The organism is Citrobacter sp. BDA59-3 (assembly GCF_015167655.1).
Lineage (GTDB): Bacteria > Pseudomonadota > Gammaproteobacteria > Enterobacterales > Enterobacteriaceae > Phytobacter > Phytobacter diazotrophicus.
This window is the reverse complement of the sequence record NZ_CP063427.1, coordinates 57,672-173,014: the sequence shown is the minus strand read 5'-3', so window position 1 is coordinate 173,014 and position 115,343 is coordinate 57,672. Positions and strand designations below refer to the sequence as shown.

General features: G+C 54.1%; 103 protein-coding genes, 4 tRNA genes, 3 rRNA genes, 2 pseudogenes and 1 riboswitch (1 of these 113 only partly in view). Of the genes and pseudogenes, 50 read left to right on the top strand and 62 right to left on the bottom strand.

The features are described 5' to 3' along the window. A protein-coding gene (gene gppA / locus IP582_RS00830; protein ID WP_039077009.1) for a guanosine-5'-triphosphate,3'-diphosphate diphosphatase crosses the window boundary here: on the top strand, window positions 1-397 show its 3' portion. It extends 1,088 nt beyond the left edge of the window; the window shows 397 of its 1,485 coding nt (coding positions 1,089-1,485); its start codon lies beyond the left edge, outside the window; the stop codon is at window positions 395-397. Window positions 398-435: 38 nt separating this feature from the next. Here the strand turns inward: gppA and rep are convergent, their stop codons facing one another. Continuing rightward, a complete protein-coding gene (gene rep / locus IP582_RS00825; protein WP_039077008.1) occupies window positions 436-2,457 on the bottom strand; it encodes a DNA helicase Rep in 2,022 nt (673 codons plus the stop codon). A gap of 111 nt (window positions 2,458-2,568) precedes the next feature. Between rep and ppiC (IP582_RS00820) the strand changes: the two genes are divergently transcribed. Both ppiC (IP582_RS00820) and ppiC (IP582_RS00815) read left to right on the top strand, forming a co-directional pair. Continuing rightward, window positions 2,569-2,850: a peptidylprolyl isomerase PpiC gene (gene ppiC / locus IP582_RS00820; RefSeq protein ID WP_039077007.1), complete on the top strand. Its 282-nt coding sequence runs from the start codon at window positions 2,569-2,571 to the stop codon at window positions 2,848-2,850. A gap of 51 nt (window positions 2,851-2,901) precedes the next feature. Then, on the top strand, window positions 2,902-3,183 hold the full coding sequence (ppiC, locus tag IP582_RS00815) for a peptidylprolyl isomerase PpiC (protein WP_039077006.1): 282 nt from the start codon (window positions 2,902-2,904) through the stop codon (window positions 3,181-3,183). Window positions 3,184-3,297: 114 nt separating this feature from the next. Here ppiC (IP582_RS00815) and IP582_RS00810 read toward each other — a convergent pair whose 3' ends face one another. From IP582_RS00810 to ilvC, 3 genes are all read right to left on the bottom strand, one after another. Beyond that, window positions 3,298-3,663, bottom strand: a complete 366-nt coding sequence (locus tag IP582_RS00810) for a DUF1360 domain-containing protein (RefSeq protein WP_079498579.1) — start codon at window positions 3,661-3,663, stop codon at window positions 3,298-3,300. Further along, a complete protein-coding gene (locus IP582_RS00805; RefSeq protein WP_193794827.1) occupies window positions 3,653-4,111 on the bottom strand; it encodes an Rrf2 family transcriptional regulator in 459 nt (152 codons plus the stop codon). Before IP582_RS00805 ends, IP582_RS00810 begins: the two co-directional genes overlap by 11 nt. 186 nt (window positions 4,112-4,297) lie before the next feature. After that, window positions 4,298-5,773, bottom strand: a complete 1,476-nt coding sequence (ilvC, locus tag IP582_RS00800; protein ID WP_193794826.1) for a ketol-acid reductoisomerase — start codon at window positions 5,771-5,773, stop codon at window positions 4,298-4,300. Window positions 5,774-5,925: 152 nt separating this feature from the next. On the opposite strand from ilvC, the gene ilvY reads away from it, so the two are divergent. Together ilvY and IP582_RS00790 are read left to right on the top strand one after the other, a co-directional pair. Further along, complete coding sequence (gene ilvY, locus IP582_RS00795; RefSeq protein ID WP_071195544.1) at window positions 5,926-6,816, top strand: HTH-type transcriptional activator IlvY; 891 nt, start codon at window positions 5,926-5,928, stop codon at window positions 6,814-6,816. Between the two features lie 10 nt (window positions 6,817-6,826). After that, window positions 6,827-7,216, top strand: a complete 390-nt coding sequence (locus tag IP582_RS00790) for a hypothetical protein (RefSeq protein WP_193796163.1) — start codon at window positions 6,827-6,829, stop codon at window positions 7,214-7,216. Between the two features lie 34 nt (window positions 7,217-7,250). Here the strand turns inward: IP582_RS00790 and IP582_RS00785 are convergent, their stop codons facing one another. The 8 genes from IP582_RS00785 to ilvL form a co-directional block, all read right to left on the bottom strand. Then, the gene (locus IP582_RS00785; RefSeq protein ID WP_193794825.1) at window positions 7,251-7,955 is read right to left on the bottom strand and encodes a DUF2461 domain-containing protein; all 705 of its coding nucleotides are present in this window, start codon (window positions 7,953-7,955) and stop codon (window positions 7,251-7,253) included. A 104-nt stretch (window positions 7,956-8,059) separates the two neighbouring features. Then, on the bottom strand, window positions 8,060-9,604 hold the full coding sequence (ilvA, locus tag IP582_RS00780; RefSeq protein WP_193794824.1) for a threonine ammonia-lyase, biosynthetic: 1,545 nt from the start codon (window positions 9,602-9,604) through the stop codon (window positions 8,060-8,062). 2 nt (window positions 9,605-9,606) lie between these two features. Continuing rightward, the gene (gene ilvD / locus IP582_RS00775; RefSeq protein WP_071195542.1) at window positions 9,607-11,457 is read right to left on the bottom strand and encodes a dihydroxy-acid dehydratase; all 1,851 of its coding nucleotides are present in this window, start codon (window positions 11,455-11,457) and stop codon (window positions 9,607-9,609) included. Window positions 11,458-11,518: 61 nt separating this feature from the next. Beyond that, window positions 11,519-12,448 carry a branched-chain amino acid transaminase gene (locus IP582_RS00770; protein ID WP_193794823.1) on the bottom strand — a complete coding sequence of 310 codons (930 nt, stop codon included), beginning with the start codon at window positions 12,446-12,448 and terminating at the stop codon, window positions 11,519-11,521. A 16-nt stretch (window positions 12,449-12,464) separates the two neighbouring features. Beyond that, complete coding sequence (gene ilvM, locus IP582_RS00765) at window positions 12,465-12,728, bottom strand: acetolactate synthase 2 small subunit (RefSeq protein ID WP_039076997.1); 264 nt, start codon at window positions 12,726-12,728, stop codon at window positions 12,465-12,467. Next, window positions 12,725-14,371, bottom strand: a complete 1,647-nt coding sequence (ilvG, locus tag IP582_RS00760; RefSeq protein WP_193794822.1) for an acetolactate synthase 2 catalytic subunit — start codon at window positions 14,369-14,371, stop codon at window positions 12,725-12,727. The genes ilvM and ilvG overlap by 4 nt, the downstream gene beginning before the upstream one ends. A gap of 2 nt (window positions 14,372-14,373) precedes the next feature. Then, entirely contained in the window at window positions 14,374-14,424 is a 51-nt protein-coding gene (ilvX, locus tag IP582_RS00755; RefSeq protein ID WP_193796162.1) for a peptide IlvX, read from the bottom strand. 86 nt (window positions 14,425-14,510) lie between these two features. After that, a complete protein-coding gene (ilvL, locus tag IP582_RS00750; RefSeq protein WP_032229281.1) occupies window positions 14,511-14,609 on the bottom strand; it encodes an ilv operon leader peptide in 99 nt (32 codons plus the stop codon). A gap of 341 nt (window positions 14,610-14,950) precedes the next feature. On the opposite strand from ilvL, the gene IP582_RS00745 reads away from it, so the two are divergent. Further along, window positions 14,951-16,477 (top strand): YifB family Mg chelatase-like AAA ATPase, encoded by a 1,527-nt coding sequence (locus tag IP582_RS00745; protein ID WP_107223984.1) that lies wholly within the window; start codon window positions 14,951-14,953, stop codon window positions 16,475-16,477. 24 nt (window positions 16,478-16,501) lie between these two features. Here IP582_RS00745 and IP582_RS00740 read toward each other — a convergent pair whose 3' ends face one another. Continuing rightward, entirely contained in the window at window positions 16,502-16,840 is a 339-nt protein-coding gene (locus IP582_RS00740; protein ID WP_039076994.1) for a DUF413 domain-containing protein, read from the bottom strand. A gap of 88 nt (window positions 16,841-16,928) precedes the next feature. On the opposite strand from IP582_RS00740, the gene hdfR reads away from it, so the two are divergent. Continuing rightward, on the top strand, window positions 16,929-17,780 hold the full coding sequence (gene hdfR / locus IP582_RS00735; RefSeq protein ID WP_370551808.1) for an HTH-type transcriptional regulator HdfR: 852 nt from the start codon (window positions 16,929-16,931) through the stop codon (window positions 17,778-17,780). 93 nt (window positions 17,781-17,873) lie between these two features. On the opposite strand, the gene IP582_RS00730 is transcribed toward hdfR, so the two are convergent. The 9 genes from IP582_RS00730 to btuB form a co-directional block, all read right to left on the bottom strand. Then, window positions 17,874-17,949 (bottom strand) — tRNA-Trp (locus IP582_RS00730). Window positions 17,950-17,957: 8 nt separating this feature from the next. Next, window positions 17,958-18,034 (bottom strand) — tRNA-Asp (locus IP582_RS00725). A gap of 55 nt (window positions 18,035-18,089) precedes the next feature. Continuing rightward, window positions 18,090-18,205 (bottom strand): 5S ribosomal RNA (rrf, locus tag IP582_RS00720). Window positions 18,206-18,400: 195 nt separating this feature from the next. Then, a 23S ribosomal RNA gene (locus IP582_RS00715) occupies window positions 18,401-21,302 on the bottom strand. 175 nt (window positions 21,303-21,477) lie between these two features. Continuing rightward, window positions 21,478-21,553, bottom strand: a tRNA-Ala gene (locus IP582_RS00710). A 108-nt stretch (window positions 21,554-21,661) separates the two neighbouring features. Further along, window positions 21,662-21,738 (bottom strand) — tRNA-Ile (locus tag IP582_RS00705). A gap of 70 nt (window positions 21,739-21,808) precedes the next feature. Then, window positions 21,809-23,349, bottom strand: a 16S ribosomal RNA gene (locus tag IP582_RS00700). The 16S, 23S and 5S rRNA genes sit together here with 4 tRNA genes alongside, the layout of an rRNA operon. 393 nt (window positions 23,350-23,742) lie before the next feature. After that, window positions 23,743-24,594, bottom strand: coding sequence for a glutamate racemase (gene murI / locus IP582_RS00695; protein WP_193794820.1), 852 nt, complete (start codon window positions 24,592-24,594; stop codon window positions 23,743-23,745). Then, window positions 24,539-26,395: a TonB-dependent vitamin B12 receptor BtuB gene (btuB, locus tag IP582_RS00690; protein WP_193794819.1), complete on the bottom strand. Its 1,857-nt coding sequence runs from the start codon at window positions 26,393-26,395 to the stop codon at window positions 24,539-24,541. Before btuB ends, murI begins: the two co-directional genes overlap by 56 nt. Before the next feature lie 65 nt (window positions 26,396-26,460). Then, window positions 26,461-26,641: riboswitch (cobalamin riboswitch) on the bottom strand. A gap of 118 nt (window positions 26,642-26,759) precedes the next feature. Between btuB and trmA the strand changes: the two genes are divergently transcribed. Next, window positions 26,760-27,860, top strand: coding sequence for a tRNA (uridine(54)-C5)-methyltransferase TrmA (gene trmA / locus IP582_RS00685; protein WP_193794818.1), 1,101 nt, complete (start codon window positions 26,760-26,762; stop codon window positions 27,858-27,860). A gap of 48 nt (window positions 27,861-27,908) precedes the next feature. On the opposite strand, the gene IP582_RS00680 is transcribed toward trmA, so the two are convergent. Together IP582_RS00680 and fabR are read right to left on the bottom strand one after the other, a co-directional pair. Then, window positions 27,909-28,262, bottom strand: a complete 354-nt coding sequence (locus IP582_RS00680; protein WP_039077268.1) for a YijD family membrane protein — start codon at window positions 28,260-28,262, stop codon at window positions 27,909-27,911. Between the two features lie 10 nt (window positions 28,263-28,272). Further along, a complete protein-coding gene (fabR, locus tag IP582_RS00675) occupies window positions 28,273-28,911 on the bottom strand; it encodes an HTH-type transcriptional repressor FabR (RefSeq protein ID WP_039077269.1) in 639 nt (212 codons plus the stop codon). Window positions 28,912-29,107: 196 nt separating this feature from the next. On the opposite strand from fabR, the gene sthA reads away from it, so the two are divergent. Further along, window positions 29,108-30,508, top strand: a complete 1,401-nt coding sequence (gene sthA, locus IP582_RS00670; RefSeq protein WP_039077270.1) for a Si-specific NAD(P)(+) transhydrogenase — start codon at window positions 29,108-29,110, stop codon at window positions 30,506-30,508. Here the strand turns inward: sthA and oxyR are convergent. The 5 genes from oxyR to argC form a co-directional block, all read right to left on the bottom strand. Then, complete coding sequence (oxyR, locus tag IP582_RS00665; RefSeq protein ID WP_039077271.1) at window positions 30,491-31,408, bottom strand: DNA-binding transcriptional regulator OxyR; 918 nt, start codon at window positions 31,406-31,408, stop codon at window positions 30,491-30,493. The two genes, sthA and oxyR, sit on opposite strands and share 18 nt — an antisense overlap. A 377-nt stretch (window positions 31,409-31,785) precedes the next feature. Next, window positions 31,786-32,010 (bottom strand): hypothetical protein, encoded by a 225-nt coding sequence (locus IP582_RS00660; RefSeq protein WP_193794817.1) that lies wholly within the window; start codon window positions 32,008-32,010, stop codon window positions 31,786-31,788. Window positions 32,011-32,148: 138 nt separating this feature from the next. Beyond that, entirely contained in the window at window positions 32,149-33,522 is a 1,374-nt protein-coding gene (gene argH / locus IP582_RS00655; RefSeq protein WP_039077272.1) for an argininosuccinate lyase, read from the bottom strand. 75 nt (window positions 33,523-33,597) lie between these two features. Then, window positions 33,598-34,374 (bottom strand): acetylglutamate kinase, encoded by a 777-nt coding sequence (argB, locus tag IP582_RS00650; RefSeq protein WP_103245116.1) that lies wholly within the window; start codon window positions 34,372-34,374, stop codon window positions 33,598-33,600. A gap of 15 nt (window positions 34,375-34,389) precedes the next feature. Further along, the gene (gene argC, locus IP582_RS00645) at window positions 34,390-35,394 is read right to left on the bottom strand and encodes an N-acetyl-gamma-glutamyl-phosphate reductase (RefSeq protein ID WP_039077274.1); all 1,005 of its coding nucleotides are present in this window, start codon (window positions 35,392-35,394) and stop codon (window positions 34,390-34,392) included. A gap of 172 nt (window positions 35,395-35,566) precedes the next feature. Here argC and argE point away from each other — a divergent pair, with 172 nt between their 5' ends. The 3 genes from argE to IP582_RS00630 all read left to right on the top strand — a co-directional run bounded on the left by argE (window position 35,567) and on the right by IP582_RS00630 (window position 40,598). After that, entirely contained in the window at window positions 35,567-36,718 is a 1,152-nt protein-coding gene (argE, locus tag IP582_RS00640) for an acetylornithine deacetylase (RefSeq protein WP_193794816.1), read from the top strand. A 272-nt stretch (window positions 36,719-36,990) separates the two neighbouring features. Next, the gene (gene ppc, locus IP582_RS00635; RefSeq protein ID WP_193794815.1) at window positions 36,991-39,642 is read left to right on the top strand and encodes a phosphoenolpyruvate carboxylase; all 2,652 of its coding nucleotides are present in this window, start codon (window positions 36,991-36,993) and stop codon (window positions 39,640-39,642) included. Between the two features lie 95 nt (window positions 39,643-39,737). After that, window positions 39,738-40,598 (top strand): AraC family transcriptional regulator, encoded by an 861-nt coding sequence (locus IP582_RS00630; protein WP_193794814.1) that lies wholly within the window; start codon window positions 39,738-39,740, stop codon window positions 40,596-40,598. Here IP582_RS00630 and IP582_RS00625 read toward each other — a convergent pair. From IP582_RS00625 to IP582_RS00605, 5 genes are all read right to left on the bottom strand, one after another. After that, window positions 40,585-40,941 (bottom strand): PTS fructose-like transporter subunit IIB, encoded by a 357-nt coding sequence (locus tag IP582_RS00625; protein WP_193794813.1) that lies wholly within the window; start codon window positions 40,939-40,941, stop codon window positions 40,585-40,587. The genes IP582_RS00630 and IP582_RS00625 overlap by 14 nt on opposite strands. Window position 40,942: 1 nt before the next feature. Further along, window positions 40,943-41,821 (bottom strand): [formate-C-acetyltransferase]-activating enzyme, encoded by an 879-nt coding sequence (locus IP582_RS00620; protein WP_193794812.1) that lies wholly within the window; start codon window positions 41,819-41,821, stop codon window positions 40,943-40,945. Continuing rightward, window positions 41,787-44,084 (bottom strand): formate C-acetyltransferase, encoded by a 2,298-nt coding sequence (locus IP582_RS00615; RefSeq protein ID WP_193794811.1) that lies wholly within the window; start codon window positions 44,082-44,084, stop codon window positions 41,787-41,789. The genes IP582_RS00620 and IP582_RS00615 overlap by 35 nt, the downstream gene beginning before the upstream one ends. A gap of 93 nt (window positions 44,085-44,177) precedes the next feature. After that, window positions 44,178-44,498, bottom strand: coding sequence for a PTS fructose-like transporter subunit IIB (locus tag IP582_RS00610; RefSeq protein ID WP_193794810.1), 321 nt, complete (start codon window positions 44,496-44,498; stop codon window positions 44,178-44,180). A 15-nt stretch (window positions 44,499-44,513) separates the two neighbouring features. Further along, the gene (locus tag IP582_RS00605) at window positions 44,514-45,593 is read right to left on the bottom strand and encodes a PTS fructose transporter subunit EIIC (RefSeq protein ID WP_193794809.1); all 1,080 of its coding nucleotides are present in this window, start codon (window positions 45,591-45,593) and stop codon (window positions 44,514-44,516) included. A 307-nt stretch (window positions 45,594-45,900) separates the two neighbouring features. Here IP582_RS00605 and ptsP point away from each other — a divergent pair, with 307 nt between their 5' ends. The 8 genes from ptsP to nagA all read left to right on the top strand — a co-directional run bounded on the left by ptsP (window position 45,901) and on the right by nagA (window position 56,532). After that, window positions 45,901-48,402 (top strand): phosphoenolpyruvate--protein phosphotransferase, encoded by a 2,502-nt coding sequence (gene ptsP / locus IP582_RS00600; protein WP_193794808.1) that lies wholly within the window; start codon window positions 45,901-45,903, stop codon window positions 48,400-48,402. 11 nt (window positions 48,403-48,413) lie between these two features. After that, window positions 48,414-49,076 carry a fructose-6-phosphate aldolase gene (gene fsa / locus IP582_RS00595; RefSeq protein WP_125125581.1) on the top strand — a complete coding sequence of 221 codons (663 nt, stop codon included), beginning with the start codon at window positions 48,414-48,416 and terminating at the stop codon, window positions 49,074-49,076. A 51-nt stretch (window positions 49,077-49,127) separates the two neighbouring features. After that, window positions 49,128-50,231, top strand: coding sequence for a glycerol dehydrogenase (locus tag IP582_RS00590; protein ID WP_039077285.1), 1,104 nt, complete (start codon window positions 49,128-49,130; stop codon window positions 50,229-50,231). Window positions 50,232-50,367: 136 nt separating this feature from the next. Beyond that, entirely contained in the window at window positions 50,368-51,117 is a 750-nt protein-coding gene (locus IP582_RS00585) for a DeoR/GlpR family DNA-binding transcription regulator (protein WP_108702235.1), read from the top strand. A 160-nt stretch (window positions 51,118-51,277) separates the two neighbouring features. Next, window positions 51,278-53,701 carry a formate C-acetyltransferase/glycerol dehydratase family glycyl radical enzyme gene (locus IP582_RS00580; protein WP_193794807.1) on the top strand — a complete coding sequence of 808 codons (2,424 nt, stop codon included), beginning with the start codon at window positions 51,278-51,280 and terminating at the stop codon, window positions 53,699-53,701. 13 nt (window positions 53,702-53,714) lie between these two features. After that, on the top strand, window positions 53,715-54,629 hold the full coding sequence (locus IP582_RS00575) for a glycyl-radical enzyme activating protein (RefSeq protein ID WP_079498476.1): 915 nt from the start codon (window positions 53,715-53,717) through the stop codon (window positions 54,627-54,629). 9 nt (window positions 54,630-54,638) lie between these two features. After that, a complete protein-coding gene (gene nagB / locus IP582_RS00570) occupies window positions 54,639-55,382 on the top strand; it encodes a glucosamine-6-phosphate deaminase (protein ID WP_125125583.1) in 744 nt (247 codons plus the stop codon). A 4-nt stretch (window positions 55,383-55,386) separates the two neighbouring features. After that, on the top strand, window positions 55,387-56,532 hold the full coding sequence (gene nagA, locus IP582_RS00565) for an N-acetylglucosamine-6-phosphate deacetylase (protein ID WP_193794806.1): 1,146 nt from the start codon (window positions 55,387-55,389) through the stop codon (window positions 56,530-56,532). A 26-nt stretch (window positions 56,533-56,558) separates the two neighbouring features. Here the strand turns inward: nagA and metF are convergent, their stop codons facing one another. From metF to metB, 3 genes are all read right to left on the bottom strand, one after another. Further along, window positions 56,559-57,449 (bottom strand): methylenetetrahydrofolate reductase, encoded by an 891-nt coding sequence (metF, locus tag IP582_RS00560; RefSeq protein ID WP_039077291.1) that lies wholly within the window; start codon window positions 57,447-57,449, stop codon window positions 56,559-56,561. 229 nt (window positions 57,450-57,678) lie between these two features. Continuing rightward, window positions 57,679-60,111, bottom strand: a complete 2,433-nt coding sequence (locus tag IP582_RS00555) for a bifunctional aspartate kinase/homoserine dehydrogenase II (protein ID WP_193794805.1) — start codon at window positions 60,109-60,111, stop codon at window positions 57,679-57,681. Between the two features lie 2 nt (window positions 60,112-60,113). Further along, a complete protein-coding gene (gene metB, locus IP582_RS00550; RefSeq protein ID WP_039077293.1) occupies window positions 60,114-61,274 on the bottom strand; it encodes a cystathionine gamma-synthase in 1,161 nt (386 codons plus the stop codon). Window positions 61,275-61,550: 276 nt separating this feature from the next. Between metB and metJ the strand changes: the two genes are divergently transcribed. Both metJ and IP582_RS00540 read left to right on the top strand, forming a co-directional pair. Then, a complete protein-coding gene (gene metJ / locus IP582_RS00545) occupies window positions 61,551-61,868 on the top strand; it encodes a met regulon transcriptional regulator MetJ (RefSeq protein ID WP_007369220.1) in 318 nt (105 codons plus the stop codon). 95 nt (window positions 61,869-61,963) lie between these two features. Next, window positions 61,964-62,080 (top strand): annotated as a pseudogene (locus IP582_RS00540) (hypothetical protein); the annotation flags it as partial. 421 nt (window positions 62,081-62,501) lie between these two features. On the opposite strand, the gene IP582_RS00535 reads toward IP582_RS00540, so the two are convergent. The 3 genes from IP582_RS00535 to rpmE all read right to left on the bottom strand — a co-directional run bounded on the left by IP582_RS00535 (window position 62,502) and on the right by rpmE (window position 65,421). Further along, a complete protein-coding gene (locus tag IP582_RS00535; protein WP_193794804.1) occupies window positions 62,502-64,043 on the bottom strand; it encodes an MFS transporter in 1,542 nt (513 codons plus the stop codon). Between the two features lie 110 nt (window positions 64,044-64,153). Continuing rightward, window positions 64,154-64,834, bottom strand: coding sequence for an oligogalacturonate-specific porin KdgM family protein (locus IP582_RS00530; RefSeq protein ID WP_193794803.1), 681 nt, complete (start codon window positions 64,832-64,834; stop codon window positions 64,154-64,156). Window positions 64,835-65,208: 374 nt separating this feature from the next. Next, a complete protein-coding gene (gene rpmE, locus IP582_RS00525) occupies window positions 65,209-65,421 on the bottom strand; it encodes a 50S ribosomal protein L31 (protein ID WP_007369223.1) in 213 nt (70 codons plus the stop codon). Window positions 65,422-65,627: 206 nt separating this feature from the next. Here rpmE and priA point away from each other — a divergent pair, with 206 nt between their 5' ends. The 7 genes from priA to rraA all read left to right on the top strand — a co-directional run bounded on the left by priA (window position 65,628) and on the right by rraA (window position 73,605). Then, complete coding sequence (priA, locus tag IP582_RS00520; RefSeq protein WP_193794802.1) at window positions 65,628-67,823, top strand: primosomal protein N'; 2,196 nt, start codon at window positions 65,628-65,630, stop codon at window positions 67,821-67,823. A 124-nt stretch (window positions 67,824-67,947) separates the two neighbouring features. Next, a complete protein-coding gene (cytR, locus tag IP582_RS00515) occupies window positions 67,948-68,973 on the top strand; it encodes a DNA-binding transcriptional regulator CytR (protein ID WP_193794801.1) in 1,026 nt (341 codons plus the stop codon). 95 nt (window positions 68,974-69,068) lie between these two features. Then, window positions 69,069-70,061, top strand: a complete 993-nt coding sequence (gene ftsN, locus IP582_RS00510) for a cell division protein FtsN (RefSeq protein WP_193794800.1) — start codon at window positions 69,069-69,071, stop codon at window positions 70,059-70,061. A 90-nt stretch (window positions 70,062-70,151) separates the two neighbouring features. Beyond that, entirely contained in the window at window positions 70,152-70,682 is a 531-nt protein-coding gene (hslV, locus tag IP582_RS00505) for an ATP-dependent protease subunit HslV (protein ID WP_039077299.1), read from the top strand. Between the two features lie 9 nt (window positions 70,683-70,691). Next, entirely contained in the window at window positions 70,692-72,026 is a 1,335-nt protein-coding gene (hslU, locus tag IP582_RS00500; RefSeq protein ID WP_039077300.1) for an HslU--HslV peptidase ATPase subunit, read from the top strand. A 71-nt stretch (window positions 72,027-72,097) separates the two neighbouring features. Then, window positions 72,098-73,027 (top strand): 1,4-dihydroxy-2-naphthoate polyprenyltransferase, encoded by a 930-nt coding sequence (menA, locus tag IP582_RS00495; RefSeq protein ID WP_193794799.1) that lies wholly within the window; start codon window positions 72,098-72,100, stop codon window positions 73,025-73,027. Between the two features lie 92 nt (window positions 73,028-73,119). Beyond that, window positions 73,120-73,605 (top strand): ribonuclease E activity regulator RraA, encoded by a 486-nt coding sequence (rraA, locus tag IP582_RS00490; RefSeq protein ID WP_039077301.1) that lies wholly within the window; start codon window positions 73,120-73,122, stop codon window positions 73,603-73,605. Between the two features lie 191 nt (window positions 73,606-73,796). Here the strand turns inward: rraA and zapB are convergent, their stop codons facing one another. Continuing rightward, on the bottom strand, window positions 73,797-74,042 hold the full coding sequence (zapB, locus tag IP582_RS00485) for a septal ring assembly protein ZapB (protein WP_103245119.1): 246 nt from the start codon (window positions 74,040-74,042) through the stop codon (window positions 73,797-73,799). A gap of 440 nt (window positions 74,043-74,482) precedes the next feature. Here zapB and IP582_RS00480 point away from each other — a divergent pair, with 440 nt between their 5' ends. The 4 genes from IP582_RS00480 (at window position 74,483) to fpr (ending at window position 78,911) form a co-directional block, all read left to right on the top strand. Then, a complete protein-coding gene (locus IP582_RS00480; protein ID WP_193794798.1) occupies window positions 74,483-75,331 on the top strand; it encodes an MIP/aquaporin family protein in 849 nt (282 codons plus the stop codon). 21 nt (window positions 75,332-75,352) lie between these two features. Further along, a complete protein-coding gene (gene glpK / locus IP582_RS00475; protein WP_193794797.1) occupies window positions 75,353-76,861 on the top strand; it encodes a glycerol kinase GlpK in 1,509 nt (502 codons plus the stop codon). Between the two features lie 196 nt (window positions 76,862-77,057). Next, window positions 77,058-78,068, top strand: coding sequence for a class II fructose-bisphosphatase (gene glpX, locus IP582_RS00470; protein ID WP_193794796.1), 1,011 nt, complete (start codon window positions 77,058-77,060; stop codon window positions 78,066-78,068). Window positions 78,069-78,164: 96 nt separating this feature from the next. After that, window positions 78,165-78,911, top strand: a complete 747-nt coding sequence (gene fpr, locus IP582_RS00465) for a ferredoxin--NADP(+) reductase (RefSeq protein ID WP_039077305.1) — start codon at window positions 78,165-78,167, stop codon at window positions 78,909-78,911. On the opposite strand, the gene IP582_RS00460 is transcribed toward fpr, so the two are convergent. Continuing rightward, window positions 78,912-79,331, bottom strand: a complete 420-nt coding sequence (locus tag IP582_RS00460) for a DUF805 domain-containing protein (protein ID WP_039077306.1) — start codon at window positions 79,329-79,331, stop codon at window positions 78,912-78,914. Window positions 79,332-79,443: 112 nt separating this feature from the next. On the opposite strand from IP582_RS00460, the gene IP582_RS00455 reads away from it, so the two are divergent. Beyond that, window positions 79,444-80,031, top strand: coding sequence for a DUF1454 family protein (locus tag IP582_RS00455; protein WP_193794795.1), 588 nt, complete (start codon window positions 79,444-79,446; stop codon window positions 80,029-80,031). A gap of 110 nt (window positions 80,032-80,141) precedes the next feature. Continuing rightward, entirely contained in the window at window positions 80,142-80,906 is a 765-nt protein-coding gene (gene tpiA, locus IP582_RS00450) for a triose-phosphate isomerase (protein ID WP_039077308.1), read from the top strand. Between the two features lie 140 nt (window positions 80,907-81,046). Here the strand turns inward: tpiA and IP582_RS00445 are convergent, their stop codons facing one another. Next, the gene (locus IP582_RS00445) at window positions 81,047-82,000 is read right to left on the bottom strand and encodes an MBL fold metallo-hydrolase (RefSeq protein ID WP_193794794.1); all 954 of its coding nucleotides are present in this window, start codon (window positions 81,998-82,000) and stop codon (window positions 81,047-81,049) included. An 81-nt stretch (window positions 82,001-82,081) separates the two neighbouring features. Here IP582_RS00445 and IP582_RS00440 point away from each other — a divergent pair, with 81 nt between their 5' ends. After that, window positions 82,082-83,008: a LysR family transcriptional regulator gene (locus tag IP582_RS00440; RefSeq protein ID WP_193794793.1), complete on the top strand. Its 927-nt coding sequence runs from the start codon at window positions 82,082-82,084 to the stop codon at window positions 83,006-83,008. A gap of 70 nt (window positions 83,009-83,078) precedes the next feature. Here IP582_RS00440 and IP582_RS00435 read toward each other — a convergent pair whose 3' ends face one another. The 6 genes from IP582_RS00435 to cpxP form a co-directional block, all read right to left on the bottom strand. Continuing rightward, on the bottom strand, window positions 83,079-84,383 hold the full coding sequence (locus IP582_RS00435; protein WP_193794792.1) for an SLC13 family permease: 1,305 nt from the start codon (window positions 84,381-84,383) through the stop codon (window positions 83,079-83,081). Between the two features lie 73 nt (window positions 84,384-84,456). After that, window positions 84,457-85,212, bottom strand: coding sequence for a CDP-diacylglycerol diphosphatase (gene cdh, locus IP582_RS00430; RefSeq protein ID WP_193794791.1), 756 nt, complete (start codon window positions 85,210-85,212; stop codon window positions 84,457-84,459). A 96-nt stretch (window positions 85,213-85,308) separates the two neighbouring features. Beyond that, the gene (locus IP582_RS00425; protein WP_039077313.1) at window positions 85,309-86,298 is read right to left on the bottom strand and encodes a sulfate ABC transporter substrate-binding protein; all 990 of its coding nucleotides are present in this window, start codon (window positions 86,296-86,298) and stop codon (window positions 85,309-85,311) included. A gap of 147 nt (window positions 86,299-86,445) precedes the next feature. Beyond that, window positions 86,446-87,408: a 6-phosphofructokinase gene (gene pfkA / locus IP582_RS00420; protein ID WP_039077314.1), complete on the bottom strand. Its 963-nt coding sequence runs from the start codon at window positions 87,406-87,408 to the stop codon at window positions 86,446-86,448. Window positions 87,409-87,609: 201 nt separating this feature from the next. After that, the gene (gene fieF, locus IP582_RS00415) at window positions 87,610-88,494 is read right to left on the bottom strand and encodes a CDF family cation-efflux transporter FieF (RefSeq protein ID WP_039077315.1); all 885 of its coding nucleotides are present in this window, start codon (window positions 88,492-88,494) and stop codon (window positions 87,610-87,612) included. A 157-nt stretch (window positions 88,495-88,651) separates the two neighbouring features. Next, window positions 88,652-89,152, bottom strand: a complete 501-nt coding sequence (gene cpxP, locus IP582_RS00410) for a cell-envelope stress modulator CpxP (protein ID WP_193796161.1) — start codon at window positions 89,150-89,152, stop codon at window positions 88,652-88,654. Between the two features lie 151 nt (window positions 89,153-89,303). Between cpxP and cpxR the strand changes: the two genes are divergently transcribed. Further along, entirely contained in the window at window positions 89,304-90,002 is a 699-nt protein-coding gene (gene cpxR / locus IP582_RS00405) for an envelope stress response regulator transcription factor CpxR (RefSeq protein WP_039077316.1), read from the top strand. Then, the gene (cpxA, locus tag IP582_RS00400; protein ID WP_039077317.1) at window positions 89,999-91,372 is read left to right on the top strand and encodes an envelope stress sensor histidine kinase CpxA; all 1,374 of its coding nucleotides are present in this window, start codon (window positions 89,999-90,001) and stop codon (window positions 91,370-91,372) included. Before cpxR ends, cpxA begins: the two co-directional genes overlap by 4 nt. A gap of 36 nt (window positions 91,373-91,408) precedes the next feature. Here cpxA and yiiM read toward each other — a convergent pair whose 3' ends face one another. Further along, window positions 91,409-92,083: a 6-hydroxyaminopurine reductase gene (gene yiiM / locus IP582_RS00395; protein WP_193794790.1), complete on the bottom strand. Its 675-nt coding sequence runs from the start codon at window positions 92,081-92,083 to the stop codon at window positions 91,409-91,411. Window positions 92,084-92,248: 165 nt separating this feature from the next. Between yiiM and IP582_RS00390 the strand changes: the two are divergent. Beyond that, a pseudogene (locus IP582_RS00390) lies at window positions 92,249-93,133 on the top strand (dihydrodipicolinate synthase family protein); the annotation flags it as partial. Between the two features lie 43 nt (window positions 93,134-93,176). On the opposite strand, the gene kdgT reads toward IP582_RS00390, so the two are convergent. From kdgT to rhaS (IP582_RS00370), 4 genes are all read right to left on the bottom strand, one after another. Next, window positions 93,177-94,160, bottom strand: coding sequence for a 2-keto-3-deoxygluconate transporter (gene kdgT, locus IP582_RS00385; protein ID WP_039077320.1), 984 nt, complete (start codon window positions 94,158-94,160; stop codon window positions 93,177-93,179). A 255-nt stretch (window positions 94,161-94,415) separates the two neighbouring features. Continuing rightward, window positions 94,416-95,036 carry a superoxide dismutase [Mn] gene (gene sodA, locus IP582_RS00380; protein ID WP_039077321.1) on the bottom strand — a complete coding sequence of 207 codons (621 nt, stop codon included), beginning with the start codon at window positions 95,034-95,036 and terminating at the stop codon, window positions 94,416-94,418. A gap of 312 nt (window positions 95,037-95,348) precedes the next feature. Next, on the bottom strand, window positions 95,349-96,197 hold the full coding sequence (gene rhaR / locus IP582_RS00375; RefSeq protein ID WP_039077322.1) for an HTH-type transcriptional activator RhaR: 849 nt from the start codon (window positions 96,195-96,197) through the stop codon (window positions 95,349-95,351). A 79-nt stretch (window positions 96,198-96,276) separates the two neighbouring features. After that, on the bottom strand, window positions 96,277-97,113 hold the full coding sequence (rhaS, locus tag IP582_RS00370) for an HTH-type transcriptional activator RhaS (protein WP_039077323.1): 837 nt from the start codon (window positions 97,111-97,113) through the stop codon (window positions 96,277-96,279). 303 nt (window positions 97,114-97,416) lie between these two features. Here rhaS (IP582_RS00370) and rhaB point away from each other — a divergent pair, with 303 nt between their 5' ends. The 9 genes from rhaB (at window position 97,417) to rhaM (ending at window position 108,061) form a co-directional block, all read left to right on the top strand. Continuing rightward, a complete protein-coding gene (rhaB, locus tag IP582_RS00365; RefSeq protein ID WP_193794788.1) occupies window positions 97,417-98,886 on the top strand; it encodes a rhamnulokinase in 1,470 nt (489 codons plus the stop codon). After that, window positions 98,883-100,142, top strand: coding sequence for an L-rhamnose isomerase (gene rhaA, locus IP582_RS00360; protein WP_039077325.1), 1,260 nt, complete (start codon window positions 98,883-98,885; stop codon window positions 100,140-100,142). The genes rhaB and rhaA overlap by 4 nt, the downstream gene beginning before the upstream one ends. Window positions 100,143-100,265: 123 nt before the next feature. Further along, window positions 100,266-101,096 carry a rhamnulose-1-phosphate aldolase gene (gene rhaD, locus IP582_RS00355; RefSeq protein ID WP_193794787.1) on the top strand — a complete coding sequence of 277 codons (831 nt, stop codon included), beginning with the start codon at window positions 100,266-100,268 and terminating at the stop codon, window positions 101,094-101,096. 403 nt (window positions 101,097-101,499) lie between these two features. Continuing rightward, window positions 101,500-102,486 (top strand): rhamnose ABC transporter substrate-binding protein, encoded by a 987-nt coding sequence (rhaS, locus tag IP582_RS00350; RefSeq protein WP_071194790.1) that lies wholly within the window; start codon window positions 101,500-101,502, stop codon window positions 102,484-102,486. Window positions 102,487-102,594: 108 nt separating this feature from the next. Further along, window positions 102,595-104,106 (top strand): sugar ABC transporter ATP-binding protein, encoded by a 1,512-nt coding sequence (locus IP582_RS00345; protein WP_193794786.1) that lies wholly within the window; start codon window positions 102,595-102,597, stop codon window positions 104,104-104,106. Next, window positions 104,106-105,110 carry an ABC transporter permease gene (locus IP582_RS00340; RefSeq protein WP_193794785.1) on the top strand — a complete coding sequence of 335 codons (1,005 nt, stop codon included), beginning with the start codon at window positions 104,106-104,108 and terminating at the stop codon, window positions 105,108-105,110. Before IP582_RS00345 ends, IP582_RS00340 begins: the two co-directional genes overlap by 1 nt. Further along, a complete protein-coding gene (locus IP582_RS00335) occupies window positions 105,107-106,111 on the top strand; it encodes an ABC transporter permease (protein ID WP_193794784.1) in 1,005 nt (334 codons plus the stop codon). The genes IP582_RS00340 and IP582_RS00335 overlap by 4 nt, the downstream gene beginning before the upstream one ends. Before the next feature lie 490 nt (window positions 106,112-106,601). Then, window positions 106,602-107,750 carry a lactaldehyde reductase gene (gene fucO, locus IP582_RS00330; RefSeq protein ID WP_193796160.1) on the top strand — a complete coding sequence of 383 codons (1,149 nt, stop codon included), beginning with the start codon at window positions 106,602-106,604 and terminating at the stop codon, window positions 107,748-107,750. Then, a complete protein-coding gene (gene rhaM / locus IP582_RS00325) occupies window positions 107,747-108,061 on the top strand; it encodes an L-rhamnose mutarotase (protein WP_193794783.1) in 315 nt (104 codons plus the stop codon). The genes fucO and rhaM overlap by 4 nt, the downstream gene beginning before the upstream one ends. Before the next feature lie 146 nt (window positions 108,062-108,207). Here rhaM and IP582_RS00320 read toward each other — a convergent pair whose 3' ends face one another. The 5 genes from IP582_RS00320 to IP582_RS00300 all read right to left on the bottom strand — a co-directional run bounded on the left by IP582_RS00320 (window position 108,208) and on the right by IP582_RS00300 (window position 112,904). After that, window positions 108,208-109,482 carry an MFS transporter gene (locus IP582_RS00320; protein WP_193794782.1) on the bottom strand — a complete coding sequence of 425 codons (1,275 nt, stop codon included), beginning with the start codon at window positions 109,480-109,482 and terminating at the stop codon, window positions 108,208-108,210. Beyond that, the gene (locus tag IP582_RS00315) at window positions 109,479-109,970 is read right to left on the bottom strand and encodes a YhcH/YjgK/YiaL family protein (protein WP_125125592.1); all 492 of its coding nucleotides are present in this window, start codon (window positions 109,968-109,970) and stop codon (window positions 109,479-109,481) included. The genes IP582_RS00320 and IP582_RS00315 overlap by 4 nt, the downstream gene beginning before the upstream one ends. 15 nt (window positions 109,971-109,985) lie before the next feature. Then, the gene (locus IP582_RS00310) at window positions 109,986-110,909 is read right to left on the bottom strand and encodes a dihydrodipicolinate synthase family protein (RefSeq protein WP_193794781.1); all 924 of its coding nucleotides are present in this window, start codon (window positions 110,907-110,909) and stop codon (window positions 109,986-109,988) included. A gap of 14 nt (window positions 110,910-110,923) precedes the next feature. Then, window positions 110,924-112,138 carry a PfkB family carbohydrate kinase gene (locus IP582_RS00305; protein ID WP_193794780.1) on the bottom strand — a complete coding sequence of 405 codons (1,215 nt, stop codon included), beginning with the start codon at window positions 112,136-112,138 and terminating at the stop codon, window positions 110,924-110,926. A gap of 217 nt (window positions 112,139-112,355) precedes the next feature. Further along, the gene (locus tag IP582_RS00300) at window positions 112,356-112,904 is read right to left on the bottom strand and encodes a helix-turn-helix domain-containing protein (RefSeq protein ID WP_039077336.1); all 549 of its coding nucleotides are present in this window, start codon (window positions 112,902-112,904) and stop codon (window positions 112,356-112,358) included. A gap of 105 nt (window positions 112,905-113,009) precedes the next feature. Here IP582_RS00300 and IP582_RS00295 point away from each other — a divergent pair, with 105 nt between their 5' ends. Continuing rightward, a complete protein-coding gene (locus IP582_RS00295) occupies window positions 113,010-113,672 on the top strand; it encodes an AzlC family ABC transporter permease (RefSeq protein ID WP_107223611.1) in 663 nt (220 codons plus the stop codon). Further along, a complete protein-coding gene (locus tag IP582_RS00290; RefSeq protein WP_079498435.1) occupies window positions 113,672-113,995 on the top strand; it encodes an AzlD domain-containing protein in 324 nt (107 codons plus the stop codon). The genes IP582_RS00295 and IP582_RS00290 overlap by 1 nt, the downstream gene beginning before the upstream one ends. 30 nt (window positions 113,996-114,025) lie before the next feature. Here the strand turns inward: IP582_RS00290 and IP582_RS00285 are convergent, their stop codons facing one another. From IP582_RS00285 to IP582_RS00275, 3 genes are read right to left on the bottom strand one after another with little or no spacing between them, the layout of a single operon-like run. Beyond that, a complete protein-coding gene (locus tag IP582_RS00285) occupies window positions 114,026-114,571 on the bottom strand; it encodes an AAA family ATPase (RefSeq protein WP_193794779.1) in 546 nt (181 codons plus the stop codon). Then, a complete protein-coding gene (locus IP582_RS00280) occupies window positions 114,568-115,005 on the bottom strand; it encodes a PTS sugar transporter subunit IIA (protein WP_039077347.1) in 438 nt (145 codons plus the stop codon). Before IP582_RS00280 ends, IP582_RS00285 begins: the two co-directional genes overlap by 4 nt. Before the next feature lie 9 nt (window positions 115,006-115,014). Next, window positions 115,015-115,284 (bottom strand): hypothetical protein, encoded by a 270-nt coding sequence (locus tag IP582_RS00275; RefSeq protein WP_193794778.1) that lies wholly within the window; start codon window positions 115,282-115,284, stop codon window positions 115,015-115,017. Window positions 115,285-115,343: the final 59 nt, after the last annotated feature.

Genomic DNA, 115,343 nt, shown 5'->3' with positions numbered 1-115,343 from the left:
AATTGGCCTGAGCATTGAATTCAAACAGGCGCCGCTGCACGCCGCCTGGCTGGTACGCAATCTGGATTTACCTGGGTTTACGCCGGCACAGAAAAAGCTGCTCGCAACGCTGTTATTAAACCAGACTAACCCGGTTGATCTCTCTTCTTTGCATCAGCAAAATGCCGTCCCACCGAGGGTGGCGGAACACCTTTGCCGCTTACTGCGTCTGGCGATTATTTTTGCCAGCCGTCGCCGCGACGATCTTCTACCTGACATTGATATTTCCGCCAAAGGGGAAGCATTGACCCTGGTATTACCGCACGGCTGGCTGGAAAGTCATCCGTTAGGGGCAGAAGTCATTGAACAGGAAAGTCAGTGGCAAAGTTACGTTCACTGGCCGCTTGAGTTGAAATAAACCGTTTCTGCCTCTCCAAACCGGGAGAGGCGGGAAAATCATTTCTCTTTCGCTTTCGCCATCATCGCCCGTATATTGGCGATACTGGCCTGCCCCTTTTGCATCCTTTCTTCTGCCGTAATGACCTTACGCTCTTGCTCCCAAATCACGTCATCTTGCGGCAATTCCAACAAGAAGCGGCTCGGTTCAGGACGCACCAGTTCACCATACTGACGGCGCTCTTTGCATAAGGTGAAGATCAGTTCTTTCTGCGCGCGAGTAATGCCCACGTAGGCAAGGCGTCGCTCTTCATCAATATTATCTTCATCAATACTGCTTTGGTGCGGCAGGAAACCTTCCTCCATCCCCACCATAAATACATACGGAAACTCCAGCCCTTTTGAGGCGTGTAACGTCATCAGTTGCACCTGATCCGACTCTTCATCGCTCTCACCGCGCTCCATCATGTCACGCAGCGTAAAGCGGGTAACAACCTGGTCAAGCGTCATCGGCTCGTTAAGCTCATCGCCTTCGAGCATCTCTGTCATCCAGGAAAAGAGCGTGTTGACGTTTTTCATCCGCATTTCAGCGGCTTTCGGGCTGGGTGAGGTCTCAAACAGCCAGGATTCATAATCAATACCATGAATCAGATCGCGCACGGCGGCGATCGGCTCCCGCTCGGCCAGACGCTGGATCTCGCCAAGCCAGTGGGTAAAGCGGGTCAGCGATTCATAGCCACGCCCGGTCAGTGTCTGCGTGAGTCCCATATCAAAGCTGGCGGCAAATAAGCTCTTATTGCGTGTTGTGGCCCACTCCCCCAGCTTTTGCAGCGTTGCAGGGCCAATTTCACGTTTCGGCGTATTTACTACTCGCAGGAATGCGCTGTCATCATCCTGATTAGTGAGTATGCGTAAGTAAGCCAACAGATCCTTGATCTCGGGGCGCGAGAAAAATGATGTCCCCCCAGAAATACGATACGGGATGCGGTTTTGCATCAGGAATTTTTCGAACACACGCGACTGGTGGTTGCCGCGATAGAGGATGGCGTAATCCTTGTATTCCGTCTTGTTGATAAAGTGATGAGCTATCAATTCCCCGGTCACACGCTCCGCTTCATGTTCCTCATTATTCGCCGTCAGAACCTTAAGCTCAGCGCCATAGCCCAGCTCAGAGAAAAGGCGTTTTTCAAACACATGAGGATTGTTCGCAATCAGGATGTTTGCGGCTTTCAGAATGCGTCCCGATGAGCGGTAGTTTTGCTCGAGCTTTATCACCTGCAATGCCGGAAAATCTTCGTTCAGCAGCACAAGGTTTTGGGGACGCGCGCCACGCCAGGAATAAATGGACTGGTCATCATCGCCCACAACGGTAAAGCGCGCTCGCTGCCCGACCAGCAGCCTGACCAGCTCATATTGGCTGGTGTTGGTGTCCTGATACTCATCCACCAGCAAATAGCGGATTTTGTTCTGCCAGCGCTCGCGCACCTCTTCATTACGCTGTAGCAACAGTGTCGGTAACAGAATCAGGTCATCGAAGTCGAGGACGTTGCACGCTTTCAGATGTGCATCGTAAAGACCGTAGCAGTGAGCAAAAATACGATCCCGTTCGCCCATCGCTTTTGCCGCTGCCTGGGAAGGCGTCAGCAGATCGTTTTTCCAGTTTGAGATCGTCGAGATCAGCTGCTGCAACACCACTTTGTCATCGTCGATCAACCCTTCGGTCAGCTCTTTGAGCAGCGCCACTTGATCGGTATCGTCAAAGAGGGAGAAATTGGATTTCATCCCCAGTGCGGCAAACTCCCGCTTAATAATATCCAGGCCCAACGTGTGGAATGTTGAAATCATCAAACCACGTGCTTCTTTACGTCCAAGCGTCTGCGCCACACGTTCTTTCATTTCGCGCGCAGCTTTGTTAGTAAAGGTGACCGCCGCGATATGCCGCGCCTGATAGCCGCACTCCCGAATTAAGTGGGCAATTTTATTGGTGATCACACGGGTTTTACCCGAGCCAGCACCCGCCAGCACCAGGCAGGGACCGGTAACAAATTCGACAGCTTGTTGTTGGCCAGGATTTAAACGCATGGGGGTATTGCTCAATCTTCGAACGGGGGGAGGATTGTAGCAGAAAGCCTGCCAGAGATTTACCCACCAATGGTAAAGTGTGGAGACTTCTCTCAACTACGGAACGCGAACATGGCGAAGACAGCGGCAGCGCTGCATATTCTGGTGAAAACCGAAAAACTGGCGCAGGAAATTATGGCTAAGCTGGAGAAAGGCTCAAGTTTCGACCATCTGGCAAAGCGTTATTCCTCCTGCCCTTCGGCACGTAACGGCGGCGATCTGGGTGAATTCAAACAAGGTGTAATGGTTGGGCCTTTCGATAAGGCCGTATTCAGTTGCCCCTTGTTACAACCTTTCGGTCCGGTTAAAACCAGGTTTGGTTATCACATCATCAAGGTGCTGTATCGCCGCTAACGCGTGCTACTATTGCGCCCTGATTTATCCCAACCTCATCAAGGCGCAATCATGGCAAAAACAGCGGCAGCAATGCATATTCTGGTGAAAGAAGAGAAACTGGCACTCGATCTTCTTGAACAGCTTAAAAATGGCGGCGATTTCGAGAAGCTGGCAAAAAAACACTCAACTTGCCCTTCTGGCAAGAAAGGCGGCCACTTAGGCGAGTTTAAGCAGGGTCAGATGGTGCCGGCTTTCGATAAAGTGGTCTTCTCCTGCCCTGAGCTGGAGCCAACCGGTCCGCTGCACACCCAGTTCGGTTACCACATCATCAAGGTGCTGTACCGGAAATAAACAACAACGCCTTCTCCTGGAGAAGGCGTTTAGAGTTTGCACCCTCTCCCCGTGGGAGAGGGCCGGGGTGAGGGCACCAGCGTGCTCCGTAATTAGCCAGCGAAGTCGGTTTTTTTATTTCTGCGATTGCAGCGTCTTTTGCGCTTCGAATTTCATGACGTGTGTGCTGACAGCCGCCTGAAAAACTTTAAACATCAGACCATTAATTAAGGTCGTCAGGGTAATGGTGATAAACGCCGTCATCACCCAATCAATCAGCGCAAAACCACTTTGCAGTAACGCCGGGCGATAAACCAGCATCCCGCCAAATACCACCCAATGACTCAGGCAATAAAAGCACTGGAAAAGGTGCCCCATCATTGCGTTCTTTTTAGTGGTCCATTCACGAAATGCGGCAAATAATTCTGTTTGCGTGACCGTCATAGAGATGCTGCTGGCAGCAAGGGCGATCATCAGGCAGGTCGTCAACTCAGTCATTATTGTGGAAATCATGGTTATGGCCCTTTTCATTGAAGTAACTGATAAATTCTTCCCCCACATCCTGCAACGTCAGGTTTTTAAAGCGCGCCAGGATCAGCGACTGCGCATCCGCAAGCGTGGATGACATCACCCGGTTAACTCCTTGTTCAACCAGGCACTGGGGATTCTCGCTACGATTTCCCAAAGCAAACAGCGCCGGGGAACCTAAAGCGATATAGATATCGTGGAGAGTAACCTCGCTGGCGGGGCGACAAAGCCGCCAGCCACCGTGATGCCCTTTTGTCGCACACACAATCTGGCTTTCCCGCAGCCCGGCAAGAAGTTTACGTATAAATGCCGGGTTGCCGTCGATAAAAGCAGCCATCTGTTCCGATGTCATCGGTTTATCCGCCTGCTCCATGTGAAGCAGGATGTGTAGCGTTGCTGAGAATGAGTTATTTATTTTCATGTAACTTACGATATTACATAAAAATTTAAATAACAATCATGCCAGTGAAAACTCATGGCAGGAGACGCATATCTTATTGATATAGAATATTTTTTAGATGTAAAAAAACCTGATGGCGTATCCGCTCATCAGGTTTTTAAACAGGAAGTGGCAGGTCAGGTCAGCAAAAAGCGACCCGACGCCTGGTTAGCCCGCGACAGCGATACGTTTCATATCGGTCATATAGCCACGCAGTTTCTTACCAACTGCTTCAATCGGGTGAGCCTGAATAGCCTCGTTAACATCACGCAGTTGCGCGTTGTCGACGGAACCTTCGGCAATCGCCTTGCCCAGATCGCCCGGCTGCAGGGTGGTCATGAACTCTTTCAGCAGCGGTACGCAAGCATAAGAGAACAGGTAGTTACCGTATTCTGCGGTATCAGAGATAACCACGTTCATTTCGTACAGACGCTTACGGGCGATGGTGTTCGCAATCAGCGGCAGCTCGTGCAGTGATTCGTAGTATGCAGACTCTTCGATGATGCCGGAATCCACCATGGTTTCGAACGCCAGCTCAACGCCTGCTTTCACCATCGCGATCATCAGTACGCCTTTATCGAAGTACTCCTGCTCGCCGATTTTACCTTCATACTGTGGCGCGGTTTCGAACGCGGTTTTACCGGTCTCTTCACGCCAGGTCAGCAGTTTCTTATCGTCGTTCGCCCAGTCCGCCATCATACCGGAAGAGAACTCGCCGGAGATAATGTCGTCCATATGTTTCTGGAACAGCGGAGCCATGATGGTTTTCAGTTGCTCAGACAGCGCGTATGCACGCAGTTTCGCCGGGTTGGACAGACGGTCCATCATCAGGGTGATACCGCCCTGTTTCAGCGCTTCGGTGATGGTTTCCCAGCCGAACTGAATCAGTTTCTCGGCATATGCCGGGTCAGTACCTTCTTCCACCAGCTTGTCGAAGCACAGCAGAGAACCCGCCTGCAGCATACCGCACAGAATCGTCTGCTCGCCCATCAGGTCAGATTTCACTTCCGCAACGAAGGAAGATTCCAGCACGCCAGCACGGTGACCACCGGTCGCCGCAGCCCAGGCTTTGGCGATGGCCATACCTTCGCCTTTCGGATCGTTCTCCGGGTGAACAGCGATCAGGGTCGGAACACCAAAACCACGTTTGTACTCTTCACGAACTTCGGTACCCGGACATTTCGGGGCTACCATCACAACGGTGATGTCTTTACGGATCTGCTCGCCCACTTCCACGATGTTGAAGCCATGAGAGTAGCCCAACGCCGCGCCGTCTTTCATCAGTGGCTGAACAGAACGCACAACATCAGAGTGCTGTTTGTCCGGCGTCAGGTTAACCACCAGATCAGCCTGCGGGATCAGCTCTTCGTAAGTCCCAACTTTGAAACCGTTCTCGGTCGCTTTACGCCAGGAAGCGCGTTTTTCGGCAATCGCTTCTGCACGCAGTGCATAAGAGATGTCCAGACCGGAGTCACGCATATTCAGCCCCTGGTTGAGGCCCTGCGCGCCACACCCGACGATGACCACTTTTTTACCCTGCAGGTAGCTTGCGCCATCGGCGAATTCGTCGCGCGCCATAAAGCGACATTTACCCAGTTGCGCCAGCTGCTGGCGCAGATTCAGTGTATTGAAGTAGTTAGCCATGGTGATTCCTCGTCGTGTGTCGTGCTTTTGTTATTCGGTTCGCTGTATTGCGAGAATGTACCCACATTACAACAGGAAATGTGTTGCTTAAATTGATATATTAACAATGTGACATTGCAATTTATGCAACGTAAAAATGTGGAGTCTGTCTCATGGATTTACGTGACCTGAAAACCTTCCTGCATCTGGCGGAGAGCCGCCATTTCGGCCGCAGTGCGCGCGCCATGCACGTCAGTCCCTCCACGCTTTCAAGGCAGATCCAGCGTCTGGAAGAAGATCTTGGCCAGGCGCTATTTGTTCGCGATAACCGCACCGTTACGCTCACCGAAGCGGGTGAAGAGTTGCGGGCATTTGCTCATCAAACTTTATTGCAGTATCAGCAACTGCGCCACGCCATCGATCAGAAAGGCCCGTCACTGTCAGGCGAGTTACATATCTTCTGCTCGGTCACGGCAGCTTACAGCCATCTGCCACCGATTCTCGATCGCTTCCGCGCTGCGCATCCTTCGGTAGAAATCAAGCTCACCACCGGTGACGCTGCCGATGCGATGGAAAAAGTGGTGACAGGGGAAGCCGATCTGGCGATTGCCGGTAAACCGGAAACACTGCCTGGCGCAGTGGCATTTTCGATGCTGGAGAATCTGGCGGTGGTGTTGATTGCCCCGGCGCTGCCTTGCCCTGTTCGCAGCCAGGTCTCTGTGGATAACCCCGACTGGGCTACGGTGCCGTTTATCATGGCGGATCAAGGACCTGTACGCCGCCGCATTGAACTCTGGTTTCGTCGCCATAAAATCAGTAACCCGTCGATTTATGCGACAGTAGGCGGTCATGAAGCGATGGTCTCCATGGTTGCACTCGGTTGTGGCGTGGCGCTCATCCCTGAGGTGGTGCTGGAAAATAGCCCCGAACCCGTACGCAACCGTGTCATGATTCTGGAGCGCAGCGATGAAAAAACCCCCTTCGAACTGGGCGTTTGCGCACCGAAAAAGCGGCTACATGAGCCTCTGATTAATGCATTCTGGGAAATCGTTCAGGCTAAATAAGGAGAAAATGATGCGTATCCAGGTCCTGTTGTTAACCGTAGCCATTGCGGCATGTTGCACTGCCCAGGCTAAACCAAAGGGCATTACCGTACAGGATGTGAAACATCTGGCGCTGAAACAGTGCCTGGTGACGAATTACCAGGCCCGAACGCCAGAAGGCAGGCAATCAGCCCCCTCGCAGGACGCATCATTCCTTGTCGAGAGCTACGCATTAGGCAATGCTGGTGTCTGGGACGAATTTCAGAAATACGTCGCTAAAGAGACGAAAAATTTTGATCAGCTAACGATGTCGTTACACCCCGACCATGCTCAGACCGCCAATAACGTGCTGGCGCAATGCATGAAATTTTATGAATCGGACGAGCTGGATAAATATGTACGAGGGACAGTGATGAAGTGACACAAGGGGTGCCTCTTCTCACTTATCCTTGTATTTATAAATCATCGGGATCGATTTGTTTCATCGTTTCCACAGTCATCAGCCACTGATACAGCGGTTCCATTTGACGAAACCCTTCGGCCAGCAGATTCACCAACCCGGCGTGGAACAACTTTTCCACGTCGTTATCGGTCACCATCACCGCGAATGTTTTGCACTGATACCAGTTGGCAATCGCCGGATCGAGATCTTTCACAAGCGGCCGCTTATAACGCTCAGCCTCCAGCGCAAACGGCGGCTGGCAGCATTCATCGGCTATCTCCAGAAATTGCGCCGGACGCTTCTTCAACGTATGGCGAAAAAGGTCCATCGTTGATTTGCTGGCGCTGTAATACCCCAGGCCATAGCGCAGGGTGTCCGGGCTGATCTCAAAAAAGTAAACCGGCGCGTCCGTCCAGTTCTTTGCCGGGCGTTTGAAGGTCAGCCACATCCGGCTGCGATAAAGGGATTTATCGTGAGAGAAACGGGTATCGCGATGAATGCGCGACAAGGTCTTACCAATCGCGGAGCGTGTTTCCAGCAGCGGATCAATTTCCAGCATCGTGGGAGCCAGGTCGTCCACCAGCGCACGAAAAGGGGTAAGGATACTGCGGTCATAGATAAAACGATGCTCTTCAAACCAGGTCTTGTCGTTTTCGATGCGGACTTGCTGGAGGAAATCGAGCCCTTCCTGAGCAAAGCCCTGAAAGCGTCCTGCCATGTGCTTCACCTGTTTTAGCGGAAATGTTCTGCTGCATTATGCCGCCGCGCTCGCCAGACAAACAAGGCACGAAATATCGTGCCTTGTTTTTTAAGAACCTGACGCTAGCCTGCAAGGAAGAAGCGAAATGCAGGGTTGTTGGTCTCATCATGGCAATCGTAGCCAAGCTCATTGAGACGGGTTTCAAAATCCGGCTCATGGTCGCCCAGTTCGAACGCCGCCAGCACGCGACCGTAGTCAGTACCGTGGCTACGGTAGTGAAACAGCGAGATATTCCAGTGAGTACCAAGCGTGTGCAAGAATTTCAGCAGCGCGCCGGGTGATTCCGGGAACTCGAAGCTGAAAAGTCGCTCGGTAAGCGGTTTCGAGGGACGACCTCCGACCATATAGCGCACATGCAGCTTCGCCATTTCGTCATCGGAAAGGTCCACCACGCTGTAACCGCCTTCGTTCAACAGTTGCAGGATCTCTTTGCGCTCTTCCAGTCCGCGGCTTAAGCGCACGCCCACGAAAATACAGGCATCTTTCGCATCGGCAAAACGGTAATTAAATTCCGTGACGGAACGGCCACCCAATAGCTGACAGAATTTCAGGAAGCTACCTTTCTCTTCCGGAATGGTGACGGCCAGCAGCGCTTCGCGCTGTTCACCCAGCTCACAGCGTTCAGAAACGTAACGCAGACCGTGGAAATTCACGTTGGCACCCGACAGGACATGCGCCAGACGCTCGCCACGGATCTTGTGCTGAGCGACATATTTCTTCATCCCTGCCAGCGCCAGGGCGCCAGAGGGTTCAGCCACGGCACGCACGTCCTCGAACAGGTCTTTCATGGCCGCGCAGATGGCGTCGCTGTCGACGGTGATGATGTCGTCAAGATATTCACGGCACAGACGGAACGTCTCTTCGCCAATACGTTTAACGGCAACCCCTTCGGCAAACAGACCTACTCGTGGCAGGTCGACCGGATGCCCGGCATTCAGCGCCGCTTTCAGGCAGGCAGAATCTTCAGCTTCCACAGCGATGACTTTGATTTGTGGCATCAGTTGCTTAATCAGTACGGCAACCCCAGACGCCAGACCGCCGCCGCCGACGGGTACGAAAACGCGGTCAATGTGGGCATCCTGTTGCAGCAGTTCCAGCGCCAGCGTGCCCTGACCGGCAATCACCATCGGATGATCAAATGGCGGCACCCAGGTAAAACCCTGTTGCTGAGAGAGTTCGAGTGCTTTGGCTTTTGCCTCATCGAAGTTCGAACCATGCAACAGCACTTCTCCGCCAAAACCGCGCACCGCATCCACTTTGATTTCCGCAGTTGCAGTAGGCATCACGATCAATGCTTTGACACCAAGTCGGGCAGAAGAGTAGGCCACGCCCTGCGCATGGTTGCCTGCCGATGCGGTAATCACACCACGGGCTTTCTGCTCGGCGGTTAAACCCGCCATCATGGCGTAAGCGCCACGGAGCTTAAAGCTGTGCACCGGCTGACGGTCTTCGCGCTTCACCAGCACAATGTTGTCGAGGCGCGAAGAGAGTTTTTCCATTTTCTGCAGAGGGGTAACCTGCACCGCTTCATAGACTGGCGCACGCAGCACCGCCCTGAGATACTCGGCCCCCTCAGGGGAGCCGGATAGGGGTTGTGAATCAGCCATAATTAGCCACCCAGTTTTGATTTATCGCGCACCGCGCCTTTATCTGCGCTGGTGGCGAGGCTGGCATATGCACGCAACGCGAAGGAAACCTGACGTTCGCGAGATTTCGGCGTCCAGGCCTGAGCGCCACGGGCTTCCTGCGCTTCACGACGTGCCGCAATTTCAGCATCGCTCAGTTGCAGTTGAATACCCCGGTTCGGGATGTCGATGGCGATCATGTCGCCATCTTCAATAATGGCAATATTGCCACCGCTCGCCGCTTCCGGAGAGACGTGGCCAATGGAGAGGCCAGATGTACCGCCGGAGAAACGACCGTCAGTGACCAGCGCACAGGCTTTACCCAGACCCATCGACTTAAGGAACGTCGTCGGGTACAGCATCTCCTGCATGCCCGGCCCACCTTTTGGCCCCTCGTAACGGATAACAACAACATCACCCGCCACAACCTTACCACCGAGGATCGCTTCTACCGCATCATCCTGGCTTTCATAGACTTTTGCCGGGCCGGTGAATTTCAGGATGCTGTCATCCACGCCTGCGGTTTTTACGATGCAGCCGTTTTCAGCGAAGTTACCGTACAGTACGGCCAGACCACCGTCTTTGCTGTAGGCATGTTCCAGAGAACGGATACAACCCTCAGCGCGATCGTCATCCAGCGAATCCCAGCGGCAATCCTGCGAGAAAGCCTGAGTCGTACGGATACCAGCAGGGCCCGCGCGGAACATTTTTTTCACCGCCTCGTCCTGAGTTACCGTGATGTCGTACTGCTCCAGCGTCTGCGGCAGGGTCAAACCGAGTACGTTTTTCACGTCGCGGTTCAACAGACCTGCGCGATCCAGTTCACCGAGGATCCCCAGTACGCCACCGGCACGATGCACATCTTCCATATGGTATTTCTGCGTGCTTGGCGCCACCTTACATAACTGCGGCACTTTGCGGGACAGCTTGTCGATATCACTCATGGTGAAGTCGATTTCGGCTTCTTGCGCTGCCGCCAGCAGGTGCAGAACGGTATTGGTAGAGCCACCCATCGCGATATCCAGTGTCATGGCGTTCTCAAACGCCGCTTTGCTGGCAATATTGCGTGGCAGCGCGGAAGCATCATCCTGCTCGTAGTAGCGTTTGGTCAGCTCAACGATGCGCTGGCCTGCGGTAAGGAACAGCTCTTTACGATCGGCATGGGTCGCCAGCAGCGAGCCATTGCCCGGTTGAGAAAGACCCAGCGCTTCGGTCAGGCAATTCATTGAGTTAGCGGTAAACATACCGGAACAGGAGCCGCAGGTCGGACAGGCAGAGCGTTCAACCTGCTCGCTTTGCGAGTCGGATACTTTCGGATCCGCGCCCTGAATCATCGCATCAACCAGATCGAGCTTGATGATTTTGTCGGAAAGCTTGGTTTTACCAGCCTCCATCGGACCACCGGAGACGAAGATCACCGGAATATTGAGGCGCAGTGACGCCATCAGCATCCCCGGGGTGATTTTGTCACAGTTGGAGATGCAAACCATAGCATCCGCACAGTGGGCATTCACCATGTACTCAACGGAGTCCGCGATCAGTTCGCGTGATGGCAGTGAATAAAGCATGCCGCCGTGACCCATGGCGATACCGTCATCCACGGCAATGGTGTTGAACTCTTTTGCCACACCGCCGGAGGCTTCAATCTGCTCAGCAACCAGCTTACCGAGATCGCGCAGGTGCACGTGCCCCGGCACGAACTGGGTAAACGAGTTCACGACAGCAATGATCGGCTTACCGAAATCGGCGTCTGTCATCCCGGTTGCGCGCCACAGCGCGCGGGCGCCCGCCATATTGCGGCCATGAGTGGTGGTGGCGGAACGGTATTTAGGCATGCTTTATTTACTCCCAGTCTGTCTACAAAACAGGGCGGTGCGTGCCGCCCTGTCGTTTTGTTTATTGATTAACTTGATCCAACCAGCCCCATTTATCTTCGGTTTCACCGGTGAAGAGACCAAAGAATGCTTGCTGAATACGTTTGGTGACCGGGCCACAGCGACCTTCGCCCACCTGGATGCCATCCACGCTACGAACCGGCGTGATTTCTGCCGCGGTGCCAGACATGAACACTTCATCGGCCAGGTACAGAGATTCACGGGACAGGGTCTGCTCGCGAACTTCAATGCCGAGCTCTTTCGCCAGTTTGATGATCGCATCGCGGGTGATGCCCGGCAGAGCGGAAGAGGTAAACGGCGGAGTGAACAGCACACCATCTTTCACTTCGAACAGGTTTTCACCCGCGCCTTCTGAAATATAGCCGTTCACATCGAGCGCAATACCTTCCTGATAACCGTGACGACGTGCTTCGCTGCCAACCAGCAGAGAAGAAAGATAGTTACCACCGGCTTTTGCCGCAGTAGGGATAGTGTTCGGTGCAACGCGGTTCCAGGAGGAAACCATCGCGTCGATCCCCTGATCCAGCGCTTCTGCGCCGAGGTAAGCCCCCCACGGGAAAGCTGCGATGATCACATCAGTGGTATAACCTTCCGGCGGGTTAACACCCATACCTACATCACCGACAAACACCAACGGACGAATATAGGCGCTGGTCAGGTTATTTTTGCGAATCACCTGACGGCAGGCTTCCATCAGTTCATCAACACTTTGAGAAACCGGGAAGCGGTAAATTTTGGCTGAATCACGCAGACGCTGCATGTGTTCACGATGACGGAACACCACCGGCCCTTTGTGCGAGTCATAGCAACGGATACCTTCAAATACGGAAGTACCGTAATGCAGGGCGTGGGACATTACATGGACCTTCGCTTCTCCCCACGGAACCATCTCGCCATTGAACCAAATGTAATCAGCTTTTTTCGTCGTCATTTTAATTCCTTTGCGCTCAGGCGCGGATCTGTTGTGATGATGTTGTACATTGCTGGATATCAACCCGGGCGACGTCGACCAGTTTGCTTAGCTGGCTAAACAGTAATTCGACGGGGCGCGGGCTGGCAACGGTCAATTCAATATTTATATTCTGCGCGTCGGTGGCCGCTTCCATGTTCATCGAGCAAACCTGAAATCCTCGGTGGCGTACCACACGTAATACACGTTCTAACGTTTCCGGGTTGAAGCGGGCCTGCACGGCGACCTGATGTTGCATCATGATAATTTCTCCAGCATTTCTGCATTACTGGCACCTGGCGGTACCAACGGCCAGACATTCTCAAGCTCGTCGATTGAGACATGAAGCAGGTAAGGCCCCTCGCAGGACAGCATGGTGTCGAGTGCCGCTTCAACCTGGTCTTTACGGGTGATGTGCTGGCCGGGAATGCCGAAGGCGCTGGCCAGAACGAGGAAATCGGGGTTATCGGTAAGCGTTGTTTCGCTATAACGTTCGTTGAAGAATAACTGCTGCCACTGGCGAACCATCCCTAAACGCTGATTGTCCAGTAACACGATTTTCAGCGGTAACTGCTTGCGTTTTACGGTGCCGAGCTCCTGAACATTCATCATGAAGGAGCCGTCACCGGAGATACAGATTACCGTATCATTCGGGCGAGCTACCTGCGCCCCAACGGCAGCTGGCAGGCCAAAACCCATTGTGCCCAAGCCGCTGGAGGTGATGAAATTTTCCGGACGAGCGTAAGTCATGTGCTGAGCGGACCACATCTGGTGCTGACCCACATCGGTGGTGACCACGCTGTTGGCCGGTTTGCGATCTGACAGTTGTTTTAACAATAACGGTGCGTAAATCGCGTCACCCGGATGATCATAACGCCAGGCGAACTCTGTACGCATATCGGCATTAAATTGACGCCATTCGTTAATCTCTAAATCCTGTTGCAGCGCGGGCAGCAGCGCATTCAAATCGCCTTGCAGGCTGACATGGGCCTGACGCAATTTGTTCATTTCAGCCGGGTCGATATCCATATGAATCACTTTTGCATGCGGGGCAAAAGTGTTCAGTTTGCCGGTCACACGATCGTCAAAGCGTGCGCCCACGGCGATGAGCAGATCGCACTCCTGCACCGCCAGATTTGCGGCTTTGGTACCGTGCATTCCCAGCATGCCGAGATACCATGGATAACTATCTTCAACCGCACCAAGGCCTTTCAGTGTGCAGGTTACTGGCATCCGGGTGGTGGAGAGGAACGCACGTAGCGCCGGAACCGCCTGCGCCATGCCTACACCGCCGCCAACATACAGCATCGGTTTTTTGGACTGAGCCAGCATCTGGTACGCCTGTGCCATTTCTTCATGCGGGAAGGAGAACTCGTCTTCGACGGTGGAGAAATGCGGTTCCAGATCACCGGAGGCTAACTGGATATCTTTAGGGATATCAACAAGAACCGGGCCAGGGCGGCCTGAGTTTGCCACCTGGAAAGCTTCGGCAATAACGCGCGGCAGCTCCTCCAGGGACTGCACCAGAAAACTATGTTTAGTGCAGGCCAACGACAAACCGAGAACGTCCACTTCCTGGAAGGCATCGGTACCAATGAACGGCGCGGCAACCTGACCGGTGATGGCAACCACAGGAACAGAATCCAGCAGCGCATCCGCCAGCCCCGTGATCAGGTTGGTTGCGCCCGGACCAGACGTGGCGATACAAACACCGGTTTTCCCCGTGGAGCGCGCATAACCGATCGCCGCCATTGCCGCACCCTGCTCGTGCCGACACAACAGATGTTCCACGCCGCCGTCATACAATGCATCGTAAACCGGCATAATTGCGCCACCCGGATACCCAAAGACCGTATCAACCTGCTGTGCCCGCAACGCATGTACTACCCATTGTGCGCCATTCATAGTTAGTTCCCCGCCGTAAATCTGGAGAAACAGAATTTTGTGCTATTACCCATTCTCTGCTCCTCGTTTATGTTTTTAGGTCATAAAAAAACCCCCGGACCTTTCGGTGCGGGGGTCTTAGTTCGTTAAGGCTTGATTTTTAAGCCTTTCCTCGTCCAAGTGCAGCCCCGCACGGTGGGATAATAATCACCACCACGCTAATCACAATCAGGCTAATCACTCGTAGAAGGGCTGTCATTTTCTGTACTTTCTGGCTTCATGTTCGAAGGAATGCCTAAAGAGTTATCACAGATATAAGACATGACACAAGAAATTTTTATGACGCGTTTTTTCTTTAGCAAAACAATCTCAATGAAAATCTTTGTTTTTTATAAAGAAAAACTTAAATGAAATAATTTCATTTTTTTCAACGGCAAAAGGGCTTTGGGACATCAGCTTGTAACATGCGAGGAGCGTTCCAGAAAAAAATAGATCGCCCGCAATCGTCCAAAAAGTGTGGAAGCCTGCACGCATACCTTCCTTTTTTCAGGAAGCTAACGTCTATTTACGCCGCATACTTACCTTTCACAAGGAGGTGTTATGACGTTGTCGGTTATTTACACACGCGCAGCGCTGGGGGTTTGTGCACCGTTAATCACCGTTGAGGTGCATATCAGCAACGGTCTTCCCGGCCTGACAATGGTCGGTTTACCGGAAACAACGGTGAAGGAAGCGCGGGACCGTGTACGTAGCGCAATCATCAATAGCGGCTACGAATTTCCCGCGAAAAAGATCACTATCAACCTGGCGCCGGCGGATCTTCCCAAAGAGGGAGGGCGATATGATTTACCTATCGCGATTGCGCTTCTCGCGGCTTCTGAGCAATTGCAGAATATCCAACTTCATCGGTTTGAGTTCGTGGGTGAATTGGCCCTTACAGGGGCGTTACGTGGCGTTCCCGGGGCAATATCAAGTGCCATGGAGGCAATCAAGGCAGGTAGATCCATTATTGTCGCGGCAGAGAACGAAGCCGAGGTGAGCCTTACGGGAACGCAAGATTGTTATATTGCCGAGCATCTACAGGCTGTATGCGCCTTTCTTGAAGGCAAACATGAGTTATCTCCCCCCTCTGCCCATTTTATCAGCGATAACCAGGATACAGCGCAACACGACCTAAGCGATATCATCGGCCAGGATCAAGGCAAGCGTGCGCTGGAGATTACCGCTGCTGGCGGACATAACTTATTGTTGATCGGTCCACCGGGGACAGGTAAAACCATGCTCGCCAGCAGGCTTGGCGCATTGTTGCCGCCCCTGAGCAACCAGGAGGCATTGGAAAGCGCGGCAATTCTGAGTCTGGTCAATACCTCCGGATTGATACGTCAATGGCGACAGAGACCTTTTCGCGCACCGCATCATAGTGCCTCACTTACGGCCATGGTCGGCGGTGGCGCAATACCGGGGCCAGGAGAGATCTCGCTGGCCCATAACGGCGTGTTGTTTCTTGATGAACTTCCCGAATTTGAGCGTCGGGTGCTGGACGCGTTGCGCGAACCCATCGAGTCAGGGCAGATTCATATTTCCCGTACGCGGGCAAAAGTAACTTATCCTGCCCGTTTTCAACTTATTGCCGCCATGAATCCCAGCCCGACAGGGCACTATCAAGGAAACCACAACCGCAGCACACCAGAGCAGACACTGCGCTACCTTGGGCGCTTATCCGGGCCATTTCTTGACCGCTTCGACCTATCGCTTGAGATCCCGCTTCTGCCGCCCGGTATGCTGAGTCATAGCCAACATGACAGCGAAAAAAGTAGCGTTGTTCGTGCACGGGTTATCGCAGCACATGAACGACAGTACCAACGGCAAGGGAAGCTCAATGCGTTACTGGAAAATAGCGAGATGAGGGATTTTTGCGTGCTCACGCAAACGGATGGACAGTGGCTGGAAGAAACACTGGTTCGGCTTGGCCTTTCAGTACGAGCCTGGCAACGTTTATTGAAAGTAGGAAGAACCATCGCCGATCTGGAAGGCGCAGAAAGTATTCAGCGCGAGCATCTACAGGAAGCGCTCAGCTATCGTGCCATCGACAGGCTACTCATCCATTTGCAGAAAATGTTGGGATAAAAAAAGGGGCCGTAGCCCCTGTTTTTAATCGTCAGATTCCGTGTAGTCCTCATTCCCTTCCATCTGCGGTTTGCCACCGGACAGGGTATGAAAACGCTTTGGACGCTTAATGCGTGACATATACTTAGACCAGACGCGTTCTGCTTCGGTATCTGGCTCGCGCTCGCCGCGACATACAGCGACGAAACGGATTTCTTCTTCTGTGGTCGGTTCACGCTTCCCGAGATCCAGCTCGTTGAAAGCATAACCGTGACGCTCAAGCAGCTGAGCTTCTTTGATGGTGAAATCACCATGACGGGAAAACCCGCGCGGATAATGTTTGTTATCAAAAAAACGATTAGTCGTCGTAAAGCTTTCCGCCATCCTGCACGCTCCTAATTCTTTGGCCGAGCTATTTATGGCGCGGAGTATTAGTTACGCTTGACAGAGTGTAAAACAAAACATTTAAATCATTACGACAAATAATTTTGCGGAGAAACCTGTGGATACGGAATTGCTAAAAACTTTCCTGGAAGTCAGCCGAACTCGCCACTTTGGGCGCGCAGCTGAAGCACTCTATTTAACCCAGTCAGCGGTGAGCTTTCGTATTCGTCAGTTAGAAAACCAGCTTGGCGTGAACCTTTTCACTCGCCATCGCAACAATATCCGCCTGACAGCGGCCGGAGAAAAACTCCTCCCCTATGCCGAAACGCTGATGAATACCTGGCAGGCGGCACGCAAAGAAGTAGCTCATACATCGCGGCACAATCAATTTTCTATCGGCGCAAGTGCATCGCTATGGGAATGCATGCTTAGCGACTGGCTTGGGAGGTTGTATCAGCTCGAGGAAAGTCTGCAATTTGAAGCACGAATTGCACAGCGACAATCGCTGGTCAAACAGTTACATGAGCGTCAGCTTGATCTCCTGATCACAACAGAAACGCCTAAAATGGACGAATTTAGCAGCCAGTTGTTAGGTCATTTTACGCTTGGCCTCTATTGCTCGACGCCCGAAAAAACGAAGTCACAGCTAAATTATTTACGCCTGGAATGGGGGCCGGATTTTCAGCAACATGAGTCGGAATTGATTGGCAGCGACGATGTACCAACGCTAACCACCAGTTCTGCTGAGGTCGCTCATCAGCAACTGACACTATTAAATGGATGCGCGTGGTTACCCGTATCCTGGGCGCAGCAAAGGGATGGCCTGCATGTTGTGGCAGATAGCACGACGTTATCCCGACCGCTTTACGCTATCTGGTTACAGAATAGCGATAAGCAAAACCAGATCCGCGAGCTATTGAAAATACAGGTAATTGAGTAAAGTCAACGCATCCGCTATGGATGCGTTTGGATTGCTTTGTCAGAAAAAAAGCAAAAAAAATCCTTTGCCTAAGCAAAGGATTTTTTCTTTTTCTGGCAGGGGCGGAGAGACTCGAACTCCCAACACCCGGTTTTGGAGACCGGTGCTCTACCAATTGAACTACGCCCCTAAATAGGGTGGCGGAACGGACGGGACTCGAACCCGCGACCCCCTGCGTGACAGGCAGGTATTCTAACCGACTGAACTACCGCTCCACCGAATACTGCTTTAACCACCGGATTAATGCACCGGCTTACTTCTTAATTTGATGCCTGGCAGTTCCCTACTCTCACATGGGGAGACCCCACACTACCATCGGCGCTACGGCGTTTCACTTCTGAGTTCGGCATGGGGTCAGGTGGGACCACCGCGCTAAAGCCGCCAGGCAAATTCTTTGTGCTCGTCCTGTGTCTTTTGCGCTCATACTGCGTTGGCTGCTCTTGCGAACGTCAGTCACATACTCATGTATGCTCCTTCCGTCGCTGCGTTTGCCGCCCTGTCTCAGCGCAAAATCCTTCGGACTCTGAATCTAAGCTGAAAATCTTCTCTTCTCAAATCCGCCAAAACATCTTCGGCGTTGTAAGGTTAAGCCTCACGGTTCATTAGTACCGGTTAGCTCAACGCATCGCTGCGCTTACACACCCGGCCTATCAACGTCGTCGTCTTCAACGTTCCTTTAGTGGACTTAAAGTCCAAGGGAAGACTCATCTCGGGGCAAGTTTCGTGCTTAGATGCTTTCAGCACTTATCTCTTCCGCATGTAGCTACCGGGCAGTGCCATTGGCATGACAACCCGAACACCAGTGATGCGTCCACTCCGGTCCTCTCGTACTAGGAGCAGCCCCCCTCAATCTTCCAGCGCCCACGGCAGATAGGGACCGAACTGTCTCACGACGTTCTAAACCCAGCTCGCGTACCACTTTAAATGGCGAACAGCCATACCCTTGGGACCTACTTCAGCCCCAGGATGTGATGAGCCGACATCGAGGTGCCAAACACCGCCGTCGATATGAACTCTTGGGCGGTATCAGCCTGTTATCCCCGGAGTACCTTTTATCCGTTGAGCGATGGCCCTTCCATTCAGAACCACCGGATCACTATGACCTGCTTTCGCACCTGCTCGCGCCGTCACGCTCGCAGTCAAGCTGGCTTATGCCATTGCACTAACCTCCTGATGTCCGACCAGGATTAGCCAACCTTCGTGCTCCTCCGTTACTCTTTGGGAGGAGACCGCCCCAGTCAAACTACCCACCAGACACTGTCCGCAACCCGGATCACGGGTCCACGTTAGAACATCAAACATTAAAGGGTGGTATTTCAAGGTTGGCTCCATGCAGACTGGCGTCCACACTTCAAAGCCTCCCACCTATCCTACACATCAAGGCTCAATGTTCAGTGTCAAGCTATAGTAAAGGTTCACGGGGTCTTTCCGTCTTGCCGCGGGTACACTGCATCTTCACAGCGAGTTCAATTTCACTGAGTCTCGGGTGGAGACAGCCTGGCCATCATTACGCCATTCGTGCAGGTCGGAACTTACCCGACAAGGAATTTCGCTACCTTAGGACCGTTATAGTTACGGCCGCCGTTTACCGGGGCTTCGATCAAGAGCTTCTCCTTACGGATAACCCCATCAATTAACCTTCCGGCACCGGGCAGGCGTCACACCGTATACGTCCACTTTCGTGTTTGCACAGTGCTGTGTTTTTAATAAACAGTTGCAGCCAGCTGGTATCTTCGACTGATTTCAGCTCCACCCGCAGGGGCTTCACCTACATATCAGCGTGCCTTCTCCCGAAGTTACGGCACCATTTTGCCTAGTTCCTTCACCCGAGTTCTCTCAAGCGCCTTGGTATTCTCTACCTGACCACCTGTGTCGGTTTGGGGTACGATTTGATGTTACCTGATGCTTAGAGGCTTTTCCTGGAAGCAGGGCATTTGTTACTTCATCACCGTAGTGACTCGTCATCACACCTCAGCCTTGGTTATCCGGATTTGCCTGGATAACCAGCCTACATGCTTAAACCGGGACAACCGTCGCCCGGCTAACATAGCCTTCTCCGTCCCCCCTTCGCAGTAACACCAAGTACAGGAATATTAACCTGTTTCCCATCGACTACGCCTTTCGGCCTCGCCTTAGGGGTCGACTCACCCTGCCCCGATTAACGTTGGACAGGAACCCTTGGTCTTCCGGCGAGCGGGCTTTTCACCCGCTTTATCGTTACTTATGTCAGCATTCGCACTTCTGATACCTCCAGCATGCCTCACAGCACACCTTCGCAGGCTTACAGAACGCTCCCCTACCCAACAACACATAGTGTCGCTGCCGCAGCTTCGGTGCATGGTTTAGCCCCGTTACATCTTCCGCGCAGGCCGACTCGACCAGTGAGCTATTACGCTTTCTTTAAATGATGGCTGCTTCTAAGCCAACATCCTGGCTGTCTGTGCCTTCCCACATCGTTTCCCACTTAACCATGACTTTGGGACCTTAGCTGGCGGTCTGGGTTGTTTCCCTCTTCACGACGGACGTTAGCACCCGCCGTGTGTCTCCCGTGATAACATTCTCCGGTATTCGTAGTTTGCATCGGGTTGGTAAGCCGGGATGGCCCCCTAGCCGAAACAGTGCTCTACCCCCGGAGATGAGTTCACGAGGCGCTACCTAAATAGCTTTCGGGGAGAACCAGCTATCTCCCGGTTTGATTGGCCTTTCACCCCCAGCCACAAGTCATCCGCTAATTTTTCAACATTAGTCGGTTCGGTCCTCCAGTTAGTGTTACCCAACCTTCAACCTGCCCATGGCTAGATCACCGGGTTTCGGGTCTATACCCTGCAACTTAACGCCCAGTTAAGACTCGGTTTCCCTTCGGCTCCCCTATTCGGTTAACCTTGCTACAGAATATAAGTCGCTGACCCATTATACAAAAGGTACGCAGTCACACCACGAAGGTGCTCCCACTGCTTGTACGTACACGGTTTCAGGTTCTTTTTCACTCCCCTCGCCGGGGTTCTTTTCGCCTTTCCCTCACGGTACTGGTTCACTATCGGTCAGTCAGGAGTATTTAGCCTTGGAGGATGGTCCCCCCATATTCAGACAGGATACCACGTGTCCCGCCCTACTCATCGAGCTCACAGCCTGTGTGCTTTCGTGTACGGGGCTGTCACCCTGTATCGCCGGACTTTCCAGACCGTTCCACTAACACACAAGCTGATTCAGGCTCTGGGCTGCTCCCCGTTCGCTCGCCGCTACTGGGGGAATCTCGGTTGATTTCTTTTCCTCGGGGTACTTAGATGTTTCAGTTCCCCCGGTTCGCCTCGTTTGACTATGTATTCATCAAACGATAGTGCAACGAATTGCACTGGGTTTCCCCATTCGGACATCGCCGGGTCAAAGGTTCATATCACCTCGCCGGCGCTTTTCGCAGATTAGCACGTCCTTCATCGCCTCTGACTGCCAGGGCATCCACCGTGTACGCTTAGTCGCTTAACCTCACAACCCGAAGATGTTTCGTAAAACATCATCGTGTCGCGAAAATTTGAGAGACTCGAACACACTTTCGTGTGTCGTTTCAATTTTCAGCTTGATCCAGATTTTTAAAGAGCAAAACTTCGCAGTGCACCTTTTCAGGTTCACTCTGAAGTTTTCTTGTGTTCGCAGTAAAAGATGGTGGAGCTATGCGGGATCGAACCGCAGACCTCCTGCGTGCAAAGCAGGCGCTCTCCCAGCTGAGCTATAGCCCCATCGTAGTTAAATCTCACCAACCTTAATTACTGTTGAGGCAAGGCGTGGTGACACGAAGCATACTTGAAGTATGTGAGTGTCGCCGCAACGCAGCATCAGCAGGAATTTGGTAGGCCTGAGTGGACTTGAACCACCGACCTCACCCTTATCAGGGGTGCGCTCTAACCACCTGAGCTACAAGCCTGCAGAGATTTTTTACTGCTCTATTTCATCAGACAATCTGTGTGGACACTACAAAGGCAGGTTCTTTAAGGTAAGGAGGTGATCCAACCGCAGGTTCCCCTACGGTTACCTTGTTACGACTTCACCCCAGTCATGAATCACAAAGTGGTAAGCGCCCTCCCGAAGGTTAAGCTACCTACTTCTTTTGCAACCCACTCCCATGGTGTGACGGGCGGTGTGTACAAGGCCCGGGAACGTATTCACCGTGGCATTCTGATCCACGATTACTAGCGATTCCGACTTCATGGAGTCGAGTTGCAGACTCCAATCCGGACTACGACATACTTTATGAGGTCCGCTTGCTCTCGCGAGGTCGCTTCTCTTTGTATATGCCATTGTAGCACGTGTGTAGCCCTGGTCGTAAGGGCCATGATGACTTGACGTCATCCCCACCTTCCTCCAGTTTATCACTGGCAGTCTCCTTTGAGTTCCCGGCCGGACCGCTGGCAACAAAGGATAAGGGTTGCGCTCGTTGCGGGACTTAACCCAACATTTCACAACACGAGCTGACGACAGCCATGCAGCACCTGTCTCACGGTTCCCGAAGGCACTAAGGCATCTCTGCCAAATTCCGTGGATGTCAAGACCAGGTAAGGTTCTTCGCGTTGCATCGAATTAAACCACATGCTCCACCGCTTGTGCGGGCCCCCGTCAATTCATTTGAGTTTTAACCTTGCGGCCGTACTCCCCAGGCGGTCGACTTAACGCGTTAGCTCCGGAAGCCACGCCTCAAGGGCACAACCTCCAAGTCGACATCGTTTACGGCGTGGACTACCAGGGTATCTAATCCTGTTTGCTCCCCACGCTTTCGCACCTGAGCGTCAGTCTTTGTCCAGGGGGCCGCCTTCGCCACCGGTATTCCTCCAGATCTCTACGCATTTCACCGCTACACCTGGAATTCTACCCCCCTCTACAAGACTCAAGCCTGCCAGTTTCGAATGCAGTTCCCAGGTTGAGCCCGGGGATTTCACATCCGACTTGACAAACCGCCTGCGTGCGCTTTACGCCCAGTAATTCCGATTAACGCTTGCACCCTCCGTATTACCGCGGCTGCTGGCACGGAGTTAGCCGGTGCTTCTTCTGCGGGTAACGTCAATCGCTGTGGTTATTAACCACAACGCCTTCCTCCCCGCTGAAAGTACTTTACAACCCGAAGGCCTTCTTCATACACGCGGCATGGCTGCATCAGGCTTGCGCCCATTGTGCAATATTCCCCACTGCTGCCTCCCGTAGGAGTCTGGACCGTGTCTCAGTTCCAGTGTGGCTGGTCATCCTCTCAGACCAGCTAGGGATCGTCGCCTTGGTGAGCCATTACCTCACCAACAAGCTAATCCCATCTGGGCACATCCGATGGCAAGAGGCCCGAAGGTCCCCCTCTTTGGTCTTGCGACATTATGCGGTATTAGCTACCGTTTCCAGTAGTTATCCCCCCTCCATCGGGCAGTTTCCCAGACATTACTCACCCGTCCGCCACTCGTCACCCGAGAGCAAGCTCTCTGTGCTACCGTTCGACTTGCATGTGTTAGGCCTGCCGCCAGCGTTCAATCTGAGCCATGATCAAACTCTTCAATTTAAAAGTTTGATGCTCGTAGAATTAAACTTCGTAATGAATTACGTGTTCACTCTGTGAGACTTGGTATTCATTTATCGTCCGAGGACGTTAAGAATCCATGTCACTTTGAGTGCCCACACAGATTGTCTGATAAATTGTTAAAGAGCAGTGCCGCTTCGTTTTTCGCTGCGGCGCGGGGTGTGCATATTACGCTTTCCCGCTGCAGAGTCAAGTGTTTATTTTCACTTTTCTCTGCGGAATTCTCACCGGCATTCGCCTGAGAACCCCGCTGACCCGGCGGCTTGTTTGCAGTTGTTCCGTGTCAGTGGAGGCGCATTATAGGGAGTTCTCAGGAACTGACAAGCCCTAATTTTAAAAAACTTTTCAACCGTCTCTTTTTTGCTCAAAAGGCCATTAAAGCGCGAGTTTTTCGAGCGTTCCGAAGCCATAGCGCTGTAAAACGGGCAATAAAAGAACAGTTTCTGGTGTGACAGCCATGCAATACGCCAGATTTGCATCTGCTGATTTAGCATCAGGCGCCTCATGCTCAAGCAACCAGGCCGTACGACGCGCTATAGCCGCACCCGAATCCACCAGCCGCGTTCCCTCCGGAAGCACCTGCAACAGCTCATGCTGCAATAGAGGGAAATGCGTACATCCAAGCACCACGGTATCCGGCGGCTCAGGCATCCGCAGCCACGGGCGTAAAATGCGTTTGAGTTCATCCAACGGAACGGGCTTACCGTGCAACTTCGCTTCCGCAAGCTCAACCATCTCCGCTGAACCCAGCAATTCAATTTTGCATTCGTTAGCGAAGCGCTTAATGAGTTCGTGGGTATAAGGACGCTTTACGGTTGCACGTGTGGCCAGTAATCCCACCACACCACTCGCCGTTAAGCGTGCAGCGGGTTTGATCGCGGGAACCACCCCAACAACCGGGAAAGCGAATTTCTCACGTAGCGCAGGTAAAGAAACGGTGCTGGCGGTATTACAGGCAATGACGGCAAGCGCCAGGGGATATTGAGCCTGAACGGCAGTGACGATTTCGACAACACGTTCGACAATGAACTCTTCGCTCTTTTCACCATAAGGAAAGGCGACATTATCGAACGCGTAAATGTAATGCAGGTCCGGCAGGAGATGCCGGACCTCATCATAAACAGATAACCCACCTACGCCAGAATCAAACACCAGCACGGTGGGCCGCAGTTTAGAAAGTGTAGCTGCCAGACAAGGTGTATTCTCGTCCTGCAGTTTGGTAGCCATAAGCTGTCTCGTAATCTTTATCGAACAGGTTAGCTATTTTACCACGAACTGTCAGATGTGAGGTCATCGGATATGACAATCCAATGTCCCACAGGCTCACGCCGCCAAGTTTTACATCACGGTTGTTGTCGTAATCATTATCGTAGCGCTGTCCGATATACTGATACATCACGTTCCAGCCGAGATCGAAGACCTGTCCTGTCAGTTCGTATTTCACCTGCTGCTTAGCGCGGCGATACAGAACTTTATCCGTTTGGTCATCACGTGGGGCAACATACTGAAGCGTCAGATGATGGTCCACCGGGCCGGTACTGAGGTTGCTGGTCCACTCCAGCCCTTTAATGGTGGCGGACTTGACGTTGATATACTGATTATTGCTGTAGTCGATGAGGTTTTGAATTTCATAATGGTACGCCGACAGACGCCAGTCCAGTGGCCCCGTCAAACCCTCAATACCTGCTTCCCACTGTTTAGACTCTTCCGGTTGCAGATCCGGGTTAGCAGCAATACCTGGCCCGTAAGAGGAGGCAAAACGGGTCGCGCCATATTGTTGGCCGAGCGATGGCGCAAGGAATCCGGTGCCGTAGGAAAGCGTTGCCCGATATCCTTCAACAAACTCCCAGCCCGCCGCCGTCTGCCAGGTACCGTGCCAGCCGAACTGCTCATCGTGATCTTCACGGCCAGATGCTTCCAGGGTCACGCTATCGAGCTGCTGTTGTCCCGTCAGATAAAGCCCGGTGGTGTCACGCTTGTAGGAATCCGACAACGTGGTACTGCTTGAGGTCAGCTTTTCCTGTTTCCAGTCAACCCCGCCGCTTACCGCGCCATGCCCCACCTCAACGTTGTTACCCCATTGAATGTAACGCTGTTCCATATTATCCAGCGTCGCATCACCGGCATAACGTCCCAGCTCATCGCTGTAGTTGTAGCTTTTAAGATGTTGATAGTTTGCGAGCAGTTGAGAAGAGTAAATACCCGAGTTATAGCGCAGCCCGGTATCCCACGACTGATTGTAGTTCTGGGCTTCGTCGTTACCGCCGGCATAACCATACCCGCCCTGATCGTAATCGCTGTTCGCAGTATAGCCATAGCCGCGGAAGAAACCTGAGACGCTATCGTTAAATTTATGCTGAACACCGCCCCAGAACAGTTTATTGCGATAACCGTCGCGATCGCTGTCATCCGCGTAGGTTGAGTCCGGCTGAACGTTAAAACCTTTGGTCGTTTGATACGCACCAGCAGCAGTGACCATCGTATCGCCAACGCGTTGATTTATCGCGCCGTCATAGTTCTGGTAACCGTTGGTCCCCATCCCTGCGTTAATCTGCGCGCGCTCATCATCACTCATCGTAATGATGTTAACCACGCCGCCGATAGCACCGGATCCATAAACCGCAGAGCGTGGCCCACGGATGTATTCAATACGTTGTACCAGCGAGACCGGGATCTGACCAATATCGATCGCATTGCCAATACCGGCACGCGCCATCGGTACACCGTCAATCAGCACCAGTACATGACGCGCTTCGGTACCGCGAACAAAAAGTGAGGAGCTCTGCCCTATTCCACCGTACTGGGCAATGTCCACCCCCGGCAGACGACGCATCACATCGTTAAGGTCTTTTGACTGCCAGCGTTGAATATCTTCACGCGTCACCACATCGGCGGGTGCCAGTACGGTATTCACCGGTTGTTGAAAACGGTTTGCTGTTACCACCAGAGTGTCCGGGTTGCCATCCTGCGCCCAGCCGGAAAAAGCTGTGACGGAGAGAGCCGTCAGCAGCGAAGCTTTTTTAATCATTGTGAGAGCATCCACAAAATAATAAGGATGCCGCAGGTGTCATCAATAGCTCGCGATGATGGCACCAAATGCGACGTAATTCCGGCAGGTCTTCGGGCTAGGAGGTACAACAAGATGATGACTTCCCACATATATATGCAGTGTCTGCTTTCGCTATCATCCCACACATCCTTACCGCTGCGCGTCAGCTCCAGATTTACACTGGATTCCCTTTTAACTCACAGGACCGGAACAAGGATGCTACATTCAGAAACATATAGATGTCCAGACTGCTATGCCGGGAAGTGAAAAAACATCCGGGACTGGACATCCCCTGAGCAATCCCTACAATCCCCGCGTTATTCTTAATCATTCAGGAAACACAATGACACCCGAACACCTGCCAACAGAACAGTACGAAGCCCAGTTGGCTGAGAAAGTCGTACGTCTGCAAGCCATGATGACGCCTTTTTCCGCGCCCGTTCCGGAGGTGTTCCGCTCACCGGTCAGCCATTACCGCATGCGCGCCGAATTCCGTATCTGGCACGACGGTGACGATCTCTACCACATTATCTTTGATCAACAGACGAAAAGCCGAATCCGTGTCGATAGCTTCCCGGCGGCAAGCGAGCTTATCAATCAGTTAATGAAAGAGCTGATGGAAGGCCTGCGCGGCAATAAGGTGCTGCGCCACAAGCTATTCCAGATTGATTACCTGACCACCATGAGCAATCAGGCCGTTGTCTCCCTGCTGTATCACAAAAAGCTGGATGACGAATGGCGTGAAGAGGCTAAGCGTCTGCGTGATGCTTTACGTGCTAAAAACCTGAATGTGCACCTTATCGGGCGCGCCACCAAAACTAAAATCGAGTTGGATCAGGACTATATCGACGAACGTCTGCCGGTCGCCGGGAAAGAGATGATTTATCGCCAGGTTGAAAACAGCTTCACACAACCTAACGCGGCGATGAATATTCAGATGCTGGAGTGGGCGCTGGGCGCGACGAAAGATTCAACAGGCGATCTGCTGGAGCTCTACTGCGGCAACGGCAATTTCTCCCTGGCACTTGCACGTAATTTTGACCGCGTTCTGGCCACAGAAATCGCCAAGCCTTCGGTTGCGGCCGCGCAATACAATATCGCAGCGAATCATATCGATAACGTGCAAATCATTCGTATGTCGGCAGAAGAGTTTACCCAGGCGATGAACGGTGTACGTGACTTCAACCGCTTGCAGGGTATCGATTTGAAAGGCTATCAGTGCGAGACGATTTTTGTCGATCCGCCGCGTAGCGGACTGGATGCCGGGACAGAAAAAATGGTGCAGGCCTATCCGCGCATTCTTTATATCTCCTGTAATCCGCAGACGCTGTGTAAGAACCTGGAAACTCTGAGCCAGACGCACCGCGTTGAACGCCTTGCGCTGTTCGATCAGTTCCCTTACACGCACCATATGGAGTGCGGCGTATTGCTCACGGCGAAGTAAAAAAAAAGCGCATCAGCTCAAGGGCCGGATGCGCTTTATTTATTTGGATTACAGTTCCGACTTACGGTTACGCATACGATAACCAATCCAGAAAACCAGGATCACGGACAATACCGCAGGCAGGAAATTAGAGCCGATAGCCGGATATTCCGCTCGTACCACGGTGCTGTAAAGTAACACGCCCAGAATAAAGCAAGCCGCTGCCAGACCCGGCAACCCGACCGGCATGGTTCGGTTTTGATAACGCTGATGCAGGCAATACACCGTGAGCACCAGTGAGATAATCGGAAAAACGGAGAAAGGCACGATCGAGCTGAAAATCGCTGCAAATGCGCCGTTAATCGATAAGCCAGCGATCAGTGCCAGCAACAACGTACCTTTATCCTGGACAGATTGTTTCATTACTTATCCTTCACTCGTCGGTTTGATGCGCCATTTTTTCTTGTTCACGGCGATACCAGTAATACGCACCTTTGGAGATCATCCTCAGTTGCAATACCAGTCGCTCTTCTAATTGCCTGCGTTGCTCAACGCCGATATCCAGAGCTTCGGCACCCGCGCTGAAAACAATAGTGACCATTGCCTCGGCCTGCGCTTCGGTGAACGCACGCGGCATATGGTTTTCGAGTTCAAGATAATCGGCAAGTTCCGCAATAAAGTGCTGGATTTCACGTGCTACCGCAGCGCGGAATGCCGCTGAGGTGCCGGAACGTTCACGTAGCAGCAGACGAAATGCGTTCGGATTGTTGCCGATAAATTCCATAAAGGTCGAAACGGACGTTCGAATAACGCTGCCGCCTTTTGCGATACGCTGTCGCGCCTGACGCATCAACTGGCGCAGCATTAAGCCGCTCTCATCGACCATAGTCAGGCCAAGCTCATCCACATCGCGGAAATGGCGATAAAAGGACGTCGGGGCGATGCCCGCTTCACGCGCAACTTCGCGCAAACTCAGGCTGGCAAAACTACGCTCAGCGCTAAGCTGGCTAAATGCCGCCTCCACCAGCGAACGCCGGGTTTTTTCTTTTTGTTGCGCTCTAACGCCCATCACGATGCTTGAATCCCTCCGCAGACCTGCTGGCACTATACCAGAGAATAAAACTAATCGGATTGTACTGGATTGTGAATGATTGTTTACGAGCTCTTTCTGCTTTGCTGCATGAAAAAAGCACAACGATAATTGGGTTATGCCGCTAACGATGTTACTATTATGTTGTTTTTATGTATAAGAACAGGTAAGCCCTCCCATGCCACATTCCTACGATTACGACGCAATAGTTATAGGCTCCGGTCCCGGCGGCGAAGGCGCTGCTATGGGGCTGGTTAAACAAGGTGCCCGGATAGCGGTGATTGAACGCTATCACAACGTGGGCGGAGGATGTACCCACTGGGGAACCATCCCCTCGAAAGCCCTTCGCCACGCGGTCAGCCGTATTATCGAATTTAACCAAAACCCTTTATATAGCGACCACACCCGCCTTCTTCGTTCCTCTTTCGCCGATATTCTCAACCATGCGGATAGCGTGATTAACCAACAAACGCAGATGAGGCAAGGCTTTTATGAGCGTAATCGCTGCGAGATCTTGCAGGGTAACGCCCATTTTATTGACCCACACACAGTTTCGCTGGAGTGTCCGGACGGCTCAGTAGAAACCCTCACCGCCGAGAAGTTCGTGATAGCCTGTGGCTCCCGCCCCTATCGCCCGGCCGATGTGGACTTCTCTCATCCGCGCATTTACGACAGCGACTCGATTCTGAATATGCACCATGAACCTCGCCACGTAATTATCTACGGTGCGGGGGTGATCGGCTGCGAATATGCTTCGATCTTCCGGGGAATGAATGTCAAAGTCGATCTGATCAACACCCGCGATCGCCTGCTGGCTTTCCTCGATCAGGAAATGTCGGACTCCCTTTCCTACCACTTCTGGAACAGTGGCGTCGTTATCCGTCATAACGAAGAGTACGAGCAGATCGAGGGAATGGATGATGGTGTGATTATGCACCTGAAATCTGGCAAAAAAGTGAAAGCAGACTGCCTGCTCTACGCGAACGGACGCACCGGTAACACCGACAGTTTACAACTGGAAAATATTGGTCTGGATGCTGATGGTCGTGGGCAGTTGAAAGTCAACAGTATGTACCAGACAGCGTTGCCGCATATTTATGCGGTGGGGGATGTGATCGGTTATCCAAGCCTTGCCTCAGCAGCGTATGATCAGGGGCGTATTGCCGCACAAGCGATGGTGAAAGGCGAAGCGACAGCGCACCTGGTTGAAGACATTCCAACCGGCATTTACACCATTCCGGAAATTAGCTCTGTGGGCAAAACCGAGCAGCAGCTAACGGCAATGAAAGTACCTTATGAAGTGGGCCGGGCACAGTTTAAGCATCTGGCGCGCGCGCAGATTGTGGGTATGAACGTTGGCACGCTGAAAATCCTGTTCCATCGCGAAACCAAAGAGATTTTAGGGATTCACTGCTTTGGGGAACGCGCGGCCGAAATCATTCATATCGGGCAGGCGATTATGGAGCAGAAAGGTGGCGGTAACACGATCGAATACTTTGTTAATACCACCTTTAACTACCCGACCATGGCGGAAGCCTATCGGGTAGCTGCGCTAAATGGCTTAAACCGCCTGTTTTAACGCACTGTCGAAATGGCCATCCATCGCACCACGGATGGCCTCTGCCAGCTGCTCGTAGCGGCTACGCAGCGGTGAACCCGGACGATAGACCAGACCAATAGTACGACGCGGCTCCGGTTTAATACAGGGCAGATACACCACACCATCCCGCACACGCTCACGCGGTACCGCCAGCGCGGGTAGCAACGTAATACCGCTGCCCGCAGCCACCATATTACGCAGTGTCTCCAGACTGGTCGCCCGGAAGTGAGTGTCTTCATCTGCCCCCGCTTCAAAGCAGAAGCCCATCGCCTGATCGCGCAGGCAGTGTCCATCTTCCAGCATCAGCAGCTTTTCACCCGCCAGATCGGACATCGGGACGCGGTCGCGATTCGCCCATGGGTGGTCCTGATAAATCGCCAGCATCATGGGCTCGTCGAAAAGCGGCACCTCAATAAAGGCTTCACTCTCTTTCACCAACGCCAGGATTGCACAATCGAGCTTGCCGCTGTCCAGTTGCGCCAGAAGCTGATGCGTCTGCGCCTCATGCAGATACATTTCCAGTTTCGGGAATGTCTGATGCAGCATAGGGATAATATGCGGAAGCAGATAGGGTCCAACGGTAGGGATTAAGCCAATATGCAGCGGGCCGGACATCGTCTCCCCCTGCTGGCTTGCCATCTCCTTGAGCACTTTGACCTCACGCAGCACGGTACGTGCCTGATCCACCAGCAGCAAACCGGCCTGAGTGAACAAGACTTTGCGGCTGGTACGCTCCAGCAGCATAACGCCAAGCTCGTCTTCCAGTTTACGAATTTGCCCGCTCAGTGTTGGCTGGCTGACGTGGCAGGAATCCGCTGCGCGGCGAAAATGGCGGTGTTCGGCTAACGCCACCAGATATTCAAGATCACGAATATTCATTATTCATCCTCCGTCGCCACGATAGTTAATGGCGATAGATAGAATAGCAACGAACGATTATCCCTATCAAGCATTCTGTTCAATAATTAACTCAAGAAACGTAGCGGGAGACATTACCCTTGATGCCACTGCAACGTTCTCTCTGAACAACTAAAGCCAACGTGAACATTTGCGGACCCCGTGGTCCGCTTTTTTTTGCGTAAAAAAGCCCGGGATAAAAGCAAAATGACAACCGAAGTTGCCATTTTTAATGTTTGCTCCCTCTCCCTGTGGACTGAGGAATCCCCACAAAAATGCGAGCACGAACGGTCCCCTCTCCCCGTGGGAGAGGGCCAGGGTGAGGGGAAAATGCGGCTCTGATGGTCATTCCGTTCACCTTATGTTCCTTGCTTTTCTGTCGCGACAGAACCCGTGAACGTGCCAGGGTGGCTCACCGCCACCACCCTGGCGACCCGGGCTCCCGGCCAGGAAAATCGCCGCTGGCGCGGTCCATGATGCTTATGTCGGCTGACTTTCGGGTCGGGGACCAGCCTGCGTCCTTGCAGGCTATCCCCTCCGCCCGCTTCCCTGCGGGCGGCCCCGGTCAGCCGCCAACGCCTCATCGATTTTCAGCCGGACCCTGTCATCGCTGTCACTGTTTTATTCTTATTACGCGGCATTATCGCTGTAAAACGTAAGATTACCAGGGATTCCTCAGCCCTCCGGGAGAGGGCCGGGGTGAGGGCAACAGCCCGCACAAATCAAACCAACCGATTTTTCGCATCCGCAATAGCCTGAGCGACCTGTTTCGGTGACACGCCGCCTTTTGCGGCGCGTTTGTCCAGGCAAGATTGCAGCGACAAAATCGGATAGACATCATCGGCAATCACCGCGCTAAACTTCTGCAAATCCGCCAGCGCCAGCTCTTCCAGCGGTTTGCCCTGACCGATAGCTTCCACAACCGCTTCGCCAACAATATGGTGCGCCTCACGGAATGGCACGCCTTTGGCAACCAGATAATCTGCCAGCTCAGTCGCGTTCGCATAACCCTGCTGTGCCGCCTCCTGGCAACGCGGACGTTTCACCTGGATGCCATCCAGCACCAGCGCCGCCATGTGCAGACAGTCAAGCCAGGTATCGAGCGCATCGAACAGCCCTTCTTTGTCTTCCTGCATATCTTTGTTATAGGCCAGCGGCAGACCTTTCAGGGTCATCATCATGCCGGTCAACGCACCCTGCACACGACCACATTTACCGCGGATCAGCTCCAGCGCATCCGGGTTTTTCTTCTGCGGCATCAGAGAAGAGCCGGAAGTAACGCGATCGGACAGTTCAACAAACCCGGCTTCACCGGTGTTGAAGAAAATCAGGTCTTCGGCGAAACGGGAGAGATGGACCATACCAATAGAGGCGTCAGAGAGCAGTTCCAGCACGTGGTCACGGTCAGAAACGGTGTCCAGGCTGTTGCGGGTCGCGGACGCAAAGCCCAGCCAGCCTGCCAACTGCTCACGATCGATTTCATAAGCGGTACCTGCGAGCGCGCCGCAGCCCAGCGGACTCACATCGAGGCGCTTAAGCGTATCCTGCAGGCGGCTTTCATCACGCGCCAGCATTTCTACATAAGCCAGGCACCAGTGGGCAAAAGTGACCGGCTGCGCACGTTGCAGGTGGGTATAACCCGGCATGACTGCATCCTGGTTATTTTCCGCGGTTTCAACCAGTGCGCTCTGCAACTGACGATTTGCGGTCAGCAGCTCAGCCACCGTGTCTTTGCACCACAGTTTGAGGTCGGTCGCGACCTGATCGTTACGGCTACGCCCGGTGTGCAGCTTTTTACCCAACTGGCCGACTTTATCGATCAGTTTACCTTCCACCCAGCTATGGATATCTTCGGCATCACTTTCGAGGATCTGCTGCGGATTCGCGCGCACTTCTTCGAGCAGGATATTCAGCGCCTCTTCCAGCTGTCGCTGCTCATCGTTGGTTAATACACCCACGGTGACCAACGCTTTGGACCAGGCCACAGAGCCAACGATATCCTGCTCCGCCAGGCGATAGTCAAAGCGCAAAGAGTCGTTGAACTGTTTGAACCGTTGATCTGCTGCCTGAGTAAAACGCCCACCCCAAAGTGCCATAACATGCTTCCTTAAATTCGTTTAGTGTTGCCTGTCTCTCACCCTCTCCACTCAGGAGAGGGTTCAGGGAAAATTTTAAGCCAGAATACGTGTGCCGATCGGTGTACCGTTAAACAGCGCCGGTAGCTGATCCGCATGCCGCCAGGAGGCGATATCCACCGGGCGATTCAGCGTACGCGCAGCATCCAGCGCCGCATTCACTTTCACAATCATGCCATCGGTGATGATGCCCTGGGCGATTAACTGCTCCGCTTTCGCCGCCGTCATCTCGGCAATACGCTGGCCTTTACCATCCAGAATACCGCTCACATCAGAGAGCAGAATCAGGTCTGCGCCCAGCGTTGACGCCAGTGCCGTCGCCGCCTGATCTGCGTTGACGTTCATCAGTTCGCCTTCATCCGTCACGCCGATAGAGCTGATCACCGGCAGGAAACCACCCTCCAGCAGCGTGTTGATCAGTTTCGGTGAACCCGGTTGCGCCAGGCCGACATGGCCCAGTTCTTCATCCAGTTTCGTCACTTTCACGCTGTCACCGTCGCCAAGATACAGGCCGACAGAGGCAATCTGATGTTTCTTCGCCCAGGCCAGCAAGGTTTTGTTCGCCGTCCCCGCCAGTGCGCCGGTGATAATGTCGATTTGATCGGCCGGGGTCACGCGCAGACCATTTTTCTTTTTCACAGGCAAGTTGAGCTGTTTCATCAGCTCATCCACCACACAGCCGCCGCCGTGGACAATCACCAGCGGGCGCTGGTGCGACTCGCGGTAATTCACCAGCGCGGTAAACAGACGCTCCAGCGCTTCTTCACTATCCAGCAGTACGCCGCCGAGTTTAATAATTAATGGATTCATCATCAGGCCTGCACTCAATTAGATAAGAGACTGGGTTTCAGCGTAGCCGAAACGAATATTGGCACACTGCACTGCTTGCGCAGCTGCGCCTTTTAATAAATTATCTTCGGTGGCCACGACAATCAGGTGTTGGTCCTTCACGGCAAAACCAATATCGCAGAACGGCAGGCCAACCACATTTTTCAGCGCCGGAACGCCTTTATCGTACAGGCGCACCAGCGGTTTATCGCCATAGGCCTGTTGGAAAATCTCCGCGATCTGCGCCTGTGTTACGCCAGGGTTCAGACGGCAGGTAATGGTTTCCAGAATGCCGCGCGGGAAATTGCCCAGATGCGGGGTAAAAATAACCTCAGCGCCCAGATGGGTAGTGATTTCCGGGTGATGGCGATGATTAAACACGCCATACGGCTGCAGGCTGACTTCACAGAAACTGTTCGAGATAGCAGCTTTACGCCCTGCGCCACTCACGCCGCTGGTCGCATTAATTACCGGCCACTGGTTGAGATCCAGCACACCCGCATCAATCAGCGGTTTAAGGGAGAGTTGCGCTGCCGTTGGGTAGCAGCCCGGCACGGCTATCAGATTCGCCTCTTTCAGCGCATCCGCACTCCACTCCGCCAGGCCATACACTGCCTGCGCGAGCAGGTCCGGATGCTGATGGGTGAAGCCATAGAATTTTTCATAGAACGCGGGATCGTTAACACGAAACGCACCAGACAGGTCGAAAACCACGCAGCCCGCTGCAAGGAATTGCGGCGCCAGGTCGTGGCTCACTTCATGCGCCGTCGCCAGAAACACGACATCCACACCTTGTGTGAACTCACTGATATCCGACATCGGCTGCAACGGCAGGTCGACAATGCCTTTCAACTGCGGATGTAAATCAGAGACCAATTTTCCTGCATCATTACTTTGCGCTGAAACCGTCAAAGCGGTTATGTTCATATGAGGATGGCGATTTACATAGGTCACTAGCTCTGCGCCGGCGTAACCGCTGGCACCCACAATTAATGTGTTCAACATCGGGGCAGTCTACCTTCTTAGTACGTCATGTTTGCCAGGGAGTGATTCGGCATCAATCCCACGTCGCGCTGTAAAGGCGCCGGATGGGTTCCTTTACGCTCAGCATTAATGTATTTTTATTCACTATTAATGCATGAATATTGATACTATCACGAACTCAGGTATGTCAACAATGAAAATGAATTTGCCACCATTTATCGAGATTTACCGCGCCCTGATTGGCACTCCGTCTATCAGCGCAACGGAAGAAGCCCTTGATCAAAGCAATGCTTCTTTAATCAATCTGCTTGCTGGATGGTTTGGCGACCTCGGGTTCAAGGTTGAAGTGCAACCCGTCCCCGGCACACGCAACAAGTTTAATCTATTAGCCAGCATCGGTGAGGGTGCTGGCGGCCTTCTGTTGACCGGCCATACCGATACCGTTCCCTTTGATGATGGTCGCTGGACGCGCGATCCGTTCACCCTGACCGAGCATGATAATAAGCTCTACGGCCTGGGTACTGCCGACATGAAAGGCTTCTTCGCCTTCATTCTTGATGCGCTGCGTGATGTTGATGTGACGAAACTGAAAAAGCCGCTCTACATTCTGGCGACTGCCGATGAAGAGACCAGCATGGCAGGCGCGCGTTACTTTGCCGAAAATACACAGTTGCGGCCGGATTGCGCCATCATCGGCGAGCCGACCTCTCTGCAACCAGTCCGCGCGCATAAAGGCCATATCTCCAGCGCCATTCGCGTACTGGGGCAATCGGGCCACTCAAGCGATCCCGCACGCGGGGTGAACGCCATTGAATTGATGCATGATGCCATCGGCCATATTCTGCAACTGCGCGACAATTTGAAAGAGCGTTTCCACTACGATGCGTTCACCGTGCCCTATCCAACACTGAACCTAGGCAGCATCCACGGCGGTGACGCCTCCAACCGTATTTGCGCCTGCTGTGAATTGCATATGGACATCCGCCCGCTTCCGGGTATGACTCTCGACGATCTGAACGGCCTGCTCAATGACGCGCTCGAACCAGTAAGCAGCCGCTGGCCAGGTCGCCTGACGGTTTCTGAACTTCATCCGCCGATCCCGGGTTACGAATGCCCGCAGGACCATCGACTGGTCGATGTGGTCGAAAAACTGTTGGGTGTAGAAACAGAAGTGGTGAACTACTGCACCGAAGCGCCGTTTATCCAGACGCTGTGCCCGACGTTGGTGTTGGGGCCAGGATCAATCAATCAGGCTCATCAGCCCGATGAATATCTTGAGACCCGCTTTATTAAACCCACCCGTGAGTTAATCACACAGGTGGTTCATCACTTCTGCTGGCATTGATTTGTCACCACCTCACTCCGATTAACCACATTCGGAGTGAGGATAAAATAGAGTGACGTTGTTCACAATTCCATAAGCAACGCTTATTAGCCGGGAAGCGAATTAAATTTCGTAAATTCACGCCATTTATTCGTTTGCTGAACCGATTTCGCCGCAATTGACGTCGTGGGTTTTACGTGGCTTTATAAAAGGCGGTGTCTGATATCTATCCGTTTCACGTTGCAGGACGGTGGATATAACAAAATAAAATGAGATGGGGTGTCTGGGTTAACATGAACGAACAATATTCCGCTTTGCGTAGTAATGTCAGTATGCTCGGCAAGCTGCTGGGGGATACCATCAAGGATGCGTTGGGAGAGAACATTCTTGATAAGGTCGAAACAATCCGTAAGCTGTCCAAATCTTCACGTGCTGGTAATGAAGCGAGTCGTCAGGAGCTGCTCAATACGCTGCAGAACCTGTCCAATGATGAACTGCTGCCGGTTGCCCGCGCATTCAGCCAGTTTCTGAACCTTGCCAACACCGCTGAGCAATACCACAGCATTTCGCCAAAAGGCGAAGCTGCAAGCAACCCGGAAGTGATTGCTCGTACTCTGCGTAAACTGAAAGACCAACCCGATCTCAACGAAGCGACCATCAAGCAAGCCGTCGAATCGCTGTCGCTGGAGCTGGTGCTGACCGCCCACCCGACAGAGATCACCCGCCGTACGCTGATCCATAAAATGGTGGAAGTGAACAACTGCTTAAAGCAGTTGGATAATACCGATATCGCCGATTATGAGCGCCATCAACTGATGCGCCGCCTGCGCCAGCTTATTGCGCAGTCCTGGCATACCGATGAAATCCGTAAACACCGTCCCAGCCCGGTCGACGAAGCCAAATGGGGCTTTGCGGTGGTGGAAAACAGCCTGTGGGAAGGTGTGCCTAACTATCTTCGCGAGCTCAATGAACAGCTTGAAGAGAATCTGAATTACAAGTTACCGGTCGATTTCGTACCGGTACGCTTTACCTCCTGGATGGGCGGCGACCGCGACGGCAACCCGAACGTCACCGCAGACATTACCCGTCACGTCCTGTTGCTGAGCCGCTGGAAGGCGACCGACCTGTTCCTGAAAGATATTCAGTTGCTGATCTCTGAGCTCTCGATGGTCGAATGTACCGACGAGCTTCGCGAGTTGGCCGGTGCCGAAGGCGCGCAGGAACCGTATCGTTACCTGATGAAAAAACTGCGCGGCCAGTTGATGGCAACGCAGGCCTGGCTGGAAGCGCGCCTGAAAGGCCAACGACTGCCGAAACCAGAAGGTCTGCTGAGCCAGAACGAACAGCTATGGGAACCGCTGTACGCCTGTTACAAATCGCTGCAGGCATGCGGCATGGGCATCATCGCTAATGGCGAACTGCTTGATACTCTGCGCCGCGTGAAATGTTTTGGCGTGCCGCTGGTGCGTATTGATGTTCGTCAGGAGAGCACCCGCCACACTGAAGCGCTGGGCGAGCTGACCCGTTACCTGGGTATCGGCGATTATGAAAGCTGGTCCGAAGCCGATAAACAGGCTTTCCTGATCCGCGAACTGAACTCCAAGCGTCCTCTGCTACCGCGTAACTGGGAGCCGAGCAATGAAACCCTTGAGGTTCTCCGGACCTGCAAAGCGATCGTTGATGCCCCGAAAGGATCGGTAGCCGCCTACGTGATCTCCATGGCGAAGACCCCATCCGACGTGCTGGGTGTTCACCTGCTGCTGAAAGAAGCCGGTATCGACTATGCCCTGCCGGTTGCGCCGCTGTTTGAAACCCTTGACGACCTGAACAATGCCAACGACGTGATGACCCAGTTGCTGAACATCGACTGGTATCGCGGCTTTATTCAGGGCAAACAGATGGTCATGATTGGCTATTCCGACTCCGCAAAAGACGCGGGCGTGATGGCCGCCTCCTGGGCGCAATATCAGGCACAGGATGCGCTTATCAAAACCTGCGAGAAAGCGGGCATTGAACTGACGCTGTTCCACGGCCGTGGCGGCTCGATTGGTCGTGGCGGCGCCCCGGCCCATGCGGCACTGCTTTCACAACCGCCGGGAAGCCTGAAAGGCGGCCTGCGTGTGACCGAACAGGGCGAGATGATCCGCTTCAAATACGGTCTGCCGGAAGTGACCATCAGCAGCCTGTCACTGTACACCAGCGCCATTCTGGAAGCCAACCTGCTGCCGCCGCCGGAGCCAAAAGCGTCCTGGTGTCATATCATGGACGAGCTGTCAGATATCTCCTGCGATCTGTATCGTGGCTACGTGCGTGAAAACAAAGACTTCGTGCCGTACTTCCGCTCTGCAACGCCAGAGCAGGAACTGGGCAAACTGCCGCTCGGTTCACGTCCGGCCAAGCGCCGTCCGACCGGCGGCGTAGAATCATTGCGTGCCATTCCGTGGATTTTCGCCTGGACGCAAAACCGCCTCATGTTACCAGCCTGGCTGGGTGCGGGCGCGGCACTGCAAAAAGTGGTAGAAGACGGCAAACAGAGCGAGCTGGAAGCCATGTGTCGCGACTGGCCATTCTTCTCAACCCGTCTTGGTATGCTGGAGATGGTTTTCTCCAAAGCGGATCTGTGGCTGGCGGAATACTACGACCAGCGTCTGGTGAAACCAGAACTGTGGGCACTGGGCAGCGAGCTGCGTAAACTGCTCGAAGCCGATATCAACGTGGTTCTGGCGATCGCCAACGACTCCCATTTGATGGCCGACCTGCCATGGATTGCCGAGTCTATTCAGCTTCGTAATATTTACACCGACCCGCTGAACGTGCTGCAGGCTGAGTTGCTGCATCGTTCCCGTAAAGCGGAAGAGGAAGGGAAAGAGCCGGATCGCCGCGTAGAGCAGGCGCTGATGGTCACCATCGCAGGCGTAGCGGCAGGTATGCGTAATACCGGCTAACCCTCACAGCCTGGCGTAAAAGGTCACACATTGTGTGGCCTTTTTTTATGCCGCCAGTTAAGGTTGAGCGGTTCGCGCGCACGGAAAAGGAAACCATGAATTACGACGTCAGCCATCTGCTTACCTGCCTGATTAGCGGCCAGACACCTCTGCGGCACATCTGTTTTGCTACCGCTACAGGTCCTGCGCCCGCCTCAGCGTTACAGGTGGATTTCCCGCGTCTGGAAATTGTGCTGGAAGGAACGCTGACAGATATGGGCATCAATGGAGAGACGTCATTGATGAGCGAACAGGATGTGCTTTACATCCCCGCTGGCGGCTGGAACGCCCCGCAATGGCAGAAGCCTGTCACTATGCTGAGCGTGCTGTTCGGTAAGCAACAACTCGGTTTCAGCGTCACTCACTGGGATGGCGCTGAGTTACATAACCTGGCCAAACAACATGTCGCGCGCCGGGGACCTCGTATTGGTTCATTCCTTCTGCAAACCTTGCACGAGATGCAAATGCAGCCGAAAGAACAGCAAACCGCTCGCCTTATCGTCGCCAGCCTGCTGAGCCACTGCGCCGACCTGCTGGGCAGTCAGATTCAAACGGCCTCGCGTAGCCAGGCACTTTTCGAAGCCATTCGCGACTATATCGACGAAAATTACGCCATGCCGTTAACCCGTGAGTCGGTGGCGCAGGCGTTTTATATTTCGCCGAATTACCTCTCACACCTGTTTCAGAAAACGGGAGCCATCGGCTTTAATGAATACCTGAACCATACGCGGCTGGAACACGCCAAAACGTTGCTGAAGGGTTACGATCTGAAGGTCAAAGAGGTGGCTCACACCTGTGGGTTTGTCGATAGCAACTACTTCTGCCGCCTGTTTCGAAAAAATACGGAACGTTCGCCGTCAGAGTATCGTCGGCAGTATCACAGCCAGTTGACGGAAAAGAAAACTACTCCAGAATAAGATGGGTATGCTGCGGCGCTGAAAGAAGTTTACGCACCGCGCTCATCACCCGCTGAGGTTCCCGCAAAAAAGCGCTAATGCCCGACTGGACGTAGCGGCTTTGGGTAAATCGTTCCACGCCCGCCAGCTCGATATCGGTGATCAGCAATACCGCGTCGGCGCGGCTGATATCCTCTTCCGTCAGGCGATTTTCGGTCCCCAGCGCTCCCTGGGTTTCAATTTTGATACTCCATTTCTCCTGCTGGCAGAGTTTTTCCAGCCGTTCGGCAGCCATATAGGTATGCGCCACGCCGCTCACGCAAGCGGTCACTGCCACCAGATGTCGTACAGGTGCGACTGCCATGTTAACCCCCTATGGTTACCTGGAATCCGGCGCATTCCGCTATTTCACGCAATACCGTCACCTCTTGCGCCGACGGGGCGGGTACATCTTTCATCAACCACTGCTGCCCCAGCAGGCGATATTTCGGTTCGCCATACTGATGAAACGGTAGCAGGTGTACCTGCTTTATGCCTAATGATGTCAACAATGTCAGCGCGCGCTGTAAGTTCTCTGTGCTGAGGGTAAAGCCCGGAATCAACGGCAGCCGGGGGATCACATAGATCCCTTCACTAACTAATAGCCGTAAATTCTCCAGCACACGCGGCAGATTCATATTGACCACCTCGCGCGCCTGAACGACATCCATTACTTTGAGATCGAACAATACCTCATCGCACGCCTTTGCCAGCGGCAACAGGCGACTGGCCGGGGCATCACCTGCGGTTTCAATGGCGCACTGAATCCCCAGCCGCCTCATGCGCTGTAAAAAACGGGTGGCGAAAGGTGCCTGCATCAGCACTTCACCGCCGGAGAGCGTCACCCCGCCGCCAGAGGTGCGAAAGAAGATATCATCCTTCAGCACCTCACGTTCCAGCTCATCCAGCGTGATATCGCGGCCAATACGCTCAAACGCGCCGGAAGGACATTCGTCGGCATCGCGCAGACAGGGTGCACAGTGCAGACATTTACTTTCCCGCCGCACCGTTTCAATACGCCCAGAGATAGACTCAGGATTGGCGCACCACGGACAGATATGCGGACAGCCTTTAAAAAAGACCACCGTGCGAATACCCTGTCCGTCATTCAGCGAATAACGCTGAATGTTGAAGATGCGTGCAACCTTATCGCTGTGCGGTTCCACGACCTCACAACTGATGCGCGGTGCGGCGAATGATGTCATCCTGAATCTCCTTCGACAGCTCGACAAAGAAGGCGCTGTAGCCCGCCACGCGCACCACCAGTCCGGCGAAATCCTGCGGACGCTGCTGCGCTTCGCGCAACGTTTCGGCATTCACCACGTTAAACTGGATGTGTTGCAGCTTGAGTTGGGTAAACGCGCGCAGGAAATCCGCCAGCTTACGTAAGCCCGCCTCCCCTTCAAGAGTCGCAGGGGTAAACTTCACGTTCAGCAAGGTGCCGTTCGACAGCAGCGTGTTATCCAGTTTACTCACCGATTTCAGTACCGCCGTCGGCCCCTGCATATCCTGGCCCAGCATCGGCGACAGACCGCCATCCGCCAGCTGTTCCCCGGCGAAACGACCGTCCGGCGTCGCCCCCACTACCGAACCCAGCGGCACGTGCGCGGAGACGGTGTAAGAACCCGGCGTAAATTGCCCGCCGCGCGGATTCTGGTATTTCTCCACCTCTTTGCAGTAATGACGCAGCAGTTCAGCGCTGATGTTATCCACATCATCGATATCGTTACCGTATTTTTCGAAGCGGTTGATCAGCCTGGCGCGAACCTTTTCGCCTTCCGGGGTGGCGAAGTTGCCTTTTAATACCGACAGCAACGCGTCAAAACTTAAGCGCTGCTGCTCAAACACTAACCCATTCAGCGCATGCAGGGAGTCGCTCAGGTTGGCGATGCCAATGCCCTGCACGCCGGAGAAATTATAGCGCGCGCCACCATCGGTAATATCACGTCCCTTGTCCAGACAGTCGCTGATAAACGAAGAGAGCAGCGGCACCGGCGCCCAGTCGCGATGACCGATATCGCAAATATTGCTGCCCTCCACCATCAGCGTGATGTAGTGGCTGATTTTGGCGCGAATATGCGCCAGCAGTTCTTCATACGTCAGCGCGCTGTTGCCTTCGTTTTCGTAGAGGCTGATTTCCATCACTTTCAACAGGTTGAACATAGCGATGTCGTGCAGGCCGTAGGTTCTGCCGGGAATCGACAGCTCCACGCAGCCCACCACCGCGTAATCACGCGCATCTTCCAGCGAAACGCCACGGTTCAGAAACGCAGGCACCACCACTTCATCATTAAAGATCTGCGGGATACCGGTGCCAAGGCGAATAGTCTCCGCCGTCTTCATCAGGAAGGGCGTATCAATCAGCGCGTTGGTGCGCACGCCAAGGTTCGGCTGCGGCAACTGTACGCTCTGATAAGCATCAAGGCAGAGGAACGACAGCACGTTCACCGCGCTGCGTCCGTTCTCCGTCAGCCCGCCGAGCAGCGCGGTATACCCTGTCGGGAATCCGGCGAAATAGCGTGCGCTGCTGGTGGAACGCAGCAACACAATGTCGTTGCATTTCACCCACAGCGATTCAAGGATCTCTTTTAAGAATGCCGGATCTTCGCCCTGGGTCAGCGAGGCCTGGTAAAACGGCAGCATATACTGGTCAAAACGTCCCAGCGAAAGCGAGCTGGCGTTGGATTCATATTGCAAAATAATATTCATGTACCAGAACAGTTGGCACGCCTGCCAGAAGGTCTGCGGCTTGTGCTGCATGTTATGACGGGAGTTAGCGGCAATGGTCAGCAGTTCCTGACGGCGCTGCGCATCCGGGCAACTTTCCGCCATTTTCTCCGCCAGCAGAGCGTAACGCAGAATGTGCCGCTGCGATGCTTCAAGCAGTAATAGCGCGGCCTGATAAAAATGGTTATCCGGTTGCTGTTGGCAGTGCTGGCGCATCTGCGCCGCCAGCTCGCCCAGCCCGTGGTTCAGCAGGCGCGGGTAATCAATAATGATATGCCCCTGCCCTTTATCCGTCTGGTTAACGCTAAAAATCTGGGTGCTGACGGCGGCCTTCACCTCTTCGGTCATCTGCCCGTTGATGAAATCTTTCATCGACCGTTTTTCCCAGTACGGGAACAGCACGTCGCGATAGAGGCGTTTATCCTCTTCACTGATATCAAAGCGATCCTGCGGACGCGTCGGGAACTGATCCAGCTCTTTAAGCAGCCAGTAAGGATCCATCTCCGGCGACATAATACCCGCACGCGGCTTAACGGTACGGTTTCCGGCAATCAGCTCCTCATCACGAATCGAAATTTCAACATGCTCAAGGATATACGCGGTCGCTTTCGCCCGACGCAGAATAACTGGCTCCCCCTCCGTCTGCTGGTGGCTGGCGGTGTAGAGCAGCGCGCGCTCAAGCGAAATTTCACGGTTGTGTTGAAACAGAGCGGCTTTGAGACGTTGAATACGATTGGTCATGAGAAACTCCTGTGGACAAGCTTGCTGCCGGATGGCGGCGTGAACGCCTTATCCGGCCTACGGGTAGGCCGATCGCCATCCGACAAAATAACGTTAAGCGGTTTGCGCCAGATGCGAAGCAATCTTGTTCATGATGGCGTCGGCGCGTTTCACCGCATCGCTGATGTTTACGCGGACGATGGTTTTACCCGCAAAACGCTCCTCAAACTTGATGCCGATATCTTTGGTCAGAATCACCATATCGGCATCCGCCACATCCGCTGCGGTCAGTTCGTTCTCCAGACCAATCGAACCCTGAGTTTCAACCTTTACTTCCCAGCCTTTGGCTTTGCCTGCGCTTTCCAGCGCTTCGGCTGCCATATAGGTGTGCGCAACGCCAGAAGGACATGCGGTTACTGCAACAATCTTCGTCATGGCTCATTTCCTCACTTAATTCATTTCAAAATCCAAATCCAGGTCGTCTTCTTTCTCGTCAACCTGAGACACTTTCTTCCGCGCCAGACTTTTCAGCACGTTCACGCAGATCGCTGTCACCACCGCGCCGACGGCAACGGCCGCAACATAACCCAGCTTGCCTTCCACAACCGGCAGAACAATTAAGCCGCCCCAACCGGCATAACACTGTGCGCCAGACAGCGCAGCCGTTACCGCACCACAGGCAGAGCCAATCATAATGGAGGGGATCACGCGCAGCGGATCGGCGGCAGCAAAAGGAATCGCCCCTTCGGTTACCCCAACGCAGCCCATCACCATCGCGGCTTTACCGGCTTCACGCTCTTCCGAAGAGAAATTCTTGCGGCCAATCAGCGTCGCCAGCCCTAAGCCAAGCGGCGGAACGCAGATACCCACAGCGGCGATTGCCACCACGGTGTAAACCCCTTGCGACACGCAAATCAGCATGAATGCATAGGCGACTTTGTTAACGGGACCACCCATATCAAAAGCCAGCATGAGTCCTAAAATAACGGCCAGTACCACGATGCTGCCCTGCTGCATCCCTTGCAGCCATGCGGTCAGGCTGGTGGTCAGCGCGCCGACCGGCTCACCCAGCCCCCACATCATGATGCCTGCGGTAATAAAGGTGCCGATGATAGGAATAACAAAGATGGGCATCACCGAGCGCAGCACCTTGTGCACGGGGATCTTTTTCAGATAGTGCACCACAATGCCGCCGATAATCCCGGCGATCAGCGCGCCGAAGAACCCGGCACCGAAGCTGTTGCCTACCCATGCGCCAATCGCACAAGGCGCCAGTGCAGAGCGCTCGGCAATGGAATAGCCGATATACGCGGCAAGGAAAGGCACCATTAGCGTCAGCCCTGCGACGCCAATATCAAAAAGTTTCTTGAGATTAGGATCCGTCGCGGCATCGGGTACAGCACCTTTGCCATACAGCATCACGGAGACCGCCAGTAAAATACCGCCTGCCACTACAAAGGGGATCATATGCGAAACCCCGGTCATCAGGTGCTGACGGGTGTTTTTCAGGATCTGCACCAACTCTTTCATAAGTCGCTCCCGGGCCAGTGAAAGCCCATATCCATAACGTTGATGCGGGAAACAATAGGCAATCCGATAAGGTGCAGACAGTGGATAAAAAGGCCATTTACTGGATTTTTGTAATATCAGCACAAAAATGCGATCCGCCTCATAACTTAGTTAATCTCGGAATTTATATGACAGACATTGACATGTGAGTTATATCTCACTTTGAGGCTTACATTACATTTGTCCAGTTTTTGGCAGATTTGTCGCGTGGCACCTTCAGCGGTTGGCCTTTTATCCTGTAGTAAGTAATCGTTATGGGAGAGAGGCTATGGCCCTGGTTGTGGAATTTACCTGTGAGCTGCCCAATGGCGTCCATGCACGTCCGGCAAGCCACGTTGAGACGCTTTGTAACACCTTTACCTCACAGATTGAGTGGCATAATTTGCGCACCGACCGGAAGGGTAATGCGAAGAGCGCGCTGGCACTCATCGGCACCGACACGCTGGCAGGCGACAGTTGTCAGTTACTGATTTCTGGGACCGACGAACAGGCAGCCCACCAGCGCCTCAGCCAGTGGCTACGTGATGAATTTCCGCACTGTGATGCGCCGCTGGCAGAGGTTAAAAGCAGTGAACTGGACCCCCTTCCGGCCTCACTAACAAACCTGAATCCGCAGATTTTCCGCGCCCGCAGCGTATGCACCGGCAGCGCCGGAGGCGTTCTGACGCGGCTCTCCTCACTGGATCTCGACGCACTGGGTTCCCTGCCGCCCGCTAAAGATGCGGAAACAGAACAATCCGCGCTGGATAATGGTCTGACACTATTAATCAAGAATATTGAGTTCCGCCTGCTCGACAGCGACGGTGCCACCAGCGCTATTCTGGAAGCTCACCGCTCGCTGGCGGGTGACGCTTCACTGCGTCAGCATCTGCTGGCAGGTGTTTCCCGCGGGTTAAGCTGCGCTCAGGCGATTGTCGAAAGCGCCAGCCACTTCTGCGAGGAATTCGCCCTTTCCAGCAGCAGCTATTTACAGGAACGCGCGCTGGATGTTCGTGATGTCTGCTTCCAGCTCTTACAACAAATCTATGGCGAACAGCGCTTCCCGGCGCCGGGAAAACTCACCCAACCCGCGGTCTGTATGGCCGATGAACTCACGCCAAGCCAGTTTCTCGAACTGGACAAAACCTTTCTCAAAGGTCTGCTGTTAAAAAGCGGCGGCACCACCTCGCACACGGTTATTCTCGCCCGTTCATTCAACATTCCAACGCTGGTTGGCGTGGAAATTGAGGCGTTATCACCATGGCTACAGCAGACGGTTTATATCGACGGCAACGCAGGCGCCATCGTCGTTGCCCCTGATGAACCCGTTGCTCGTTACTATCAGCAGGAGGCCCGCGTACAAGAAGCCCTGCGCGAGCAGCAGCACATCTGGCTGACTAAGGAAGCGCGCACGGCTGATGGCATTCGCATGGAAGTTGCCGCCAATATCGCCCACTCCGTGGAAGCGCAGGCGGCCTTTGGCAATGGCGCGGAAGCCGTTGGCCTGTTCCGAACCGAAATGCTGTATATGGACCGCGCCTGCGCGCCGGATGAGAACGAGCTGTACAACATTTTTTGCCAGGCGCTGGAGTCCGCTCAGGGACGCAGCATTATCGTGCGCACCATGGATATCGGCGGCGATAAGCCCGTTGATTATCTGAATATTCCTGCCGAAGCCAACCCGTTCCTTGGTTATCGTGCTGTCCGTATTTATGAAGAGTACGCCACGCTGTTTACGACACAACTGCGCTCGATTCTCCGCGCGTCCGCGCACGGCAGCCTGAAAATCATGATCCCGATGATCTCCTCAATGGAAGAGATCCTGTGGGTTAAAGAGAAGCTGGCGGAGGCCAAACAGCAGCTACGTAATGAACACATTCCGTTTGATGAAAAGATCCCGCTCGGCATCATGCTGGAAGTGCCGTCGGTCATGTTCATTATCGATCAGTGCTGCGAAGAGATTGATTTCTTTAGTATTGGCAGTAACGACCTGACGCAGTATCTGCTGGCGGTTGATCGCGACAACGCCAAAGTCACTCGTCATTACAACAGCCTGAATCCTGCTTTCCTGCGCGCGCTGGATTATGCGGTGCAGGCGGTACATCGTCAGGGCAAATGGATTGGCCTGTGCGGCGAACTTGGCGCGAAAGGGTCTGTGCTCCCTCTGCTGGTCGGTTTGGGACTGGACGAGATAAGCATGAGCGCGCCGTCAATTCCCGCCGCTAAAGCACGGATGGCACAACTCGACAGCCGCGCCTGCCGCCAGTTACTGAACCAGGCAATGGCTTGCCGCACCTCGCTGGAGGTAGAGCATCTTCTGGCGCAGTTCCGCATGACCCAGCAAGACGCGCCGCTGGTTACCGCCCAATGCATCACCCTGAACAGCGACTGGCGCAGCAAAGAAGAGGTGATCAAAGGGATGACCGACAACCTGCTGCTGGCAAGCCGCTGCCGCTACCCGCGCAAGCTGGAGGCCGATCTGTGGGCGCGCGAGGCGGTCTTCTCCACCGGATTAGGTTTTAGCTTCGCTATTCCGCACAGCAAATCTGAACATATTGAGCAGTCCACCATCAGCGTGGCGCGCCTGAAGGCGCCGGTACGCTGGGGCGATGACGATGCGCAATTCATCATCATGCTGACGCTCAACAAACACGCCGCAGGCGACCAGCATATGCGTATTTTCTCACGCCTGGCCCGCCGCATTATGCACGAAGAATTCCGCAACGCGCTGGTCAACGCCGCTTCTGCCGACGCTATCGCCAGCCTGCTGCAACACGAACTTGAACTTTAAGAGGATGTATCATGGAACTGTATCTGGACACCGCCAATGTGAAAGAAGTCGAACGTCTGGCGCGCATCTTCCCCATCGCGGGCGTGACCACTAACCCAAGCATTGTTGCTGCGGGTAAAGAATCCATCTGGGATGTGTTACCACGCTTGCAAAAGGCTATCGGCCCGGAAGGTATTCTGTTCGCCCAGACCATGAGCCGCGACGCGCAGGGGATGGTGGAAGAAGCCAGACGCCTGAGCAATGCCGTACCCGGCATTGTTGTCAAAATCCCGGTAACCTCCGAAGGTCTTGCCGCCATTAAGCTTCTGAAAAAAGAAGGCATTCCGACACTCGGCACTGCTGTTTACAGCGCGGCACAAGGGCTGCTTGCCGCCCTGGCTGGCGCGAAATATGTGGCACCTTACGTCAACCGTGTCGACGCTCAGGGCGGAGACGGTATTCGCACCGTGCAAGAACTGCAAAGCCTGCTGGAACAACATGCCCCGGAAAGCAAAGTGCTGGCAGCCAGCTTCAAAACCCCTCGCCAGGCGCTCGATTGCCTGCTGGCAGGTTGCGAAGCGATCACGCTTCCCCTGGATGTAGCGCAACAAATGCTCGATACCCCTGCGGTAGAGTCAGCAATAGAGAAGTTTGAGCAGGACTGGAATAACGCATTTGGCAATCTCAACCTGTAACCGGGCGTCAGGGTCACGGTACGTGGCCCGCATCGCCAATGGAGGAAATATATGGACCGCATTATTCAATCCCCAGGTAAGTATATTCAGGGTGCAGACGTTATCACCCGTCTCGGTGAGTATCTCAAACCACTGGCAGCAAGCTGGCTGGTGGTGGGAGACAAATTTGTTTTAGGTTTTGCCCAGGAGGCGTTGCAAAAAAGCCTGGCCGATGCCGGACTGGCCTGCGAAGTGGTGCCTTTCGGCGGCGAATGTTCACAAAATGAGATAGACCGTCTGCGTGCTATCGCGGAAAGCGCACATTGCGGCGCCGTGCTCGGTATCGGCGGCGGTAAAACGCTGGATACCGCGAAAGCGCTGGCGCACTTTATGGGCGTACCTGTCGCCATCGCGCCGACCATCGCCTCCACCGACGCGCCGTGCAGCGCGCTTTCCGTCATCTATACCGACGCCGGTGAATTTGACCGTTATCTCCTGCTGCCCAATAACCCGGACCGCGTCATTGTCGACACCAAAATCGTAGCTGGTGCACCGGCTCGTTTACTGGCTGCGGGTATCGGTGATGCGCTGGCAACCTGGTTCGAAGCCCGCGCCTGTTCACGCAGCGGCGCCACGACCATGGCAGGTGGTCAGTGCACTCAGGCTGCATTAGCGCTGGCGGAGCTTTGCTACAACACGCTGCTTGAAGAGGGCGAAAAAGCGATGCTGGCCGCAGAACAGCACGTGGTCACCCCGGCGCTGGAGCGCGTTATTGAAGCCAATACCTATCTGAGCGGCGTGGGTTTTGAAAGCGGCGGTCTGGCAGCGGCGCACGCGGTGCATAACGGCCTGACGGCCATTCCCGATGCGCACCACTACTACCACGGCGAGAAAGTCGCTTTTGGTACGCTGACACAACTGGTTCTGGAAAACGCGCCAGCGGAAGAAATTGAAACCGTCGCCGCGCTTACTCACGCCGTTGGGTTGCCTGTTACGCTGGCACAGCTGGATATTACCGAAGACATTCCTGCAAAAATGCGCATCGTGGCAGAAGCGGCCTGTGCCGAAGGCGAAACCATACACAACATGCCGGGTGGGGCAACAGCAGATCAGGTGTACGCTGCGCTCCTGGTCGCCGACCAGTACGGTCAGCGCTTCCTTCAAGAGTGGGAATAACCCATTAACACTCCCGGCAATGTCCGGGAGTGTTTCTTTATGTTCCTTTCTAGTGATATTGTCACTGCAGTTTATGTGCTTTATAGTGCGTTTTTCCTCTTAGCGAACCCGCACCATGCAATCATCAGACAGAAGAATGCGCATCTATGCCATTCTGCAGCAGGACAAAAAGGTCGTGGTCAATGACCTGGCGGAGAAGTTTGGCGTCACCAAAATGACCATTCGCCGCGACCTCTCCTTCTTCGAAAAGCAGGGCATTGTGAAAACCAGCTACGGCGGCGCGTATCTGACAAGCGGTGCCAGCGTGGAACCCAGTTTTCAGCTCAAATCCGTACAGATGGTTGATGATAAGCACCTGATTGGACAAAAAGCGGCTGAACGGGTGGAAGATGGTGACACGATCATTATCGACTGCGGCACCACAGCGCTGGCGTTTGCTCAATGTCTCTTTGATAAAAAAATAATGGTGATCACCAACTCCGTGCCGGTGGTTAACCTGCTCAAGGGCCGCAGCAACATCAAATTGATTGTCGCACCCGGCGAGTATGAAGATGACACCCAGGGAATGGTCTCTTTTAGCACGGCTGAGTTCTTCAGTACGCTGCATGCCGACAAAGTGTTTCTTAGCACTCAGGGCATCAACGAACAAGGGGAACTGACGGTCCCCAAAATCACTGATGCCCATGTGAAGCGTGCGCTGGCGCGTGCCGGACGGCAAAAATTCCTACTGGCCGATAAAAGTAAATTCGGCCAGACCTTCCTTGCCGGGCATGGCCAACTGAGCGATTTTGATGTCGTCATCAGCCAAAGCGGTATTTCTGCCGACGTCCTGACCCTTCTTAACGGCCATTGTGCTGAACTCATCCTTGCCGATAGCGTCGAATAACCCTCCGCGCCCTTCACGGGCGCTTGTGTTTTTTTGTGCCTTTAAATGTTCTGTTTGGATTCTTTTGTGACAAAAGGAACACAATGGATCATTTTATGGTTGACAAAAGCACACCTCAGGCATGAAATGCTATAAAACCATTTCACCAGTGAGGGAATTTATGAACGGATTGCTCAGCTTCAAACCCACCAACAATGATTGCGACTTTGCGCGCATCGCCAAAAAACAGGATCAGATGTTCCATCGCGTGGCGACCCTCTGCCCGGAACGTGCCGAAATCATTACCGACTCCTTCAAACGCTCAGAAGGGAAATCGATCGTTATTCGCCGCGCCCTCGCGCTGGCCGACATTCTGGAAAAAATGACGATCTACATTGAGCCGGACATGCTGATCGTCGGTAACCAGGCCAGTGCAAACTTCGCCGCACCCGTCTTCCCGGAATTTTCCTTCAACTGGGTTATCGACGAGCTGGACGAATTCGACAAACGCTCCGGTGACAGCTTCCAGGTTTCAGAAGAGACCAAAGCGCGCCTGCGCGTGTTGCAAGATTACTGGCAGGGTAAAACTCACCAGGATGAGGTGCTGGCAAACCTGCCGCAAATTAACCGCCTGGCGGAGAAACAGGGCGTTCTGCACCGTGGCGGCATCAGCATGTCTGGTGACGGTCACATCATCCCCAATCATGATTTCGTGCTAGAAGTCGGCTACGGCGGCATGCGCAATATCGCCAGACAGCATCTGGCCGAAGATAAAGACCTGACCGAAGAACAGACCGACTTCTACCAGGCCGTTATCATCACCATGGAAGCGGCGCTGAACTACTGCAAGCGCTTCTCTGTACTGGCAAAAGAAGAAGCCGGGAAAACCACCGACGCCAAACGCCGCGAAGAGCTGCTGGCAATGAGCGAGATGTTCGCCCATCTGATGGAAGGCAAAGCGCAGAGCTTCTACGAAGCCGTGGAAGCGGTCTATCTGACCCACCTGCTGATGATGATCGAAAGTAACGGTCACTCCTTCTCCTTCGGCCGTTTTGACCAGTACGTCTGGCCGTACTACGAAGCAGACATTAACGCCGGCAAAATCAGCAAAGAGAAGGCGCTGGAGATCCTGACCCACTTCTTCATCATGACCAACAGCCTGAACAAAGTACGTCCGTGGGGCCACACCCAGTACAGCGGCGGCTACCCGCTCTACTCCAACCTGATGGTGGGGGGCATGAAGCCGGACGGTACTGACGGCACCAACGATCTCTCTTATCTGTCGCTGGAAGCCATGGCGCTGACCGGTCTGCCGGAGCCAAACCTGAGTGTGCGTTTTTCCAAAGACACCCCGCATTCACTGATGCAGGACGCTGCAAAATTGATCCGTAAAGGCTTTGGCATGCCGTCTATCTTCTGCGACGAAGTGGTGATCCCAGCGATGATGACCCTTGGTCTGACGGAAGAAGTGGCGCGCGAATATGCCTCAATGGGCTGTGTGGAAACCGCAATTCCGGGCCGCTGGGGGCACCGCGCCACCGGCATGACCTATGTGAACTTCGGCAAAATCCTTGAGCTGGTCATGAACAACGGCTGCGATCCGGCGACCGGCGTCCAATTGGTCAAAATAAACGGCAAAGAGGGGCGCGAGATCAATTATGAGTCTTATGACGAAGTCTGGGCCGCATGGAACCAGTTGCTGGAGTTCTACTCCGATCTGGCGGTGGACTGCGATCTGGTATGCGATCGCGCACTGAAATATCACGATGCCGATGCCTTTGCCTCTGCGACCATTAACTGCTCGCTGGAGCGTGGCAAGACCCTGAAAAACGGCGGCGCGGAATATGACTTTGTCAGTTCTTCCAACATCGGCCCTTCCGTGGTGGGCGACAGCCTCGCCGCAGTGAAAAAACTGGTCTTTGATGACAAGGTACTGACGCTCAAACAACTGCGCGACGCGATGGACAGCAACTTCGATGGCATTGAAGGCGCCCGCGTGCGTAAGCTGTGCCGCAACGCACCGAAGTTCGGTAACGATATCGACTATGTCGACCATATCGTCGCCGACGTATTCGAGTCCTACCTGAAACTGCTGCCGAAATACAAAACCGATCGCTACGGTAAAGGACCGAAGGGCTGCGGCTATACCATGTCCACGTCCAACATTACCTCTTACGTACCGAACGGTTTTGATGTAGGGGCAACGCCGGATGGTCGTCTGGCAACTCTGCCGCTAAACGAAGGCGCGTCTCCGTGCCTCGGTGCGGATAAAGAAGGTCCAACCGCAGTGATTAACTCCGTTTCGAAACTGCCAAACCAGAAAATCGCTGGCGGTCAGTTGCTGAATATGAAATTCACCCCGAGCGCGCTGGAAGGCGACGAAAACCTGGAGAAATTCACCGCCTTCATGGAGGCCAGCCGCGAGAAAAATATCTTCCATAACCAGTTCAATATTATCGATTCAAATATTCTGCGGGCGGCGAAAGCACACCCGGAAGATTATCCGAACCTGATGGTCCGCGTGGCCGGTTATTGTGCGCTGTTCTCAACGCTGATGCCGGAAGCGCAGGATGCGATTATCGCCCGTACAGAACTGGCCTGGTAAGGCGGAGAGCACCATGAAAACAGGTTTGATATCCCGCATTCAGCGCTACTCGACCAAAGATGGTCCGGGGATACGCAGTACCGTATTCATGCAGCAGTGTAATTTGCGCTGCCAGTGGTGTGCGAATCCGGAAACCATCAAGCCTGGCTTTAACGTGTTCTGGTTTAAAGAACGTTGCCGTCAGTGCGGTTCCTGTGTGCAGGCGGCAGCGAATAACGCCATTACCTTTGCTGCACCTGGCGAGGGGGTGAATATTGACCGTAAGCAGTGTAGCAACCTGCTTGAGATGGTCGATATTTGCCCTTACGACGCCTACGAAAAAGTCGGTAAAGAGATGACCTCCCGCGAACTGGCAGATCTGCTGTTACGCGATAAAGCGTTTTACGACGAAAGCCACGGCGGCGTGACCTTCTCCGGTGGTGAACCCGCACTGCAGGCGGAATTTATCACGCAGACCGCACAGCATCTAAAAGCAGCAGGTGTTCATCTTTGTCTCGACACTGCCGGTAACATACGCCGTGACAAGCTGCTGCCCCTGGTGGACACGGTGGATATGGTTTCTTACGACTTTAAAGCGTTCGACCCGGAAATCCACCTTGCCTGTACGGGGGTGGATAACCGGTTGATCCTGGAAAACGCAAAAGCGATCGCCGCCACAGGAAAGCCCATTCTGGCACGCATGGTGATCGTCCCGACGCGTAACGATCAGCCGGAAGATATCCGCAAGCGGCTTGATTTTATCCACAGCCTCGGCAGCGCCGTACAGCAGGTGGATATTCTGGAGTATCACATTTATGGCATCGGCAAATATGAAAAGCTCGGTATGCCTTACCTTCTTCATGATCTCCCGCCCGTTCAGCGGGACATGATCGCTCAGATAAAACAGTACGCCGAAGATATTGGCCTCAAGGCTACCATCGGCGGTTAAGGAAAACAGATGCTGAACTTTACCCTGACGGATAACTACGCTGAAATGAGCACGCTGGCGGCAAAACGTGTCGCGCAGGCGCTGGAGCGTAAACCGGATTTAGTGATGGCGCTGCCCACCGGCGGCACGCCAATCGGCTTATTACAAGAGATGAGCCGCATGGCTCGCGACAACGAAGCGGATTTTTCGCGGGCGTATTCGTTCAATATTGATGAATACATCCCGCTGACCAAAGACGATCCACAGAGCTATTACTGGTTCCTGGAAAATTACTTTTACCAGCATGCCAACCTGCCTGTTGAAAACCGCTTTGTGCCCGATGTGCTGGCCGCCGATCTGGCGGTTGAATGCGCCCGCTATGAACGCATGATTCAGGATCACGGCAATTTCGATCTCGCGGTCCTCGGTATCGGCCATGACGGACATATCGGTTTTAACGAACCCCACAGTACACACAGCCCGGTGTGCCACGTTATCGATCTGAATGACGAGACCATCGAAGCCAACGCCCGTTTCTTCGAACGCCGTGAAGATGTGCCACGCCAGGCCATTACCCTTGGCATGGGGACTATCCTCAAAAGCAAAGAGATTGTGTTGATTGCCAACGGCGAGTCAAAAGCGCACGTCATGAAACAGCTCTATGAATGCACGGCAATTGACCCGCTTTTCCCGGCATCTTTTTTGTTATTGCATCCCGATGTCACCATTATCTGTGACCGGGAAGCCGCTTCACTTATTCCTTCTCTGAGGTGACACCATGATCATCCAAAGCGAGCGTGTCTGGCTTTCCGGCGGCTTTTATCCGGCAACGATTCACATTGAGAATGGCCGTATCAGCAATGTCGCCATGGGCCTGTCTGACAACGCCAACCTCGATTTTGCTAAGCGCCGTATTATCCCCGGCCTTATCGACAGCCACGCTCACGGCGGATGGGATTACGATACCAACGAGAATAATCCCGAAGGCTTGCGCCGCTGGGCGGCTAATCTCCCGGCAGAAGGGGTAACGGCTTTTTGCCCCACCACGGTGACAGACGAAGATGCCACGCTGATCTCTGCGCTGGAGAATATTTCCCGCGTGATGGATGAAGGTTATGCGGGCGCGGAGATCCTCGGGATTCATTTCGAAGGTCCGTTTCTGTGCCAGAAATACCGTGGCGCGCAGCCAGAAAAACAAATTCGCCCGGCCAGCGTGGTGGAGTTCCAGGCTTTCGAAAAAGCGGCGCGTAATCGCATTGTCGCCATTACCCTGGCGCCAGAACACGATAAAGGCCTCTCCCTGACCCGTTACTGCGCGCAAAGGGGGATAGCCGTCAATATGGGCCATTCCGATGCCTCGTTTGAGCAGGTGCTGGAAGCCGTCGCAAACGGTGCGAAGAACGTTACCCACGTCTATAACGGCATGGCGAAATATGTGAATCGCGAACCTGGGCTTCTTGGTGCGGCTTTTCGCCTGGACGGACTGTATGGGGAAGTGATCGCCGATGGTATCTTCGTGAGCCTTGTCTCTGCCTCCCACCTGTACCGGGTGAAGAATGACGATGAAGTTATTATGATCAGCGACTCCATGAAATCGAAGGGATGTCCACCAGGACGTTACATGTTTGGCGGCGAACCAATGATTTTAGGCGAAGATGGCGCCACACGACGCGAGAATGGCGTGCTGGTCGGCAGCGCGCTGCATCTGAATCGCGGTTTATACAATATGGTCGAAGGCGCGATGGTGCCGTTTGGCGCAGCGCTGAAATCCTGCACGATCAACCCGGCTCGGCTGCTGGGGCTTGACGGACACAAAGGAAAACTGCAACGCGGCTATGACGCCGATATTGTGGTGCTGGAGGATAACTATGATGTGCACACCACGTTCTGTTGTGGCGAGGTGGCGTATAGCGTCGCCGGATGATGCGCTCACCCGGCATTTACGCTGGCTTATACCGCCGGGCGTACACCCAGTGTGTGGCAGATGGCGTAGCTCATTTCCGCGCGGTTCAGGGTATAAAAGTGGAAGTCTTTAACCCCTTCGCGGCTGAGAATTTTTACCATGTCCATGGCGATGCTGGCGCCAACCAGCTTACGCGTTTCGGCATCGTCATCCAGTCCTTCAAACATTTGTGACATCCACGCCGGAATACGCACGTTGGTCATATCGGCAAATTTTTTCGCCTGTTTAAAGTTAGTGACTGGCAGGATCCCCGGAATAATTTCAACGTCAATGCCCGTCGACGCACAGCGGTCGCGGAAACGCAGATAGCTTTCTACGTCAAAGAAGAACTGGGTGATGGCACGGTTAGCGCCCGCCTCAACCTTGCGTCTCAGATTAAGTAAATCTGCCTGTGCGCTTTTTGCTTCCGGATGCACTTCCGGGTAAGCAGCAACGGAGATATCAAAATCCGCCACCTCTTTAAGCAAGGTCACCAGGTCGGCAGCATACATATCCGGCTTGCCGCTACCCGGTGGCAGATCGCCACGCAGCGCCACGATATGGCGAATACCGTTGTCCCAATAATCTTTTGCGATAGCACGCAGTTCATCACGGGTTGCATCGATACAGGTCAGGTGCGGTACTGCTTCCAGGCCGGTACGATCTTTAATGCCTTTGATGATGCTGTGGGTGCGGTCGCGCTCGCCGGAGTTGGCACCGTAGGTGACGGAGACAAATTTCGGCTTGAGGCTGCTCAGACGATCAATGGAGTTCCACAAGGTCTGTTCCATTTCACTGGTGCGCGGCGGAAAAAATTCAAATGAAACATTAATCTGACCGTGCACTTCAGCCAGGCTCTGATTCAGGGCTTCCCGCTGGTTGGCGTGAAAAAAGCTCATACCTTACCTCATCAATCGCGTGTTGTTATTTATTGCGCTACGAACATCTATCCGTTTAGACGTCCAGATGTAAAAATGACGGAAAAGCGGACGGGCGTCAACAGGAAAATCATCATAATGCGTGAGGAATGTTCAGCGAAGATGAAAAAAGTTCATGGCGGTCAGGGTGAGTGCGCGCTGATGCCCTCACCCAACCCTCTCACACAGCGAGAGGGAGAAAACCTACGGACTACAGCAACTGCGCCAGGCGGTTGATATCCGACTGAATTGCGCCGGCAGTGACATCACGACCGGCTCCCGGCCCACGGATCACCAGCGGGTTATCGCGATACCAGCGGCTTTCGATGGCAAACACATTGTCGCAAGGCAGCAGTGCCGCCAGCGGATGTTCCGGACGCACCGCTTCCACACCCACACGCGCTTTGCCGTTGGCATCAAAACGCGCCACATAACGCAGCACCAGTCCCATCTCGCGAGCGGCTTCCAGACGCTGTGTCATTTGCTCATTCAGCTCATCGCCATTCTCAAAGAAGTGGTCGATAGACTCTTCTTCACAGCTCGTCGGCACCAGGGACTCCACGCGCACGTGGTCTGGCTCGATGTCATAGCCTGCCTCACGCGCCAGAATGACCAGCTTACGCATCACATCTTTACCGGAGAGATCGACGCGCGGGTCGGGCTCGGTCAATCCCTGCTGCCAGGCCTGATCGACCAGGTCGGTAAACGGCACGGTGCCATCAAATTGCAGGAACAACCAGGAAAGCGTACCGGAGAAGATACCACTGATGGCCAGAATACTGTCGCCGCTGTCGATAAGATCGCGCACCGTATGGTTTACTGGCAACCCAGCCCCAACGGTGGCGTTATACAACCAGCGACGTCCGGTTTTTTCAAATGCGTCGTGGATCTGGCGGTACTTATTACTGCTGCTGGCACCCGCCAGTTTATTGGCGCTGATCACATGGAAACCGTGGCTGGCGAAATCCAGATACTGGTCGGCAAGCTGTGGGCTCGCGGTGACATCCAGCACCACCAGATCATCGTACGGATGCGCACGCATCCACAGAAATAGCGCCTCTTCCTCCTGCTCGACCGCCTCATCATTGAAGAAGGCCAGCGCCCGGCTGGCGTCGAGACCATCGTAATTCAACAAGCTGCGGCGGCTATCCACCACCCCTGCGAGAACAAATTCGAACCCGGTACGGGCAGACAGCGCGCTCTGTTCGCGGGCAAACAGTTCCAGCCAGCGAGAACCAATATTGCCTTTACCAAACAACATCAGGCCAATGCGTTTTTCCGCGCGGAACAGTGACTGATGCAGCCCCTGAATCAGACTTTCCGTTGGCCCTACGCGCAGCACGGCAACAAGGCTGATCCCCTCATCTGACTGCCAGACGAATTCCACGGCCTGACCTTTCAATTGTTGCCAGAAACGGTGGCTGTGCAACGGATTACGGCAAACGCCCGCCCCGACCAGCGCCACCAGCGCCAGCCCCTGACGTAAACGCAACTCGCCCGGCAGACCGGCTTCGTCGAGCAGTTTAAAGACGCTATCCACCACTTCCGAGGTGTAGCAGAGTTGCAGCAAATTACGGTCAGCGTGCGCGCCTGTCGCCAGCGGACGAACCTGAGCGCGCTTGAGGATCACCTCAATATCACGTTGAGCCAGTTTGAAATCTTGCCCGGCAGGGACCTGAAACTCGATCAGACAGACATCATCATGACTGGTGACGATGCGGGCACCCGTGCCAGATGCCAGTACGCGCTCAATACGCGTGGAACCCTGCTCCGGGTTATAGCTACAACGCAACTGCAAATCGATATTACTGCCGGATACCGGCTGTAAGGTTCGGGCGTGCAGTACAGGTGCTGCCAGACGGGCCAGCTCGCTGGCTTCATCCAGACGCAGCAGAGGCAGCAGGCAGGCATCTTTCACTTTACGCGGGTCGGCGCTGTACACCCCGGCCACGTCGCTCCAGATCGTCACGCGGGTAACACCGGCTAATGCGCCAATTTGCGTTGCCGAGTAGTCAGAACCATTACGCCCCAACAGTACGGTTTCGCCCGCCTCGTTACGGCTGATAAAGCCCGTCACAACGATACGTTTATCCGGATGCTGCGCCAGCAGTTGCTGGAACAGCGGCCAGGAGGCGCCTTCGTTGACCTGCGGCTGTGCCGCGCGTTCCGCGCGCAGAAACTCGCGCGCATCAAGCCATGCCGACGCTTGACCTTGCTGATTCAGTACGGCAGACATCAGACGCGCAGACCACACTTCCCCATGCCCCACCACTTCGGCGTAGACCGCATCGGTAATGCCACCGTCCAGCAACCCGGCCAGGCGCTCGAGGTCACGAATAAACTCGCTAATCAGGCCATCAGCCACCTCCGGTGACAACAACCCGGAAATCAGCTCGCTCTGGTAACGACGTAACGACTGTTGAACCTGATGCGCAGAGAGACGATCGGTCTGGCTCAATTTAAGCCAGTTAATCAACTGGTTAGTGGTACTGCCTGCTGCCGAAACGACCATCAAATCGCCCGGTTGCGAATATTCCGCCATGATCCCCGCGACGCGCAGGTAACATTTCACATCAGCCAGACTGCTCCCACCAAACTTATGCAGTTGACGAACCTTCGCCCCTGCCTGCGCATTCACACTCATGTTTATCCCTCAGCTGCGACCCGGAAGCCATTTTCCAGGTCGGCAATCAAATCTTCGCCATCTTCAATGCCGGTTGAGATACGCAGTAACGTCTCTGAAATCCCGGCGGCAGCACGTGCTTCCGGCGCCATGCCCGCGTGTGTCATGGTGGCAGCGTGGGAAATTAAACTTTCAACCCCACCTAAAGATTCCGCCAGCGTAAATAATGACAAACCGCTTAAGAAGCGACGCAGTGTTTGCTCATCACCATCCAGTTCGAAACTCAACATTGCGCCAAAGCCTTTCTGCTGGCGCGCAGCAATCTCATGTCCCTGATTTTCCGGCAGCGATGGGTGATAAAGTTTTTTCACCAGCGGCTGCTTTTTCAGAAACTCAACGATCGCCTGGGCGTTACGCTGCGCCACTTCCATACGTGGAGACAGTGTTCGCAGGCCACGCAACAGCAGGTAGCTGTCGAAGGCGCTACCGGTGACGCCGATATTATTCGCCCACCATGCCAGTTCTGTGACAGTTTCCGGGTCTTTGGCAATCACCACGCCCGCGACAACATCTGAGTGGCCATTCAAGTATTTAGTACATGAATGCAATACCAAATCAGCGCCCAACGCCAGCGGGTTTTGCAACGCCGGACTCAGGAAAGTGTTATCCACCACGCTGACCGCACCTGCCTCACGCGCGAGCTGACAGATTTTCGCAATATCCACGACGCGCAACAATGGGTTGCTCGGACTTTCCACCAGCACTAGCTTTGGTTTTTGCGCCAGCGCCGATTTTAATGCCTGCTCATCATTCTGATCGACAAACAAAACCTTATAGCAGCCGCGTTTTGCCAGACTGTCGAAGAGGCGGTAGCTGCCACCATAGCAGTCATGCGGCGCAACCAGCAGGTCGCCCGGTTTCAGGAAAACCGTGGTCACCAGATGAATCGCCGACATACCGGTGTTGGTCATCACGGCACCCGCACCGCCCTCCAGCTCTGCCAGGGCACGCTGCACGACATCGCGCGTCGGGTTACCGCGGCGTGAATAGTCATGGGCTCGAGGCTCATTAAATCCGGTGAAATTATAGGTGCTGGAGAGGTGGATGGGCGGAACAACGCAACCGTACTGCTCGTCATCGTTCAATCCGCTACGCACTGCGATGGTGGCCTGTTTACGCGTCATGGTGAAGGCTTCCTGGCTTAATGGATGAAAAGTCAGGCACCAGAGTAAACATAAGAATAATAGACGTCAATACATCTGGACATCTAAACTTCTTTGCGTATAGATTGAGCAAAATCGCAATAGCCGTTAAAATTATATGCTTTAGTGAAGTGACGCAGAGCGATACACCGTGTCACGGTACTGACTCTACGGTAAACTACGCGAGATTATGGTCCGGGCGCTGCATTGATCAGGTTCAGACCTTTTATTAATGACTGAGAGGATTAAAGGTATCTCATGGCTGAATGGAGCGGCGAATATATCAGCCCGTACGCTGAGCACGGTAAGAAGAGTGAACAGGTAAAAAAAATTACGGTTTCCATTCCTCTGAAGGTGTTAAAAATCCTCACCGATGAGCGCACCCGTCGTCAGGTTAACAACCTGCGTCATGCCACCAACAGCGAACTGCTGTGTGAGGCATTCCTGCATGCGTTTACCGGCCAACCTTTGCCCAACGATGAAGACCTGCGTAAAGAGCGCAGCGATGAAATCCCGGAGGAGGCAAAAGTAATTATGCGCGAATTGGGTATCGACCCCGATACGTGGGAGTACTGATTTAAAAAGGCGGCTCATGGATTGAATCGCCTTTTTTGTCTCGAACAAGGATGTAAATCATGACAAAGAAGTTTGTCCTCTTGCTGCTCGCGGTGATGGTTTTCCCGGTTCTGGCTTATGAACCGCAGACGGGCGATATCATCTTTCAGATGTCTCGCTCGTCGCAAAGTAAAGCTATCCAGCAAGCCACTCATTCGCGCTTTAGCCACACTGCTACGGCATACTGAATATCTGCAGCCAGGGAGTTGGAAAGCGCAGGAATGACGTTGGATACGTCGCTTACGTTAACGGCGGGAAGCGTTATACGCGCAGTGGGGAACCACAGAGCATGCCTGAATGTGCACTGCTATCCCCAGTAATGGAGCAGAGATAAACAAAAAGGCAGAAGAAATCTTCTGCCTTTTTGTTTATCTGTCTGTTGCGCTGGCTGAATCAGAAGCGGGTCACTTCCGGGTGAACCTCTGCCAGAGAAGTGAAGTAAGACACAACGACATTTTTGAGTGCATTCAGCATATTCATTTTCCTTTCACGCGTTGTTGATAACCTCTTTCGCAGTGAAAAGCATATGCCTGTTTACCCTTATCGGCAATGTTTTTGTGATGTTCATCACAAAAACATTGCTCAAATGATCACCTATATGACTGAGGCGTGAGATTGCGCTTCACGTGCCTTTTGGCGATTGATATAGCCAATATCGTTGTTGCCCCATAGCTGGTCATAAGGCATACCCGCCAGCATTTCCACTGTCTTACGCGCTTGTGGGGTGATGGATTCCGGCGTCAGGCGGCCCGCACTACGCATTTTTGCCGTCTCTTCGCGCAGAACGCTGTGCGTGGACAAGTTCAGGCGGAAGCGCAACGACACCAGGAAACCGATCGACAGCACCAGCACGGTACCGATACTCAGAATCATCAGGATGGTATGGCTCACTCCCGGCACCTGCGTGCTCAGCCCGGAAACAAAACCGGACATCTGCATCACAATACCCACCAGCATCACGGCGCCAGCCTGAGAGGCTTTACGCGTTAACGTCATGATCCCGGCAAAGATGCCCTCGCGACGCTGACCTGTCACCACCTCGTCCACATCGGCGATATAGGTATAGATATTCCACGGAATATAGTTGATGCCGCCACGCCCTAACCCGGCAATACCAGAAATAAACAACAGCAGCGACATGTTATCGCTCTGTCCGGCCAACGACAGCAGGGCAAACGAAACCGCAGCCAGACCAAACAGCACCACGACAATACGGTAAGACGGCGCAGCGCCGAAACGAATACAGAGCGGGATCATCCCCATGACTGCGATAAATTGCAGAATCGCCATGGTTCCCATCAGGCTGGAGGCCAGGGTCGGGCTCTGCATCAACACAAACACCACATAGTAGGTGAAGACCGCGTTGAAGACGTCCTGGGCAATATACCCGCCAAGATACATGCCCAGATGCTGACGAAAAATACGGATACGGAAGGTGGAACTCAGCTCAATGATCAGACGACTCAGGCTTTGCCCAAGCGTCAGTTTCGGTTTCGCCGCTTCCGCTTCTTCATCACGCGGACGCTCCCAGGTAAAGGTCCACACCAGCGTCAGGACGATCGCGCAAATCACCGCAAACACGATACTGGCATAGAAGAAGGAGACGGCATTATCTTTGCCGAAATGGCTTAACAGAATGCCCGGCAGGAATGCGGCCAGAATGGCGGAAAGCTGCGCCAGCGCGATACGCGCCCCGGAAAACTTGGTTTTCTGTTTGAAGTCATCGGTCATCTCCGGTACCAGCGTTTCGTAAGGCACCAGAATCATGGTATACACCACATCAAACAGCAGGTACGTGAATAAATAGTACCAGTAGTTCATGTGGCCAACCCACATCAACGTATAGGAAAATACGCAGGGAATACCGAGCAGAATAAAGAATTTACGACGGCCAAAGCGTTTACCGAACCAGGTATTGCCAAAGTTATCGGTCAGATAACCCATCAGCGGGCTGACAACGGCATCCAGCACCCTGGCCATGGCGAAAATGAAGGTCGCCTCAATCGGCGTTAAGCCGCAAAACGTTGTATAAAAATAAAGTAACCATGCGGCGGTCAGTGCTGTTGTTCCCGCGCCCAGAAAATCTCCGGAGCCGTACGCCAGATAATTCACTAAACCAATTTTGCGTGTAGACATTGTTTAACCCAATCCTTAGCGAAATATAAAATTTCGACTTAAAAATTGCGAGCGGATACGGCGGCAATATATATTGCCGCCGTATTATTCAGACACAGAAAGAAAGGTAATTAGAAGTTATAACCGATACCGACGCGATAACGCGTCTGGCGATCATCTGTCGTTGCCGTTTTATAACCAGAAGACACATTACCTACTTCAACAAATGGCACCCAGGAACCAAATTTATAGGCAATACGGCCGTTATATTCATAATCACGCTTGGTATTGTTATAAAGATTTTCAGCTTCAGCAAATTTATAAATACCGTTTAGCTCAAACATCCAGTTCCCGGTATTATAACCAATCCATACTTCCGGGCGGTTAACGCGACGGTCATCACGACCTTCTGCGTTACGACGAGTGTACTCGAAACGGTAACGGAAGGCGGTCCACCAGTTGTCGTTGATATTATACTGAACACGCACGAACGGCTTATAAATGGTTTGGTTCTCGTCCGTTTCGATTGCAATACCAGGCAACCAGACCAGGTTGCTCCAGGTAAACTGGTAGTTGGCTGTATACTCAATCCCGTTCGTTTCCATATTATTTAGCGGCTTTTTCGCATCCGCATCATCAGAACGGGAAATACCTTCTAAGGCTACCCCAAAGCCGCTGGCAAAACGCTGTGACATATATACACGATCATAGTTACGCCCGTCATCGTAATATTCATGACGATAGTCTACGTAACCCGCATGGGCTGTTCCTGCCAGTACCGGCAGTAATAACAACGCATATTTCAACCTCATGGAAATTCCTCTTTGACGTAAATTTCAATAAAAGAAAAGCGTGTAGCTATGGATTCGCAGGCCAGCGTAACGAGTGAAAGACAGCTACAAATTAAAAATGTCCTAATAACGTGAGGAATTGTATTTTAGTGTAAATGTACATACCTTTGAGTTTTTGCCAGCATTCCGTTTAAGTGGCAAAAAAGCAAAGATATGTCGGCTTAATGTCACCAACTGAAACATTAGGTTTTTAAAAAAGAAACAGCGTGCCAAATCAAAAGAACTGACGTTGCGAAAAACTGCGGCAGGGGATCAAGAGCAAGGGGTGTTACACTGAAGGGCGCGGAATTCAGGGACAAAAAAAGCGCCTTGCGGCGCTTTTTTCATCTGGCAACTTATTTGCTGCCCGGGATGCTGAAGCGTTTGTTGAAACGCTCAACACGACCACCGGTATCAACAACACGTTGTTTACCAGTAAAGAACGGGTGGCATTTGCCGCACACGTCCAGGTTCAGGTCGTGACCCACGGTAGAATGGGTTTTGATCACATTACCGCAAGAACAGGTTGCAGTAATAGCTACATAATTCGGGTGAATACCTTTTTTCATGGGAAACCTCAGTTTAAGGCCGCGTCGCTCTTCCAGCCCTAACGCCAGACACCACGCGAGTTAATGTATTAGTGGATCTCTGGTACGTGAATACGCACCAAAGGCGGCGAATCATACAGAAATTAACCAACGTATGCAAACTGATCCGCGCCCCACCTTTAACAATGTGTATACTATCCCGCCAGTTTTCAAGCCAGGATCCTGAGATGCCCGTCGCCCATGTAGCGCTACCCGTACCGTTGCCCCGCACCTTTGACTACCTGCTTCCCGATAGCATGGTCGCCAGCGCGGGCTGCCGGGTACGCGTGCCCTTTGGCACCCAGCAACGGGTGGGGATTGTGGTCTCCGTCGGTGAGACCAGCGAATTGCCCCTCAATGAGCTCAAAAGCGTGCTTGAAGTGCTGGACAGCGATCCTGTCTTTTCCGTCCCGGTTTGGCGGCTTCTGCTCTGGGCGGCGGATTATTATCACCACGCCATTGGCGATGTGCTTTTCAACGCAATTCCTGTACCGCTACGCCAGGGTAAACCCGCCACTGCCGCAGTACAGTGGTTCTGGTTCGCCACCGAGCAAGGGCAGGCGGTCGACCTTAATAGCCTTAAACGTTCGCCAAAGCAGCAACAGGCGCTGGCAGCCCTGCGCCAGGGGCGCATCTGGCGGCATCAGGTTGCTGAGCTTGAGTTCAATGACGCCGCGCTACAAGCACTGCGTACTAAGGGGCTGGCAGAGCTAAACAGTGAGGAGCCCGCGCATCATGACTGGCGGCATGGCTTTTCCGTCTGCGGCGAGCGTCTGCGTCTTAACACTGAACAGGCAACTGCGGTAGGGGCAATTCACAGCGCGGCGGACCAGTTCTCGGCCTGGCTGCTGGCGGGTGTAACCGGTTCTGGCAAAACAGAAGTCTATCTCAGCGTGCTGGAAAATGTGCTGGCGCAGGGAAAACAGGCGCTGGTGATGGTGCCGGAAATCGGCCTGACGCCGCAGACCATCGCCCGTTTTCGCGAACGCTTTTCTGCCCCGGTCGAAGTACTGCATTCCGGACTAAATGACAGTGAACGCCTGTCAGCCTGGTTAAAAGCTAAAAACGGCGAAGCGGCGATTGTCATTGGTACACGTTCCTCACTGTTCACCCCGTTTAAAAATTTGGGCGTTATCGTGATCGATGAAGAACACGACAGCTCTTATAAACAACAGGAAGGCTGGCGCTACCATGCGCGCGACCTGGCCGTCTATCGCGCCCACAGCGAGCAGATTCCAATTATACTCGGCTCGGCGACGCCCGCCCTGGAGACGCTCCACAACGTGCGGGCGCGGAAATATAAGATGCTGCGCCTGACGCGCCGCGCCGGCAACGCCCGCCCCGCCATGCAGCATGTTCTGGACCTGAAAGGCCAGGCGCTACAGGCAGGACTCTCCCCTGCTCTTGTAAATCGTATGCGCCAGCACTTGCAGGCAGGCAATCAGGTCATCTTGTTCCTGAACCGTCGAGGCTTCGCGCCGGCACTGCTGTGCCATGATTGTGGCTGGATTGCCGAGTGTCCGCGCTGCGATCATTACTACACGTTACACCAGGCCCAGCAGCATCTACGCTGCCACCATTGCGACAGCCAGCGCCAGGTGCCACGTCAATGCCCTTCCTGCGGCTCAACCCATCTGATGCCGGTTGGACTGGGTACAGAACAACTGGAGCAGGCCCTTGCCCCGCTTTTTCCTGGGGTGCCGCTGTCGCGTATTGACCGGGACACCACCAGCCGTAAAGGCGCGCTCGAGCAACACCTGGCGGAAGTACATCGCGGCGGCGCGCGTATTCTTATCGGCACGCAGATGCTGGCGAAAGGGCACCATTTCCCGGATGTCACGCTGGTTGCCCTGCTGGATGTCGACGGCGCGCTCTTCTCCGCTGACTTCCGCGCCGCTGAACGCTTTGCGCAGCTTTATACCCAGGTCTCCGGGCGTGCCGGGCGCGCGGGGAAACAGGGTGAAGTGGTACTGCAAACCCACCATCCGGACCACCCTTTATTGCAGACGCTTCTGCATAAAGGCTACGACACCTTCGCGGAGCAGGCACTGGCGGAACGTCAGACGCTCCAGCTTCCCCCCTGGACCAGCCATGTGCTCATCCGTGCGGAAGATCATAACAACCAACAGGCGCCGCTGTTCCTGCAACAGCTAAAAAATCTGCTGCAATCCAGCCCGCTGGCAGACCAGCACCTCTGGGTGCTTGGTCCGGTTCCGGCACTGGCTCCCAAACGCGCCGGGCGCTGGCGCTGGCAGCTCCTGCTACAACATCCTTCCCGCGTGCGCCTGCAACAAATTGTCAGCGGCACGCTTACGCTTATCAACACCTTACCAGAAGCCCGCAAAGTGAAGTGGGTGCTGGATGTGGACCCTATTGAGGGCTAAGGTTGCGAGGCACCTCGAAAAATTCAACTTTCATCACATTTTTAATGAAAATTCTGTAACCGATTAGATTAACTATCTGATAAAAATGTGTCTGCGCCTGCGCCGCGCATGCGAGGAGAAGAAGGTGAAGACCAGGAATCAGGTTGCAGCCGCGACCATGAAAGATGTTGCCGTTAAAGCGAAGGTATCCACGGCAACGGTGTCCCGTGCGTTAATGAACCCGGATAAAGTGTCGCAGGCTACCCGCAATCGGGTTGAGCAGGCGGCAATGGAAGTGGGTTATTTGCCGCAGTCGATGGGACGTAACGTTAAACGTAATGAATCCCGGACGATCCTGGTGATTGTGCCGGATATTTGCGATCCGTTTTTTAGTGAAATTATCCGTGGCATCGAAGTCACTGCCGCAGAAAAGGGCTATCTGGTATTGATCGGCGATTGTGCTCATCAGAATCAGCAAGAAAAAACCTTTATCGATTTAATCATCACTAAGCAGATAGATGGCATGTTGCTGCTCGGTTCACGCTTGCCTTTTGATGCCAGCATCGAAGAACAACGTAACCTGCCGCCAATGGTGATGGCGAATGAATTTGCCCCGGAACTGGAACTGCCCACAGTACATATCGACAACCTGACCGCCGCCTTCAATGCCGTGAATTACCTGCGCGAACAGGGGCATCAATACATTGGTTGCATCGCCGGTCCGGAAGAGATGCCGCTGTGCCACTATCGCCTGCAGGGCTATGTACAGGCGCTGCGTCGCTCTGGCATTGCCGTGGACCCGCACTATATTGCCCGTGGCGACTTTACCTTTGCCGCTGGTAGCGAGGCGCTGGAACGGTTACTCTCGCTGCCGAAGCCGCCCACTGCGGTATTCTGTCATAGCGACGTCATGGCGCTCGGCGCATTGTCTTATGCGAAGCGTCGTGGTCTGAAAGTGCCGAATGATTTGTCTATTATTGGTTTCGATAACATCTCGCTGGCGGAATTCTGCGATCCTCCGCTCACCACCGTTGCCCAGCCGCGTTTCGATATCGGTCGCGAAGCAATGCTGTTACTACTTGAACAGTTACAAGGGCATACGGTAAGCAGCGGCTCCCGATTACTGGATTGCGAATTGGTCATTCGTGGGTCAACTAAGGCGTTGACTTAACGTAAATGCGTTATCGGAATCCCTCTTCTGGTCAAAAGCCCGTCGCTTAAGTAACATGACGGGCTGACAAACGAAATAAATACAGCGAAACGATAGTGGCACAACGAGATTATGTACGCCGCAGCCAGTCGGCTCCTTCGCGGCAAAAAAAGAGTAGCTCAAGGAAGAAGCAACGTAGCGTATCCGCTGTCTCGCCCGCAATGGTCGCGATTGCCGCCGCAGTACTGGTAGCTTTTATCGGTGGCCTGTACTTTATTACCCACCACAAGAAAGAAGAATCTGAAACGCTGCAAAGCCAGAAAGTTGCAGGCAATGGTCTGCCGCCAAAACCGGAAGAGCGCTGGCGTTACATTAAAGAGCTGGAAAGTCGTCAGCCAGGCGTACGTGCGCCTACCGAGCCATCTGCGGGTGGTGAAGTGGAAAAACCGGAGCAACTGACCAATGAGCAACGTCAGTTACTGGCGCAAATGCAGGCGGATATGCGCCAGCAGCCTACCCAGTTAAACGAAGTGCCGTGGAACGAGCAGACGCAGGAGCAGCGCCAGCAAACGCTGCAACGCCAGCGTCAGGCGCAGCAACAGGTACAGCAGCAGATGCAACAACAGCAGTGGAGCAACGTGCAGGTTGAGCAACCGACACGGACGCCGCCACGGGTGACAGAGCAACCACGCACGGCGCAAACCGCGCCGGTGCAGGCACCGAAACAAACGCCTCAGCAAAGGCCATCTGCCGCCAGCCAGCAGCCGTACCAGGACTTGCTGCAAACGCCAGCACATACCACGGCGGCCGCGCCGAAAACGCAGCAGGCCGCTCCGGTGACGCATGAAGAAGCACCGAAGCAAACGGCCGAGAAAAAAGACGAACGCCGCTGGATGGTACAGTGTGGTTCGTTCAAAGGTGCTGACCAGGCAGAGACCGTTCGTGCCCAGCTCGCCTTTGAAGGATTTGACTCTCGCATCACCAGCAATAACGGCTGGAATCGCGTGGTTATCGGTCCGGTTAAAGGCAAAGATAACGCAGACGGCACCATTAGCCGTCTGAAACTGGCCGGCCACACAAACTGCATCCGTCTCGCCGCCGGGGGTTGAAACCCCCAAAATCTCCCCCATCTATACTTGCATTCTGCCCCGTATCACTACGGGGCTTGTATTCTGCATTCGTAACCAGGGGGTCTGCTCGTGACAACAATAGTAAGCGTACGCCGTAACGGCCATGTCGTTATCGCTGGTGATGGCCAGGCGACACTGGGCAACACCGTTATGAAAGGCAACGTGAAGAAAGTTCGCCGTCTGTATAACGACAAAGTCATCGCAGGCTTTGCCGGGGGCACGGCTGATGCCTTCACCTTGTTTGAACTCTTTGAACGTAAGCTGGAAATGCACCAGGGCCATCTGGTCAAAGCGGCGGTGGAACTGGCCAAAGACTGGCGTACCGATCGCATGCTGCGCAAGCTGGAAGCGTTACTGGCCGTGGCCGATGAAACGGCTTCACTGATCATCACCGGTAACGGTGACGTTGTGCAGCCAGAAAATGACCTGATTGCCATTGGCTCTGGCGGCCCATATGCCCAGGCGGCTGCCCGTGCGCTGCTGGAAAACACCGACCTCAGCGCGCGCGATATCGCCGAAAAAGCGCTGAACATCGCCGGTGATATCTGCATCTACACTAACCACTTCCACACCATCGAAGAATTGACCACCAAGGCGTAAGGATTCCTCATGTCTGAAATGACCCCACGCGAAATTGTCAGCGAACTGGACAAACATATTATCGGTCAGGATGCGGCGAAGCGTTCCGTGGCGATTGCCCTGCGTAACCGCTGGCGTCGTATGCAGCTTGATGAAGAGCTGCGCCATGAAGTGACCCCGAAAAACATTCTGATGATCGGGCCGACCGGTGTCGGTAAAACCGAAATTGCCCGCCGTCTGGCGAAACTGGCAAACGCGCCGTTTATCAAAGTTGAAGCAACCAAATTCACCGAAGTGGGTTATGTCGGTAAAGAAGTGGATTCCATTATCCGCGATCTTACCGATGCCGCCGTGAAAATGGTCCGCATGCAGTCCATCGAGAAAAACCGCTATCGCGCCGAAGAGATGGCGGAAGAGCGTATTCTGGACGTACTGATCCCCCCGGCAAAAAACAACTGGGGCCAGCCGGAAACCGTTGCTGAGCCGTCTGCTGCACGTCAGTCTTTCCGCAAAAAACTGCGTGAAGGCCAGCTCGACGACAAAGAAATTGAAATTAATCTGGCCGCGTCACCGATGGGCGTAGAGATCATGGCGCCTCCGGGAATGGAAGAGATGACCAGCCAACTCCAGTCCATGTTTCAGAATCTGGGCGGGCAAAAACAGAAGCCGCGTAAGCTGAAAATCAAAGATGCAATGAAACTGCTGATTGAAGAAGAAGCGGCGAAGCTGGTGAATCCGGAAGAGCTGAAACAAGATGCAATCGACGCGGTTGAGCAGCACGGTATCGTCTTCATCGACGAAATCGACAAAATCTGTAAGCGCGGCGGTAACACATCCGGCCCGGATGTTTCCCGCGAAGGTGTTCAGCGCGACCTGCTGCCGCTGGTAGAGGGTTGTACCGTTTCCACCAAGCACGGCATGGTGAAAACTGACCACATCCTGTTTATTGCCTCCGGCGCATTCCAGGTGGCCAGCCCGTCTGACCTGATCCCGGAACTGCAGGGTCGTCTGCCTATTCGCGTTGAACTGAAAGCGCTGACCACGCAAGACTTTGAACGCATTCTGACCGAGCCAAACGCATCGGTTACCGTGCAGTACAAAGCATTGATGGCAACAGAAGGCGTCAATATCGATTTCACTGACGACGGGATTAAACGCATCGCGCAAGCGGCCTGGCAGGTGAACGAGACCACCGAAAACATCGGTGCGCGCCGTCTGCACACCGTTCTGGAACGTCTCATGGAAGATATTTCCTATGACGCCAGCGACCTGAATGGCGAAACTATCATCATCGACGCCGACTATGTGAGTAAGCACCTTGATGCTTTAGTGGCAGATGAAGATCTGAGCCGTTTTATCTTATAATCGCAGCCACAACGTTTTCATCATTTCCGATGGGGGCTTATGCCCCCATTTTTTATTACTGGCTGGTGACTATGACTGACGCACAACCTTTGAGCCGCACCCAGGCCTGGCTGGAAAGCCTGCGCCCAAAAACACTGCCGCTGGCGTTTGCCGCTATCGTGGTAGGGACGACGCTGGCCTGGTGGCAGGGTTTCTTCGATCCGCTGGTTGCCATACTGGCATTAAGCACCGCCGGATTGCTGCAAATCCTTTCCAATCTCGCCAACGACTATGGCGATGCGGTCAAAGGCAGCGATAAACCCGACCGTATTGGTCCGTTGCGCGGTATGCAAAAAGGGGCGATTTCGCTTGAGCAGATGAAGCGTGCGCTGATCATTGTCATTGTCCTGAGCTGCATTTCCGGCCTGCTGTTGCTGCTGGCCGCCTCACAAACCCTGACGGATTTCATCGGCTTTGTGGTGCTTGGCGCGCTGTCTATCATCGCCGCTATCACCTACACTATCGGCAAACGACCTTACGGCTATATCGGCCTTGGCGACGTTTCGGTACTGATCTTTTTTGGCTGGCTGAGCGTAATGGGAAGCTGGTATCTGCAAACGCATATGCTGATCCCTGCGATTATCTTACCCGCTACGGCGTGCGGCCTGCTGGCGACTGCGGTGCTGAATATCAACAACCTGCGTGATATCGACAGCGATCGCGCGAATGGCAAAATCACGCTCGTGGTGCGCTTAGGGCCGGTGAACGCACGCCGCTACCATGCGGGTCTGCTGGCCGGTGCCCTTCTCTGTCTGGCGTTGTTTAACCTGCTGTCACTGCATAGTGTATGGGGTTGGCTGTTCGTCCTTGCCGCGCCGTTGCTGTTAAAACAGGCGCGTTTTGTGATGCGTGAGCGGGATCCGAAAGCTATGCCGCCGATGCTCGAACGTACAGTAAAAGGGGCTTTACTGACTAACCTGTTGTTTGTGATTGGGATTATGCTGAGTCAGACGCATTTTTAACTGACAAAAGTCAATTAACAATTGATGATTTTGCCAACAATGCGTGATGCGCGATATACTGACAACTCTCGCAGCAACTGAACGTTAAGCCTATGAAATACGATACGTCTGAGCTCTGTGACATCTACCAGGAAGATGTCAACGTCGTGGAACCGCTGTTCTCCAATTTTGGTGGACGGTCGTCGTTCGGCGGTCAAATCATCACGGTGAAATGTTTCGAGGATAACGGGTTGCTGTACGATCTGCTCGAAGAAAATGGCCGTGGTCGTGTACTGCTGGTTGATGGCGGTGGTTCTGTGCGTCGTGCGTTAATTGATGCGGACCTGGCGCGCATCGCTCTGCAAAACGAGTGGGAAGGGATTGTGGTCTACGGCGCGGTGCGCCAGGTGGATGATCTGGAAGAACTGGACATTGGCATTCAGGCCATTGCCGCCATTCCGGTGGGTGCCGCTGGAGAAGGCATCGGCGAAAGCGACATTCGCGTCAATTTCGGCGGCGTGACCTTCTTTTCCGGCGACCATCTCTATGCCGATAATACCGGGATAATCCTGTCCGAAGATCCACTGGATATCGAGTGATCAAAAAAGGCACCGCAAGGTGCCTTTTTTATGCGCTGTACCGTTCTGGAAAAGAAAGCCAGAGCAGCTACGCGAAAGATTTCATGTTGTAGCAAGCCGGCAACTGAGCGAATCCCCGGGAACACAGAAACGACGCGCCAGGGGAAAGTGAGCGCAGCCAACGCCGCTACGGCACGAAAGATGACGCGTAATCAGACTTCTTCCATACGGCCCAGCAATGCCTGCAGACGTTCCTGCCAGCCATGCTGCTGTTCTTTCAACTGGTTGTTTTCACGGGCCAGTTCTTCGCGATCATGCTGCGCGGACTGTACTTCCTGGGACAGACTGTTGTTCTTCTCTTTCAGCTCTTCGATTTCCATCTGCAGCAGCGTGATGGTATCAATCGCCTGCTGTACTTTCGCTTCCAGCTTCTCGAATACTTCTAATGACATCGTCATACCTCTCCTGAATTGCAAGGCGTTGATGGGTATATACCACTCGGGTAAATCCGCGTTCCGTGAACGGCGACGCCTTAATGTATTTAGCGCACGGTCTTAGTACCCGATTGTATGAAGCCCTTTAGCCCCTGTCCAGCGACAACCCGCGCAGATCGCGCTTTGCAACACTTTTCAGCCTAAACCTGGTGCATTTGCGGTCCGCTTCAATAAATTGTTAAATTGAGGGTTACAAAAATGATTCAGCTCACACTTCTCCCTCCTTCGCAAACGCGCCTCATCGCGCGAAAACGCTCATTTTATTGACGCAGTACACACATTTTGATTTCGATATTTCTCGTTTTTGCTCGTTAACGATAAATTAACAGTATGTCTACACGGCATCTTGGAGTCTTCTCCCTCCATGCAAACTATAACCATTAAACTCTTTGCAGGATCCGATTATGAGTCAAACCTCAACCTTAAAAGGTCAGTGCATCGCCGAGTTTCTCGGCACCGGGTTGTTGATTTTCTTCGGTGTGGGCTGCGTTGCGGCACTTAAAGTAGCAGGTGCCAGCTTCGGACAGTGGGAAATCAGTATCATTTGGGGTCTGGGCGTGGCGATGGCCATCTACCTGACCGCAGGGGTTTCCGGCGCACACCTTAACCCGGCTGTGACCATTGCATTGTGGCTGTTTGCCTGCTTCGACGGGCGCAAAGTTGTACCCTTTATTGCTTCTCAATTTGCTGGCGCATTCTGCGCGGCCGCACTTGTTTACGGGCTTTATTACAATCTTTTCTTCGATTTCGAACAAACTCACCATATGGTGCGTGGCAGCGTCGAAAGCCTCGATCTGGCAGGCATCTTTTCAACCTACCCTAACCCGCACATCAATTTCTTCCAGGCCTTTGCTGTTGAGATGGTGATTACCGCGGTTCTGATGGGCGTCATCATGGCGCTGGGCGACGATGGCAACGGGATCCCGCGTGGCCCGCTTGCTCCGCTGCTGATTGGCCTGCTGATTGCTGTTATTGGTGCCTCTATGGGTCCGCTGACCGGGTTTGCGATGAATCCTGCTCGTGATATCGGACCGAAAGCGTTCGCCTGGCTGGCTGGCTGGGGCAATGTCGCCTTTACCGGTGGGAAAGATATTCCTTACTTTCTCGTACCGCTGTTTGGGCCTATTGTCGGCGCATCACTGGGTGCCTTCGGTTATCGTAAACTGATTGGCCGTAATTTACCGTGTGACGTTTGTGCTGTGGAAGATGACAAAAACGCCACCACAACTTCACAACAAAAAGCTCCGCTGTAATGTGACTACGGGACATAAATCATGACTGAAAAGAAATATATCGTTGCGCTGGACCAGGGTACCACCAGCTCCCGCGCCGTCGTAATGGATCATGACGCCAACATCATCAGCGTTTCGCAGCGCGAATTCGAACAAATTTATCCTAAGCCAGGCTGGGTTGAGCATGACCCAATGGAAATCTGGGCAACGCAAAGCTCCACGCTGGTAGAAGTGCTGGCTAAAGCGGATATCAATTCAGATGAAATCGCCGCGATTGGTATCACCAACCAACGTGAAACGACCATCGTCTGGGAGCGCGAAACCGGTAAACCTATTTATAACGCCATTGTCTGGCAGTGCCGTCGTACATCAGAAATCTGTGAGCAGCTCAAACGTGATGGCATGGAAGAGTACGTGCGTAACGCAACAGGTCTGGTGGTTGACCCGTATTTCTCCGGCACCAAAGTGAAGTGGATTCTCGATCATGTTGAAGGCTCTCGCGAACGTGCGAAGCGTGGCGAGCTGCTGTTCGGTACCGTCGATACCTGGCTTATCTGGAAAATGACCCAGGGCCGTGTACACGTAACTGACTACACCAACGCCTCCCGTACCATGCTGTTCAACATCAATACCCTGGAGTGGGACGACAAAATGCTGGATGCGCTGGATATCCCGCGCGCCATGCTGCCGGAAGTGCGTAAATCGTCTGAAGTCTATGGCCAGACCAACATCGGTGGTAAAGGCGGTACACGTATTCCTATCGCCGGGATCGCCGGTGACCAACAGGCAGCGCTGTTCGGTCAGTTGTGCGTCAAAGAAGGGATGGCGAAGAACACCTACGGCACTGGATGCTTTATGCTGATGAACACTGGCGAAAAAGCGGTGAAATCAGAAAATGGTCTGCTGACGACCATCGCATGCGGACCGACTGGCGAAGTGAATTACGCGCTGGAAGGTGCGGTATTCATGGCAGGTGCGTCAATCCAGTGGCTTCGCGACGAGATGAAACTGATCAGCGATGCGTTTGATTCGGAATATTTCGCTACCAAAGTGAAAGACACCAACGGCGTCTATGTAGTGCCTGCCTTTACCGGCCTGGGCGCACCGTACTGGGACCCGTATGCACGTGGCGCGATTTTCGGTCTGACCCGTGGCGTAAACTCAAACCACATCATTCGCGCAACGCTGGAATCTATTGCCTACCAGACGCGTGATGTACTGGAAGCCATGCAGGCTGACTCCGGCATTCGTCTGCACGCCCTGCGTGTGGATGGCGGTGCGGTAGCCAACAATTTCCTGATGCAGTTCCAGTCGGACATTCTGGGCACCCGCGTGGAGCGTCCGGAAGTGCGTGAAGTTACGGCGCTGGGCGCAGCTTACCTGGCGGGTCTTGCAGTTGGCTTCTGGCAAAACCTGGACGAACTGCAGGAAAAAGCGGTCATTGAGCGCGAATTCCGTCCGGGCATCGAAACCACCGAACGTAACTACCGTTACGAGGGCTGGAAAAAAGCGGTGAAACGCGCGCTGGCATGGGAAGAGCGCGACGAGTAATCTCCCCCTACCCTCTCCCTTTAGGGGGAGAGGGCAAAAACCTGCCCCGCACGCTCGCTCACCTTCTGCCCCAAAATTCACGCTGGTTCGTCCCTCTTTCCTTTGGAGAGAGAGCCAGGGCGAGAGGACCAGACCGCGCCCGGACCTGCTCTGTGTGTTAAACTTCGCGCAATTTCTTTCACTTCACGAGTTTGCTATGAGACGAGAACTTGCCATTGAATTTTCCCGCGTGACCGAAGCAGCGGCGCTGGCTGGCTATAAGTGGCTGGGTCGCGGCGACAAGAATACCGCCGACGGTGCTGCCGTTCACGCCATGCGCATCATGCTTAACCAGGTCAATATCGCCGGGACCATTGTGATTGGCGAAGGGGAAATCGACGAAGCCCCAATGCTCTATATCGGTGAAAAAGTCGGTACCGGTAAAGGCGACGCAGTGGATATAGCCGTTGACCCAATTGAAGGCACCCGCATGACCGCCATGGGTCAGGCTAACGCCCTGGCAGTACTGGCTGTGGGTGATCAAGGCTGCTTCCTCAATGCGCCGGATATGTACATGGAAAAACTGATTGTCGGCCCTGGCGCGAAAGGCACTATCGACCTGAACCTGCCACTTGCCGATAACCTGCGTAATGTTGCTCATGCGCTCGGTAAACCGCTCAGTGAGCTGACGGTGACGATTCTGGCCAAACCTCGCCACGACGCCACCATCGCTGAAATGCAGAAGCTTGGTGTCCGCGTTTTCGCTATTCCGGATGGCGACGTTGCGGCCTCCATTCTGACCTGTATGCCGGACAGTGAAGTCGATGTTCTCTACGGTATTGGCGGTGCGCCGGAAGGTGTCGTCTCAGCCGCCGTCATCCGCGCGCTCGATGGCGATATGAATGGCCGCTTGCTGGCACGTCATCACGTGAAAGGCGACAACGAAGAGAACCGTCGTATCGGGGAAATTGAACTGGCACGCTGCCAGGCGATGGGCATTGAGGCCGATAAAGTACTGCGCCTGGATGAAATGGCACGCAGCGATAACGTGATTTTTTCCGCAACCGGAATTACCAAAGGCGACCTGCTGGACGGCATTAGCCGTAAAGGCAATATCGCTACCACCGAAACCCTGCTGATTCGCGGGAAATCGCGCACCATTCGCCGTATCAAGTCCATTCACTACCTGGATCGCAAAGATCCGGACGTGCAGACGCACATTCTGTAAGATTATTTATCAGGGAGAGCTTTCCGGCCCATCCGGGCTGGAAATCCTTCCCATTCACGACGAAGATAAGGCAATGATTCTGAACAGGAGAAAATCATGGCCGACTGGGTTACAGGAAAAGTCGTAAAAGTCGAGTTCTGGACCGACGCATTGTTCAGCCTGACCGTTCATGCCCCCGTTCATCCCTTCACTGCCGGGCAATTTGCCAAACTGGGCCTCGAAATCGATGGCGAACGGGTACAGCGTGCCTACTCCTACGTCAACGCCCCAGGCAGCCCCGACCTGGAATTTTATCTGGTTACCGTCCCTGAGGGCAAACTCAGCCCGCGCCTGGCTGCCTTACAGCCCGACGATGAGGTATTGATTGTCAGCGAGGCGGCAGGCTTCTTTGTTCTTGAAGAGGTACCGGACTGTGACACGCTGTGGATGCTGGCGACCGGGACCGCGATTGGGCCTTATTTGTCTATCCTGCAGGAAGGAAAGGACCTGGATCGCTTCAAAAATCTGGTGCTGGTGCATGCGGTGCGTTATGCCGCGGATTTAAGCTATCTGCCGCTGATGCTCGAACTGCAGAAACGCTATGAAGGCAAATTGCGGATTCAAACGGTGGTCAGCCGGGAAACCGTGCCCGGATCGCTCACGGGACGTGTCCCTGCGCTGATTGAGAACGGCGCACTGGAAGCGGCGGTGGGATTGCCGATGAACAGCGACACCAGCCACGTCATGCTCTGCGGCAACCCGCAGATGGTGCGCGACACCCAGCAGTTACTGAAAGAGACCCGGCAGATGGCGAAACACCTGCGCCGCCGCCCGGGCCACATTACCGCCGAACACTACTGGTGATCAGCGGAACTGTACTTCAAGCGTATCTTTGCCGAACTTGTTCTCGCCCTGGGTGCCAATAAACGCGCCCAGGTCGATGAGCATTGTCACCATAATCAGCACCGGCACGAAGCGGCCAACAACCCATTGCCATGTACCGCCAAGTATCTCCCAGTGCCCTGCCAGCAGCATCCAGGCAAGAATAAATAACAACGACCAACTGCCAGACTTATTGCGGTCATGCAGTCGTTTCACAATCACACACGCGGTTGGCCAGAGCAGGCAAACCAGCATAAACGCGGCATTTTGGCTGGCCAGAAGTTCAAAACTGACCGCGTAAAACAACGCCGCCATCGCCAGCACCCAGATAACGGTCCAGATCCAGAAATCACGACGACCAATGCGGCCTTTAAATGAGAACAACCACTGCTGAATACCCATGTAAGGTTCCTTTAATTGTAGTGCTGCGTAGTTTACCCTGGTCGCGTGAGTTTTTGACAAGCCAGACTGTTATCGTTTTAATCGTGAGCAAAGAGAAGTGAGGACGATGTTAATGAAAACCTGGTGGCTCCTGTTTACGGTGCTCTTCATCAACCACTATGCCATCGCAGAGGATACGCTACCTGCGGCGGCCGCCCCGTATCTGCTGCCGGGTGCTCCCACCTTCGAACAATCCATCAGCCAGTTCAGGGAAAAATTCAACGAAGATAATCCCGACCTGCAGCTCAATGAATTTCGCGCTGTCGATTCGCGTGGTGATACTGAACGCCTGACCCGCGCCGCGACCAAAATTAACGACAACCTGTATGCCTCCACGGCGCTGGAACGCGGCACGTTGAAAATTAAATCCATGCAGATGACCTGGCTACCGGTCCGGGGGCCAGAGCAAAAGGCGGCCAAAGCGAAAGCCCAGGAGTATATGGCGGCATTGATTCGCGCGTTTTCACCGACGCTGACCAAAGCGCAAAGTCTGCAAAAGCTGCAAAAATTACTGAACAACGGCAAAAACAAGCTCTGGTATGCCGAAACGGAAGGGGCTATCCGTTATGTTGTAGCAGATGACGGCGAAAAGGGGCTGACCTTCGCTGTTGAACCGATTAAGCTGGCGCTATCTGAAAGCCTGGAAGGCGACAATAAATGACAAAAAGCAAAGCCTTTCCCATGACGAATCTCTATACTGTTTCACAGACCAAACTGCCCTGACGGGCAGACATCTTACTTAAATTCGCTCTTATAGCGTGGAGAATTCAAATGCGACATCCTTTAGTGATGGGTAACTGGAAACTGAACGGCAGCCGCCACATGGTAAACGAACTGGTAGCTAACCTGCGTAAAGAGCTGGCTGGCGTGACAGGCTGTGGCGTTGCTATCGCTCCGCCGGCTATGTACCTGGATCTGGCTAAGCAAGCCGCTGCAGGCAGCCACATCATTCTGGGCGCTCAGAACGTCGACGTTAACCTGTCTGGCGCATTCACCGGCGAAACCTCCGCTGAAATGCTCAAAGATATCGGCGCGCAGTACATCATTATCGGCCACTCCGAGCGTCGTACTTACCACGCAGAATCTGACGAACTCATTGCTAAAAAATTCGCCGTTCTGAAAGAACAAGGTCTGATCCCGGTTCTGTGCATCGGTGAAACCGAAGCAGAAAACGAAGCGGGCAAAACCGAAGAAGTGTGTGCGCGTCAGATCGACGCAGTTCTGAAAACTCAGGGCGCAGCGGCATTCGAAGGCGCAGTCATCGCTTACGAACCAGTATGGGCAATCGGCACCGGCAAATCCGCGACGCCGGCTCAGGCTCAGGCGGTTCACAAATTCATCCGTGACCACATTGCTAAAGCAGACGCGAAAGTAGCTGAGCAGGTTATCATCCAGTACGGCGGTTCCGTTAACGCGGCTAACGCGGCTGAGCTGTTCACCCAGCCGGATATCGACGGCGCGCTGGTTGGCGGTGCATCCCTGAAGGCTGACGCTTTCGCGGTGATCGTTAAAGCGGCAGAAGCAGCAAAAGCGTAATTCGCTTGTCCCTGTGAGCACTCACTGCCTGTTAAGGCGGGGAAATGTTCACGTTATCTCTCCCCTCAGGGGGAGAGATACGCTGTTTACCAGGTTACCGCCCCGGCTTTATCGATGCGGGCATCCAGAATCTATGCAGGTTATTGTCCTAACTGGGTCGTATAGTTACTTTCCACCCAGCGATACCCGTCTCCCTCACGCTTTACATGGCCAAACCCCGGAAAAGAAATATGTGCGGCGGCGACCCAATACCCCTGCTCCGCAGCCTGTTTGAGCACACGCTCCCGCGTTTTAATGGCCTGCTGGCGGTTGACGTCAAAGTGTATTGCCACGTGCGGATCGGGCATTTGTACCGCTTTGGCGTGGATAATATCGCCCCATAAAACCAGTGTCTGACCTTCACTTTCCACACGATACAGTACGCTGCCCGGCGTATGACCCGCGGTAGGTTCCGCACGGATCCCCTCCATAAGAGCTGCAGGCGCCTGGAATGTTTTTAGCCGCCCGGCATTGATGACCGGACGAAGCGTCTTCTCACTTTCAGCAAAAGTGTGTGCTTCACCTGGCTCCACCTTATTGACGTTTGACGGGTTAAGCCAGAAGTCGACATCGCGTTTGTCCACATACACGTCAGCATTCGCAAAGGCAGGTTTGCCGGCACGTGACACACCGCCAGAGTGATCGGCATGAATATGGGTCAGTAATACATCATTAATGGATTCAGCCGGATACCCTGCTGCGGCAAGGTTTTCCAGCAGATGCCCACCCTGACTACCGAACAGCTCACCGGCGCCGGTATCCACTAAAATACGTTTTTTGCCATCGTCGATGACATAGGCGTTAATCGAGGTTTCTGCCTGCGGCGTCATTGCTTCGCCAGCCATCGCCTGGCGTAATTTTTCCGGTGAGATGTTCGTCAGCAGTTTATTCAGGGGGACCGTCACCGTGCCGTCGGATACGGCGGTAACCCGCAGCTTGCCCAGTTTCATGCGATAGTAACCGGGAGCCTGTTCATCCAGCGCACTCGTCTGCCCGGCGGCCAGAAGCTGGCTGGAAAAGAGAAGTGTCGCCATCAGCGCCAGTATCATTTTCATAAAATTGCCTCATCACAGTGTCATTTGACCGTGCTCAGCAGTATCCTCAGCAAACCAGTATCACTCAAATTGATTAATATAATGTTCACTATCAGAGAAAATGATTTTCATCGTATCGATCTGAATTTGTTGACGGTACTGTTTGTCCTGCAGCGGGAAGGCAGCGTGTCACGTACCGCTGAAAAACTGCATCTGGGGCAACCGGCGGTCAGTAATGCGCTGGCCAGGTTGCGTGACATGTTCGACGATCCCCTCTTTGTGCGTACCGCAGGAGGCATGGTACCGACGCCGCGTGCTGAAGCGCTTATTGCCTCAATCGGCCCCCTGATGGAACAGATGCAGTATGTTCTTTTTCAACCACCGTCATTTATCCCGGCGAAGGCAAGCCATGTGTTTCGTCTGGGGATGAGCGACTGGGTGGAGCGCTGGCTGATGCCGGAATTACAGGCATACATGACGAGCGAAGCGCCGGGAATCACCTTGCAGGTGGCAGCCAGCGATCCGTTCCGGGATGGTGAGCAAGTGATCCAAAGGGAGATAGACCTGGCGATTTCGGTTGGTCAGAGCACCGCCGCCACGTTGAGGCGTGAACATCTCCGTTCACTCAACTTTTGTACGTTCTGGCACCCCGATCAGCTTTCGCTGGAAGCACCGCTGACGGTAAATGATTACGTGGAGCATGACCACGTACTGGTTTCCTATCGCGGTGCGGCATGGAGCGCCGTCGACGAACAGTTAGCATTGCAGGGGAAATCACGAAGGGTGCGTTACGTTACGCCGCATTTTTCTTCTCTGCCGCCGCTGCTGAAACGCATACCCGCTTTAGCGACCGTCCCCTCCGGGCTGGCTGCCGACTGGATTTCCCATTACGGTTTACGCTGTAGCCCCGTTCCGGTTGAGACGCCGGAAATTGCCCTCTCGCTGCTGTGGCATAAATGCTGTGATAACGATATGCCGCTGAACTGGCTAAGAACGGTATTACACAAGGTCATAAACGCACTGCCGTAATTCACCTCGTCTTTGTACAGACTTGGTAGCCCCCCACAAAGGCCAGTGTGAGGGGCAGATCGCGCCAGAACTACAATTTCCCCAGCACACTAAACCACGCATAATCCAGCGGCAGCAGCACCAGATACGTTGCCACCGCCAGGGCAATACACAACAACATCCCCGCCCGCGCCGGCACTTTGCCTAATGCCATGGCCACTACGATCGGTGACGCCTGATACGGCAGCAGTGGTGTGGAATAGCCCAACACCTGAATCATAATCACCGACAGTAGCGGGAAGCCCGTTGCATCGGAAAAACTCTGCGCCAGCGTGGTGAAAAGCGCAGGTACACCATTCGCCGTCATAATGAAGTTGAGCGCGGTCGTGGTGCCGGTGAGCGCCAGGAAGCTGGTAAAAGGATGGGCCGGATCCAGCGGCATGATGTGCAGCAGCGCATTCCCTACCGCCGCCCCAATCCCCGTTTGCGTGACCGTAATGGCCAGCCCAAGGATCCCGGCGACATAAATACAGGTGCGGATATTTACCCCACTGGAAAACTCATCACCATTAATAAACCCAACGCGCGGCAGCAGAGTAATACAGGCGGCAGCCAGCCCCGTCCAGGCCGGGCCAATGCCGTGCCAGCTCTCCGTGACCCACATCGTTAAGACCACCGCCAGCAGCCAGGCAAGGCGCTTCTCCTCCGGGCTCATGGGTTCCGGTGGCGTAAGGTCTTTTGGCGCATGCGGCTGCCCGGGGAAAAGCCAGCAGATAAGCCCAATCAGGATGAGGCCTTTCAGAATGCCCAGCACCGGCGTATGCAGCAGCAGATACGGCAGATAGTTGAGATGAATACCGTAGGATCCTTCCGCCGCCCCGCTCATCACCAGATTGGGCACATTGGCGGGTAAAATCGTCGCCGACAACTGGAAGGTGCCAAACCCCACCGCCAGCGCAAGGCCATACCAGGAGCGCGTCCCTTCGTTGATGCCCGCACGCGCCGCCATCGCCGCCACAATTGGCATCAGCAGAGCAATACGTCCCATGTTTGACGGCATAACAAACGCCAGCGCATAGCTCAGCAATACAACGCTTGCGACCATTTGCAACCACGAATCGGTTAGCCTGGCCGACAGCGCCCGCGCGGCCCGGTCGGCCAGGCCCGTTTTCCGAATGGCGACCCCCAGGACAAAACCGCTAAATACCAGCCAGAAAGCGGAGGAGGCAAAACCGCCGAAAATGACATCCGGCGGCGCAATCTTCGCCACCATCGCGGCGGCAAAAAACAGCAGCGCCGTGATGAATTCCGGCAGCAACGAGGTAGCCCACAGCACGATAGTGAGACCAATAATAATGGAAGGCAGAAACAGAGGGTGAATAAACCAGAGCGACATACCTGTCTCCTGTAGAATTTGTCGGCAAGTCTACGGCGACAGGCTTGCCTGGTAAACGCCAAATCTGGTGGGGCTATTTCAGTATATTACATTGATGATCCTGAATTTCCTCGGCGGAACCACGGTTAAAGACGAGCAGATTACGCTCCGTTGCCAACAGCACAAAGGAGCCATCAGCCTGCTGTACCATCGCCATGCCGTAGCGCCCCATATGTTCACGCGCTGTCGGCACCTCTTCCGCCAGCATTAAGAACGGGCTTCGCTGTACCAGTTCGGCTTCCGTCACGCGGCGCGCCAGATAAGGATGCCCAAGAATGCCGCCCGGAAAGGCCAGCCACTGACTGCTGATACGCGAGGCTTGCTGATCAAGCTTCACACGCACGTCTTCGCGCAGGCAAGAAATATGGATATGGAAATGGTTCTGGGTACGTCCGACGCGAGAGTTAATTGTCAGCGACAGGGCATTATCCGGGAGTGGGGTTCCCCGCGTTTTACCCAGCACGCCGCGCGATTGCCAGGCCTGCCACAGAAAATTGGGTGTGTGGGATTTTAATAACAGCGGGCTTTCAATACCGTTGATACGGTATGTTGGCATCAGCAGATACTGTAATGGCCCGTTGCGGTCTTTAAGCAACACGTAACCACTGTCGAGATTGACCTGCGCACAGGGCGTGGGTAGATGGTTGTTCCGCTGATTCGGCACACACTGCTCAAGCACGATATGACGCAATACGTCCCGTTTACTGCTGTTCCACCAGTATTCGCCACCCACCACGGCCGCAGCCACCGCAATCAACAACGCTATGCCAAACAGGCGCACTGTTTTCATCGATCTCTCCTTACAGGGAGGAACAGGAAGCATAGCGCAGAGATCGGTTGGGATAAAACGAAAACGGCCCTGTTAAGGGCCGCTGGAAGAGTAAGGTTAGCGTTTGCTGATTTCGTCGAACTTGCCGCCGTTGGAGAAGTGCTCTTTCTGCGCTTTCGTCCAGCCGCCAAAGACATCGTCAATGGTGAACAATTTCAGTTTCGGGAATTCGTTTGCGTATTTTGCCGCCACGTCTTTGTCACGCGGACGGTAGAAGTTCTTCGCCGCTATCTCCTGCCCTTCCGGGGAGTAGAGATATTTCAGGTAAGCTTCTGCCACTTTCTGCGTGCCTTTCTTCTCGACAACTTTATCGACAACAGACACGGTTGGCTCCGCAAGAATGGATTCACTTGGCGTCACGATTTCAAACTTATCTTTGCCCAGCTCGTTCGTTGCCAGCAGCGCTTCGTTTTCCCAGGCAATCAGCACATCGCCGATACCACGTTCTACGAAGGTATTGGTCGCGCCGCGCGCACCGGAGTCCAGCACTTCGACGTTTTTATACAGCGCTTTCACGAACTCCTGCGCTTTAGCCTGATCGCCACCGTTCTGATGCAGGGCATAACCCCACGCAGCCAGGTAGTTCCAGCGTGCGCCGCCAGAGCTTTTCGGGTTCGGGGTAATGACCGACACGCCCGGTTTGATTAAATCATTCCAGTCATGAATCTGTTTTGGGTTGCCTTTACGTACCAGGAAAACGATGGTGGAGGTGTAAGGTGCGGAGTTATCCGGCAGGCGTTTGATCCAGTTTTTGTCGATGCTGCCACGCTCGGCAATCGCATCAACATCATACGCCAGCGCCAGGGTCACGACATCGGCATCAAGACCGTTGATAACCGAGGTTGCCTGTTTGCCTGAGCCGCCGTGTGACTGACGAATCGTGACGTTATCGCCCGTTTCCTGTTTCCAGTGGGCGCTGAACGCTTTGTTGTATTGCTCGTACAATTCGCGTGTTGGATCGTACGAAACGTTTAATAACTGAATATCCTTTGCCAGAACGCTGCCGGATGCCAGCAGCAAAGTTAACCCCACGCCCCATTTATTCATCGCCCACTCTCTCAGGTTATCTATTTTGATGTGCTCAGCCTGCCAGAAAGCAGACCAATGATTAAAGAATAAAAAAAGATTGGCTATAACTTTAGGAAATAACAGAAGGTAAAGAAACGCCCTCTCAGGGGAGGGCGTTTAAGGTAATCAGTACAGTTTCTTAGCGCAGTCCAGCCAGTCGCCTTTGAACGGACGCTTCATGTTCTCGATAGCGTCGATGATGTCATGATGAACCATCTTCTCGTTCTGGATACCGACACAACGGCCACCGTGGCCCTGTAGCAGCAGTTCAATTGCGTATGCGCCCATGCGGGAAGCGAGAATACGGTCGTAAGGAACCGGGGAACCGCCGCGTTGAATATGACCCAGAACGGTCGCACGGGTTTCGCGCTGCGTTTCGGCTTCGATATATTTTGCCAGTTCATCGATATCACAGATGTGCTCAGTGATCGCCACGATCGCGTGTTTTTTACCTTTCGCAATGCCCGCTTTGATTTCAGCGACCAGATCTTCGCGGCTGAATTCAACTTCCGGCAGAACGATAAATTCGCAACCACCAGCAATAGCCGCCGCCAGCGTCAGGTCGCCACAGTAGCGGCCCATCACTTCAACGATGGAAATACGCTGGTGAGAAGAAGAGGTGTCACGCAGACGGTCGATAGCTTCTACCACGGTATGCAGCGCGGTGAAGTAACCGATGGTATAGTCAGTACCGGCAACATCGTTGTCGATAGTGCCTGGCAGGCCGATGCATGGAAAGCCCATTTCTGTCAGACGTTTCGCCCCCATATAGGAACCGTCACCGCCGATAACGACCAGCGCATCAATGCCGCGCTTTTTCATGTTCTCAATAGCCACGGCGCGGACATGTTCTTCACGGAATTCCGGGAAACGGGCAGAACCAAGGAATGTACCGCCACGGTTAATCATGTCAGACACGCTATAGCGGTCGAGTTGAATCATGCGGTCTTCGTACAGGCCGAGATAACCATCGTAAATACCCGCTACTTCCAGACCTTCAGTCAATGCTGCACGGACCACGCCACGAATTGCTGCGTTCATGCCCGGCGCATCACCGCCACTTGTCAACACACCGATTTTCTTAATCATGACTACCTCTGAACTTAGGAATGCAAAAATAATGTTCTGTTGGCCAAAAAACTCCGCGAGGGAGTAAACATCTATGCTGCAATATTATATCAACTGCCGCTTGCTGAATTGATTCAGGTCAGACCATATGGCGGTAATTTATACACAAAAATCGGGTCTGACTCACTTCTTTTACAACGAAATACGACAGCCTTAATCCGCTTATCGTCCTTGAGGTACTACTGAGCAGGGATCCTGGTGAATAATCACATCCGATCCCGGAAAACGTTGGAGAATGGCCTGCTCCACATGTTCAGCCACAATATGCGCCTGAACCAGTGGAAGGTTATCGTCCATTTCCAAATGTATTTGAATAAAGCGGGTCGGCCCTGACTGCCGCGTGCGAAGATCGTGCGCGCCGCTTACGCCTGGCCAGGAAGTGACAATATCGAAAATTTCCTGCCGTTCGGCATCGGGTAATGCCCGATCCAGTAAAGACTGAACCGCGTCATAACCCATATGCAGCGCGCTGTACAAAATATATCCGCCAATCCCCAGTGCGAAGAGGGCATCCGCCCGATGCCAGCCGTACCATGACAGCCCCAGGGCGATGAGAATTGCACCGTTCATCATAACATCAGACTGATAATGAAGCATATCTGCCCGCACCGCCTGGCTTTGAGTTTTTCGCACAACCCAACGCTGAAAAGTGACGAGTATCACAGTACAGACCAACGCGATCACCGTCACCACAACCCCAATACCGGGCGCACGCATCGGTTCAGGGTTCGCCAGATGCTGAATACCGGTTAAAAACAGAAATAATGCTGAACCTGAAATAAACATGCTTTGTGCCAGCGCCGCCAGCGATTCTGCTTTCCCGTGTCCAAAAGTATGCTCGTCGTCCGCAGGCTGCAGTGAGTAGCGCACCACCAGCAAATTAGTCAGCGATGCGGCAATATCCACCAGCGAGTCCACCAGTGCGGCCAGGATACTAACCGACCCGGTGTACCACCATGCAAAAATTTTAATGACCAATAATGACGATGCCATGATCGTCGCAGCGATAGCTGCGCGACTGACCAGGCGCCCATAAGATTCAATCATAAATGCTCCCACGCTTTTCTGTGCGTAGTATAACGAAAGGCAACTCAATCGGAGGAAAATCAGGTGGCTGAATTCGGAGCAAAAAAAACCCCCTCATCATGAGGGGGAAGACAGGGATGGTGTCTATGGCAAGGAAAACAGGGTTCATTACTACTGACTACTGGGAACGCTGGGTGCTACTACTCAATACTCTCAACGGTGAACTTTGCTGCATCTGCGTCATTTCACGCAGTTGAATCATCCGTTGCTGATGTTTCTGGTTCAAAACCGCTTGCTGATCAGGAGTGAGCAGGTGATACATCTGGTTGCGGACTTTCGCCATTTCAACCTGACGACTTATCTGCTCCTGCGCCATTTTCTCGGCCTGAACGCGCACAGCGTTTTCATCAAAATTTTCTGCGGTGACAAGGCGATGCATTGTCTCCATTTCGCTAACATTAACAGGGGGCCTGTCGTGCCTTGCCTGCTGCATTAGATCTCGCATCTGTTGACGCTGATGTTCGGTTAAATGTATGCCGTCGAACATATGGCTCTGACTGGAACGCTGCGCGAATCCCTCAGTCGGGTGCCAGTTATCGCCTGTTACGACTTCAGCAGCCTGGCTAAAAGCACTTAGCGCCAGTGTTGAGGCCATGACGGCAGCGGTAACTTTGCGCATCATTTGCTCCCAAAAACTTTCTATGTCGCGAATCAACGATAATGAGTCTACGATTCAGGCTGCAAACATGCGTCAGGGGGTGTAAAACAACGTAAAGTCATGGATTAGCGAGCCTTGATGACGTAATTTCTGCCTCGGAGGTATTTAAACAATGAATAAAATTCTTTTAGTAGATGATGACCGAGAGCTTACATCCCTGTTAAAAGAGCTGCTCGACATGGAAGGTTTTAACGTACTGGTTGCCCACGACGGGGAACAGGCGCTCAACCTCCTTGATGACAGCATCGATTTGCTTTTGCTCGACGTCATGATGCCGAAGAAAAACGGTATTGATACCCTTAAAGAGCTACGCCAGACACACCAGACTCCCGTCATTATGTTGACTGCACGAGGCAGCGAACTGGATCGCGTACTCGGCCTTGAGCTGGGCGCGGACGACTATCTGCCAAAACCGTTTAACGACCGCGAACTGGTCGCGCGTATCCGTGCGATTTTGCGCCGTTCCCACTGGAGCGAACAGCAGCAAAATACGGACAACGGTTCGCCGACGCTGGAAGTCGACGGTCTGAGCCTCAACCCAGGTCGTCAGGAAGCCAGTTTCGATGGTCAATCGCTGGAGCTGACCGGTACCGAATTCACCCTGCTCTATCTGCTGGCACAGCATTTGGGCCAGGTGGTTTCCCGTGAACATTTAAGCCAGGAAGTGCTGGGTAAACGCTTAACGCCGTTTGACCGCGCGATTGATATGCACATCTCTAACCTGCGCCGTAAGTTACCGGACCGCAAAGATGGTCATCCGTGGTTTAAAACCTTACGAGGCCGGGGCTACTTGATGGTATCCGCTTCATGATAGGAAGTTTGACCGCCCGCATCTTCGCCATTTTCTGGTTAACGCTGGCACTGGTGCTGATGCTGGTCCTGATGGTTCCAAAGCTTGATTCCCGCCAGATGACGGAGTTGCTTGATAGCGAACAACGTCAGGGCGTGATGATTGAACAGCACGTTGAAGCGGAACTGGCCAATGATCCACCCAACGATTTGATGTGGTGGCGCAGGCTGTTTCGCGCAATCGACAAATGGGCCCCTCCGGGGCAACGTTTGTTGCTGGTGACCAGCGAAGGGCGCGTGATTGGCGCCGAACGCAATGAAATGCAGATTATCCGCAACTTTATTGGTCAGGCGGATAACTCAGATCACCCGCAAAAGAAAAAATATGGTCGGGTAGAGCTGGTAGGGCCTTTTTCCGTTCGCGACGGTGAGGACAATTACCAGCTCTATCTTATTCGACCTGCAAGTAGTTCTCAGTCTGACTTTATCAACCTGCTGTTTGACCGCCCTCTCCTGTTGCTGATTGTCACAATGCTTATCAGCTCGCCGCTGCTGCTGTGGCTGGCGTGGAGCCTGGCAAAACCCGCGCGTAAGCTGAAAAACGCGGCAGATGAAGTGGCACAGGGCAACTTGCGACAGCATCCTGAGCTGGAAGCCGGGCCGCAAGAATTCCTCGCTGCGGGCACCAGTTTTAACCAGATGGTCATGGCGCTGGAGCGCATGATGACCGCCCAGCAACGGCTCCTGTCCGATATTTCCCACGAACTACGGACACCGTTAACGCGGCTACAGCTCGGCACCGCGCTGTTGCGTCGTCGCAGCGGCGAGAGCAAAGAGCTGGAGCGTATCGAAACGGAAGCACAGCGACTGGACAGTATGATCAACGACCTGTTGGTCATGTCGCGTAATCAGCAGAAAAACGCGCTGGTCAGTGAAACGGTCAAAGCTAATCAGTTGTGGAATGAGGTGCTCGATAACGCCGCGTTCGAAGCGGAACAGATGGGTAAATCCCTGACGGTGAATTTCCCGCCTGGCCCGTGGCCGCTGTACGGCAACCCGAATGCACTGGAAAGCGCGCTGGAAAATATCGTGCGTAACGCCCTGCGTTATTCGCACACCAAAATTGAAGTGAGTTTCTCGGTCGATAAAGACGGCATCACCATTAACGTGGACGATGACGGCCCGGGCGTCAGCCCGGAGGACCGCGAGCAAATCTTCCGCCCGTTCTACCGTACCGATGAAGCGCGCGATCGCGCATCAGGCGGGACAGGTTTAGGGCTGGCAATTGTTGAAACCGCTATGCAGCAGCATCGCGGTTGGGTGAAAGCCGACGACAGCCCGCTCGGCGGTTTACGCTTGACGTTATGGATCCCGCTGTATAAACGCGCCTGAGCATTTCCCCTCGCCTTACCGGGCGGGGGGATACTGCTACTTACCCCGCAAACGCCGGGCGTTGTCTTCGATTTTCCCGCTACTTCGCCGATTTTGCATCGTCCTTGTCCAACTGGCCGAAAGCCCGGCGGCGGACATCAGCCGACGATATTGCTCATCATCAAACGGCATATGCCAGGCGATTGCAGCGGCATCGAGGACGCTCACATCGCTGTTACGTGATACCAGTTCCAGCGGCGCATCGGCGCTCACTTTACCGCCTGTAATAACCCGATAAAGCCAGCCAACACGCCCACTCGCCTGCATCTGCGAAGACATGTCGCTGATGGAGAAGTGAAAGTTAAGTTTGAAACAGGGCGAGCGCGGCTGCGTCACCTGAATGAGCGCATTTCCCCAACGAAAAATATCGCCAATAAAGACATTTCTTTCCGTCAACCCTTCGGTCGAGAGGTTCTCGCCAAATGCCGGGGCGAAGAAAAGCGCCGCCTGTTCGGGAAACGTCGTCTTCCAGTGAGCGTAGTGTTCGCGGGGATAATGACAAAGCGCCCGGTCCGGGCCGCCGTGGTAGGACGTCTCCGCCTGCTCATCACCGACTAACCCCAGATCCGTTAACATCAACTCTCCTTCCACCTGCAACTTGGCAATTGCGCTGGGTCTGCTGTCCTTATAATCCTTTATTTTTCCTGTAAAAACATTCACCGGATGCTGCATTTCCTCTCTCCCGGGCTCACCCATCATCGGCGTATTAGACCACACTTTTTAGCAATAAATCGTGCAGAAATGCGACACCGATACGCCTGCGTTTTATATGAACGTGCTATGAATTAACAGAAGTGAAACCAATTTCATATTCAAGGAGACAGTGACGTGAAATAAAATGAATTTTATGGCGTCTGGTGCCCGTCCATTACGCCCATGACACCTGCCGGTAAAATCGACCTGAACGGATTGGAACAGCATATTTCACGCCTGACCGACGCCAGAATTGACGTGGTGTTGCTGATGGGCAGTATCGGCGAATTTGCCTCTTTCACCCTTGATGAACGGCTCATGCTTATCCGCGAAGTGCGCGGTATGACTCCCGGCACCCTGGTCGCGAACGTTTCCTCGACATGCCTGAATGATGTGGAGTGGATGGCGGATGAAGCCTTCCGCACGGGCTACGATGCCGTTATGGTGCTGCCCCCTTATTACTATGGGCAAACGTCTGCACAACTGCTGAGCTACTTCCGCCACCTGGGGCAACGGCTGAGCGGCAAATGGTTTGCCTATAATTTCCCGGCCAGGACTGGCTGCGATCTGACGCCGGAAATCGTCGCCACCCTGGCAGCGGAATTCCCACACTTTGCTGGCATAAAAGACACGGTCGATTGCCAGTCGCATACGCGCAATATCATTCTGGCAACCGAGAAAATCCGTGATGATTTCGCCGTGCTGTCGGGGTATGACGAATACTTCATCCCCAATCTTCTCGCAGGCGGCGCGGGGGTTATCTCTGGCCTCAATAACGTAATGCCGGAACTGTTTGTCAGGGCCCGGGATGCGTGGAAGCAAAACGATTTGGCTACGCTACATGAAGCCCAACGCGAGACAGGCAAATTCATGTCGATTTACACGATTGGCGAGGATTTCGTTACCACTATCAAAACCGTAGTGGCACGGAAATTTGGCTATTGCGGTGCAACGTCCCGCAATTTTGGCGGCGAACTCACGCCAGCACAATGTGCGAAGGTTGATGAGGTTTTCGGTATCGGCCATTAAAAAACCGGCCTGAAAAGGCCGGTTTCTCTTTTAAACCGCAGCGCTATTTTACCGCACCGCGCAAATCTGCTACCGCAGCATGCCCTTTTACTTTTCGTGACCAGAGAGAAGTCAGAATTGGCACCAGAATAGAGGTCACAATCACCGATGTCGCCACCAGCGCGGTCGCGGCAGGCGCCATTGCTTTAAACTCTGGCACCATCTCGGCAATCAATACCGGTGTGGCCACCGCCGCACCGGCGGAGCTGGAGGCAGCAAGCCCAGCGGTACCGTCCCCGCCACCCAGGACTTTATCGGCAATAATCAATGGGATGCCGGTAATCACAATCACCGCCAGCCCAAGCAGAATTCCGAGCAGGCCGGTCTGGGCGATAACGCTGAGATCGATAGTGTTCCCAAGCGCAAAGGCAAAGAAGGGGATCAGCGTCTGCACCGCGCGGGTAAAAAATTCCCGTAATTCGGGGTCGAGGTTACCCAACCCGAAGCCAATCAGGAAGGGCAGCACCGCGCCGACAAATACGTGCGGTTCAAAAGAAGCGATACCCGCCGTTCCCAGAATCACCATCGTCATCAGCGGGCCAGACTCAAGGGACATCAACACAAACGCCCCGGCCTCTTCCTTGGTGCCGTACTGTTGCATGATGGAGGCGTACAGACCGCCATTGGTCATGTCCATCGAAGCCACCAGCGCCAGCGTCGACAGCCCGGCAAAGAAGCCCGCCTCTACACCGTGAGCAGGAATCAAATGCGAGGTTACCGCCGCAACCACCCAGGCCACCGCGATTTTGGTCACCACCAGCGTGCCCGACTTACGCAGCACCGTCCCGGTCGCGCTGAGCTTAATCGACGCGCCCATGCAGAAAAACCACACCGCCAGAATCGGTACGGTGCCGGTGATCATGCCATTCGTGAAGGAGCCAAAGTACTTCCCGGCCCCCGGTGAAAACGTATGGCACAGCGCCCCAAGAAACAGAGGAACCAGCATCATCCCACCCGGGATTTTTTCAATTGCACGTTTGATTTGCATATCGCCACCTGTAAAAACAGTGAGTTTTGTGCGCCATCACGCCCCTCTGAGCGGGCGTTTCCAGCGCTGATGGCAAAATGTTAGAGCGTCGTCACACTCAGAAAAGTGATCCCCCATACAAAATCAAAACAATATTTCATTTTTATTGGATATATGTTTCTTTTGATTTCAGGGACTGACCAACAGACATAAAAAAGCCCCCGCTGACGATGCCAGCAGGGGCCTGGTTTGCCCGTAAGAACGGGCTAAATGAAATTATTTCTTCGCAGCAAAACGTGCCGCCGCTTCATCCCAGTTCACCACGTTCCAGAACTCTTTGATGTAGTCCGGGCGGCGGTTCTGGAATTTCAGGTAGTAAGCGTGTTCCCACACGTCCAGCCCCACGATCGGGAAGCCGGATGCGCCGGAAATCGCTTCACCCATCAGCGGGGAGTCCTGGTTAGCAGTAGACACCACAGCCAGTTTGTCGCCTTTCAGCACCAGCCACGCCCAGCCAGAACCAAAGCGGGTAGCCGCTGCTTTTTCGAATTCAGCTTTGAAGTTGTCAACGGAACCGAAGTCACGTTCGATAGCCGCTTTCAGGTCGCCCTGCAGGGTGGTGCCTTTTTTCAGGCCTTTCCAGAAGAAGCTGTGGTTAGCATGGCCGCCCGCGTTGTTACGCAGTACGGTTTTTTTGTCAGCCGGCAGTTGGTCCAGTTTGGTGATCAGCTCTTCAGCAGACAGACTGGCGAATTCTGGCAGGCTTTCCAGCGCTGCGTTCGCATTGTTTACATAAGTCTGGTGGTGTTTAGTGTGATGGATTTCCATCGTCTGCTTGTCGAAATGAGGTTCAAGTGCATCGTACGCGTAAGGCAGGGATGGCAGTGTATAGCTCATACTAATCTCCATTATTGTCGGGCGGCAGGTATGTTAACGCCGCGTAATCAGTTGGTTCATTATAGTTAGTTAAATGATATTGAAAATGTTTATCAATGCCGTAGTTTTAATATGGTTATAACATTCTGTTATGAACCCGTGCCGACGAGAGGGATAGCGCAACGACGGACGAAAAAAATCGCCCAACACTACACACAAATGAAGTGACTGGTTAACTGGCCATCATAAAAACGGTGGAGCATCAAAGCGGGGGATCAGTGGCTGGCAATGGGCCGGTGTACGTGTCCTGTGTTATTGCAGAACAGGACCTTCCTAAGCCGCTTCGTTACGACGCTGTCGCCACTGGCTGGGCGTCATGCCGGTTTCGCGGGTAAAAACGACCGAGAAATAGTTACTGTCTTCAAAGCCGCAGCGCGTAGACACTTCACCAATCAGCAATTCCGTGTGCTGCAACAGATACTGTGCATGGCAAATACGCAACTGACGCAGGTAATTATTGATGGTCATTCCGGTTTGCGCGCGAAATTGTTGGCGCAGCGCACGCTCACTGCACTGCTCCTGATCGCAGAAACGCTCCAGCATGAAAGTGCGATTAAGGCTGCCCGTAAGCGCGGTAATCAACTTATCAAGCAGGGCTTCGCTATGGGTGGCGGCCAGGTTGTCGACCGCAAAACGATGGCGTGTGAGCGTCATCACCAGTTGGGCGAAGAGCACCTCGGCCATATTGTTTGCCAGCGCATCGGCTTTGGTGCTCTCTTGCTCCAGTTGTGTGATGACCTGTCTTGCCTGGGCCATGCCGGTGCTCCCCAGACGCCAGTGCGGCGTCCACTCTTCGCCGCTCAGCCCTGGAATATGCCCCGCCCAGTCGAGATTAAGGGTCAGACGGTCCGGACAGTAGATGATATTTTGCAGCACCAAATCGTTGACGGAGGCGTAGGAGTGTTTGTCTTCCGCGCGGATATAAAACAGATCGCCACGGGTAATGCGGTAGGGACGGTCATTGAGGATATGCAAACCGTTGCCGCGCCAGACCAGCACCAGTTCGCAAAACTCGTGAGTATGTTCGGCAAATACATTTTGCGGATAGCGGTCCGCCACCGCCACCGCCTGCCCCGCCCGGGGGAAAAAATCCGCTTTACGAAGAATTAACTGGCTTCCCACAACATCACCTCGGCCGAAGACAACCGATAACTATTAGCTGATTCTCGGCGAAAAATCGGTGATAGCCTTCTCGTTACCGCTATTGCAGTTGCACATCGCGCCCCTGGCGAATATCGCGCGGGGACCAGTCGAATTCCCGGCGAAAAAGGGTAGAAAAGTGGTTACTGTCGCCGAAACCGCAGCGAAAGGCGATATCGGTAACGCTATCATCGCTGTGGCGCAGCATATGGCGCGCCTTAATCAGACGCAGCCGGTTGAGATAACGCTGCGGCGTCAGGCCGGTATATTGCTTTAGTTGACGGTGCAATGTGCGCAGCGACAGGGTGAACTGATCCGCCAGCGACTCCCAGCAGACCTCTTCGGCAAAGTGATCTTCAAGCCAGGAGATCAACTGATTGAGGCGCGCATCATTACTCATCGCTCCTTCCGCCAGGCTGCTTTTACGCAGCAGAACCAGCAACTGCATAAACAGGATTTCACGGTTGGCTGCGGTCGCCATGTCCATCTCCTCACCCACTGCTTCCATCTGGCCGATGATCTCACGTACCTGTTGCAGTACGCACTGGTTGACGCGCCAGTGCGACGGATAGTGCCCGTCTTGCTCCTGCGGCAGCAGCGCGTTCAACCCCGCCAGAAACGTAAACGCATCCGGCGAACGATAGAGCACATTGGTCAGGCACAGATTATCAGTATGTTCATATAGGTGTCTGTCGTGGTCGCGGACAAAGCAGACGGTTCCCCCACTGATGGTATAGGACTGCCCATTAAAAACATGGATGCCGGTACCGTGTTCAACAATCACAATTTCGTGAAAATCATGATGATGTTCAGGAAACGCAGCCTGTGGCAGACGCGGCTCAATAGCGACAGGCGTTGTGCCAGAAGGAAAGAAATCCACGCTGTGTAATACGGTCATGATTGCCTCACATACCAATGAGAAGTGTTCTCAAAATAGTAATTAAGCACGGCAATTCGCACCTTGAATTTTTGACCGCAAAACGGGTAAAGCCTGTCAGATTTTCAAGAAAGGGTCGGAAAGTTCAGGAATTGTCGCCCTGGTCACACCCCGCAAACCACACGGGTTTATCAGAAACTGTGAACTTCCTCACTTTCATCTTTGCTTTCTTGCCAGCCACTTCCAGGGGATGTCATTAACAAGAAGGTTACCGCGAGGTCCTTTTTTTAGACTGGGGGCAATAACTCTCACAAGGACCCCATCATGACATTTCGCCATTGTGTCGCCGTTGATTTAGGCGCCTCCAGCGGGCGTGTAATGCTGGCCTGCTACGCGACAGAACAGCGAACGCTCACGCTGCGTGAAGTTCATCGCTTCGCCAACTACCTGGAAAAAAACAACGGCTTCGACTGCTGGGATATCGATACCCTGGAAGATGAAATTCGCCTGGGTCTGGAAAAAGCCTGTGCGCAGGGTGTCACCATCGACAGTATCGGTATCGACACCTGGGGTGTGGATTATGTTTTGATCGACAAACAGGGTAAGCGTGTTGGCTTACCGGTCTCTTACCGCGACCATCGCACGGATGGCATCATGGCCACTGCCTTTGAACAGCCAGGCAAAGCCGATATTTACCGTCGCAGCGGCATTCAGTTTTTACCCTTTAACACGCTCTATCAGTTGCGCGCGCTGGCCCAGCAACAGCCGGAAATCGTGGCCGCTGCCGACCATGCGCTGCTGATACCCGACTATTTCAGTTTTCGTCTGACCGGCAATCTGAACTGGGAATATACCAACGCCACCACCACGCAACTGGTGAACATCGACAGCGATAACTGGGATACCACGCTGCTCAACTGGGCGGGCGTGCCCGCCTGCTGGTTCGGTACACCGACCCATCCGGGCAATGTAATTGGCCACTGGCAAAGCCCGCAGGGTACCGATATTCCGGTGGTTGCTGTCGCCAGCCACGATACCGCCAGCGCGGTCATCGCTTCACCGCTGAAAAATGCCAGTGCCGCCTATCTCTCTTCCGGTACCTGGTCACTGATGGGCTTTGAAAGTACCACGCCCTACACCAGCGACGAGGCGCTGGCCGCCAATATCACCAACGAGGGCGGGGCGGAAGGGCGCTATCGCGTGCTGAAAAACATCATGGGGCTGTGGCTGCTGCAACGCGTTCTGAAAGAGCGCGACATCACCGATTTACCCACCCTGATCGCCGGCGCTCTCGCACTGCCCTCCTGTCGTTTCGTGATTAATCCCAACGACGCGCGTTTTATCAATCCGCAAAACATGTGCGAAGAGATCCAGGCCGCCTGTCGGGAAAGCAACCAGCCGGTACCGCAGAGCGACGCCGAACTGGCCCGCTGCATTTTCGACAGCCTGGCGCTGCTGTATGCAGACATTCTCGGTGAACTGGCGGACCTGCGTGGTCAACCCTTTACCCAGTTGCATATCGTTGGCGGCGGCTGCCAGAACCAGCTCTTAAACCAGCTCTGTGCCGATGCCTGCGGCCTGCCCGTCATCGCGGGCCCGATTGAAGCCTCCACGCTGGGCAATATCGGCGTACAACTCATGACGCTGAACGAACTGAGCAGTGTCGACACTTTCCGTGACGTGGTTGCCGCGAGTTACACGCTGACCACCTTTACACCCAATCCTGACAATGAAATTGCCCGCAACGTCGTGCGGTTTCAGCAGAAACGACAGACAAAGGAGCTTTGCGCATGACCACTCAACTTGAACACGCCTGGGAACTCGCTAAACAGCGCTTTGCCGCTGTAGGCATTGATGTCGAAGAGGCCCTGCGCCAGCTCGACAGGCTGCCGGTTTCCATGCACTGCTGGCAGGGCGACGATGTCGCCGGTTTTGAAAACCCGGAAGGCGCCCTCACCGGCGGTATCCAGGCGACCGGCAACTATCCGGGCAAGGCACGCAACCCTCAGGAGTTGCGCGCCGATCTGGAGCAGGCCCTGAGCCTCATCCCCGGTCCGAAGCGCCTTAACTTGCACGCGATGTACCACGAAGCGGGTCCATCGGTCAGTCGCGACGCAATCAAGCCTGAGCACTTCAAAAACTGGGTTGAGTGGGCAAAAGCCAACAAACTGGGGCTGGATTTCAACCCGTCCTGTTTTTCACACCCGATGAGCGCAGACGGCTTCACCCTCTCTCACGCGAACGATGACATTCGCCAGTTCTGGATTGACCACGTGAAAGCCAGCCGCCGCATCTCGGCGTACTTTGGCGAGCAACTGGGCACGCCATCGGTAATGAATATCTGGGTACCGGACGGCATGAAAGATGTCACCGTTGATCGCCTGGCGCCGCGCAAACGTCTGATGGACGCGCTGGATGAAGCGCTGAGCGAGAAGTTCGATCTGGCGCATCACATCGACGCCGTTGAAAGCAAACTGTTCGGCATCGGCGCTGAAAGCTATACCGTGGGCTCAAACGAGTTCTATATGGGTTACGCCACCAGCCGCCAGACCGCTCTGTGCCTGGATGCAGGGCACTTCCACCCGACCGAAGTCATTTCCGACAAGATTTCCGCCGCCATGCTGTATGTGCCGCGCCTGCTGCTGCACGTCAGCCGCCCGGTGCGCTGGGACAGCGACCATGTGGTGCTGCTGGATGATGAAACGCAGGCCATCGCCAGCGAAATCATTCGCCATAACCTGTTTGACCGCGTGCACATCGGCCTGGATTTCTTCGACGCCTCCATCAACCGTATCGCCGCATGGGTTATCGGCACCCGCAACATGAAAAAGGCCCTGCTGCGCGCCCTGCTGGAGCCAACCGAACAGTTGCGTCAACTGGAAGCCGATGGCGATTACACCGCCCGTCTTGCGCTGCTGGAAGAGCAGAAATGCTTACCGTGGCAGGCCGTGTGGGAAATGTATTGTCAGCGTCACGACACCCCGGCCGGTAGCCAGTGGCTGGAGAGCGTGCGGGCGTATGAGAAAGATGTATTGAGTCTACGCGGATAAACCCTCACCCCGCCCCTCTCCCTAAAAGGGAGAGGGAGAAAACCAAACAGTTCCCTCGCCCCTTTGGGGAGAGGGTTAGGGTGAGGGGAGAACCCCGCACCGAATTAAAGGAACCATAAGACTATGCAGAACATTATTAACGCCTGGTTCACGCAGGGCATGATCAAAGCCACCAGCGATGCCTGGCTGAAAGGCTGGGACGAACGCAACGGCGGCAACCTGACGCTGCGTCTGGACGCGGCTGATATTGCCCCGTACAAAGCCGATTTCCACGCCGAACCGCGCTATATCGCGCTCAGTCAGCCAATGCCATTACTGGCGAACACCGCGTTTATCGTCACCGGTTCCGGCAAATTCTTCCGTAACGTCCAGCTCGACCCGGCCGCTAACCTCGGCGTGGTTAAAGTGGACAGCGACGGCGCGGGCTACCACATCCTGTGGGGGCTGACGAACGACGCGGTACCGACCTCTGAGCTGCCGGCGCACTTCCTGTCACACTGTGAACGCATCAAAGCTACCAACGGCAAAGATCGTGTCATCATGCATTGCCATGCCACGAACCTGATCGCGCTGACCTATGTACTGGAAAACACGACCGATCTTATTACCCGCAAGCTGTGGGAAGGCAGTACCGAGTGTCTGGTGGTCTTCCCGGATGGCGTCGGCATTCTGCCGTGGATGGTGCCGGGTACCGATGAAATCGGCCAGGCCACCGCGAAAGAGATGAGCAAGCATTCGCTGGTGCTGTGGCCATTCCACGGCGTCTTTGGCAGTGGCCCGACACTGGACGAAGCGTTTGGTCTGATCGACACCGCCGAGAAGTCGGCAGAAGTACTGGTGAAAGTCTATTCGATGGGCGGTATGAAGCAGACCATCACCCGTGAAGACCTGATTGCCCTGGGTAAACGCTTTGGCGTCACTCCGCTGGCAAGTGCATTAGAGCTGTACCAATAAGAACATCTAATACCCTAAATAATTTGAGTTGCAGGAAGGCGGCGACGCAGTGAATCCCCGGGAGCTTACAAGAGTAAGTGACCGGGGTGAGCGAGGACAAACTGGCGTAGCCAGTTTGAACAGCGCTTGCGCTGGCCCCGAAGGGGCGAGGCCAAAGGCCGAGTAAAGCCAACGCACCTGCAACTTGAAGTATGACGGGTATATAACCCCTTCGGGCAACGATCCGAAGGGGAAACTCTGTTACCTGCAAACAATCTATTCCCTATGGATTTCGCAGTGCAGGAAGGCGGCGTCGCAGCGAATCCTCAGGAGCTTACAAGAGTAAGTGACTGGGGTTCGTGAGAACGCCAACGCACCTGCAATGTGAAAGACGACGGGAATCTAACTCAGTGGAGTAAAAGCAATGAAAATTAAAGCAAGCTTGATCCTCACCGTTGCCGCCCTGGCGTTGTCCGGTTCCGCATTAGCAGAAGTCAAAATCGCTCTCGTGGCGAAATCATTGGGAAATGGTTTTTTTGAAGCAGCAAACACAGGCGCGCAGGAAGCCGCCAAAGAGTTAGGCGATGTAAAAGTCATCTATACCGGCCCAACCACCACCACCGCAGAAGCACAGATCGAAGTGCTTAACGGCCTGATCGCTCAGGGCGTGGACGCGATCGCGATTTCCGCCAACGATCCCGATGCCGTGGTGCCGGTACTGAAAAAAGCCATGCAGCGTGGCATCAAAGTGGTCTCCTGGGATTCCGGCGTGGCGAAAGCGGGTCGTCAGATCCACCTGAACCCGTCCAATAACGCCCTGATTGGTGAAACCAACGTCAAACTGGCCGTTGATGCGTTAAAAGCGCTGAATGTGGAGAAAGGGGATGTGGCTATTCTGAGCGCCACCCCGACCTCTACCAACCAGAATATCTGGATTGAAGAGATGAAAAAGGTGCTGCCGAAGTACCCGTCCGTCAATCTGGTGACCGTTGCCTATGGCGACGATCTGTCTGATAAGAGCTACCGCGAAGCGGTGGGTCTGCTGAAATCGTACCCGGATCTGAAAGTGATTGTCTCCCCGTCATCGGTGGGCATCGTGGCCGCCGCGCAGGCGGTGAAAGACCAGGGCAAAATCGGCAAAGTGTACGTAACCGGTCTGGGCCTGCCGTCTGAAATGGCGGGTGCAGTCAAATCAGGGGCAACGAAAAGCTTCGCTATCTGGAACCCGATCGATCTGGGGTATGCCGCTACTTATCTGGCAGACGATCTGGTGAAAGGGACAGCGACGAAAACCGAGGCCAATATGGGCAAGCTCGGCAAAGTGAAGCTGGATGCTGACGGCAACGGCGCAATGGCAGAGCCGTTCGTCTACGACGCCAGCAACATTGATAAGTTCTCGAAAATTTTCTAATCCCAATACCCTCATCCCGGCCCTCTCCCTGGAAGGGAAAGGGGGTGTTTGTCCCCTCGCCCCTTTGGGGAGAGGGTTAGGTTGAGGGGGAATTTTATGGAGAACATCATGACGGCATCCACACCCCTGCTGTCGCTCAAAGGCATCACCAAGGTTTTCCCTGGTGTGCGTGCCCTTGAGAACGTACAGCTCGACCTCTGGCCCGGCAAAGTCACCGCGCTTATCGGTGAAAATGGCGCGGGCAAGTCCACGCTGGTCAAAGTCATGACCGGTATTTACCAGCCTGAAGAGGGCGAAATTCTCTACAAAGCTATTCCCATCCAGCTTCCGACCCCGGAATCAGCGCACAAGGTGGGGATTACCGCCATACACCAGGAAACCGTGCTGTTCGACGAACTATCCGTCACGGAGAATATTTTCGTTGGTCAGTACATCTATAAAGGCCTGCTGAAAAAGCTCGACTGGCCTGCCATGCACCAGAAAGCGCGGGATATTCTGACCCGCCTGGAAGTGCAGATTGATCCGCGCGCCACGCTCAAGACGCTGAGTATCGCCCAGCGCCATATGGTGGCGATTGCCCGTGCGCTGTCGTTTGAAGCGCAGGTGGTTATCCTCGACGAACCGACCGCCGCCCTCTCACAGCACGAGATTCTGGAGTTTTATCAAATCGTTGAGCGTTTAAAACAAGAGGGCAAAGCCATTCTGTTTATCTCGCACAAGTTTGATGAAATCTTCGAACTGGCAGATCACTACACCATTCTGCGCGACGGCGTATGGATCGGCTCCGGCGCCATGCAGGAGATCACCGAAGAACGGATGGTGGCGATGATGGTAGGGCGTTCCATTACCCAGACCTACCCGAAAGTGGCCTGCGAGATGGGCGAAACGGTGCTAGAAGTCAAAGACCTCTGCCACCCGACCGAATTTGCCCATATTGATTTCTCTTTGCGTAAAGGGGAGATCCTCGGCTTCTACGGTCTGGTGGGCGCCGGTCGTACCGAACTGATGCAGGCGCTTTCCGGCGTCTCGCGCCCGTCTTCAGGCGAGATAGTCCTTAACGGCAAAGCGGTCCATTTCAAGCAGCCCGCCGATGCCATTCAGGCCGGGATTGTCTGTGTGCCGGAAGAGCGGCAAAAGCAGGGGGCGATTATTGAATTGTCTATTGCCCAAAACATCAGCCTGCCGCAGCTTGGCAAACTCAACCCCAATGGCGTGCTCAACGACGCCAAAGAGTGGGCGCTGGCGGACGAATACGCCAAACGACTACAGGTGAAAGCCTTTAGCTGGAAACAGGCGGTCGAAACCCTCTCTGGCGGTAACCAACAGAAGGTGGTGATCGGCAAATGGCTCGCCACCCATCCGGACGTGATCATCCTCGACGAACCGACCAAAGGCATCGACATCGGCTCGAAAGCAGCGGTACACCAGTTTATGTCCGAACTGGTCTCCCACGGGCTGGCGGTGATTATGGTCTCCTCGGAACTGCCGGAAGTGATGGGCATGGCCGACCGGATCATCGTGATGCACGAAGGGCTTATGGTCGCTGAATATCAGGCTGGTGAAGCCACGGCGGAAACCATCGTCAGCGCTGCCAGCGGCGCCGGTAAGGAGGCAGCATAATGTGGCAACAACTCCTGAAACACCGCGAGGCCCTGCTGGGCGGGGTTATCGTGCTGATGGTGCTCGCCATCGGCAGCCGCGTGCCGTCATTTATCGGCCCCGGCAACCTGGTGGAGATGTTTAACGACACCTCTATTCTTATCATCCTTGCGCTTGGGCAGATGATGGTTCTGCTGACCAAAGGCATTGATTTGTCGATGGCAGCCAACCTCGCGCTGACCGGGATGATCGTCGCGCTGCTCAACTTCCACCATCCGGATATTCCGGTCTGGGCGCTGCTGATTCTGGCCACCGCGCTCGGGCTGGTGATGGGCATCATCAACGGCCTGCTGGTCTGGAAGATGGGGATTCCGGCGATTGTGGTGACGCTCGGCACGATGAGCATCTATCGCGGCATCATCTTTTTGCTCTCTGACGGCGGCTGGATTAACTCCCACCAGATGAGCGCCGATTTCCTCGGTCTGCCACGCTCGTTGCTGCTCGGGTTGCCGTTGCTGAGCTGGTGCGCCATCGCCGCGCTTTTTGTGGTGGGTTACTTCCTGCGCTACAGCCGGACAGGGCGCGCACTCTACACCGCAGGCGGCAACGCCACGGCGGCGTATTACACCGGGATCAACGCCGGGAAAATGCAGTTCGTCAGTTTTTGCCTCTCCGGTGCGCTGGCGGGGTTCTGCGGTTATTTGTGGATTTCCCGCTTCGCCGTGGCGTATGTCGATGTGGCTAACGGTTTTGAACTGCAGGTCGTGGCAGCCTGTGTGATTGGCGGCATCAGCACCATGGGCGGCACAGGCCGCGTGTTGGGATGTTTGTTGGGCGCGCTGTTCCTTGGCGTTATCAACAATGCGCTGCCGGTCATCGGTATTTCCCCCTTCTGGCAGATGGCGATTTCCGGTTCGGTGATTGTCATTGCGGTTCTGCTCAATGAACGTGGCAACAAGCGTAAAGGGCGTTTAATCCTGCGCGATGCGGCCCTGGCCCGACAAAAACTGGCGGTGAAATCATGACAAAAATGCTGACTTCCGACGCCATGAAAAGCGTTCCCGCCGCCGCCCCGTTCTGGCAGCGTCTGATGTGCTGGGAAGGCTTTTTGCTGGCGGTGACCCTCGCGGTGTTTATCGCTAACGCCCTGGCGTCACCCTATTTCCTTAATATCTGGAACTTGTCCGACGCGACCTTCAACTTCACGGAAAAAGCGATCATCGTGTTGCCAATGGCGATGCTGATTATTGCCCGTGAGATTGACCTGTCGGTGGCCTCCACCATGGCGCTCAGCTCAACGGTCATGGGCTTTTGCGCCGCCGCAGGTATGGATACCGCACTGCTGGTCTGCGTGGGGCTGGGCGTGGGGTTGCTGTGCGGCTTGTTCAATGGCTTCCTGGTGACGCGTTTTAACCTCTCCTCCATCGTTATCACCATCGGGACCATGAGTCTGTACCGCGGCATCACTTACATCCTGCTCGGCGATCAGGCGCTCAATGCGTATCCGGAGAGCTTCGCCTGGTTCGGCCAGGGCTATGTCTTCGGCGCGCTGTCCTTCGAGTTTGCGCTGTTTATTGTGCTTGCCGCAGTCTTCGCCTTTGTCTTGCACCGCACCAACTTTGGTCGCCGCACTTACGCCATCGGCAATAACCCAATCGGCGCGTGGTATTCCGGTATCAATGTGAAACGCCACAACCTGATTCTGTTCGCGTTGGTGGGCCTGATGGCAGGTCTGGCGTCTGTGCTGCTCACTTCGCGTTTGGGCAGTACCCGCCCGACGATTGCCATGGGTTGGGAACTGGCGGTGGTAACGATGGCGGTGCTGGGCGGCGTCAATATCCTTGGTGGTTCCGGCAGCATGGTGGGCGTGGTGATTGCCGCCTTCCTGATGGGGCTGGTGACCTTTGGTCTGAGTCTGCTCAATGTACCGGGGATTGTGATGTCGATTATCGTCGGCGCGATGCTGATCGTGGTGATTTCACTGCCGATTATTTACCGCCGGATCATGCAGCGCAGGCGCATTTAATTTGCCCCTCACCCCTGCCCTCTCCCCAAAGGGGAGAGGGTGAAAAACGCGCTGAGCCGTTGTTTGGCTCCCGTGCACTGGACCGCACCGGACAGTCCCCTCGCCCCTTTGGGGAGAGGGTGAAAACCGCGCTGAGCCGTTGTTTAGCTCCCGTGCACTGGGCCGCACCGGACAGTCCCCTCGCCCCTTTGGGGAGAGGGTGAAAACCGCGCTGAGCCGTTGTTTAGCTCCCGTGCACTGGGCCGCACCGGACAGTCCCCTCGCCCCTTTGGGGAGAGGGTGAAAAACGCGCTGAGCCGTTGTTTGGCTCCCGCGCACTGGACCGCACCGGACGGTCCCCTCGCCCCTTTGGGGAGAGGGTGAAAACCGCGCTGAGCTGTTGTTTGGCTCCCGTGCACTGGGCCGCACCGGACAGTCCCCTCGCCCCTTTGGGGAGAGGGTTAGGGTGAGGGGAACAGGATTTCCCAAAATCAATGTTAAGGAGAATATGATGAGCTTTATGTTAGCCCTTCCCAAAATCAGCCTGCATGGCGCAGGCGCAATCGGCGATATGGTCAACCTGATCGCAGGCAAACAGTGGGGTAAAGCGCTGATTGTCACTGACGGGCAACTGGTCAAACTCGGCCTGCTCGATAGCCTGTTTGCGGCGCTGAAAGCGCACCAGATGGCGTATCACCTGTTCGATGAGGTTTTCCCGAACCCGACCGAAGAGCTGGTGCAAAAAGGCTATGCGGCGTACAAAGCCGCGGGCTGCGATTACGTTATCGCCTTCGGCGGCGGTAGCCCGATCGACACCGCGAAAGCCGTGAAAATCCTCACCGCCAACCCAGGCCCGTCCACCGCCTATTCCGGCGTGGGCAAAGTAAAAAACGCGGGCGTCCCTCTGGTTGCCATCAACACCACCGCCGGAACCGCCGCTGAGATGACCAGCAACGCGGTTATCATCGATTCCGCCCGTCAGGTGAAAGAGGTCATCATCGACCCGAATATCATCCCGGATATTGCCGTGGACGATGCCAGCGTGATGCTGGAAATCCCGGCCTCTGTCTCTGCCGCAACCGGTATGGACGCCCTGACCCACGCGGTCGAAGCCTTTGTCTCCATTGGCGCACATCCACTGACCGACGCCAATGCGCTGGAAGCCATTCGCCTGATCAACCTGTGGCTACCGAAAGCCGTCGATGATGGCCACAACCTGGAAGCACGCGAACAAATGGCCTTTGGCCAGTATCTGGCGGGGATGGCATTTAACAGTGCCGGTCTTGGCCTGGTGCATGCCCTCGCCCACCAGCCGGGTGCAACTCACAACCTGCCGCACGGCGTCTGTAACGCCATCCTGCTGCCGATCATCGAAAACTTTAACCGCCCGAATGCCGTGGCACGTTTCGCGCGCGTCGCGCAGGCGATGGGGGTTGATACCCGTGGCATGAGCGACGAAGCGGCGAGCATGGCGGCGATTCAGGCGATTCGCGATCTCAGCGCGCGCGTGGGTATTCCGTCTGGTTTCAGTAAACTGGGCGTCACCAAAGAGGATATCGAAGGCTGGCTGGACAAAGCGCTGGCAGACCCCTGCGCGCCGTGCAACCCACGCACCGCAAGCCGCGACGAAGTCCGCGAGCTCTACCTGGAGGCATTATGATCCGCAAGGCCTTTGTGATGCAGGTTAACCCCGATGCACACGAAGAGTATCAACGTCGCCATAACCCTATCTGGCCCGAGCTGGAGGCGGTGCTGAAAGCGCATGGCGCGCACCATTACGCGATTTATCTCGATAAAGAACGTAACTTGTTGTTCGCGACGGTAGAAATTGAGTCCGAAGAGCGCTGGAACGCGGTGGCCAACACCGAGGTGTGCCAGCGCTGGTGGAAGCACATGCGCGATGTGATGCCCTCCAACCCGGACAACAGCCCTGTAAGCGCAGAGCTGAAAGAGGTGTTTTACCTGGCGTAAAACGTGATAGCTCCCCGCAGGGGGAGCTATTATGCGAAACCGTCGTTTTGTAGGCCGCCGGCAAACGCGTTCAGGAAGGGTCAGGCGAATAAAAAAAGCCCGGCGGCTGTCCGTCGGGCTTCTTATTTTTACGGTATCAACTGTGATTAACGAATCGGTTTACGCACAAAGAAGCCGTAAAAACAGGCGCCCATAAACAACAGACAACCGCCAAGAATAAAGACATTGGTGAACTGACCGGTCATATCCAGAATGATACCGGTGACGATCGGTGCCAGCGCGGCTCCGAGGAAACCACCAAAGTTCTGAATAGCCCCTAACGAAGCCACCTGCCCTTTCGGCGCCATATCTGTCGCCAGCGTCCAGATAACACCGGAAGGCATCTGTGAACAGAAATAGCCCAGCGTCAGCAATGTAATCGCGGTTGTGGTATCGCTCACGAACGGAATCGGCATCACGAAGCAGGCCGCCATCCCGGCCCCTAATACGATCGGAACCTTACGCGCCGTCACCGCAGAAACGCCTCTGCGCACCAGGCGGTCAGACAACGTACCGCCACATAACACCCCGAGAATCCCGGCGAAGAAAGGCACCGAGGCGATCAGACCAGTTTGTTTCAGGCTAAAGCCAAGGGATTTTTCCAGGTATCCCGGCAACCAGGTCAGGTAGACCCAAATGGTGAACATAATGCAGAAGTTACCGGCAATCATGCACCAGGTCGTCTTGTTGCGAAATAACGTACCCCAGTTCCCTTTTGGTTCGTCCGATGCGGCGGTAGTCACCTGGCCGGTGTGGATCTGCATCGCTTCACGCGCATCAGGATCGCGATAAAATTTCAGCCAGGCCAGAATCAACGGCAGACCTAACAGCCCTACGGCAATAAACATGCCTCGCCAGCCCACCCACAGCAGCAGTATGGTCAGCAGCGGCGGCGCAATCGCATTCGCAATTTGCGAACCGGTGTTGATGATAGAGGTAGGCAGACCACGCTCTTTTTCCGAGAACCAGCTCTGGGTAATTTTAATGCCGGAGGTGAAGAACGGTGATTCCGCAATTCCCAGCAGCATACGCAGGCCATAGAAGAAGCTGTAAGTATTAACAAACCCCATCAGGAAGGTCACTGCCGACCACATCCCCAGCGCGCCGGTAAACATCTTTTTCGGACCAAAGCGGTCAACCAGCCAACCGGCAGGCAGGTTCGCCAGCGCGTATGGCCACAAAAACGCAGAGAGCAGCAGTCCCATTTGGGTCGCAGAAAAACCAAACTCTTGTGAAATCGTCGTGTTGGCGATACTGAGGTTGGCGCGATCCAGATAGTTAACCACCGCCGCCAGCAACAGAATAAAGATGATGCCCCAGCGGCGACGCGAAAGTTCAGGTGCCTTAACAACGGATTCAGCGGGAGATTGCACAGTACTCATACCGTTTCCTCCAGAAGTTCACGGTGAATTTTGATAACCGCTTTACGCAGATGGCATGGCGCATCGCCAGGCTGGTGGGCGCACGGGCGATGGATGTCATCAGGGAAAAAAATGGCAAACATACCCGGGGTCAGCGTCACCGGGTTTTCATCCTCATTAACCTGCCAGAACAGAATGTCCTGTTCAGGCGTACGGTCTTCCACGACGCTATGTTTACCGCTACTTACCGAGCTCACCCCCATCACTTCATGGCCGGAAATGAGGTACTGAATATCGATAAACTGGCGGTGTGATTCCGGACGCGCATCGCTGAATGGCACGCTGTCCATCTCCTGCAACAGGCAGAAAAGTTTTCCCGGAATAATGTCGATTTTCCCCGGCTTCTCATGCCGAAAATCGTGCTGCGCAATAAATTCCAGCGCCCGGCGAAAGACCGGATGATATGCACTGGCCTGAGCAGGCCAGGTCTGAAGGCTGGTCACAATCATGACAGTCTCTCCGCATTAGCGCGCAAGGCGCGTCTGCCAAAGCTCAGTGCCTGCACGGATTTGATCGAGGATCACCGTCAGCCCCCAGAATTTCGCCAGCACATCATCTTTGTTGACCCGGCAGGTCACATCGTCAAACGTCCCCAGACGCTGATGATAGATTTTGGCGTTTTTGGGGTAGCCAAGGGTCTCGGTTACGGCGCCCAGCGAGAGGAAAATCGCCAGTTCGTCGGCAAGTGCGCGCTGCGTTTTGCCGTTATGCCACAGCCAGCTATACAGTTCCGGATGGAAGTTAGTGAACACACCGCTGAACCCCTGCGAACCCGCCAGAATGGCAGGCCAGGCGATGGCGGCATTGGCATTGATAACATTCAGCGGGGTGCCCTGCGCCAGTTTGACGCGGCGTTCGACGGTCGGCAGATCGCAGCTCACATCTTTCAGCACCACAAAACGACCACTGTTGGCGCACCAGCTAAATTCATCATCCGTCAGCAGACGACGATACGGCGCCGGGCATTCATAAAGCCCCAGCGGCAGTTCTTTTGGCAGGGCGTCGAGCAGCGTATTCAGGGTGGCAAAAAAGGTCTCGCTCCCCTCGTTGCGCGGATCAAGATGGTTAGTGACCAGTACCAGCGCATCAATGTTGGTCTGCGCCATCGCCAGCAACTCTTCTTTTTGCGCGGCGATATCATCGCTGATATGGCCGGAGGCGATCACCGGAATACGTCCATTAACGTGCTGCACCACAAAGCGGGCGAGCTCTACACGCTCTTGCAAGGAAAGGAACTGCATTTCGCTGGACTGGCAAACGGCAAACAGCGCGTCGACGCCTTTCTCCAGATACCAGTCGATCAGTTTCGCCAGCGCCGGGTAGTCAATCTGCTCATCGGCCGTGAAAGGGGTCAACATGACCGGAACAATACCGTTAATGGTTTTCATTTTCTCGTCCTGAATTAGTTGTGAGTACGGAGTCGTGTTGTTGCCTGTTCGAAGTCAGGCATATTGGATGCGCCCTCCAGCTCAACGGCGAGAGAGGCAAATGCAGAGGCCCAGGTCGCGGCCTGAACCAGACTGTTCCCGGCGGCAAGTGAGGCTGCCAGCGCGCCATTAAACGCATCGCCGGCACCAGTAGTATCGACAGTGACGGCAGGGAAAGCGCGAATATGGCTAAATTGTTTGTTATCCAGTAACAATGCGCCGCGTGATCCCATCGTAATGAGGACTTTTTTTACCCCCATTCCGGCAATAATTAATGCCGCTTCTTTTGCGGTATCGATATCTCGAACCTCAACGCCGGATAATAAAGACGCCTCGGTTTCATTAGGAGTAATTACATCAACAAACGGCAAGCATGAAATTATCTCATCAGAGCACGGGGCCGGATTAAGAATGACTGTCTTACCAAGCTCATGGGCAATTTGAATTAATGCCACAGTAGCATCAAGGTTATTTTCCAGTTGCACCAACAGTACATCCGATGAAGATAATTCAGAAGAAATAGCCTGAACTTCACTGTGCGTAATGGTTTTATTGGCGCCCGAATAAATGGCTATCATATTCTCGCCATTTTCCTGCGAGACATAAATAATTGCATTACCGGTAGGCTCACTGTCGGATTGATACAAGGTATAAGAGTGAATTTCGGACGCATTTAAATGGTCGGCAGCAAGTTGGCTAAACTGGTCTTTACCCACTTTCGCCGCAAAATGCACTTTTGCCCCGGCCTTACTTGCCGCCGTGGCCTGATTGGCGCCTTTACCGCCCGGCCCCAGGCTGCTGGCCAGGGCCAGCAAGGATTCGCCACCGCGTGGGAAGCGCTCCACTCGCGCAACAATATCGACATTAAATGAACCGAAAACACAGACCTTACCCTGCATGGTTTTTCCTTTTTGTTGATGATCGTTCTGCGGTTTACGGTGGTCTATTTTCTGGAGTAAAACTTCAAATCCCGGCCCTGTCTCGGAGATCAATTCTGCCTGCAAACTTCGCCGCAAAATAATTGCCCCGCCGTGGCACCGTTTCACCAGTCCCATTTCTGCTAAAATATTTAAATCACTGCGTATCGTTTCTTTAGACACGCCATAAAGCGTGGAAAAATAATTAACATTCCCACGTTCATTTTCATTCAAATATTGCCAGATACGATGTCTTCGTTCTTCAAGAAACATAATAAACCCCGAAATCACAATAGAAGTATACGAACCGCATACCGTTTGAAGAGTGACATCAATCTCATGTTTCCAGGCAAAACGGAACCAAACAAAAATGGCAGGATAAAAAGCGGAAAGCTGTATTTTCAGGCGTTATTCGTACTATTAATGAGGGTGAATTAGAGAGAAGCAGGCGATAAATGACCTGCGTGTCAGCAAAACACGCAGGGATAACTTAATTTTGTTCCGCCACCAGAATAGCCTGGGTATCCGGCTCCAGCGCCTTAAAAATATGTGGCAGATCCGCCGGGTAACAGATGTAGTCGCCTTCACTTAATTCTTCTGGCGCTTCCGTCAGCCCCACCATCGCCCGGCCACGGGTCACGATAATGTGCTCAACTGAACCGGGCGGATGCGGCTGCGAAATACGGTCAGCACCGGGTTGAGTATCAAGAAAATAGATATCGCGTCGCGCGCCCGGCGGGCAGGTTGCAAGCAGTGTCGCCTGGTAATGCGCCAGTTCGGCGACCACTTTCGTCCCCTCGCCACGGCGAATGACCTGTGTTTTGGCGGCCTGCGGCTCCAGAAGACGGGCAAAGGGGATATCCAGCGCCACGCACAGAGACCACAGGGTCTCAATACTCGGGTTGCCGTTGCCGGCCTCAAGCTGGGAAAGTGTGGATTTGGCAATTCCGGCACGGCGGGCAATTTCCGCCAGTGAAAGTCCGGTTCGCAGGCGTTCTCGCACCAGACTTTTGGCGATCACGCTAATAGGCTGTGTCATTACACGGCTCCAGTGTTCTATAAAATGAACGAATCGTTCTTCTTGAAAAACGAACCCGATGTGTTCATTATAATGAATATTCGTTCGATATAGCCAAAAAATTGTATGTTCAAACACAACTTCTCAAATCTTACAGGTGATACGATCAGAGCCATTTTGCTGGTCTGTCTGGCGGTTGGCGTGGTCGGCATCTCCTACGGTTCACTGGCGATGGCTTACGGTTTCCCGCTGTGGGTTCCCCTTGCCCTTTCCACGCTGGTTTTGGCTGGCGCCTCCGAATTCATGTTTATCGGCATTGTCGCCAGCGGCGGCAATCCGCTGGCGGCGGCGCTTGCCGGGTTGCTGGTGAATGCCCGCCATCTTCCCTTTGGCGTCACGGTGCGCGACCTGGTGGGCACGCGGGCGAAGGCTTTCTTCGGCTGTCACATTATGAATGATGAAAGTGTCGTGTTTGGCCTGGCGCAACCGACGCCGGAACAGCGTAAAGCCGCCTACTGGCTGTGCGGGACGGGCGTCGCCCTGCTTTGGCCGCTTGGCGTTATTGTTGGCGCAGGGGTTGGGAAACTGCTACCCGCCCCGGAAACCATCGGGCTGGATGCGGTCTTCCCGGCTATTCTGCTGGCGCTGGTGCTGCCCGCACTGAAAAAGAAAACCACACTGATTCGCGCTGCCAGCGGAGCCGTTCTCTCCCTTGCCGCCGTGCCTTTTGCCCCCGTGGGCTTGCCGGTACTGTTTTCTTTATTTGGCCTGCTGACGAGGAAGAAATAATGGCGAATACCATGCTGGTCATTATCGGTATTGCGGTGCTGTCGGTGGGTACTTACCTGATGCGTTTTGGCGGCGCCCGGCTTGGCAATAAACTGGCGCTGTCAGAACGCGCCCAGGCACTGTTATCCGATGCGGCGACCACGTTACTGTTCGCCGTGGCGCTGGCGGCAACGCTGTATGAAGGCGAACATTTCGCCGGTATGGCCCGCGTGCTGGGAGTGATGTTTGCCCTGTTTCTCGCCTGGCGCAAAATGCCGCTTATCGTGGTAATCCTCTCTGCCGCCGTGGTCACCGCGCTGTTGCGCCTGGCAGGAGTGGCATAAAAGCGCCCGCAGGCGCTATACCGTATTGATTCAGGCCCGCAAATGCTCGCCCATCCAGGCAAACAGACGGGCATACCCCTCTTCACTTCCCTGTTCAAAGCGAAACACCGGACCGAGCGCCATCGGTTCGGCTTTGGCGGCCAGTACCGCCAGCTCCGGCAGGTACTCTTCGCCAGGATGACCAACCCGACGCTCGCCAAGACGCTGTGCATAACGCGCGACGGCCACGTCAGGGGCGACCGCATTCCAGACTTCGAGGATCCGTGTCACCCCGGCCTTCTCCAGATACTCAACCAGCTTCTCCTTCGGCTGAAAACCAAACCAGGCGTCGACAAGAAACGGGCAGCCTGCTGGCGCATTACGAATAATTGACCAGATAACGTCATAGGCCGCGCAGCCCAGCTTGCGGTTAAACGCCCGGTCTATTTCACTAAACTGCGCCATAAATGGCTCTTTGATGCCATCGATGGTCAGAACCGGCAGCGAAAACCGTTCCGACAACTGACGTGTTACCGTGGTTTTGCCCGATGCCGGTACACCGTTGACCAGTACGACCGTTTTTATTTGCGTAGTCATAGCAGCGCTACCACCTCCTCCCTTGTCCGTGCCGCCCGGAGCGCCGCCATCGTGTCATCACTGTCCAGCAGATGCACAATGGCGCGAATACCTTCTTCGATGTGCGCATTGCTGTCGCGCGCCCCGAACATAATAACAATATCCGCCGCTTCACTTTCGCCAAAGCGAATCGGTTCCTGCAACAATACCAGGCTAAAGCAGTCACGCTTTACCCCGCATTCCGGGCGTGCATGCGGCATGGCGATGCCCTCATCAAAGACATAGTACGCGCCATGCTCCAGCGTGCTGTCGATCACTGCCTCGCCATAGCGTGCCTCCAGATAACCCCCGTCAATCAGCGGGCGGGCAGCAAGCCGAATCACCTGCCGCCAGTCTTTTTCCGTTACGCCAACCTGAATCGCATCTGCCTCGATAAGAAGATCTTTAATTGTCATCTGTTCTCCCTAAATATTACGCCGAATAATATTGCGCAACTCGTCGATACGAATAAAGAGAGAATCCACTTCATGGCGATATTGTTTACTTTTAACAAAGACATTTAATGCCCGGTTATATAGCAGCATTAATTGTTTTTGGACATCGCTATTTCGCGGATCCTCCGCCAGATTACCTTCGAGTGATTTTATATCGACAGCCAGCAATTGTGCCTGCTTGTCATATTCTTCCAGCGTCGTATCATCTTTTTTCCACAACGACTTCAATAATTCAAACATGGCTCACTCCCGCCCCGACGTGTGCCGGAGCACCAGGGTTATGGAATAAAATAAACGTG

Coding starts and splice junctions, on each gene's coding strand:
- rep (WP_039077008.1), bottom strand. CDS start 2,457: ATGCGTTTAAATCCTGGCCAACAACAAGCTGTCGAATTTGTTACCGGT.
- ppiC (WP_039077007.1), top strand. CDS start 2,569: ATGGCGAAGACAGCGGCAGCGCTGCATATTCTGGTGAAAACCGAAAAA.
- ppiC (WP_039077006.1), top strand. CDS start 2,902: ATGGCAAAAACAGCGGCAGCAATGCATATTCTGGTGAAAGAAGAGAAA.
- IP582_RS00805 (WP_193794827.1), bottom strand. CDS start 4,111: ATGAAAATAAATAACTCATTCTCAGCAACGCTACACATCCTGCTTCAC.
- ilvC (WP_193794826.1), bottom strand. CDS start 5,773: ATGGCTAACTACTTCAATACACTGAATCTGCGCCAGCAGCTGGCGCAA.
- ilvY (WP_071195544.1), top strand. CDS start 5,926: ATGGATTTACGTGACCTGAAAACCTTCCTGCATCTGGCGGAGAGCCGC.
- IP582_RS00790 (WP_193796163.1), top strand. CDS start 6,827: ATGCGTATCCAGGTCCTGTTGTTAACCGTAGCCATTGCGGCATGTTGC.
- IP582_RS00785 (WP_193794825.1), bottom strand. CDS start 7,955: ATGGCAGGACGCTTTCAGGGCTTTGCTCAGGAAGGGCTCGATTTCCTC.
- ilvA (WP_193794824.1), bottom strand. CDS start 9,604: ATGGCTGATTCACAACCCCTATCCGGCTCCCCTGAGGGGGCCGAGTAT.
- ilvD (WP_071195542.1), bottom strand. CDS start 11,457: ATGCCTAAATACCGTTCCGCCACCACCACTCATGGCCGCAATATGGCG.
- IP582_RS00770 (WP_193794823.1), bottom strand. CDS start 12,448: ATGACGACGAAAAAAGCTGATTACATTTGGTTCAATGGCGAGATGGTT.
- ilvM (WP_039076997.1), bottom strand. CDS start 12,728: ATGATGCAACATCAGGTCGCCGTGCAGGCCCGCTTCAACCCGGAAACG.
- ilvG (WP_193794822.1), bottom strand. CDS start 14,371: ATGAATGGCGCACAATGGGTAGTACATGCGTTGCGGGCACAGCAGGTT.
- ilvL (WP_032229281.1), bottom strand. CDS start 14,609: ATGACAGCCCTTCTACGAGTGATTAGCCTGATTGTGATTAGCGTGGTG.
- IP582_RS00745 (WP_107223984.1), top strand. CDS start 14,951: ATGACGTTGTCGGTTATTTACACACGCGCAGCGCTGGGGGTTTGTGCA.
- IP582_RS00740 (WP_039076994.1), bottom strand. CDS start 16,840: ATGGCGGAAAGCTTTACGACGACTAATCGTTTTTTTGATAACAAACAT.
- murI (WP_193794820.1), bottom strand. CDS start 24,594: ATGGCTACCAAACTGCAGGACGAGAATACACCTTGTCTGGCAGCTACA.
- btuB (WP_193794819.1), bottom strand. CDS start 26,395: ATGATTAAAAAAGCTTCGCTGCTGACGGCTCTCTCCGTCACAGCTTTT.
- trmA (WP_193794818.1), top strand. CDS start 26,760: ATGACACCCGAACACCTGCCAACAGAACAGTACGAAGCCCAGTTGGCT.
- IP582_RS00680 (WP_039077268.1), bottom strand. CDS start 28,262: ATGAAACAATCTGTCCAGGATAAAGGTACGTTGTTGCTGGCACTGATC.
- sthA (WP_039077270.1), top strand. CDS start 29,108: ATGCCACATTCCTACGATTACGACGCAATAGTTATAGGCTCCGGTCCC.
- oxyR (WP_039077271.1), bottom strand. CDS start 31,408: ATGAATATTCGTGATCTTGAATATCTGGTGGCGTTAGCCGAACACCGC.
- IP582_RS00660 (WP_193794817.1), bottom strand. CDS start 32,010: ATGAGGCGTTGGCGGCTGACCGGGGCCGCCCGCAGGGAAGCGGGCGGA.
- argH (WP_039077272.1), bottom strand. CDS start 33,522: ATGGCACTTTGGGGTGGGCGTTTTACTCAGGCAGCAGATCAACGGTTC.
- argB (WP_103245116.1), bottom strand. CDS start 34,374: ATGATGAATCCATTAATTATTAAACTCGGCGGCGTACTGCTGGATAGT.
- argC (WP_039077274.1), bottom strand. CDS start 35,394: ATGTTGAACACATTAATTGTGGGTGCCAGCGGTTACGCCGGCGCAGAG.
- argE (WP_193794816.1), top strand. CDS start 35,567: ATGAAAATGAATTTGCCACCATTTATCGAGATTTACCGCGCCCTGATT.
- ppc (WP_193794815.1), top strand. CDS start 36,991: ATGAACGAACAATATTCCGCTTTGCGTAGTAATGTCAGTATGCTCGGC.
- IP582_RS00630 (WP_193794814.1), top strand. CDS start 39,738: ATGAATTACGACGTCAGCCATCTGCTTACCTGCCTGATTAGCGGCCAG.
- IP582_RS00625 (WP_193794813.1), bottom strand. CDS start 40,941: ATGGCAGTCGCACCTGTACGACATCTGGTGGCAGTGACCGCTTGCGTG.
- IP582_RS00620 (WP_193794812.1), bottom strand. CDS start 41,821: ATGACATCATTCGCCGCACCGCGCATCAGTTGTGAGGTCGTGGAACCG.
- IP582_RS00615 (WP_193794811.1), bottom strand. CDS start 44,084: ATGACCAATCGTATTCAACGTCTCAAAGCCGCTCTGTTTCAACACAAC.
- IP582_RS00610 (WP_193794810.1), bottom strand. CDS start 44,498: ATGACGAAGATTGTTGCAGTAACCGCATGTCCTTCTGGCGTTGCGCAC.
- IP582_RS00605 (WP_193794809.1), bottom strand. CDS start 45,593: ATGAAAGAGTTGGTGCAGATCCTGAAAAACACCCGTCAGCACCTGATG.
- ptsP (WP_193794808.1), top strand. CDS start 45,901: ATGGCCCTGGTTGTGGAATTTACCTGTGAGCTGCCCAATGGCGTCCAT.
- fsa (WP_125125581.1), top strand. CDS start 48,414: ATGGAACTGTATCTGGACACCGCCAATGTGAAAGAAGTCGAACGTCTG.
- IP582_RS00590 (WP_039077285.1), top strand. CDS start 49,128: ATGGACCGCATTATTCAATCCCCAGGTAAGTATATTCAGGGTGCAGAC.
- IP582_RS00585 (WP_108702235.1), top strand. CDS start 50,368: ATGCGCATCTATGCCATTCTGCAGCAGGACAAAAAGGTCGTGGTCAAT.
- IP582_RS00580 (WP_193794807.1), top strand. CDS start 51,278: ATGAACGGATTGCTCAGCTTCAAACCCACCAACAATGATTGCGACTTT.
- IP582_RS00575 (WP_079498476.1), top strand. CDS start 53,715: ATGAAAACAGGTTTGATATCCCGCATTCAGCGCTACTCGACCAAAGAT.
- nagB (WP_125125583.1), top strand. CDS start 54,639: ATGCTGAACTTTACCCTGACGGATAACTACGCTGAAATGAGCACGCTG.
- nagA (WP_193794806.1), top strand. CDS start 55,387: ATGATCATCCAAAGCGAGCGTGTCTGGCTTTCCGGCGGCTTTTATCCG.
- metF (WP_039077291.1), bottom strand. CDS start 57,449: ATGAGCTTTTTTCACGCCAACCAGCGGGAAGCCCTGAATCAGAGCCTG.
- IP582_RS00555 (WP_193794805.1), bottom strand. CDS start 60,111: ATGAGTGTGAATGCGCAGGCAGGGGCGAAGGTTCGTCAACTGCATAAG.
- metB (WP_039077293.1), bottom strand. CDS start 61,274: ATGACGCGTAAACAGGCCACCATCGCAGTGCGTAGCGGATTGAACGAT.
- metJ (WP_007369220.1), top strand. CDS start 61,551: ATGGCTGAATGGAGCGGCGAATATATCAGCCCGTACGCTGAGCACGGT.
- IP582_RS00535 (WP_193794804.1), bottom strand. CDS start 64,043: ATGTCTACACGCAAAATTGGTTTAGTGAATTATCTGGCGTACGGCTCC.
- IP582_RS00530 (WP_193794803.1), bottom strand. CDS start 64,834: ATGAGGTTGAAATATGCGTTGTTATTACTGCCGGTACTGGCAGGAACA.
- rpmE (WP_007369223.1), bottom strand. CDS start 65,421: ATGAAAAAAGGTATTCACCCGAATTATGTAGCTATTACTGCAACCTGT.
- priA (WP_193794802.1), top strand. CDS start 65,628: ATGCCCGTCGCCCATGTAGCGCTACCCGTACCGTTGCCCCGCACCTTT.
- hslU (WP_039077300.1), top strand. CDS start 70,692: ATGTCTGAAATGACCCCACGCGAAATTGTCAGCGAACTGGACAAACAT.
- menA (WP_193794799.1), top strand. CDS start 72,098: ATGACTGACGCACAACCTTTGAGCCGCACCCAGGCCTGGCTGGAAAGC.
- rraA (WP_039077301.1), top strand. CDS start 73,120: ATGAAATACGATACGTCTGAGCTCTGTGACATCTACCAGGAAGATGTC.
- zapB (WP_103245119.1), bottom strand. CDS start 74,042: ATGACGATGTCATTAGAAGTATTCGAGAAGCTGGAAGCGAAAGTACAG.
- IP582_RS00480 (WP_193794798.1), top strand. CDS start 74,483: ATGAGTCAAACCTCAACCTTAAAAGGTCAGTGCATCGCCGAGTTTCTC.
- glpK (WP_193794797.1), top strand. CDS start 75,353: ATGACTGAAAAGAAATATATCGTTGCGCTGGACCAGGGTACCACCAGC.
- glpX (WP_193794796.1), top strand. CDS start 77,058: ATGAGACGAGAACTTGCCATTGAATTTTCCCGCGTGACCGAAGCAGCG.
- fpr (WP_039077305.1), top strand. CDS start 78,165: ATGGCCGACTGGGTTACAGGAAAAGTCGTAAAAGTCGAGTTCTGGACC.
- IP582_RS00460 (WP_039077306.1), bottom strand. CDS start 79,331: ATGGGTATTCAGCAGTGGTTGTTCTCATTTAAAGGCCGCATTGGTCGT.
- IP582_RS00455 (WP_193794795.1), top strand. CDS start 79,444: ATGAAAACCTGGTGGCTCCTGTTTACGGTGCTCTTCATCAACCACTAT.
- tpiA (WP_039077308.1), top strand. CDS start 80,142: ATGCGACATCCTTTAGTGATGGGTAACTGGAAACTGAACGGCAGCCGC.
- IP582_RS00445 (WP_193794794.1), bottom strand. CDS start 82,000: ATGAAAATGATACTGGCGCTGATGGCGACACTTCTCTTTTCCAGCCAG.
- IP582_RS00440 (WP_193794793.1), top strand. CDS start 82,082: ATGTTCACTATCAGAGAAAATGATTTTCATCGTATCGATCTGAATTTG.
- IP582_RS00435 (WP_193794792.1), bottom strand. CDS start 84,383: ATGTCGCTCTGGTTTATTCACCCTCTGTTTCTGCCTTCCATTATTATT.
- cdh (WP_193794791.1), bottom strand. CDS start 85,212: ATGAAAACAGTGCGCCTGTTTGGCATAGCGTTGTTGATTGCGGTGGCT.
- IP582_RS00425 (WP_039077313.1), bottom strand. CDS start 86,298: ATGAATAAATGGGGCGTGGGGTTAACTTTGCTGCTGGCATCCGGCAGC.
- pfkA (WP_039077314.1), bottom strand. CDS start 87,408: ATGATTAAGAAAATCGGTGTGTTGACAAGTGGCGGTGATGCGCCGGGC.
- fieF (WP_039077315.1), bottom strand. CDS start 88,494: ATGATTGAATCTTATGGGCGCCTGGTCAGTCGCGCAGCTATCGCTGCG.
- cpxP (WP_193796161.1), bottom strand. CDS start 89,152: ATGCGCAAAGTTACCGCTGCCGTCATGGCCTCAACACTGGCGCTAAGT.
- cpxR (WP_039077316.1), top strand. CDS start 89,304: ATGAATAAAATTCTTTTAGTAGATGATGACCGAGAGCTTACATCCCTG.
- cpxA (WP_039077317.1), top strand. CDS start 89,999: ATGATAGGAAGTTTGACCGCCCGCATCTTCGCCATTTTCTGGTTAACG.
- yiiM (WP_193794790.1), bottom strand. CDS start 92,083: ATGCAGCATCCGGTGAATGTTTTTACAGGAAAAATAAAGGATTATAAG.
- kdgT (WP_039077320.1), bottom strand. CDS start 94,160: ATGCAAATCAAACGTGCAATTGAAAAAATCCCGGGTGGGATGATGCTG.
- sodA (WP_039077321.1), bottom strand. CDS start 95,036: ATGAGCTATACACTGCCATCCCTGCCTTACGCGTACGATGCACTTGAA.
- rhaS (WP_039077323.1), bottom strand. CDS start 97,113: ATGACCGTATTACACAGCGTGGATTTCTTTCCTTCTGGCACAACGCCT.
- rhaB (WP_193794788.1), top strand. CDS start 97,417: ATGACATTTCGCCATTGTGTCGCCGTTGATTTAGGCGCCTCCAGCGGG.
- rhaA (WP_039077325.1), top strand. CDS start 98,883: ATGACCACTCAACTTGAACACGCCTGGGAACTCGCTAAACAGCGCTTT.
- rhaD (WP_193794787.1), top strand. CDS start 100,266: ATGCAGAACATTATTAACGCCTGGTTCACGCAGGGCATGATCAAAGCC.
- rhaS (WP_071194790.1), top strand. CDS start 101,500: ATGAAAATTAAAGCAAGCTTGATCCTCACCGTTGCCGCCCTGGCGTTG.
- IP582_RS00345 (WP_193794786.1), top strand. CDS start 102,595: ATGACGGCATCCACACCCCTGCTGTCGCTCAAAGGCATCACCAAGGTT.
- IP582_RS00340 (WP_193794785.1), top strand. CDS start 104,106: ATGTGGCAACAACTCCTGAAACACCGCGAGGCCCTGCTGGGCGGGGTT.
- IP582_RS00335 (WP_193794784.1), top strand. CDS start 105,107: ATGACAAAAATGCTGACTTCCGACGCCATGAAAAGCGTTCCCGCCGCC.
- fucO (WP_193796160.1), top strand. CDS start 106,602: ATGAGCTTTATGTTAGCCCTTCCCAAAATCAGCCTGCATGGCGCAGGC.
- rhaM (WP_193794783.1), top strand. CDS start 107,747: ATGATCCGCAAGGCCTTTGTGATGCAGGTTAACCCCGATGCACACGAA.
- IP582_RS00320 (WP_193794782.1), bottom strand. CDS start 109,482: ATGAGTACTGTGCAATCTCCCGCTGAATCCGTTGTTAAGGCACCTGAA.
- IP582_RS00315 (WP_125125592.1), bottom strand. CDS start 109,970: ATGATTGTGACCAGCCTTCAGACCTGGCCTGCTCAGGCCAGTGCATAT.
- IP582_RS00310 (WP_193794781.1), bottom strand. CDS start 110,909: ATGAAAACCATTAACGGTATTGTTCCGGTCATGTTGACCCCTTTCACG.
- IP582_RS00305 (WP_193794780.1), bottom strand. CDS start 112,138: ATGTTTCTTGAAGAACGAAGACATCGTATCTGGCAATATTTGAATGAA.
- IP582_RS00300 (WP_039077336.1), bottom strand. CDS start 112,904: ATGACACAGCCTATTAGCGTGATCGCCAAAAGTCTGGTGCGAGAACGC.
- IP582_RS00295 (WP_107223611.1), top strand. CDS start 113,010: ATGTTCAAACACAACTTCTCAAATCTTACAGGTGATACGATCAGAGCC.
- IP582_RS00290 (WP_079498435.1), top strand. CDS start 113,672: ATGGCGAATACCATGCTGGTCATTATCGGTATTGCGGTGCTGTCGGTG.
- IP582_RS00285 (WP_193794779.1), bottom strand. CDS start 114,571: ATGACTACGCAAATAAAAACGGTCGTACTGGTCAACGGTGTACCGGCA.
- IP582_RS00280 (WP_039077347.1), bottom strand. CDS start 115,005: ATGACAATTAAAGATCTTCTTATCGAGGCAGATGCGATTCAGGTTGGC.
- IP582_RS00275 (WP_193794778.1), bottom strand. CDS start 115,284: ATGTTTGAATTATTGAAGTCGTTGTGGAAAAAAGATGATACGACGCTG.